At 39.0% G+C, this 96,130-nt stretch carries 85 protein-coding genes and 1 tRNA gene (1 of these 86 cut by a window edge); 42 read left to right on the plus strand and 44 right to left on the minus strand.

The window, feature by feature from the left end:
- The 12 genes in view from BM073_RS12590 to BM073_RS12645 are tightly spaced (at most 34 nt apart) and all read left to right on the plus strand, a layout consistent with a single transcriptional unit that may run on beyond the window.
- A protein-coding gene (locus BM073_RS12590) for a PAS domain-containing protein (RefSeq protein WP_091654608.1) crosses the window boundary here: on the plus strand, positions 1-1,161 show its final stretch. The gene continues 1,212 nt to the left of window position 1, outside the view; only the last 1,161 of its 2,373 coding nucleotides appear in the window; its start codon lies off the left edge, out of view; the stop codon is at positions 1,159-1,161.
- Positions 1,162-1,165: 4 nt separating this feature from the next.
- A complete protein-coding gene (locus BM073_RS12595; protein ID WP_245756417.1) occupies positions 1,166-1,594 on the plus strand; it encodes a response regulator in 429 nt (142 codons plus the stop codon).
- Complete coding sequence (locus BM073_RS12600; protein ID WP_091654610.1) at positions 1,581-2,597, plus strand: response regulator; 1,017 nt, start codon at positions 1,581-1,583, stop codon at positions 2,595-2,597. Before BM073_RS12595 ends, BM073_RS12600 begins: the two co-directional genes overlap by 14 nt.
- A gap of 4 nt (positions 2,598-2,601) precedes the next feature.
- Positions 2,602-2,994: a response regulator gene (locus BM073_RS12605; RefSeq protein WP_175557914.1), complete on the plus strand. Its 393-nt coding sequence runs from the start codon at positions 2,602-2,604 to the stop codon at positions 2,992-2,994.
- 13 nt (positions 2,995-3,007) lie between these two features.
- The gene (locus tag BM073_RS12610; protein WP_091654614.1) at positions 3,008-3,766 is read left to right on the plus strand and encodes an SDR family NAD(P)-dependent oxidoreductase; all 759 of its coding nucleotides are present in this window, start codon (positions 3,008-3,010) and stop codon (positions 3,764-3,766) included.
- A gap of 34 nt (positions 3,767-3,800) precedes the next feature.
- Positions 3,801-4,664 carry a fumarylacetoacetate hydrolase family protein gene (locus BM073_RS12615; RefSeq protein ID WP_091654615.1) on the plus strand — a complete coding sequence of 288 codons (864 nt, stop codon included), beginning with the start codon at positions 3,801-3,803 and terminating at the stop codon, positions 4,662-4,664.
- Positions 4,661-5,488 (plus strand): amidohydrolase family protein, encoded by an 828-nt coding sequence (locus tag BM073_RS12620; protein ID WP_091654617.1) that lies wholly within the window; start codon positions 4,661-4,663, stop codon positions 5,486-5,488. The genes BM073_RS12615 and BM073_RS12620 overlap by 4 nt, the downstream gene beginning before the upstream one ends.
- Before the next feature lie 16 nt (positions 5,489-5,504).
- Positions 5,505-6,275, plus strand: a complete 771-nt coding sequence (locus tag BM073_RS12625) for an L-fucose dehydrogenase (RefSeq protein WP_091654619.1) — start codon at positions 5,505-5,507, stop codon at positions 6,273-6,275.
- Positions 6,272-7,594, plus strand: coding sequence for an L-fucose:H+ symporter permease (fucP, locus tag BM073_RS12630; protein ID WP_091654621.1), 1,323 nt, complete (start codon positions 6,272-6,274; stop codon positions 7,592-7,594). The genes BM073_RS12625 and fucP overlap by 4 nt, the downstream gene beginning before the upstream one ends.
- Positions 7,595-7,606: 12 nt before the next feature.
- Positions 7,607-7,951, plus strand: a complete 345-nt coding sequence (locus BM073_RS12635; protein WP_091654622.1) for an L-rhamnose mutarotase — start codon at positions 7,607-7,609, stop codon at positions 7,949-7,951.
- Between the two features lie 6 nt (positions 7,952-7,957).
- Positions 7,958-8,872 (plus strand): alpha/beta hydrolase, encoded by a 915-nt coding sequence (locus BM073_RS12640; protein WP_091654624.1) that lies wholly within the window; start codon positions 7,958-7,960, stop codon positions 8,870-8,872.
- Positions 8,872-9,564, plus strand: a complete 693-nt coding sequence (locus tag BM073_RS12645; RefSeq protein ID WP_091654626.1) for an HAD family hydrolase — start codon at positions 8,872-8,874, stop codon at positions 9,562-9,564. Before BM073_RS12640 ends, BM073_RS12645 begins: the two co-directional genes overlap by 1 nt.
- Position 9,565: 1 nt before the next feature.
- On the opposite strand, the gene BM073_RS12650 is transcribed toward BM073_RS12645, so the two are convergent.
- Entirely contained in the window at positions 9,566-10,072 is a 507-nt protein-coding gene (locus BM073_RS12650) for an SRPBCC family protein (RefSeq protein WP_091654628.1), read from the minus strand.
- A 69-nt stretch (positions 10,073-10,141) separates the two neighbouring features.
- Positions 10,142-10,762 (minus strand): YdeI/OmpD-associated family protein, encoded by a 621-nt coding sequence (locus tag BM073_RS12655; protein WP_091654762.1) that lies wholly within the window; start codon positions 10,760-10,762, stop codon positions 10,142-10,144.
- A gap of 221 nt (positions 10,763-10,983) precedes the next feature.
- On the opposite strand from BM073_RS12655, the gene BM073_RS12660 reads away from it, so the two are divergent.
- On the plus strand, positions 10,984-11,370 hold the full coding sequence (locus BM073_RS12660) for a single-stranded DNA-binding protein (RefSeq protein WP_091654629.1): 387 nt from the start codon (positions 10,984-10,986) through the stop codon (positions 11,368-11,370).
- Positions 11,371-11,722: 352 nt separating this feature from the next.
- Here the strand turns inward: BM073_RS12660 and BM073_RS12665 are convergent, their stop codons facing one another.
- From BM073_RS12665 to BM073_RS12680, 4 genes are read right to left on the minus strand one after another with little or no spacing between them, the layout of a single operon-like run.
- Positions 11,723-15,127, minus strand: a complete 3,405-nt coding sequence (locus BM073_RS12665; protein WP_091654631.1) for an efflux RND transporter permease subunit — start codon at positions 15,125-15,127, stop codon at positions 11,723-11,725.
- Between the two features lie 2 nt (positions 15,128-15,129).
- Entirely contained in the window at positions 15,130-16,263 is a 1,134-nt protein-coding gene (locus BM073_RS12670) for an efflux RND transporter periplasmic adaptor subunit (protein ID WP_091654632.1), read from the minus strand.
- Positions 16,264-16,307: 44 nt separating this feature from the next.
- A complete protein-coding gene (locus BM073_RS12675; protein ID WP_091654634.1) occupies positions 16,308-17,660 on the minus strand; it encodes a TolC family protein in 1,353 nt (450 codons plus the stop codon).
- 11 nt (positions 17,661-17,671) lie between these two features.
- The gene (locus BM073_RS12680) at positions 17,672-18,280 is read right to left on the minus strand and encodes a TetR/AcrR family transcriptional regulator (RefSeq protein WP_091654636.1); all 609 of its coding nucleotides are present in this window, start codon (positions 18,278-18,280) and stop codon (positions 17,672-17,674) included.
- Between the two features lie 211 nt (positions 18,281-18,491).
- Here BM073_RS12680 and BM073_RS12685 point away from each other — a divergent pair, with 211 nt between their 5' ends.
- The 3 genes from BM073_RS12685 (at position 18,492) to BM073_RS12695 (ending at position 24,604) form a co-directional block, all read left to right on the plus strand.
- Positions 18,492-19,298, plus strand: a complete 807-nt coding sequence (locus BM073_RS12685; protein ID WP_091654637.1) for an alpha/beta fold hydrolase — start codon at positions 18,492-18,494, stop codon at positions 19,296-19,298.
- Positions 19,299-19,556: 258 nt separating this feature from the next.
- Complete coding sequence (gene purL, locus BM073_RS12690; protein WP_091654639.1) at positions 19,557-23,240, plus strand: phosphoribosylformylglycinamidine synthase; 3,684 nt, start codon at positions 19,557-19,559, stop codon at positions 23,238-23,240.
- 167 nt (positions 23,241-23,407) lie between these two features.
- Complete coding sequence (locus BM073_RS12695; protein ID WP_139217495.1) at positions 23,408-24,604, plus strand: hypothetical protein; 1,197 nt, start codon at positions 23,408-23,410, stop codon at positions 24,602-24,604.
- 44 nt (positions 24,605-24,648) lie between these two features.
- On the opposite strand, the gene BM073_RS12700 is transcribed toward BM073_RS12695, so the two are convergent.
- Positions 24,649-25,722: an agmatine deiminase family protein gene (locus BM073_RS12700; protein ID WP_091654642.1), complete on the minus strand. Its 1,074-nt coding sequence runs from the start codon at positions 25,720-25,722 to the stop codon at positions 24,649-24,651.
- A 2-nt stretch (positions 25,723-25,724) separates the two neighbouring features.
- Entirely contained in the window at positions 25,725-26,600 is an 876-nt protein-coding gene (locus BM073_RS12705; protein WP_091654645.1) for a carbon-nitrogen hydrolase, read from the minus strand.
- A gap of 236 nt (positions 26,601-26,836) precedes the next feature.
- Here BM073_RS12705 and BM073_RS12710 point away from each other — a divergent pair, with 236 nt between their 5' ends.
- The 7 genes from BM073_RS12710 to BM073_RS12740 all read left to right on the plus strand — a co-directional run bounded on the left by BM073_RS12710 (position 26,837) and on the right by BM073_RS12740 (position 32,641).
- Positions 26,837-27,961, plus strand: coding sequence for a tetratricopeptide repeat protein (locus BM073_RS12710; RefSeq protein WP_091654647.1), 1,125 nt, complete (start codon positions 26,837-26,839; stop codon positions 27,959-27,961).
- Between the two features lie 78 nt (positions 27,962-28,039).
- Positions 28,040-28,978 carry a nucleoside hydrolase gene (locus BM073_RS12715; protein WP_091654648.1) on the plus strand — a complete coding sequence of 313 codons (939 nt, stop codon included), beginning with the start codon at positions 28,040-28,042 and terminating at the stop codon, positions 28,976-28,978.
- An 83-nt stretch (positions 28,979-29,061) separates the two neighbouring features.
- Complete coding sequence (locus BM073_RS12720; RefSeq protein ID WP_091654650.1) at positions 29,062-29,676, plus strand: hypothetical protein; 615 nt, start codon at positions 29,062-29,064, stop codon at positions 29,674-29,676.
- 1 nt (position 29,677) lies between these two features.
- Positions 29,678-29,971 (plus strand): winged helix-turn-helix domain-containing protein, encoded by a 294-nt coding sequence (locus BM073_RS12725; protein WP_175557915.1) that lies wholly within the window; start codon positions 29,678-29,680, stop codon positions 29,969-29,971.
- Positions 29,972-30,022: 51 nt separating this feature from the next.
- A complete protein-coding gene (locus BM073_RS12730) occupies positions 30,023-30,337 on the plus strand; it encodes a hypothetical protein (RefSeq protein WP_091654651.1) in 315 nt (104 codons plus the stop codon).
- 32 nt (positions 30,338-30,369) lie between these two features.
- Positions 30,370-31,614 (plus strand): DUF4153 domain-containing protein, encoded by a 1,245-nt coding sequence (locus tag BM073_RS12735; protein ID WP_091654764.1) that lies wholly within the window; start codon positions 30,370-30,372, stop codon positions 31,612-31,614.
- 142 nt (positions 31,615-31,756) lie between these two features.
- Positions 31,757-32,641: a sugar phosphate isomerase/epimerase family protein gene (locus tag BM073_RS12740; RefSeq protein ID WP_245756418.1), complete on the plus strand. Its 885-nt coding sequence runs from the start codon at positions 31,757-31,759 to the stop codon at positions 32,639-32,641.
- A gap of 68 nt (positions 32,642-32,709) precedes the next feature.
- Here the strand turns inward: BM073_RS12740 and BM073_RS12745 are convergent, their stop codons facing one another.
- Complete coding sequence (locus tag BM073_RS12745; protein ID WP_091654653.1) at positions 32,710-33,375, minus strand: FAD-binding oxidoreductase; 666 nt, start codon at positions 33,373-33,375, stop codon at positions 32,710-32,712.
- A gap of 500 nt (positions 33,376-33,875) precedes the next feature.
- Between BM073_RS12745 and BM073_RS12750 the strand changes: the two genes are divergently transcribed.
- Positions 33,876-35,291: an alanine/glycine:cation symporter family protein gene (locus BM073_RS12750; protein ID WP_091654655.1), complete on the plus strand. Its 1,416-nt coding sequence runs from the start codon at positions 33,876-33,878 to the stop codon at positions 35,289-35,291.
- Positions 35,292-35,349: 58 nt separating this feature from the next.
- On the opposite strand, the gene fahA is transcribed toward BM073_RS12750, so the two are convergent.
- Positions 35,350-36,621 (minus strand): fumarylacetoacetase, encoded by a 1,272-nt coding sequence (fahA, locus tag BM073_RS12755; RefSeq protein WP_091654657.1) that lies wholly within the window; start codon positions 36,619-36,621, stop codon positions 35,350-35,352.
- Between the two features lie 209 nt (positions 36,622-36,830).
- Between fahA and BM073_RS12760 the strand changes: the two genes are divergently transcribed.
- Positions 36,831-38,714, plus strand: coding sequence for a CocE/NonD family hydrolase (locus tag BM073_RS12760; RefSeq protein WP_091654658.1), 1,884 nt, complete (start codon positions 36,831-36,833; stop codon positions 38,712-38,714).
- Between the two features lie 124 nt (positions 38,715-38,838).
- Positions 38,839-41,475, plus strand: a complete 2,637-nt coding sequence (locus BM073_RS12765) for a valine--tRNA ligase (protein WP_091654660.1) — start codon at positions 38,839-38,841, stop codon at positions 41,473-41,475.
- Between the two features lie 88 nt (positions 41,476-41,563).
- On the opposite strand, the gene BM073_RS12770 is transcribed toward BM073_RS12765, so the two are convergent.
- From BM073_RS12770 to BM073_RS12785, 4 genes are all read right to left on the minus strand, one after another.
- Positions 41,564-42,433 carry a diacylglycerol/lipid kinase family protein gene (locus BM073_RS12770; protein ID WP_091654662.1) on the minus strand — a complete coding sequence of 290 codons (870 nt, stop codon included), beginning with the start codon at positions 42,431-42,433 and terminating at the stop codon, positions 41,564-41,566.
- A gap of 2 nt (positions 42,434-42,435) precedes the next feature.
- Positions 42,436-43,407, minus strand: coding sequence for an App1 family protein phosphatidate phosphatase (locus BM073_RS12775; protein WP_091654664.1), 972 nt, complete (start codon positions 43,405-43,407; stop codon positions 42,436-42,438).
- Between the two features lie 61 nt (positions 43,408-43,468).
- Positions 43,469-44,521, minus strand: coding sequence for a M42 family metallopeptidase (locus BM073_RS12780; protein ID WP_091654665.1), 1,053 nt, complete (start codon positions 44,519-44,521; stop codon positions 43,469-43,471).
- 93 nt (positions 44,522-44,614) lie between these two features.
- A complete protein-coding gene (locus BM073_RS12785) occupies positions 44,615-46,498 on the minus strand; it encodes an amidophosphoribosyltransferase (protein WP_091654667.1) in 1,884 nt (627 codons plus the stop codon).
- 409 nt (positions 46,499-46,907) lie between these two features.
- Between BM073_RS12785 and BM073_RS12790 the strand changes: the two genes are divergently transcribed.
- Together BM073_RS12790 and BM073_RS12795 are read left to right on the plus strand one after the other, a co-directional pair.
- On the plus strand, positions 46,908-47,222 hold the full coding sequence (locus tag BM073_RS12790) for a hypothetical protein (RefSeq protein ID WP_139217496.1): 315 nt from the start codon (positions 46,908-46,910) through the stop codon (positions 47,220-47,222).
- A gap of 168 nt (positions 47,223-47,390) precedes the next feature.
- The gene (locus BM073_RS12795) at positions 47,391-48,803 is read left to right on the plus strand and encodes a sigma-54-dependent transcriptional regulator (RefSeq protein ID WP_091654670.1); all 1,413 of its coding nucleotides are present in this window, start codon (positions 47,391-47,393) and stop codon (positions 48,801-48,803) included.
- Here BM073_RS12795 and BM073_RS12800 read toward each other — a convergent pair.
- From BM073_RS12800 to lepA, 6 genes are all read right to left on the minus strand, one after another.
- A complete protein-coding gene (locus BM073_RS12800) occupies positions 48,800-51,337 on the minus strand; it encodes a hybrid sensor histidine kinase/response regulator (RefSeq protein WP_091654671.1) in 2,538 nt (845 codons plus the stop codon). The genes BM073_RS12795 and BM073_RS12800 overlap by 4 nt on opposite strands.
- 37 nt (positions 51,338-51,374) lie before the next feature.
- Positions 51,375-51,917 (minus strand): DsrE family protein, encoded by a 543-nt coding sequence (locus BM073_RS12805; protein ID WP_091654674.1) that lies wholly within the window; start codon positions 51,915-51,917, stop codon positions 51,375-51,377.
- Between the two features lie 89 nt (positions 51,918-52,006).
- Positions 52,007-52,089 (minus strand) — tRNA-Leu (locus BM073_RS12810).
- Between the two features lie 65 nt (positions 52,090-52,154).
- The gene (locus BM073_RS12815; protein ID WP_091654676.1) at positions 52,155-53,039 is read right to left on the minus strand and encodes a bifunctional 5,10-methylenetetrahydrofolate dehydrogenase/5,10-methenyltetrahydrofolate cyclohydrolase; all 885 of its coding nucleotides are present in this window, start codon (positions 53,037-53,039) and stop codon (positions 52,155-52,157) included.
- A gap of 47 nt (positions 53,040-53,086) precedes the next feature.
- A complete protein-coding gene (locus tag BM073_RS12820; RefSeq protein ID WP_091654678.1) occupies positions 53,087-53,446 on the minus strand; it encodes a four helix bundle protein in 360 nt (119 codons plus the stop codon).
- Between the two features lie 91 nt (positions 53,447-53,537).
- On the minus strand, positions 53,538-55,331 hold the full coding sequence (gene lepA / locus BM073_RS12825; RefSeq protein ID WP_091654679.1) for a translation elongation factor 4: 1,794 nt from the start codon (positions 55,329-55,331) through the stop codon (positions 53,538-53,540).
- A gap of 269 nt (positions 55,332-55,600) precedes the next feature.
- Here lepA and BM073_RS12830 point away from each other — a divergent pair, with 269 nt between their 5' ends.
- Positions 55,601-56,137: a DUF4924 family protein gene (locus BM073_RS12830; RefSeq protein ID WP_091654681.1), complete on the plus strand. Its 537-nt coding sequence runs from the start codon at positions 55,601-55,603 to the stop codon at positions 56,135-56,137.
- Positions 56,138-56,143: 6 nt separating this feature from the next.
- Here BM073_RS12830 and BM073_RS12835 read toward each other — a convergent pair whose 3' ends face one another.
- The 4 genes from BM073_RS12835 to BM073_RS12850 form a co-directional block, all read right to left on the minus strand.
- Positions 56,144-57,175: a hypothetical protein gene (locus BM073_RS12835; protein ID WP_091654683.1), complete on the minus strand. Its 1,032-nt coding sequence runs from the start codon at positions 57,173-57,175 to the stop codon at positions 56,144-56,146.
- Between the two features lie 16 nt (positions 57,176-57,191).
- Positions 57,192-58,373 carry a DUF4221 family protein gene (locus tag BM073_RS12840; protein WP_091654685.1) on the minus strand — a complete coding sequence of 394 codons (1,182 nt, stop codon included), beginning with the start codon at positions 58,371-58,373 and terminating at the stop codon, positions 57,192-57,194.
- Positions 58,374-58,431: 58 nt separating this feature from the next.
- The gene (locus BM073_RS12845) at positions 58,432-58,644 is read right to left on the minus strand and encodes a hypothetical protein (RefSeq protein WP_091654686.1); all 213 of its coding nucleotides are present in this window, start codon (positions 58,642-58,644) and stop codon (positions 58,432-58,434) included.
- A 100-nt stretch (positions 58,645-58,744) separates the two neighbouring features.
- On the minus strand, positions 58,745-60,673 hold the full coding sequence (locus tag BM073_RS12850; RefSeq protein ID WP_091654688.1) for an AAA domain-containing protein: 1,929 nt from the start codon (positions 60,671-60,673) through the stop codon (positions 58,745-58,747).
- A 60-nt stretch (positions 60,674-60,733) separates the two neighbouring features.
- Here BM073_RS12850 and BM073_RS12855 point away from each other — a divergent pair, with 60 nt between their 5' ends.
- Both BM073_RS12855 and BM073_RS12860 read left to right on the plus strand, forming a co-directional pair.
- Positions 60,734-61,339, plus strand: coding sequence for an acyl carrier protein phosphodiesterase (locus BM073_RS12855; protein WP_091654690.1), 606 nt, complete (start codon positions 60,734-60,736; stop codon positions 61,337-61,339).
- Positions 61,326-61,784, plus strand: a complete 459-nt coding sequence (locus tag BM073_RS12860) for a hypothetical protein (protein WP_091654691.1) — start codon at positions 61,326-61,328, stop codon at positions 61,782-61,784. The genes BM073_RS12855 and BM073_RS12860 overlap by 14 nt, the downstream gene beginning before the upstream one ends.
- A 16-nt stretch (positions 61,785-61,800) precedes the next feature.
- Here the strand turns inward: BM073_RS12860 and BM073_RS12865 are convergent, their stop codons facing one another.
- The 5 genes from BM073_RS12865 to BM073_RS12885 form a co-directional block, all read right to left on the minus strand.
- Positions 61,801-62,340: an inorganic diphosphatase gene (locus BM073_RS12865; protein ID WP_091654693.1), complete on the minus strand. Its 540-nt coding sequence runs from the start codon at positions 62,338-62,340 to the stop codon at positions 61,801-61,803.
- A 74-nt stretch (positions 62,341-62,414) separates the two neighbouring features.
- Positions 62,415-63,500, minus strand: a complete 1,086-nt coding sequence (locus tag BM073_RS12870; protein ID WP_091654694.1) for a hybrid sensor histidine kinase/response regulator — start codon at positions 63,498-63,500, stop codon at positions 62,415-62,417.
- Positions 63,493-65,604 carry a sensor histidine kinase gene (locus BM073_RS12875; RefSeq protein ID WP_091654696.1) on the minus strand — a complete coding sequence of 704 codons (2,112 nt, stop codon included), beginning with the start codon at positions 65,602-65,604 and terminating at the stop codon, positions 63,493-63,495. Before BM073_RS12875 ends, BM073_RS12870 begins: the two co-directional genes overlap by 8 nt.
- Positions 65,601-66,314: a hypothetical protein gene (locus tag BM073_RS12880; RefSeq protein ID WP_091654697.1), complete on the minus strand. Its 714-nt coding sequence runs from the start codon at positions 66,312-66,314 to the stop codon at positions 65,601-65,603. The genes BM073_RS12875 and BM073_RS12880 overlap by 4 nt, the downstream gene beginning before the upstream one ends.
- The gene (locus BM073_RS12885) at positions 66,314-68,584 is read right to left on the minus strand and encodes an Rv1355c family protein (RefSeq protein ID WP_091654699.1); all 2,271 of its coding nucleotides are present in this window, start codon (positions 68,582-68,584) and stop codon (positions 66,314-66,316) included. Before BM073_RS12885 ends, BM073_RS12880 begins: the two co-directional genes overlap by 1 nt.
- A 203-nt stretch (positions 68,585-68,787) precedes the next feature.
- Here BM073_RS12885 and BM073_RS12890 point away from each other — a divergent pair, with 203 nt between their 5' ends.
- On the plus strand, positions 68,788-69,261 hold the full coding sequence (locus BM073_RS12890) for a response regulator (RefSeq protein ID WP_091654701.1): 474 nt from the start codon (positions 68,788-68,790) through the stop codon (positions 69,259-69,261).
- On the opposite strand, the gene BM073_RS12895 is transcribed toward BM073_RS12890, so the two are convergent.
- The 3 genes from BM073_RS12895 to porX are packed head-to-tail and all read right to left on the minus strand — an operon-like array spanning position 69,262 to position 72,457.
- Entirely contained in the window at positions 69,262-70,473 is a 1,212-nt protein-coding gene (locus tag BM073_RS12895; RefSeq protein ID WP_091654703.1) for an alanine dehydrogenase, read from the minus strand.
- Positions 70,457-70,894, minus strand: a complete 438-nt coding sequence (tsaE, locus tag BM073_RS12900; protein WP_091654704.1) for a tRNA (adenosine(37)-N6)-threonylcarbamoyltransferase complex ATPase subunit type 1 TsaE — start codon at positions 70,892-70,894, stop codon at positions 70,457-70,459. The genes BM073_RS12895 and tsaE overlap by 17 nt, the downstream gene beginning before the upstream one ends.
- 6 nt (positions 70,895-70,900) lie before the next feature.
- On the minus strand, positions 70,901-72,457 hold the full coding sequence (gene porX / locus BM073_RS12905) for a T9SS response regulator signal transducer PorX (RefSeq protein ID WP_091654706.1): 1,557 nt from the start codon (positions 72,455-72,457) through the stop codon (positions 70,901-70,903).
- A 58-nt stretch (positions 72,458-72,515) separates the two neighbouring features.
- Here porX and BM073_RS12910 point away from each other — a divergent pair, with 58 nt between their 5' ends.
- The 6 genes from BM073_RS12910 (at position 72,516) to BM073_RS12935 (ending at position 78,256) form a co-directional block, all read left to right on the plus strand.
- On the plus strand, positions 72,516-73,739 hold the full coding sequence (locus BM073_RS12910) for an HD domain-containing protein (RefSeq protein WP_091654707.1): 1,224 nt from the start codon (positions 72,516-72,518) through the stop codon (positions 73,737-73,739).
- A gap of 20 nt (positions 73,740-73,759) precedes the next feature.
- Positions 73,760-74,782 carry a UDP-3-O-(3-hydroxymyristoyl)glucosamine N-acyltransferase gene (gene lpxD, locus BM073_RS12915; protein WP_091654709.1) on the plus strand — a complete coding sequence of 341 codons (1,023 nt, stop codon included), beginning with the start codon at positions 73,760-73,762 and terminating at the stop codon, positions 74,780-74,782.
- Between the two features lie 35 nt (positions 74,783-74,817).
- On the plus strand, positions 74,818-76,212 hold the full coding sequence (locus BM073_RS12920; protein ID WP_091654710.1) for a bifunctional UDP-3-O-[3-hydroxymyristoyl] N-acetylglucosamine deacetylase/3-hydroxyacyl-ACP dehydratase: 1,395 nt from the start codon (positions 74,818-74,820) through the stop codon (positions 76,210-76,212).
- The gene (lpxA, locus tag BM073_RS12925; RefSeq protein WP_091654712.1) at positions 76,209-76,988 is read left to right on the plus strand and encodes an acyl-ACP--UDP-N-acetylglucosamine O-acyltransferase; all 780 of its coding nucleotides are present in this window, start codon (positions 76,209-76,211) and stop codon (positions 76,986-76,988) included. Before BM073_RS12920 ends, lpxA begins: the two co-directional genes overlap by 4 nt.
- Before the next feature lies 1 nt (position 76,989).
- Positions 76,990-77,607: an ABC transporter ATP-binding protein gene (locus BM073_RS12930; protein ID WP_091654713.1), complete on the plus strand. Its 618-nt coding sequence runs from the start codon at positions 76,990-76,992 to the stop codon at positions 77,605-77,607.
- A 166-nt stretch (positions 77,608-77,773) separates the two neighbouring features.
- On the plus strand, positions 77,774-78,256 hold the full coding sequence (locus BM073_RS12935; protein ID WP_091654714.1) for a hypothetical protein: 483 nt from the start codon (positions 77,774-77,776) through the stop codon (positions 78,254-78,256).
- A 45-nt stretch (positions 78,257-78,301) separates the two neighbouring features.
- Here the strand turns inward: BM073_RS12935 and BM073_RS12940 are convergent, their stop codons facing one another.
- The gene (locus tag BM073_RS12940) at positions 78,302-80,689 is read right to left on the minus strand and encodes an endonuclease MutS2 (protein WP_091654716.1); all 2,388 of its coding nucleotides are present in this window, start codon (positions 80,687-80,689) and stop codon (positions 78,302-78,304) included.
- Positions 80,689-81,039: a DUF4296 domain-containing protein gene (locus BM073_RS12945; RefSeq protein ID WP_091654717.1), complete on the minus strand. Its 351-nt coding sequence runs from the start codon at positions 81,037-81,039 to the stop codon at positions 80,689-80,691. The genes BM073_RS12940 and BM073_RS12945 overlap by 1 nt, the downstream gene beginning before the upstream one ends.
- A 107-nt stretch (positions 81,040-81,146) precedes the next feature.
- On the opposite strand from BM073_RS12945, the gene BM073_RS12950 reads away from it, so the two are divergent.
- The 3 genes from BM073_RS12950 to BM073_RS12960 are packed head-to-tail and all read left to right on the plus strand — an operon-like array spanning position 81,147 to position 83,941.
- Entirely contained in the window at positions 81,147-82,025 is an 879-nt protein-coding gene (locus BM073_RS12950) for a DUF58 domain-containing protein (protein WP_091654719.1), read from the plus strand.
- Positions 82,018-82,917 carry a hypothetical protein gene (locus tag BM073_RS12955; protein WP_091654721.1) on the plus strand — a complete coding sequence of 300 codons (900 nt, stop codon included), beginning with the start codon at positions 82,018-82,020 and terminating at the stop codon, positions 82,915-82,917. The genes BM073_RS12950 and BM073_RS12955 overlap by 8 nt, the downstream gene beginning before the upstream one ends.
- Complete coding sequence (locus BM073_RS12960; RefSeq protein ID WP_091654723.1) at positions 82,898-83,941, plus strand: vWA domain-containing protein; 1,044 nt, start codon at positions 82,898-82,900, stop codon at positions 83,939-83,941. Before BM073_RS12955 ends, BM073_RS12960 begins: the two co-directional genes overlap by 20 nt.
- Here BM073_RS12960 and BM073_RS12965 read toward each other — a convergent pair.
- A complete protein-coding gene (locus BM073_RS12965) occupies positions 83,930-85,021 on the minus strand; it encodes an alkane 1-monooxygenase (RefSeq protein WP_091654725.1) in 1,092 nt (363 codons plus the stop codon). The genes BM073_RS12960 and BM073_RS12965 overlap by 12 nt on opposite strands.
- A 239-nt stretch (positions 85,022-85,260) precedes the next feature.
- Between BM073_RS12965 and hemN the strand changes: the two genes are divergently transcribed.
- Positions 85,261-86,619, plus strand: a complete 1,359-nt coding sequence (hemN, locus tag BM073_RS12970) for an oxygen-independent coproporphyrinogen III oxidase (RefSeq protein WP_091654727.1) — start codon at positions 85,261-85,263, stop codon at positions 86,617-86,619.
- Here the strand turns inward: hemN and BM073_RS12975 are convergent, their stop codons facing one another.
- The 9 genes from BM073_RS12975 to BM073_RS13015 form a co-directional block, all read right to left on the minus strand.
- On the minus strand, positions 86,620-87,324 hold the full coding sequence (locus BM073_RS12975; protein ID WP_091654729.1) for a sulfite exporter TauE/SafE family protein: 705 nt from the start codon (positions 87,322-87,324) through the stop codon (positions 86,620-86,622).
- Positions 87,321-87,749, minus strand: coding sequence for a FixH family protein (locus BM073_RS12980; protein WP_091654731.1), 429 nt, complete (start codon positions 87,747-87,749; stop codon positions 87,321-87,323). Before BM073_RS12980 ends, BM073_RS12975 begins: the two co-directional genes overlap by 4 nt.
- A gap of 2 nt (positions 87,750-87,751) precedes the next feature.
- On the minus strand, positions 87,752-89,173 hold the full coding sequence (gene ccoG, locus BM073_RS12985; protein WP_091654732.1) for a cytochrome c oxidase accessory protein CcoG: 1,422 nt from the start codon (positions 89,171-89,173) through the stop codon (positions 87,752-87,754).
- Positions 89,174-89,215: 42 nt separating this feature from the next.
- Positions 89,216-90,142 (minus strand): cbb3-type cytochrome c oxidase N-terminal domain-containing protein, encoded by a 927-nt coding sequence (locus tag BM073_RS12990; RefSeq protein ID WP_091654734.1) that lies wholly within the window; start codon positions 90,140-90,142, stop codon positions 89,216-89,218.
- Positions 90,139-90,324, minus strand: coding sequence for a CcoQ/FixQ family Cbb3-type cytochrome c oxidase assembly chaperone (locus BM073_RS12995; RefSeq protein ID WP_091654736.1), 186 nt, complete (start codon positions 90,322-90,324; stop codon positions 90,139-90,141). The genes BM073_RS12990 and BM073_RS12995 overlap by 4 nt, the downstream gene beginning before the upstream one ends.
- Positions 90,325-90,335: 11 nt before the next feature.
- Positions 90,336-92,462: a cytochrome-c oxidase, cbb3-type subunit I gene (ccoN, locus tag BM073_RS13000; RefSeq protein ID WP_091654737.1), complete on the minus strand. Its 2,127-nt coding sequence runs from the start codon at positions 92,460-92,462 to the stop codon at positions 90,336-90,338.
- A complete protein-coding gene (gene ccoS, locus BM073_RS13005) occupies positions 92,455-92,664 on the minus strand; it encodes a cbb3-type cytochrome oxidase assembly protein CcoS (protein ID WP_091654739.1) in 210 nt (69 codons plus the stop codon). Before ccoS ends, ccoN begins: the two co-directional genes overlap by 8 nt.
- Position 92,665: 1 nt before the next feature.
- Positions 92,666-95,098 (minus strand): heavy metal translocating P-type ATPase, encoded by a 2,433-nt coding sequence (locus BM073_RS13010; protein ID WP_091654740.1) that lies wholly within the window; start codon positions 95,096-95,098, stop codon positions 92,666-92,668.
- A gap of 62 nt (positions 95,099-95,160) precedes the next feature.
- Positions 95,161-95,790, minus strand: a complete 630-nt coding sequence (locus BM073_RS13015; protein ID WP_091654766.1) for a hypothetical protein — start codon at positions 95,788-95,790, stop codon at positions 95,161-95,163.
- Positions 95,791-96,130 lie beyond the last annotated feature (340 nt).

Genomic DNA, 96,130 nt, shown 5'->3' on the forward strand with positions numbered 1-96,130 from the left:
ATCGGCTCTACGCAGGATATCACCGCTCGAAAAAAAGCAGAAGCAGACCTATCCGATCAAAAGCAAAGATTAAGTAATGTTATTGAAGGGACAGGGGCTGGAACTTGGGAATGGAATGTGCAGACAGGTGAAACCGTATATAATGAAATATGGGCAAACATTATAGGTTATACCTTGGAAGAATTAGCACCTCTAAGTATTCAGACATGGATTGACTTCACTCATCCCGATGATCTCGAACAGTCAAATCAAGAACTGGAAAAGTGCTTCAGGGGTGAATTAGATTCCTACGAAGCCGAGCTCAGAATGAAGCACAAAGATGGAAGATGGGTTTGGGTTTTGGATAGAGGGAAGATTTTCTCCTGGACCAAGGATGGAAAACCTTTGATGATGTTTGGTACCCACGTGGATATTACTGAGAAAAAACTTCGAGAGGAGGAGATAAAAAGTACAAACCTTCAGCTACAATCCGCCAACGAAGAATTAAAATCATTTGCTTCGGTCGCTTCGCATGATATGAAGGAGCCTCTTCGAATGATTAGCTCCTTTCTTCAGCTTTTGGAAAAAAAGTATGAAAATGTATTAGACGAAAAAGGAATTCAATATATCCGATTTGCGGTAGATGGTTCTAAGAGGCTGAGCCAACTGATCGATGATATGATGGAATATGCTCAAATTGGTTTTGACCCCTCCAAACTCAGCAAAGTAGATTTAAATTCTGTGGTTGAGGAAGTTATACAGCTAAAACAAAAAGTGATTGAAGAAAATAATGCCGCAGTTGAAGTAAGTCCTCTTCCCGATATTTTAGGAATTCGAAGCCCAATCAAAAGTGTTTTCATCAATCTCATTTCGAATGCTTTGAAATATCAGAAGAAGAACGTTCAACCTGTTGTTAAAATATATTCTACTAAAGAAGGATCCGATTACAGAATTACTGTAGAAGACAACGGAATCGGCATTGACAAAGAGTATTATCAAAAGATTTTCAATATTTTTAAAAGACTTCATACGAAAGATGAATATCCCGGAACGGGAATCGGTCTGGCTATTTGCAAAAAGGTTATTTCACAGCATGGTGGAAAAATCTGGCTTGATTCTGAATCTGGAAAAGGCAGTAAATTTCATTTCTTATTGAAAGCATATGACGATCAGACCTATTAACATCATGCTTATAGAGGATAACGAAGGCGATATTATCCTCATACAAGATGCGCTTGAAGAAGCTAAGATTCTCAACAACATGACTATTGCGAGAGATGGTGCTGAGGCGATTGAAAAACTTGAAAAAATAGTGATTGAGAGTCCAAATAATTTACCTGATTTGATCTTATTGGACATCAATCTTCCCAAGAAAAACGGACATGAAGTCCTGGAAGTATTAAAAAGCAATTCGCGTTTAAAACAAGTTCCGATAATCGTCTTGACCACCTCTTCTTCGGAATTAGATATTTTCAAAGCTTACGATTTACATGCAAATTGCTATATTATCAAACCCGTTGAAATCAGTGAATTTCTTAGAGTAGTCAGTAAAATTGAAGATTTCTGGCTATCCGTAGTAAAGCTTCCCAAACCAGCACGTGATGAAGAAGGATGAAAAACCTTACCATATTTTAGTAATTGAAGATAACCTAGGAGACTTCGTCATTTTAGAGGAGTACTTGTCTGAGTCAATCCTAAACCTTGAAGCGACTCATGCTGAAAATTTCAAAGAAGCCGTAGAGCTTCTTGAAAAGGATCAACAGCTATACGATTTGGTATTTCTAGATTTGTCCCTGCCTGATAAATCAGGAGAGGAGTTAGTAAAAGAAATCACAAAAAGGGCTGAGGAAATTCCGGTTGTCGTTTTAACAGGCTTTGCGGATCTGGAATTCGGAAGTCGATCACTTGCATTGGGAGCTTCAGATTACCTGGTCAAAGATGACCTCTCTCCCGCAGTTCTGTACAAAAGCTTGATCTATAATATTCAGCGGGTAAATTTTATCTCTGAATTAAAAGACTCCAAGAAAAAGTATGCAGATCTTTTCCAGTTAAATCCCTCTCCTATTCTGGTCTATGACTTTGAAACACTCAAGATTTTAGACGTCAATGAGGCATCTGTTCAAAAGTATGGATACAGCAGAGAAGAGTTCTTAAATATGGATTTAAAAGATCTTCGACCCAAAGAAGATGAAGCCATTTTGATTTCAGCTGTTGAAGAATTTTGGAAAAAGAATGGGAAAAACTACAAGAAAATATCCAGACACCTCAAAAAAAATGGGGAGCTAATGGATGTTGAAAGAAGTCCAGCCAAAATAAAAATCAATAATAAGGATGCTGGAATGGTCTTAATCAACGACATCACAGAAAACCTTAAGTATATCCATAAAATAGAAGAGCAAAATCAAACCTTTAAGGAAATCGCGTGGATTCAGTCACACGTAGTTAGAGCACCTTTGGCTAGATTAATGGGACTCGTCAACCTTTTGGAAGGTTCTGAAGAAAATCTAAGTGAGGACAACAAGAAATTAATAGAGTACATCAAACTTTCATCTGAAGAATTAGATGCAATCATTAGAGACATTAGCAAAAAGTCAGAAGGAATTTATAATGAATCCTAAACCTATGAACAAGGAACTTATAATAATCGATGATGATGACATCTTATTGGTAATTCTCGAAAAGATGTTCGGGAAGATTAATCCAAACCTCAAAATATCCACCTTTATTAAGGGTAGTGACGCATTGACTTTTTTAAAAAATTCAGAGTTCAATCATCCCCCTGCTCTTCTTGTAGATCTTCATCTCAAAGATTTGAAGGATTGGGACTTTTTGGACAAACTGGAAACGGATGATAGGTTTCGTTCCAAAGTTTTTATCATCACATCTTCAGTGAACTCCGAGAATCCAAGTAAATCTAAGAGGTATAAAAACGTAGCCGGTTTTTTTGAAAAACCTTTAACTTTTGACGTCATCCAAAGAATCAACCAATTAATCGTGGAATCTAATCCTAACTGAAAATAACCCAAGAATGAAAGAGCAACAAGTCCTGATTACCGGAGGAGCAAGTGGAATAGGCCTAGCTATGGTTCAAAAATTTGCTGCAGAAGGTGCTCGGGTCTTTTTCATTGATACAAACTCTACAGAAGGTCAAAAGACAGAAACCATAGAAAGAGAGAAAGGACATCAGGTTACTTTTTGGCATGTAGACATTACCTCTTTGGATCAAATCAAACAAAAAATCCAAACCCTTTCAGGAAAACTTCATGCGCTTATAAATAATGCAGGCATCTCCCATATTGGAAAACTAGAAAACACGAGTGAAGAGGATTTTGACCGGATAGTTCAAGTCAATGTGAAGGGAATGTTTTTGGTCACCAAAGCAGCATTGCCAAAACTTATTTCAGAAGGAGGAGGAGCTATCCTCAACCTTTGTTCTGTAGCAGCTACCATGGGTATTCCAGACCGCTTTGCCTACAGCATGAGCAAGGGTGCAGTTCTTTCCATGACCTTGAGTATTGCGCGGGACTATGTGGATCAGGGAATTCGCTGCAACTGCTTATCCCCTGGCAGAGTCCACACACCTTTCGTTGATGGTTTTTTGGAAAAGAATTATCCCGGAAAAGAAAAAGAAATGTTCGAAAAACTTGCCTCCACACAAGCTATGGGAAGAATGGGGAAACCAGAAGAAATCGCCGCACTGGCTTATTTTCTTTGCAGTGAGGACTCAAAGTTTATTACTGGTACAAACTTCAATATTGACGGAGGTTTCCAGAACCTGAAAATGTAAGCAATAAACCTGATCATAACCTAAACCTATTTGAATGAAACTTATCCGATTTGGAGAAAAGGGACAAGAAAAACCCGGAATCCAAAATTCAGAAGGAAAAAATCTAGACTGCAGCAGCTTTGGAGAGGACTGGAATGAGACCTTTTTGACCCATAATGGACTGGAAAGATTGAAAGTTTGGCTGCAGGCCAATCAATCAAAACTTCCTGAAATCCCGGCTAACTCCAGACTAGCCTCTCCTATTGCCAGACCTTCCAAAATAATTTGTGTTGGCTTGAATTATAGAAAGCATGCTGCAGAAGCAGGAATGGCAGTACCTGAAGTACCAATTTTATTTATGAAAGCCACTTCCTCCCTATCCGGGCCTGATGATCCTATTTTTATACCAAGAAACTCGAAGAAAACGGATTGGGAAGTTGAACTGGCAGTGGTAATAGGGAAAAGGGCAAAATACGTTTCTGTGGAAAATGCTATGGATCATGTTGCCGGTTATTGCCTCCACAACGATGTAAGCGAACGGGATTTCCAACTCAATCATGGAGGGCAGTGGGTAAAAGGAAAAAGCGCGGACAACTTCGCACCACTAGGTCCATTTTTGGCTACCAAAGAAGAAATACCGGATCCCCACCAATTGAGATTATGGCTCAAACTCAATGGGAAGATTCTTCAAGACAGCTCAACTTCTGATTTGATATTTGACATTCCAACCATCGTATCTCATATCAGCCAGTACATGACCTTATTGCCTGGTGATGTGATTTCCACTGGTACTCCAGCAGGTGTGGGCATGGGACTCAAGCCTGAACCCAAATATTTGGAGCATGGTGATGTGGTAGAATTGGGAATAGAAGGCCTTGGAATCTCCAGACAAGTGGCCATCAATGATCCTGAAGCATGAGAATCGACTCCCATCAGCACTTTTGGGAGTACAAGCCCAAAGATTATGGCTGGATTAACGACTCCATGAAAAGGATTCGCCGAAATTTTTCACCAGGTGATTTAAAGCCATTGCTAGATGAATTTCATTTGGATGGCTGTATTGCGGTTCAGGCAGTCGAGTCCTATCGGGAAACAGATTATTTATTGGATTTAGCAGATCAAAATCCCTGGATTTTGGGAGTGGTTGGCTGGGCAGACCTGACTTCTGGAAAATTGGAGGAAAAGCTGGAGGAATACAATGAACATCCTAAGTTGAAGGGCTTCCGGGAAGTATTGCAATCAAAAGATCCTCGCTATATGCTTCAGGAGAACTTTATACGAGGTTTACAAACGCTACATTCTAAAGGTTATACTTATGACATTTTGGTATACCCTCAGTATCTCAAAGCCGTTTTGGAATTGGTTAAAAAATGCCCAAATCAATCTTTTGTCATAGACCATCTTGCAAAACCCTTTATCCAAAAAGGGGAATGGAAAGAATGGCAAAAACACCTCGCTCCCATAGCGGAAAGAGAACTGATTCATTGCAAAATCTCAGGAATGGTGACGGAAGCAGATTGGAAAAACTGGAATAAGGATCAGCTTTATCCTTATTTGGAGATTGCTTTGGAGCTATTCGGACCTGAAAGACTCATGTTTGGAAGTGATTGGCCCGTCTGTCTACTTGCCGCAGAATATGAACAAGTACTTGGAGTAGTAGAAGAGTTCACAGACACGCTTTCCAAAAATGAAAAAAGTTGGATAATGGGAAATACGGCTGAAAAATTTTACAAATTAAGCTAGCCTAAATCTATTTACTATGAATCTCTCCCTCAATCAAAAAGTGATACTCATTTCGGGCGGTGCCAAAGGTATCGGAGCTGCAGTTGCAAAAGGACTGATTGAGGAAGGAGGAATTCCTGTGATTATCGATCCTTCAGGAGAAGAAGCCAGGCAAATTATTGATTTTGCAAATAATCAAGCCTTGCACCTGCCTATAAGACTAATTAGGGCAGCCGATGCTTCAAGAGCTGTTGAGGAAACCCTGAAGAAATTTGGAAGAATAGATGGCATAGTAAATAATGCAGGTTCCAATGATGGAGTTGGTTTGGAAAATGGTAATCCGGAGGCATTTGAAAACTCAGTGTCCAAAAACTTATTCCACTATTACCATCTAGCGCATTATTCTCTGCCAGCTTTGAAGAACAGTCAAGGCAGCATTGTAAATATTTCTTCCAAAACAGCAGTAACTGGTCAGGGAGGTACATCTGGATATGTCGCTGCCAAAGGAGCGCAGTTAGCCTTGACCCGTGAGTGGGCAGCAGAACTTCTCCCCTATCAGATCAGGGTTAATGCAGTGATCCCTGCAGAAGTATATACCCCGATGTATGAAAACTGGATCCAATCTTTTCCAAATCCAGAAGAAAAACTGGAAGAAATAAACCGGAAAATCCCCCTGGGAAAAAGAATGACTCATGCTGATGAAATTGCAGCGATGGTTCTGTTTCTGCTTTCTTCCAAATCTTCCCACATCACCGGCCAGCATCTATTTGTAGATGGAGGCTATACTCATCTTGACCGGGCATTATGAAATCAGCTTCTCCTATAGTCCCTAAAAACCTTTTCATTCCCTTTGTTTTAATTACCTCCTTATTTGCCTTGTGGGGATTTGCCAATGACATCACCAATCCCATGGTTGCTGCTTTTAAGCGAGTTCTGGAATTGAATAATGTCCAAGCATCCTGGGTGCAAATGGCCTTTTATGGAGGTTATTTCACTATGGCTTTGCCAGCAGCCTTTTTTATTAAAAAATACTCTTATAAAACCGGAGTCTTGTTGGGTTTGGGCTTATATGCTTTTGGAGCTTTACTCTTTTACCCGGCAACTGCTTGGGAAAGCTATGGATTCTTTTTAGCCTCCTTATATATTTTGACTTTTGGATTGGCTTTTCTGGAAACTACAGCTAATCCCTATATTCTCTCCATGGGACCAGAGGCCACGGCCACACAAAGACTCAACCTTGCGCAAGCATTTAATCCTATGGGCGCATTGGCTGGCCTTTTCGTAGCAAAACAATTTATTCTGAATGCCTTAAAATCCAATAACTTGGATGAAAACGGGGAATTAATTTACCCCACTTTAGAAGAAGCTTCTAAAGCGCTGGTTCGAACCAATGATCTAATGGTCATAAGGAACCCTTACGTAATGCTAGGTTTGGTGGTGTTAGGAATCATGCTTCTTATAGCTTTGGTTAAAATGCCTGAGTCAAAGGATAGCGGAAAAATTAATTTCTGGCCCAGCATGCAAAGGCTTTTTTCTAATAAAAATTTCGTGGGAGGAACGATCGCTCAGATGTTTTATGTAGGTGCTCAAATTATGGTTTGGACCTATATTTATCAATATGCAGAAGCAATGGGAATTGAGAATGCGGATGCTGTGAATTACGGATATGCAGCATTGATTTTATTTTTGACAGGAAGGTGGATTTGCACCTTCCTCTTGAGATATATTTCAGCAAACAGTCTTCTGCTTTCCTTTTCAGTTTTAGCCATATTTTTTACAGGAGGGACAATTTTTCTTCCAGGAGAATTAGGGCTTTACAGTTTGGTAGGAATCAGTTTTGCCATGTCTTTAATGTTTCCCACCATCTACGGAATCGCTTTGGAAGGACTAGGAGAAGATGCCAAGTTCGGGGCTGCATTTTTGGTTATGGCAATTGTGGGCGGAGCAATCATGCCTACTTTACAGGGAATAGTCTTGGATTGGGGAGGTGCGGGATATACCGATATTCAAATCTTGGGAGTATCCGAAGTTCGATTCTCCTTTTTTCTGCCACTAATTTGCTTTGTGGTGGTCGGCCTTTTCGCCTACCAAGTCCAACGTAGAAAGAAGAACTTGGATTCTTTATAATTTGAAAATCTGATGAAAACTTTCCTCTTGATCTGTGACTTGAAAGATGAACCCGAAGCTATCGAGGCCTATGATAAATGCCATCAAGCTGTACCAGAACCAATTCTGGAAAGCATTCAAGAATCCGGAATTCTTGAAATGAATATTTATCGTTGGAAAAACAGGCTCAGCATGATTCTAAGAACTAAAGATGATTTCAATTTTGAGAAAAAAGAACAATTGGACCTAGCCAATCCTAAAGTGCAGGAGTGGGAATCCTTTGTCGGACAATATCAGCAAAATCTACCCGGCACTCCTCCTCATTGGAAATGGGCTTTAGCAGAACCTATATTCAATTTTGAAGCAAAAAAAGACTAGAAAACCATGAAACGCCTTCTCTCAACCTTCATTCTATTTTCACTTGCAATTACAGTCTTTGCCCAAGATCAGATTTTACCTCTTTGGCCAGGACTTCCACCCCTCCAGAAAGAAAGTAATCTAGAGGAAATTCAACAGCAAAATGGCATCCTAAGAATTTCAAATGTGCAAATCCCAAGTATAGAAGTTTATCTTCCAACAAAGCAAATTGCTACAGGTCAGGCAGTGGTTATATTTCCAGGGGGAGGATATGGAATCTTAGCTTACGATTGGGAAGGGACAGATTTTGCCAAGTGGTTGAATTCACAGGGAATCGCAGGTATAGTCGTCAAATATAGACTTCCGATTTCCCAGTCTCTAACCAACCTCAAGGAAGTTCCATTATTAGATGCGCAAAGAGCATTAAGATTGGTTAGACATCATGCTAAAATTTGGAATATCGATCCAGAAAAAGTTGGCGTAATGGGCTTTTCTGCTGGGGGACACCTGGCATCAACGCTCAGCACCCAATATTCCTATGATTTGGAGAGAACCAAGGATGCAATTGATACTATTTCAGCGAGACCTGATTTTTCCATTTTAGTGTACCCTGTAATCTCTTTCCAAGATCAATTTACTCATGGAGGTTCCAGAAAAAACCTATTGGGAGAAAATCCTTCCCAAGAACAAATTGATCGCTTTTCCAACGAGAAAAATGTGAACTCCAATACTCCACCCACTTTTTTGGTTCATGCTCAGGATGATTTGGCTGTTCCAGTAGAAAACAGTCTCCTTTATTATCAGGCTCTAAGAGCCAATGAAGTTTCGGCCTCATTACATCTTTACCCAAGTGGCGGACATGGTTTTGCTTTTGGAATGGGAAAAGGAGCTGTGGAAAACTGGAGATTAGTACTTTTGGATTGGATTAAAACTCTAAACTAATGCCGATTAAAGTAATTGCTTTTGATGCAGATGATACACTTTGGTTGAATGAACCATTTTTCAGAGAAGCAGAAGAAAAATTCGCTTCACTTCTAGAAGACTTTATGCCGGAGCATGCGATAATCAAAGAGCTATACCGAACTGAAATTGAAAACCTCCAATTATATGGCTATGGAATAAAGGGCTTCATGCTTTCCATGATAGAAACGGCCATGAAAATCAGTGAGCATAAAATGCCGATTTCATTGATAGATAAAGTGATCAAAATTGGTCGGGAAATGCTGGAAAAGCCAGTTGAACTCCTTCCTGGAGTTGAGGAGGTTTTGAAAAGTTTGAATGGGGATTACAGGATGGTACTAGCAACCAAAGGCGACCTTTTGGATCAGGAAAGGAAATTGAAAAAGTCAGGCCTGGAAAAATATTTTCATCACATAGAAATAATGAGTGAAAAGAAAGTGGCAGATTTTGAAAAACTCATTCATCACTTAGATGTTTCACCTTCTGATTTTGTCATGCTAGGCAATAGCTTAAAATCTGATATACTACCCGTGCTAGAAATAGGCGGACATGCCATTCACATACCTTTTCATATAACCTGGGTTCATGAGCAAATAGACCATGAAATCAAACATGAAAGGTTCGCCGAAGTAGAAAATATTTCCTTAGCGGCTGATCTAATTCGGAAGATGTAATTCAGGAATTAACCAAATTAGTTGTATCTCCTTCACTTAAGCCAGTAGCATGAAGAGTGATACCATGCTCCATCCAGGCTTTTAGGTTCGCCAACCAAAAAGTCCATCCACCATAACAACCCACGAAAAGGTCCATTTTATGTTTATCGTCAGTAGGGATCTGTTTTTGAATTAAGGTGACTTCAGTTCCCCATTTGCTTTCTTTCAAATGAACATCAACAATACCTCCGGGACCAAAAGTAAAAGAGATAAGTTCTTTATTCTTGACTTTCAAAACCTCCCCTTCTTCTCGATGTGGCCAATTGTTCCATTTCCAAGAAAAAGTATCCCCTTGCTGAACAGTTTCAATGGGCTTTCTTCCAACTTCGTTAGAATCTTTGAATTCCGCTAATTCTAAAAACCAGGTTTCTAATAATCGTTTTTGAGTCCAAGCATCAAAGACCATTTGAGCTGGTTTTTGAATATGGATTCTACGGGTGAAAGTTGTCCAATCAATAGATTTTTCCATGGAGCTGATTTAAAGATCAAAAGGCAATTATTTAATTTACACATTATCAGCAAATTAGCCAATAGCGAATTAAAATTCATTATACCCTTTGCCTTCCATAATCTTTACAACTGAGTTTTGGATTCTTCTCATCCTGGTACCAGATTGCTTCGCCTGATTGAAATAAATCAAATAACCTCTTTGTCTTCCAGGAGTTAAAGACTCGAAGGCTTTTTTGAAAAGACTATCATTTCTAAAATACGCTAAAAGTTCTTCGGGAAGCTTGGGCTTAGCGTCTATAGAAGGAATTTTGATTCCTGATTTTTCTATCTCCATTGCCTCATGGATGTAGTGGATAATTAATTCTGTGTTTTCCCTGATTGAGTCTGCATCATAAAATTTCCATAGCTTTCCAGTCCGGCTGTTAGGTCCGGCAAACTCTAAAACATTTGCTGGGTCTTTCATCAAGGACCCTTTTAAAAAAGACAAAAAGGCACAATCCTTAAATGCCGATAGGATTAGTACATTTTTCCCATTCAAAGTATAGCAAGGCTGCGACCATTTGAGCTCCTCGACCAATTCTGTTGTTAGAATATAGCTACGAAGCAGCAACAATTCTTCTTGCCAAGTGTGAACCTTACAATGAGGAGTTTGGAATAAGGAGCATCGCCCACAACCACTGGAAAAATATTCTGAGATTTTTTGATCCATAATTAAGGTGGTTTTCCAATTCAATTTTAGATTTTATTTTTTCATTTCAAATTTAGAGACATCCTAAAATTGATTTAAAGGCATATTATCCGACAGCAAACGACTGCTATCGGATACTATCGACTGCCTCCCGACTAATTTTTGACCTGTTACTGAACTTTGGCTCATCAAGTTTTCCTCTAGCGAAAACGATACATGTCAAATTTTAACTAACAAAAACTATGAACACGCTAAGAAACAAAGTTCAGCTTATCGGCCGTCTAGGCGACAAAATTGAAGTGAAGACTTTAGAGTCTGGAAGGAAATTGGGCAAAATCAATCTTGCTACCAATGAAACCTACCGCAATCAACAAGGTGAGAAAGTAACGGAAACCACATGGCATAACCTTGTGATTTGGGGCAAGCAAGTAGAAATCTTGGAAAAGTACACCGACAAGGGTTCTGAGCTTGCCGTAGAGGGAAAAATCTCCAACCGAGATTATACTGACAAAGACGGAAACAAGCGATATATCACAGAAATCGTAGTCCACGACTTTCTGCTTTTAGGATCCCCCAAAGGCAAGGAAAAGGCAACGGTAGTGCAAGGTGAGGATGATTTGCCTTTTTAAAAATTAATTGGGGCTGTCTCATAATTCAGTTTAATGTCAGTCTGAGAGGCCACCTGGCATCATGCATGGGATGAAGGCCGTTATTATCCTTTTGGCCTAAAATTCGATCTCATAAGGTCTTCGGGATACTCAATGTGACCAAATCACATTGGAGACAGCCCCTTAATTACAATATATTTTTTATTGAAATGTCGGAAACAATGAATCTTATGTTGTACTCTTAAATTTAAAGACAAGGAAGAATTAAAATTCCGCTTGAAATTAGACTGAAGATTCTCTTCCTAAAAAACGAAAAACCCCCGGAACATTGTCCCGGAGGTTTTTTCAAAAAAAACCACCAACCTTAAATCAATCATGCTTTTACCTTACGCAGCTTCATATTTAACTTATCTGCCAGCAAGTACATGACTGGTACGATCACTAACGTAAGGAAGGTCGCAAAGGTTAGCCCGAAAATCACGGTCCAAGCCATTGGACCCCAGAAATCTGCATTATCTCCTCCCACATAAAACTGAGGGTCAAAAGAACTCAATAAAGTTCCAAAATTGATGTTCATTCCTATGGCCAAAGGTATCAATCCCAGTACTGTAGTTATTGCTGTTAGTAGTACAGGACGAAGACGCGTCTTCCCTGATTCTACAATACTTCCTACCAATTCTTCATAGGATAAATATTCTCCATCTTTTACCCCTAATTTCTCCCTCTTTCTATCTCTGGCAAGATTGGTATAGTCTATCAATACGATAGCATTGTTTACCACCACCCCAGCAAGAGAAATAATTCCGATCCCCGTCATAATCACTACGAAGTCCATGTTGAATATGACCAAGCCTAAGAATACCCCGATAGTACTTAGGACTACTGAAGCCATGATAATGAATGGAGTGGTTACTGAGTTAAATTGCGCAACAATAATCAAGAAGATCAAGGAAACTGCTATAGCCAAGGCTCGCATTAAGAATGCTTGTGATTTGGCTTGCTCTTCCTGTTCCCCCGTAAACTTCACCTGAATCCCGTCTGGAATTTCATAGGTAGACATCAAATTCTTTATCTGTGTATTGATTTCAGTTGGGTTATAGCCCTCCAAGACGTTGGAAAACATCGTGATGACTTTTTCCAGATCTTTTCTTTTCACAGAACCATAGGTAGAACCATATTTTACATCTGCAACAGAAGCTATTGGGACTTCTTTTTTCTCCCCAAATTTATCCCGGAAACCAATCTTCTTATTGACAAGCGTATTGATATCATATCTGTACTCGTCCATCATCCTCAACTGAATAGGATAATCATCCTCTCCCTCCTTGTATTTGGATACTTCCAATCCAAAAAGTGAGGTTCTCAATTCAGTAGCAATATTTGAAGTAGACAGTCCAAATCTTCTCGCTTTTTCTCTATCAATATTCAGCACTACCTCAGGACTTCCTAATGAAAGATCAGTCTTCAATTCCTCCAAACCTGCAACATTTTGCTTATCCAAATACTCCTTTGTTCTGTTTACAAAAGCGATTAATTGCTCATAATCTTCACCTATAAATTCAATATTAACAGCCTTTCCTACAGGCGGGCCATTTCTTTGCTTATCTACTGTAATTTGGACACCTGGATATTTTTCAACCATATCCCGGATATCTTCCATTGCTTTATTGGTATTTACACCCTGTCTATCGATGTAATCCACAAAACCAATGGTCATTTTTGCTTTATGTGGCGTTGCCTGATTGCTTGGGCCTTCTGTTGGATCTCCTGTACCTTCACCAACTTGGGTGATAACCGATTCGATGATTCCTTGATAAGGCTCCAAAGTAACCATTACCTCATCTTCCATTTTATCCACAAACTCATTTGTTGCCTCTATGTCAGTTCCAATAGGAAACTCTACAAAAACATTGATCAATTGTGGTTGATTATCAGGGAAGAAAAGGATTTTTGGTGCTCTGATCCCTAATAAGGCAACTGAAAGAATTAAAAGGAGAACTGTTCCACCAAAGAAGAAATATGGCCTTTTACCATGCAAAGCATAATCCAATACTTTTTCATAGAAATTTTCAAGGTTAACCAAGAAAACAGTCTGGAACCATCGAATAGCCTTTCGCAATGCAAAGACATTAAACAAGGTCAATACACAGGCAACCAACATTAATGAACCAAGAGCTGTCCAACCCAATAAATACAATAGTGTAGAGAAAATCAGAAAACTTCCCGCAACAATGATTGGCTTCTGTTTAGGTTTATCCTTGGAAACATCCTCTACTTTCATGTAAAGGGAAGTCAATACAGGATTAATCACCAATGCTACAAACAGTGAAGAAGACAAGACAATTATCAGTGTAATTGGCAAGTACTTCATAAACTCTCCCACAATGTCATCCCAAAATGCCAATGGAAGGAATGCTGCTAATGTAGTAGCGGTAGATGTAATGATTGGCCAAGCCACCTCTCCTACTCCCTGTTTCGCAGCCTCGGATGCACTGAGTCCTTCTGACATCAATCGGTAGATGTTTTCAACTACCACAATGCCATTATCAACCAACATACCTAATGCGAGGATGAGGGAAAATAACACCATCAAATTCAATGTGATACCAAAGGCATTTAGCACCAGGAAGGAAATGAACATGGATAGTGGAATGGCAATCCCCACAAACAAGGCATTTCTAAACCCTAGGAAAAACATCAATACCAAAACCACCAGGATTACTCCGAAAATAATGGAGTTTTCCAAATCACTTACCTGTAATCTCGTCTGCTTAGACTGATCATTGGTGATGGTTATTTCCAGATCAGAAGGAAATCGGTTTGCCTTAGTTTTATCAATAATTGCTTTGATCTTATCAGCAGCAATTAGTAGGTTTTCTCCTGACCTCTTGGTTACATTGATTGTTACAACCGGAAGGTTTTTGCTTCTGGCATAAGAACTTCTTTCCTTGTAGGTATCTTTTACCTCAGCTACATCCCTTAGATATACGATCTTTTGATTATCCGTCTTGACTATGATATCCAGAAGCTCCATGGGATCAGAAAACTCTCCATCCACTCTCAAAGAGCGTGTGTAGTCTCCAGCTCGGATATTACCGCCAGAAATGGTCACATTTTCAGATTGTATTGCTCCAGAGATATCACTGAAATTCACTCCTGTCGCCTCCATTTTATAAGGATTGACATTGATCTGAATTTCTCGCTCCACTGTACCGGCAAGGTCTGCCTTAGAAATTTCAGCCAACTTTTCAATCTCATCCTCCAAGTACTCCCCAAACTTCTTTAATTCCGACTCCGAATAATCTCCGGAGATATTCACATTCATGATTGGAAAATCAGAAGTATTTATCTCTAGGACATTCGGATCCTGATCCAAATCAGTTGGCAATTCACTCTTTGACTTATCGACAGCATCCTTGACATCCTGGATAGCTTTGGATATTTCTACCCCGGGATTAAACTCAATGACAATGGAAGAAAAGTCCTGAACTGAAGTTGATTTGATATCCTTGACATCATTCAGAGATTTCAATTCTTTTTCAATGGGTCTCGTGATGAGATTTTCCATATCTACAGGCGAGTTACCTGGATAAGGAGTTCCTACATAAACTGTTGGAATCACAATTTCAGGAAAACTCTCCTTAGGCATTGTCCTATATGCACTCAAACCGAGCACGGTGATAATTAAGGTTAATATTACCACCGAGGTAGAGTTATCTACACTCAGACTGGACAGTCCAAATTCCCGAATAATTTTAGATTTTGGTTGCTCAGCCATAATTATAGTTGCGAAATATTTACTTTAAAATTATCTCCTACCTCTCTGAATCCTTTGTCCACCAAGGTTTCGTTACCTTCTAGACCTTCCAGGATTTCAGTTTCATTGTTAAATGTTCTACCTCTTTTGATATATCGTTTTTTGGCAAGTTCACCATCTACTATATAGATATAATCCCCTTTGCTATCACTAAGTATGAGGTAGCTTGGAACTATTACACTTGATGGGTTTTGGTAATCTTGAATCTTTAAAACAGTGATCATATTTGGCTTCACCTGTGGAATATTAGGTAAAAACACCTCTACTTTAAATGTTCTGTTGTTTGGATTAATAATAGCACCCACAGAACTAACTTTGGTTTTCAGTTCTTTGCCAATGGATGGAAATGACACGTCCACACTATCTCCTTTGGTCAAAACTCCAACATATGATTCTGAAATATCAGCCTCAATAAAAAGATCACTTTCGCCGACAAACTGAAACATAGGAGTTCCCGGCTGCACTAGTTCTCCCAATCTAATCTGTACTGATTCCACTGTTCCATTGAATGGTGCTACCACCATGGATTTATTCAGTTGGGTCTTCAGGGAAGCTAAACTTCTTTCCAATCCTTCTTTTCTATTTTTCGCTTCGAGAAACTGTACTTCTGTACCGATTTCCTGCTCCCAAAGTCTTTTTTGTTTTTCAAAAAGTGTTTTTGCCAAATCTAGATTTGTTTCCAACTCCTCAATATTCCTTTGAATAGATTCAGCATCGATCCTGGCCAAAACCTGTCCCTTGGTCATTCTCATACCTTCAATTGCCGGTACTTCTAAAACTCTACCTCCTGTCTCGGCACTGATGATGACATTTTTCTTAGACAATACTGATCCTGTCACTTCTACAAAGTGCTCAAATCCCGCTTTCTTAGCCTGAGCTGTAGTGATCAAAATAGATTTTTGATTTTGCTTGGCATATTCCGGATCCAGGCTGGCAATTTCCGCTTCCAATTCCAAGATAGAAGCTTGGATTTCGGATGCCTCAGTCCTTAATTTATCCAATTCAGCTTTTTTTGCTTCAATAGATTCATCTGAAGCACAGCCTATCGCAAAAAGGACCACAAGAGTTAGGGGTAATAACTTACTGATTGATTTCATGATTGATATGATAATTATCTCCCTGATAAGGATGGTAGTAGTTTTTATTGGTTTGTTGATAAAATACCCAAGGCTTTTTCCAAATCGACTTTGGCAACCAAGCCATCATATAGGGCAGTTAAGTAATTGATTTCAGCCTCAATTAGCGCAGCATCTGCTTCCACTACTTCAAGATTGGAACCCACACCTTCATTGTATTTGATTTTGGATATGTCATAGACTTCCCGTGCCAATTCCAAATTTTCACGCTGAATTTCCAAGATATTCAAGTCATTTTTCAAATTAGTTTTGGCAGTGTAGACTTCGTTTTTAATGCTTTCCTGCAAAAAGAATTTCTGATTCTCCAACTGCATCATCTGCAATCTGTTCTTTTGAATTCTTGCACTTTTTGAGAGCCCATCAAAGATTGGCACCTTCATAGAAACTCCCAGTAAGGAACTTCCAAACCAGTTTTGCTTATCGAATACTGTATTGAAGGTATTACCGGCGCCTGCTCTCTGCGCATTGGCAATAAAATCAATCGTAGGCATGTATTGAGATTGATTGTTTTTCAAGTCGAGCTGCACCAACTCCAAATTAGTCTGAAGTTGACTCACTTCTACCCTTTCCATTCCCTCCTCCTGAAGTAATGCATTGATTTCTTCGATGGGATTCAGTTGGGACAATGACTCTCCCAATTCCAAATCGTATTCCATAGGAAGTCCCATCTGAAGTTTCAGGATTTGCTCACTTATTTCAAGTGCTGTAAGACTTCGTTCTAATTGAGTAGCAGTATTATTTCGCTGAACCTGAATTCTGGAAACATCTATTTTTTCTGCAAAGCCAGCTTCATTCAATGCCCTAGTCTCAGAAAGAAGCGTATCGATTCTTGCCAGATTTGCTCTGGAAAGCCTGATTCTTTCTTCATTTACCAAAACTCCGAAATAAGCTTTCTTCACAGATTCAATCACGTCTACTTTGGTTTTAACCAAATCCAGATCCGTCAATTGCTTGTAAGTTTTGGCGGCCCTAAGTCCAACAAAGAAAGATCCGTCAAAAATCATTTGAGTCATATTCACACCCAAATTGGATTGATAACTCACGCCAAATCTCGCAGGGATAACATCTCCCGGTACATTGGGATCGCCAAAAGGTGGTTCATTTGGAAGAAAAACAATTGGAATTGCAGGGTTATAATTCAAATCAAAATTACCATTGACCTGAGGCAATCCCGTTGCTGTTGTTTCTTTGACAGTGGCCTTGGAAATTAAGGTCTCTAGTTTTGCATTTTTTACATTGACATTATTCTCAAGAGAATAGCTCAATGCTTCTTCAAGGGTAAGCCTGACTATTTCTTGCGCATTCCCATGTAGTACAGGCAAGCTAAGACATAGAAGAATGAGTAAATATTTTTTCATCGCTGGGTTAATTAGCTGAGTTTTGCTTGTTGTTCTTGATATGCTTCACGTCCTTTTTCCGTGAATATTCCGTGAAGGAAATGATCCATCATTTGCATTTGCTCCTCCACCAAATTGTAATTTTCATTATTGAAATTGGAAGGTTCCATAGCAGAGGCAATTTGATTCACCCTTAGTCTGGCTAAAATATGAGCATCTATTTCACTCCTAAAATATCCTAGCTGCTTTCCCCTTTCCAAAATATTGACAAAGTCTGTCATGATTACTTGTTCTTTATGCTCTTCAAAGATTTTCCATGCTTCAGGGAAATATTTTTGAACCTCCATGACCGCAAGGGGATTAATGTTGGTCAAACGCTCTCTCATCATCTTCGAAATTTTCACCAAATGCTCAATGACATCTGTACCTGAGTCCTTTAAAAAGGCCATTTTCTCTTGGTCCCTTTCCAGCATAGCTGAAAAAGTAGCATTCACCAACTCCTTCTTGTCCTTGAATTCCTGATAGAGCGTTTTCTTAGATATACCCATCATTCGGGCAATATCATCCATGGTGGTATTGCGTACTCCATACCTGGAAAATTGCTCAATCGCTACATCCAATATTTTTTCTCTCGTCTCCACTTACTTGAAATTTGAGTCAAAACTACGGAAACTTTCAAAATGTTCAAAGTTTCCAAAGTTTTTTATAAAATATTATTTTGTGTTCGCATTGATACACTATTAAAAAGTGTTCGATCTGCTACAATTTCACCTATTTGTAATAGTTTATTTTGCATTTCAAATTACTTTTTTCGGCATCTATTTTTAGTTTATCTTCAATTTTCATTAAAAAATGAGAGTTCTAGACAGTCAATTTGGATCTTTAGCATACAAATCTCTGGGAGAGGGAAAGGAGGTTTTCCTTATTTTTCATGGCTTTGGCCAAGATCACAGGGATTTATTGCCGTTTTCCAAGATCCTAAAACCCGAACAGCGCTTTCTTTTCATTGACATTTTTTATCACGGAAAAAGTCAATGGAAATGCCACGAAAACCCTTTGACAAAATCAGTTTGGGCAGAAATCTTAAAAAGTCTTTTTAAAAAAGAAGAAATCTTAAAATTCCATTTGATAGGTTATAGCATGGGAGGTAAGTTTTCATTATTGACTTATGAATTATTTCCTGAGAATGTTCAAAGTATGATCCTTCTTGCTCCAGATGGAATTAAAACCGGAGTATTGTACAGCATCAGTAGCTATCCAGCTTATTTTCATGCTTTATTTAAACAAATTGTATTTAAGCCTCGTCGCTTCTTTTCTGTAGTAAACGGATTAAGTCAGATTGGCCTCGTGGAAAGTAGTATTTCCAAATTTGTTCAAACCCAAATGGAATACAGATCTCAAAGAGCCCAAGTTTATTTTACATGGAAAACTTTCGGTGGAATTCAACTTCGACTTGGAGCAATCATTCGAAATGCGAGAAAACTAAAAACTCCAATTTTCCTTTTCACGGGGAAATATGACAAAATGGTGACTGCAAATAACCTAGAAAGATTCAGTAGTAAAATCCCTCACTTAAAATCTCATATTCTTCCGGTTGGTCACGGAGGACTTATTCAGGCAACTGTTGAATATTTAAATCAGGAGAAATTAGATGCTTAAACTAATTTCAGAAAAGCGCCCTACAAAAGGTTGGGATAAAACTTAAGGCTTCTAAGAATTCATTTTTGGTAAAATTCATTTTCCAAATAGCTTGGAAATTTTGGTTACTGCTTGATTCCCTCTCTAGAATATAAGTCCATTCAATTCCTGTAAATTGAAAAACCAGCAATTTCTAAGATAATACGATCGATTATTTCCACCCTCACTTTTTACACTTCAAGCCAATTCCTTACCTTTGCAACTTACCAGCTCAAGGACATGATTTTCTTCTTTGAATCACCTCAAAAAGTAGTCTACGCAGTACAGACTCCACAACCTCTCGCCCAAGAAGACATTACAAAACTTAACTGGCTTTTCGGCGAAGCTTCACCCATTCAAACTCCAGAAGTAGCAGGGAAATTTTCCGGCCCAAGAAAAGAAATGATCACCCCATGGTCTACCAATGCCGTGGAAATCACAGTGAACATGGGCATTCAGGGAATCCAGCGAATTGAGGAGTTTTTTCCACTTGCTGAAGGTGATCAAATTGACCCTATGCTTCAAAAAGCTTATGAAAATCTGGATCAGGAGATCTTTGATATACATTTGGAGCCAGAACCAATTAAGTCTATTGAGGATATTGCGAGCTATAATCAAAAAGAAGGATTGGCTCTTAGCGAAGAAGAAATCGCTTATTTGGAAAATGTCTCTACGCAACTCGGTAGACCATTGACCGACTCAGAGGTTTTTGGTTTTTCCCAAGTCAATTCTGAACATTGTAGACATAAAATTTTCAACGGAACCTTTATCATCGATGGTCAGGAAAAGCCAATGACGCTCTTCCAATTGATCAAAGAAACTTCCAAAAAGCATCCAAATCGAATTGCATCTGCCTATAAGGACAATGTAGCATTTATCCAAGGTCCCAAAGCGCATCAATTCGCTCCTAAAACCCAGCATCAGGCTGACTTTTTTGAGCAAAGAGAAATTGACACGGTCATTTCCCTGAAAGCAGAAACCCATAATTTCCCTACTACTGTTGAACCTTTCAATGGAGCAGCTACAGGATCTGGAGGTGAAATCCGAGATAGACTTGCTGGGGGAACGGCTTCTATTCCTTTGGCAGGAACGGCAGTTTATATGACTTCTTATTCCCGCTCCGAAAAAGGCAGAACCTGGGAAAACAAGCTGGAAGAAAGACCTTGGCTCTACCAGACTCCTATGGATATCCTGATCAAAGCCTCCAATGGCGCATCCGACTTTGGAAACAAATTTGGACAGCCCTTGATTGCTGGATCAGTTTTAACATTCGAGCATGAAGAAGGTGAAAAGCATTTTGGTTTTGATAAAGTAATCATGCTAGCTGGTGGAATTGGTTTTACGAATGCCAAATACACCAAAAAAGAAGAGCCAAAAACCGGTGATCAAATCGTGATCATGGGAGGCGATAATTATAGAATTGGTATGGGAGGATCAGCGGTTTCTTCCCTCAATACTGGTGAATTATCCAATGCTATTGAATTGAACGCCATACAAAGATCCAATCCGGAAATGCAGAAGCGTGTTTCCAATGTGATTCGGGCAATGGCTGAGAGCGAGAATAACCCTATCATTTCCATTCACGATCATGGTGCAGGTGGCCATTTAAATTGCCTTTCCGAATTGGTGGAAAGCACGGGTGGAACCATCCACATTGATCAATTGCCTGTAGGTGATCCAACTCTTTCCGCGAAGGAAATCATTGGAAATGAATCTCAGGAAAGAATGGGCTTAGTTGTTGGCAAGGAAGATGTCGCTACTCTAAAGCAACTTTCAGAAAGAGAAAGGGCTCCTTTTTATGTGGTAGGTGAGACCACCGGAGACATGCATTTCAAATTCGAAAATCAAAAGACAGGAGAAAAACCAGTTGATTGGAATTTGGCATATATGTTTGGATCTTCTCCAAAAACCATATTGGAAGATCAATCGGGGAATGCCTCATTCGCAGAAGCAAGCTATGATCCTGAATTGATCAAAGGGTATATCCAAGAAGTATTGCAATTGGAAGCCGTAGCTTGTAAAGATTGGCTAACCAATAAAGTGGACAGATCAGTAACAGGCAGGGTTGCCACTCAGCAAACTGTAGGAGAAATCCAACTTCCTCTGAATGATGTAGCCGTAATGGCTTTGGATTTCACAGGCAATAAAGGGATCGCTACCTCAATTGGTCATGCCCCAGTAGCTGCTTTGGCCAATCCAGAAGCGGGTAGCAGATTAGCTATTGCAGAGGCATTGACCAACTTGATTTTTGCACCTATCGCAGACGGACTGAAGGGAGTTTCTCTTTCTGCCAACTGGATGTGGCCTGCCAAAAACAAAGGGGAAAACGACAGGTTATACCGTGCAGTACAGGCAGTTTCAGACTTTGCCATTGAATTGGGCGTCAATATCCCAACCGGAAAGGACTCCCTTTCCATGACTCAGAAATATCCTGACGGAAAAGTAGTTTACTCGCCGGGAACAGTAATTATATCTACAGTAGGAGAATGTTTTGACGTTCAAAAAACTGTAAAAACTGCTTTGAAGCCGGTTGTAGGAAGTAGAATTCTTTACATAGACTTTTCGAAAGACAGTTTCAAACTAGCAGGATCCAGCTTTTATCAGGCGCTCAATAAAGTAGGTACAGATACGCCTACGGTGGTCAATGCCGCATATTTTGCCAAGGCATTTAAAGCTGTACAGGATTTGATCGACCAAACTTGGATACATGCTGGACACGATATTTCATCAGGTGGAATCATCACAGCACTATTGGAAATGTGCTTCCCAACTCCAGGAATTGGATTGGAAGTAAGAATTGATCGACTGGGAGAAAATGATTTGGTGAAAGCCTTATTCGCAGAGAATCCAGGTATTCTAATTCAGGTACCTGACGATCATCCTGTAGAAACCCTGTTGGTTGAGGCTGATATTGATTATGTAGAATTGGCAACAGTTACCAACTCAGGTAAGATTGATTATCTAGGAAAAGATTTGAGTCTGGATATTGAGCAGCACAGAGATATCTGGTTTAGGTCATCCTACCTTTTAGACAGAAAGCAATCCGGAGAAAAACTCGCAAAAGACCGTTTCGACAATTATAAAAATCAGCCACTTTCTTATGAATTTGCTCCAAATTGGAAAGGAAGTTTTGCTGAGTCTGGAATCAATCCATTCAGAAAAGAAACAGGAAAGGCCAAGGCAGCTATTATCAGAGAAAAAGGAGTGAATGGAGACCGAGAAATGGCTTATTCACTTTGGCTTGCAGGGTTTGAGGTGAAAGATGTGCACATGACAGATTTGATTTCAGGAAGAGAAAATCTGGAAGATGTACAAATGATAGTTTTTGTAGGAGGCTTTTCCAACTCTGATGTTTTGGGTTCAGCGAAAGGCTGGGCAGGCGCTTTCCTTTACAATCCAAAAGCAAAACAAGCTTTAGATAATTTCTACGCAAGACCTGATACTCTAAGTTTGGGAGTATGTAATGGTTGCCAGCTCATGGTAGAACTTGGACTGGTAGGTTCAGAGGATCCTGTTCACAAAGCAAAAATGCTTCACAATGCTTCTCATAAATTTGAGTCCTCCTTTGTGAATGTGAGCATTCCAGAAAACAAAACCGTGATGCTTGGAAACCTAACCGGTCAGCGTTTAGGAGTGTGGGTAGCTCACGGAGAAGGAAAGTTTTATTTGCCAAAAGCTGAAAGTGAATATCATATAGGAATGAAATATAGCTATGAAGCCTATCCTGGAAATCCAAATGGTTCTGATTATGCAGTAGCCGGAATAGCCTCTCAAGATGGAAGACATTTAGCTATAATGCCTCATATTGAGCGTTCATTGAAGCCATGGAACTGGGCTCACTATCCTATGGATAGAAATGATGAATTCACTCCTTGGCTAGTAGCCTTTGTTAATGCCCGTAAATGGGTTGAGGAAAAGAATTAAAAAAATTAATCCCTTTCGAAAATCTCACGAAAGGGATTTTTTTTGGCTCTTATTTTTTTGATAACAAGCAACCTTGGATGGCAAGTTTCCGTGATGTTCTCGATTCGCATCTGGATCTACTTTATTTCCGGATGAGGATCCCATCTATCAACCAGCTGATCATCCCCATGAAGAAATTCAATTTCCTTGTAATTCTGACTCTTCTAGCCTTTTCACAAATAAGTTTTGCCCAAACAGAAATCTCTGAACAAATCAAAACTGATAGAGACAACCAGCTGAAAGAGCTCAATGAAAAGCTCAAAACCAACGAAGAGCTTGTCAACAAACTGACTGAAAAAATTGCTGCGGCTGACAGCAAAAACGCTTCAGATAAGGACAAAATTGTCGATTTGGAAAAACTTCAATTAGCCCTTGATAACAGATTGAAAATTTTGGAAGAGGCTCCCAAAACCAAAATCAACCTTAATGGACAGTTGGCTTTTACGGAGCTGTTAAGTATCCAAAGAGATATACAGCCAGTAGAGCTATTTTTAACTTCCCAGTCTTTTTTTGATCAATTGGGAAATATTGGGAAAATCCAGCAATACAAATCCTTTACTAGCTGGAAAAATGAATTCGATAAATGGTATGCCAAAGAAGGTCAAAATGATGCCATGGTGGGAGTCCTTCAAAATTCCATCAGTTTGATTTCAACGGCTTCTGCGGCAGTTCCTCTTTACGGAACCATGGTCAATACTGCGATTTCGGGTGTCACCAGCTTAGTGGGGACCTTGAGCAAAAAAGAAAAGGAATTGTATGAAAGATCTCCTGAGATGCTAAGGATTTTGACAGTGACCAGTCAATTTGAACAGCAAAAATCCATCATTGATCATGAATGGGTATTGATCAATAAAGAATTGGAGCAACTTCAAAAGGAAAATACGCAGCTTTTAGAGGAGCAGATGGCCTATTTTGGCATTGATAAAAACAGGTATCAGAACAGATATCTCAATGCAACTTTGGATGCTGATCGGGAATTTTTCAAGAATGAATGCAGAAAAGCTATTTCAGAGAAAATTGCTTTATTGGAAAAATCTCAAGAGACCCGAGGTAAATGGCTGGGTCAAGTCGAGACCTATATGTACAAAGTGCAATCCCTAAGATTGAGATTTGGTCAACTCACCACCAGGATGCAAGCTAATATAGAGCAGTATGAACATTTGATAAGGCTGTACTCAGACGCCACCAAATTTCCGGTTGAATTCACTGCTAAAATTACTGCTTTAAACAATCCATTGAATAATCTTAAAAATAAGTTTTACTCTTCCTTTAATCCTGCCAAATACATAGAAGATTCAGCGGTGATGTACATAGAAAGGCAATAAAAAAGGAGAGCCGCTTATTTGGCTCTCCTTTTTAATATAGATTTTTAAACCTCGGGTTCTTGCTGACTCAGGCAGTGAAAGGAACCCAAGCCCCAAATAATATCAGTAGAATCTATTCCAATGACTTTTCTATCCGGAAAGCATTCTTTCAAAATATCCAATGCTTTCTGATCATTCTTATCTCTGAAAGTAGGAACCACTACAGCCGCATTTCCAATGTAGAAGTTAGCATAAGATGCCGGTAAACGCTGTCCTTCCCAAATCACAGCTTTAGGCATAGGAAGCTCAACAATGTTCAGTTGTTTATCATTTTCCAGGCGCATTTTCTTCAGCAAATGCAAATTCTCCTGTAAAATATCATAGTTGTCATCCCCCTTATGCTCCTCTACCACGGTAACTACTGTATCTTCATTGACAAATCTGGTAATATCATCAATATGACCGTCAGTGTCATCTCCTACGATCCCATCACCTACCCAAAGGATATGATTGACTCCATAATAATCACAGAGGTACTTTTCGATCTGAGCCTGATTGAGATGCGGGTTTCGGTTTTTATTCAGAAGGCAGGCTTTGGATGTTAACAAAGTCCCTTTGCCATTAAACTCTACAGAACCTCCTTCCATGACAATTCCGGGCTGGAAACAAGGAATATTCAAATACTCAGCAATTCGAAAAGGAATTTGATTATCCAAGTCATGAGGAGGATACTTTTCACCCCAAGCATTGTAATCCCATTTCACCAACACCTTCTTTTGCTCAGCATTAGGGTTGATCAAAAATGCCGGACCATGATCTCTGCACCAAGCATCATTCGTGGGGAATAAGTGGAAATTAATTTGATTCATATCCACTCCAGCTTTGTTTAAATGGTCGATGGCAAATTGCCTCATTCCATCATCCAACACATTGATATGAACTTTTTCTCCCTTAGCTATCTCCTTGATAAATTGGGCATACCTTGGATATATCGTATGAATTTTTCCCGGCCAGGAATCCTCCTTATGGGGCCAGCTTAACCACATTGCTCGATGAGGGGCAAACTCTGCGGGGAAATAATATCCCAGTTCTGCAGGAGTGGCTCCTCCAGTTCGAGCAAGTTCAAAAATATCTGCCATGCTTATTCTTCGTCTATGTAGCGCTTGGTAATTTGCTGGTAACTGTCAATTCTACGATCTCTCAAGAAAGGCCAGTGGGTTCTATATCTATCAGAACCGGTCAAATCCAATTCCTCTACATGTACTTCCTCTTCCAAATGTGGTGCCTTGTAAGTCACTCGCCCAAAAGCATTTGACACAAAAGAACCTCCCCAGAACTGCATATCTCCTTCTACACCTGTTCTATTTACAGAAACTACAGGAATGCCATTTGCAACAGCATGGGAACGCTGTATAGTTTGCCAAGCGCCATACTGCTCATCATTAGTAAAGCCATCCTGATCCTTGTGCCAACCAATAGCTGTAGGATAAACTAAGAAATCGGCTCCCTTCAAAGCTGTAATTCTTGCTGCTTCAGGATACCACTGATCCCAGCAGATCAATACCCCAATATTTCCAAACTTAGTTGGGAAAACCTTATAGCCCAAATCACCTGGAGTGAAATAAAACTTTTCAAAATATCCAGGATCATCTGGAATATGCATTTTTCTATATTTCCCTAGATAAGTTCCATCTGCATCCAATACAGCAGTTGTATTGTGGTAAAGCCCCTCTGCTCTTTTTTCAAAAAGAGAAGCAACTATCACTACTCCTAATTCCTTGGCTAAAGAACCTAGGCTTTCGGTGGAAGGACCTGGAATAGCCTCCGCCAGTTTAAAATTTTCATAATCCTCCACATCACAGAAGTAGAGGGATCTAAAAAGTTCTTGAAGCACCACTACCTCAGCTCCTTTTTGAGCTGCCTCACGGACTCCTTTGATGGTTTTATTCATGTTTTCGGTCACGTCCCCTGAGCAACTCAGCTGAACCAGACCTACCTTTACTTTTTTATCAGACACGTCTATATGAGTTTGATTGAATCAATAAGCAAAGGTACGGGAGAAGGAAGGGAATGGCAAATTAATTGATAGCGGCATTTTCAATGCCCAGGGATTGATTTTTATTACTTACCAACATTAATTTTTATTTGAACAAATGAATTAAGAGAACGAATACTTGCTTAAAGTATTTTTGTTTAATTAATGTCTTGGAGATCCCCGGCTTACAATTTTAATTGAATACACTAAAAACAGTTATGAAAAATGTACTTTTAATCAACTTCATCATATTTTCTTCTATCGCAACTACATTTTCTCAAACATTTAGAGAGTTTGATGAAAAAGCGGTACAGTATTCTAAGTTAGGAGACTTTAAGTCAGCCAAAACAGAATATTCTAAGGCACTTTTATTTTTCCCGAACCACCCTATAGCCTTTTATAATAGAGGGGTTCAAAAATTGAATTTGGATGATTTTGAGGGGGCAATTATTGACTTCAAAAAGGCAATTAAAAATAATATTCCCGAGCCAATACATTCCATTCGAAATATTGGCAGTAGCTATTTGTTTCTCGGCGAATTTGATTCCGCCATTTTTTATTTAGATGCGGCCTTAAAAATTTATCCTGAATTTGTTCCTGTAATAGTTGATAAAGGAACCACTTTGTTTAAAAAAGGCAAGTTTGAAGAGGCATTAATCGAATTAAACAAGGCTATTAAAATTGACTCCAACTTTCCCCTAGCCTATTCGAGCAGAGGTATAGTTTACCAAGAAATTGGGAAAATAGATCTAGCCGAAAAAGATTATTCTATTGCAATATCAAAAGGACCTTATCTTTTTGACCCATTCAATAATAGAGGGAATATAAGGAAAGAAAAAGGAGATTTTAAAGGAGCTTATTCTGACTTTACAAAAGCAATAGATTTGGAGCCAAATTACTTCTTACCATATTTCAACATGGGAGTTCTTCACCTTGAATTTGGTAAGTTTGATGAGGCGATAACTTTTTTCTCAAAATCGATAGACTTAAATCCATATGATGAACAGTCATATTTAAATCGGGCGGTGGCTAAAGCGAAAGCCCCTGGGAAAGATTATTTTGGCTCAGTATTAGACTTCTCTCGTGCCATAGAATTAAATCCCAATAGTGCCATAAATCATAATAACAGAGGTTTTACTAGATTAAATCTAGGAGACTTCGAATTAGCAATAAAGGATTTTAATACTACCATTTCTTTAAAACCTGATTTTGGCTTAGCATATAAAAATAAAGCGAGGGCGCTCCTTAATTTAAATGAGATAGAAAAAGCTTGTGAAGCCTACAAAGAAGCAATTTCTCTTGGGGAAATTATTGATGATTCAGAGCTGATTAAATGTCAATAAAGATCACCTCACAATTACATTCAATAAGAATTACTTCAATCTAAAATCCAAAGAATATTTTCTTTACGTTTGTATACTATGATTTTACAATTCCTTATCCCCTTTTTCCTGCTTTTTCAGGGCTTTTATTCAACTACGAGCCAAGCAGACAAAAAAGTAGCTGTTATCATTGACGCAGATACTGCCAATGAAATCGATGATCTCTATGCCTTGGTACAAGCAATGGCTTCTGACAAACTAGATATCAGGGCGATCACTTCGGCACAATTTCACACTTCCCCCATTGCAACAGATACTTCAGTGATGGAAAGTCAGATTATCAATGAGCGATTGGCTCAATTATCCAATCGAACTGATATTCCCCTACCAGTAGGGGCGAATTTCCCGATGACCTCTCCTACAGAACCACAAGTTTCTCCAGCTTCCAACTTCATTATTCAGGAAGCCAAAAAAATGAAAAATGGGCAAAAGCTGGATTTAGTCATTTTAGGCCCTTGTACCAATGTGGCATCTGCAATTGTGCAGGATCCAAGTATCATTCCTTTGATCAGAGTTCACTATCTGGGAATCTGGCATGATCCAGTAGCTAATACTTTCGATAAAAACGAGTTTAATTCCAGAAATGACAAGGTTGCTGTTGACGTATTATTCGATACACCCAACCTTGATTTGACCATCATGTCAGCTACCAGCAGCCAACATCTCAAGCTGGCTAAAACCAAAGCCGACGAAGAATTAAAGGGTAAATCTGAATTGGGAGATTATTTAATCGCCAGATGGGACAATCATAAAAGATGGTGGACCAGAAATGATCCTGAAAAGAAAACCTGGATCATGTGGGATTTGGCAATTATTCAGGCTTTAATCAATCCTGAATGGTCCAAAGTGGAAGAATTTACGACCCCTCCTGAAAATACTCAGCGAATCGTAAAGGTTCACACTTCCATTGATGCTCAAGCCATGGAAGATGATTTTTGGAAAACCATGAAAACTACCTTCCATCAAAAATCTGAATAAGCCCCATTGATAAAAATAACTCCTGCTAATCGTAGGAGTTATTTATTTTTTTATTTTACTTTGTATTTCAAAGTACTTTTAAAATGAGAAAAGCACAAGATGAATTAGCTGAAATAAAATCCATCATGGAGAGAAGCAGTCGTTTTCTTTCCTTGAGTGGATTGTCGGGGATTTTAGCAGGTGTGTACGCCCTGATAGGCTCTGGCATTGCTTACAGCCTGATTTATTACCCCAACCCTCCTTATGGAAAAGACCTTTCCCTAACAAATCCCGAATATGTCATCAGCAATGTGATGATCACGGGACTTTCCGTCTTATTACTTTCTGTGTTCACAGCTTGGTTGCTAAGCAGAAAAAAAAGTAAGAAAACAAAGGTAAGTCTTTGGGCTCCAGCAAGCAGAAGGTTCATGAGGGCTTTATTTATTCCAGTAATCATGGGAGGCCTTCTTTGTATAGGTCTATATGCACAAGGACAAGAGCATTTAGTCGCAGCCATAACTTTAATTTTTTATGGATTGGGACTTTTCAATGCCTCAAACTTCACCCTGAATGAGATCAAATATTTGAGTTATTGTCAACTGATTTTAGGATTGATAGCCACATTCTCTCCAGAATATGGGCTTGTGCTGTGGGCAATGGGATTCGGGGTTTTGCACATCATTTACGGTGCGATCATGTATGTAAAATACGACGGTTGAGGTGAAAGGAAAATACGATAAAGCATTTGAAAATGTGATCCGGCTGAGGATCATGTCCATCCTGATGGCCAATGAAGAATTTGATTTCAATTCCTTCAAAGAACTATTGGATGTGACTGATGGAAACTTAGCAACACATCTCAAACAATTGGAGAAAAATGAATTTATCGAAGTGAAAAAATCCTTTGTTGGAAGAAAGCCTTTGACTACTTATGCCGCAACCGAAGAGGGAAAAAAAGCCTTTCAGTTTCATTTAACCTTCCTTGAAAATTTAATCAAAGAAAATAAAAGCTAAAAAAATTTATTCATCTACTTTGAATTACAAAGTACTTTCAAATCAAATAATATGGTACGTTTATCGCAGATTAATAGCAAACTAATTGCTCTTGCAGCCGGAATCGGAGCCAGTATTCCATTTTCTATTCTTTTGTTCATTATTCTGACGAAGGAAGATGTTTTTGAAACTTGGATGTTCCTTCCTCTTTCAATCATCCCAATGGGCGCCGCATTGGGCGGGGTTTTCTTTTATTTATGCAGTTTCATTTGGTTCTCAGAAGGTTGGAAAAAATTTGCCGCTGTAGTTTTTAGCACCATCATCTACTTTGTATCTATTTGGATTAGCTCAGTCATTGCCTTCAATTTCACCGGTCATTGGAATTAAAAATACTTCTCTACCCCTTACCTCAATTCACTATGAAAGAACAAATTCTAAAAAACAGTCAAAACGCCTTGGAACTTGAAAAACTGTACCGGGCCAACAAATCCCAATTCAAACGAGATTTCAATGAATTGTATCCCAAAAATTTACAAACAGAACTGGGAGAGTTTTGGAACCAGCGATTGAATTATGAAACAGAATCCATTTCCTGGGGAAGCAAAGATGAAATCAAATTTATCATGATTTGTATACTCTTGGCCGGATTGATCGCAAAATTCCCCGCTCTTTTCAATATCTCTGAAGACTTTTTTTTCCCAAGAAATATTGGCTTTATCATTTTTCCCTTCCTGACTGCTTTCTTTGTTTGGAAGAACGAAATGAGCAATGCAAGCAAAGGGATTCTTATTTCCATCTCAGTGCTATTAGCTGTTTACATCAACTTCCTTCCAAATTCGAATTCCAGTGATACTTTAATTTTAGCCTGTTTACATCTTCCTTTTATTTTATGGGGAATGTTAGGCTATGCTTTTACCGGAAACAGTCTTCATCCTAAACTCCAAAAGTTGGCTTTTTTGAGGTTTAATGGAGATGTGGCGGTTCTCAGTGTATTATTGGGAATAGCGGGAATGCTGATGACTGGAATGACTTTAGGCTTATTCAGCTTGATCGGTATCAGCATTGAAAAATTTTACTTCGAATACATCGCAGTTTTTGGCTTACCAGCCATTCCGCTTTTTGCTACTTTGATTAATAAAAATAATCCTCAATTAGTAGATAAGGTCTCCCCTATCATTGCGAAGCTATTTAGTCCACTGGTTTTATTAATGTTGATTGCCTATTTAAGTGCTATTCTCATTTCCGGAAAAGACCCTTATAACGATCGGGAATTTCTATTGACATTCAACTTGCTCCTCATTGGTGTGATGGCTTTGATTTTCTTTTCTGTTGCCGAACATTTTCATCAAAAGGGAAGAAATTGGACCACCTGGATCTTATTCTTCTTGGCTATAGCTACTATTCTAGTGAACGGAATTGCTCTTTCTGCCATTATTTTCAGAATTTCAGAATGGGGATTTACTCCCAACCGAACCGCAGTTTTAGGTGGAAATATTTTGATACTCGGGCACCTTATGTGGGTCACAGCTCTTCTATTTCAGTCAGTCAATAGAAAAACTACGCTTCAAAAAGTAGGAATAGCAATAGTCCAGTACCTTCCCATATATGTCGTTTGGGCCTTTATCGTAGTCTTCTTATTCCCTTTGATGTTCGGCTTTGAATAATCCACATTTAAGCCATTCAAGGAATTGATTTCAGGGAATGATTTAGATTTTAACTCAAATAGGTATCTTAACAGCTTCAAAACCCAAAGAAAAGCTCTAACCTTTTAACAAAAAAATGATGAAAAAACAATCCATTTTCCACATGGCAATGCTTATCCTATTGAGTATAGGAATAATTTCCTGTGGATCAAATAGCAATGAAGAAAGCACTGAAATGAGTGAAGAAAACACGAGCGAAACAGAAAGATTTGGAGGTTTAGCACTTTACACGGTCCGTGACTCCATGGCCAGTGATCCCAAGGCAACACTTCAGGCTGTAGCTGATGCAGGATATGCATATATCGAGGCAGCTGGATATGCTGATGGCAAATTCTATGGAATGGACCCAGCAGATTTTAAGGCTTATGTAGAATCTTTAGGCCTAACCCCTAAAAGTACACACATGGGCGGGGTTACTTTAGAAAATGCTGATGAACAAATAGCCGCAAGTAAAGCAGCAGGATTCGAGTATTTCGTCATCCCTGTTCCACCTATGGGTATGTTTACCTTTGGTCCTGAAGGAATGGGAATGAAAGGAACTAAAGAAGAGTTGGTATCCATCTTGAAAACTATCGGCGAAAAATGCTCTAATGCAGGCTTAAAACTTTTATACCACAACCACGACTTTGAGTTTAAGCCTATGGCAGATGGCACTATCCTCACTGACTATATTTTGGAAAATACAGATCCTGCTCATGTCAATTATCAAATGGACCTTTTCTGGGTTACGAAAGCTGGAGCAGATCCTCTGGCGTATTTTGAAAAATATCCAGGCCGTTTCAAGGCTTGGCATGTTAAGGACATGAACGCAGAAGGACAGTTTGCGCCAGTTGGAACTGGATCAATTGACTTCGGAAAAATATTGGCTGAAAAAGACAAGTCCGGCATGGTTTATTACCTAGTGGAACAAGATCAAACCTTCGGTTTGGATCCAATGGAAGCTATTAAAATTAGCCACGGCGGATTGAAAGAAATAGGCTTTCAATAATTTCTAAAAACCATAAAAAAAACGCCAACTTTTTCGAGTTGGCGTTTTTTTTTGATCACTACCTGTTTCTACTCTTCAAAAGTAATCCCCTCTGGGTTTGCCCCCAATTGCTTCAAATTTGTGCTGACAGACTCTATCATGGGAGGTGGTCCGCAGACATAGAATTCCTGAGAAAAATCCACTAAATGCTTTTTCAGAAACTCCATATCAATTCTCCCATGTTCATGTCCATCAAGTTTTTCTTTATCCAATATGGAAACAAAGTCCTCTCCTAATATTTCATGAAAATAGCTTTCCAAAATCACGTCCTTTCTGGTTTTGTTTGCAAAAAAGAGCTTGTTTCCTTCCAGCTCCCCCTTACTTTTCAAATCCTTCAAAATGGCTATGAAAGGAGTAACTCCAGCTCCCCCAGCAATAAAAACTCCTTTTCCTTTGTATTGAATAGCACCCCAAGAATCATCAATAATCAACTCATCCCCGGGGATAACTCCATCCAGATGATTGGTTACCCCATCATGGTCTCTGTATGATTTGATTACAAATTCAAGATGATCATCCTCAGGTAAAGAGGTAAAAGTGAAGGGCCTTTTTTCTTGTTTCCATCCTTCCTTGTTTATAGCTACTTCAGTGGCTTGACCAGGAATGAATGAATAACCCTCGGGTTTCTCAACTTTAAACTGTTTGACATCATGGGTGAGGGATAATAAATCTAAAATCTTAACAATGTGTGCCATAAAATGATGATTAAATTGACCGCTACGGTTCCCGAACTTATTAGAAGTTAAACTGAGTCGTAAACTTCAATGAGAGGATTTCTCGATCCAAAATTGATCCGGAGTAACAGCTGGATTAAAATAAAATAATTTACTCTTAAGTATATAAACGGAAATTCAGCTCTTTGTTTCCCGAATTGACTTTTCTTATTGCAGAAACATGAAAGAAATATCCTAAGAACGCCAATATCAATTCCTGTAAAATTCAATTTATCCAAACGATTCTTCCTGTCTTGGGTTAATTATAGAAGAGTAATTGAGAGATCTAAGCATCTCATTTCCAATAATCTTTAAGTAATCATTTTGGAAGTAAATTACTTTCCGGAATCTAATGCGATTTCCCGTTTATCTGAAATTAATGGGCATCCTATGCCAAAGGCCTTATCTTTGGCTTTTATGGATATGAATCAAGCCTTTCTGGCTGGTCATTCTTAGACTTTATTTTCACCAAAAAACCATCAATGGAACAAATTATATACACCTTAAATGATTTAATCTGGAGTAATGCACTCATTGTCCTCTGTCTGGGAGCAGGTATTTACTTTTCCGTCCGAACAGGTTTTGTACAAATCAGATATTTCCGGGAAATGATTCATTTGCTTTTCTCTGGAAAATCCTCCAAAAAAGGCGTTTCTTCCTTCCAGGCCTTTGCGCTAGCCCTTTCTGGTAGAATTGGAACTGGAAACATTGCAGGGGTAGCCACAGCCATTGGGCTTGGAGGACCAGGAGCAATATTTTGGATGTGGATTATAGCATTTTTAGGTTCTGCATCAGCTTACATTGAGGCCACATTAGGGCAGATTTTCAAAGAAGTAAAAGGCGGTGAATACAGAGGTGGACCTGCTTATTATATAGAAAAAGGACTTGGCGTCAAGTGGTATGCTATGGTCTTCGCCTTTGTGACTATTATCAGTATGTCATTTCTGTTGCCAGGAGTACAGAGTAATAGTATTGCACTCAGCGTCAATAATGCCTTTGATGTTCCTGTTGAATATACAGGAGGAGTTGTTTGCCTATTTCTTGCTATGGTAATTTTCGGGGGTATCAAAAGAATCGGTAAGGTTGCTGAAATTCTTGTTCCTTTCATGGCAATGGGCTACGTTTTGTTGGCAATAATCATCATTGGTATCAATATCACTGAAGTTCCAACCGTACTGAAATTGATCGTAAGCTCTGCCTTTAACCAAGAAGCAGCATATTCAGCGGTCTTTGGTTCGGCAATCGCTTGGGGAGTAAAAAGAGGAATTTATTCAAACGAAGCAGGTCAAGGTACTGCTCCCCACGCTGCTTCGGCTGCGGAAGTTAGTCATCCGGCAAAGCAAGGTTTGGTACAAGCCTTTTCGGTTTACATTGACACTTTATTTGTTTGTACTGCCACAGCCTGTATGATCTTATTCACCGGTCAGTTTAATGTACTGCACCCTGATGGAGGCTTCTTGGTAGAAAACCTTCCCGGGATTGCGATAGGACCTGAGTTTACCCAAAATGCAATTGCTGTTCACTTCCCCACCATTGGAGCAGGTTTCGTAGCGGTTGCTTTGATGTTTTTCTCCTTTACTACTATCATGGCCTATTACTATATCGCTGAGACGAATTTGAGCTATCTGCAAAAGAATGATACTCAAAAATGGCCAATTCATGTTTTGAGAATATTAATCATTATCGCTACTTTTTATGGCGCTATACGTACGGCACAAGTAGCTTGGACATTTGGAGATATCGGTGTAGGATTAATGGCATGGTTGAATATTATTGCTATTCTACTATTGAGAAAACCTGCTTTGGAAGCCTTGAAAGATTATAAGAAAAAGAAAGATGCCGGAGAAGATCCGGATTATGATTTCGAAGAAATGAAAAAACATTACAGCAAAAACTAAAAGTAAAAAGGGGAGCAAATCGAAATCTGCTCCCCTTATTTATTTACATCAATCAAAACTATTTCGCAGGCAATACGCTGGCTCTAACTTCACCGAAGCCAACACGGATTCCATCTTTTTCAGCAAAGCCCTTCATGATAACGGTATCCCCGTCTTCTATGAATTTTCTCTCCTCGCCGGAATCTAATTTCACAGGCTTGGTTCCTTTCCAGCTCAACTCCAACATAGAACCAAATGAATCCTCAGTGGGGCCTGAAATCGTTCCAGACGCCATCATATCCCCAACATTGATATTACATCCATTTACAGTATGATGAGCTAACTGCTGAGCTACATTCCAATACATATATTTGAAATTGGAAGTACAAACCTTAGTAGCCTGCTTTACATTTTCAGGCTGAATATAGGCTTCTAATTGCAAATCAAAACTGTGATTACTGGTGCACTGCAAATAAGGTAAAACCTCAGGCTCTTGTTTTGGACCAGCTGTTCTAAAATGCTCCAATGCTTCTAATGTAACTACCCAAGGAGATATGGAAGAGGCAAAACTTTTCCCTAAAAAGGGTCCCAAAGGAACGTATTCCCATGCCTGAATATCTCTTGCAGACCAATCATTAAATAGGACAAATCCAAATATGTAATCCTCAGCTTCCTCAGTACCGATAGAATCCCCGAGTTTGGTAGGTTTCCCTGTTATAAAAGCCAATTCTAATTCGAAGTCCAATCTTTTGGATGGCCCAAAGCCTGGAACATCCATGTCTGGGTCTTTGAACTGTCCTTTGGGTCTGATGATAGGCACTCCGGAAGGAATAATGGAAGAAGCCCGTCCATGGTATCCTACTGGCAAATGCTTCCAGTTTGGTAATAAAGCATTTTCTGGATCACGGAACATTTTTCCCACATTGGTAGCATGCTCCATAGAACTGTAAAAATCTGTATAATCACCGATTTTGACAGGAAGAAGCATTTCCGCCTCTTTTCTATTCACCATTACTTTTCCTCTGATCGAATGATCACGAAGCTTCTCATTGTCAGCAAGCAGCAATTCCTGTACTCTTTCTCTAATTTTCTTAGTTTGAGTTTTCCCTAAAGAAATCAACTCATTCAGCGCCTCATTGAGGAAAATTCCTTCAGGAAGAAACATGTCTGAGAAAAAACCCTCCTGATCCAGTACGCTCAAATCAACTATTTTATCTCCTATCGCAATTCCAATCCTTGGAGACAATCTTTTATTTTTAAATACTCCAAAAGGAAGATTGTAAATAGTAAAATCAGAATTTTTCGGTACTTCAACCCAAGTACTAAGGGGATTCATCGTTGTATCGCTCATGACAAAATCTTTGAAACGCAAATTTACTCTTTAATGAGGAAATGAAAAGGAATAATAAAGAAGAGGATTTGACTTAGCTCATAAAATCCATCATATCAAGCCTCTGAGCAGAAAATAAAATTTGAAATAATTTCCTACTTCTGCCATTTATCACTTTCCTATTGAAAAATGAGAGCCTATCCTTAAATTCCGCATAAAATGCTTTTATCATGATAAAAAACCTCACAAAAACTCTTTTTGTTTCCCTTTTACTCCTGCTGTCTCTAAGGCTGGCTGCTCAGGAGAAATCCATCCTTGATCAGCTTGAAGAAATTGCAATAGTGGATCAAAAGGTAATGATGCCCATGCGGGATGGAAATCGATTAGCGACGGATATTTATCGTCCAAAGGTAGATTATAAGGTACCCATCATTTTTTCAAGAACACCCTACAATTTCAATACTTATGGGGATGGTGAATTGAGAGAAAGAACTATGCAGTCTGCTTTGGAGTGGGTGAAAAAAGGCTACGCTTACGTGGTTCAGAATGAACGAGGAAGATTTTTCTCTGAAGGTGAGTGGGATATACTCGGTACACCCTTGACAGATAGTTATGATGCTTTTGATTGGATGGCAAAGCAGGGATGGAGTAATGGGAAAATCGGAACCTTAGGCTGCTCCTCCACCGCCGAATGGCAGATGGCAGCAGCATCCTTGAATCACCCTGCACATGCAGCATTGGTTCCTCAAGGATTTGGTGCTGGCGTTGGAAGAATAGGAGAATATTTTGAGCAGGGAAATTGGTACAGAGGTGGCGCCGGTCAAATGCTTTTCACTGCTTGGCTTTATGGAACCCAGCATGATCCTTTGGCTCCTAGGCTTCAAAAAGGCATTGCTCAGGAAGATTTATTACGCTTGCAGCGCTTTTATGATATGGCCCCTGAATACCCAAGAGTCAATTGGAAAGAAGCCCTATCCCATCTTCCGATTCAAGACATTATTAATAATGTCAATGGTCCAAATGGGATTTATGAAGAAATGATCACCCGAAAGCCCAATGATGCTAGGTGGTATCAAGGTGGATTATATCATGACGATATGCCATTTGACAAACCGAGTTTCTGGTTTGTATCCTGGTATGATGTCTCTACCAGCCCCAACTTGGCATTATATAATCATGTTAGAAAAAATGCGGTTTCCCAGAAAGCCAGAGATAATCAATACTTAATAATCGCTCCAGTACTGCATTGCGCCTATACAAGAGCTACAGAAAACACGGTAGTTGGTGAAAGAAGTGTGGGTGATGCTCGATTGAATTATGATGAAATAATCACAGCCTGGTTCGATCTATGGCTGAAAAATGAGGACAAAGGCAAGATTGATTCCATGCCAAAAGTGACCTATTACACCATGGGTTCAAACAAGTGGCAGACTTCGGACGTATGGCCTCCTGCAAATGCAAAAATGACCACCTATTATTTAGACTCTAAAGGGAGTGCCAATACTAGAAATGGAGACGGTTTATTGTTAGCAAAGCTTCCCAAAACCCAAAATAAAGACACCTTTCAATATGACCCTATGAACCCAGTGAATTCCTACGGGGGAAATGTTTGCTGCACCGGAAATGCTGTTCAGGGTGGTTCATTCGATCAATCCGAAATGGAATTGAGAGATGATATTTTGGTATATACCTCAGAACCATTAACTGAGGGAGTGGAAATCTCAGGCTTTATCGAGAGCTTCCTTTACTTATCTTCTGATGTAAAAGATACAGATGTAACCATCAAACTAATCGATGTGTATCCGGACGGAAAAGCCTACAATCTGGATGAAACAATTCAGCGGGTAAGATATAGAGAAGGCTATGACAAAGAGGTAATGATGGAAAATGGGAAAGTTTACGAAATCAAAATGACTCCAATGAGCACTTCCAATTATTTTGAAAAAGGCCATAGAATCAGAATTGAAGTGAGTAGCTCCAACTTCCCCAGATTTGACAGAAACCTAAATACAGGAGGCAATAATTATGATGAAAGTGAAGGTCTTGTCGCCACAAACTCAATCCATCACGGTGGAGTTTATCCAAGTAGGATAGTATTGCCGATGATAAAGTAAGCATTTTAAGCCGTCTCAAAAAGACGGCTTTTTTATTGGTTCATCCTTTGATTTAAACCAATTTCTCCTGACCATATCCCCAAAATCCCCTATTTTTGCCCTTTCATAAAAATCACCAGAGTTCATGTCTACGATTGCCAGCAAATACGATCCTGCATCAGCTGAATCCAAATGGTATTCCTACTGGATGGAGCACAAACTTTTCTCCTCCCAAATAGATCCCAACAAAGAGCCTTACACGATTGTGATCCCTCCACCCAATGTGACTGGGGTGCTACACATGGGCCATATGTTGAATAATACCATCCAGGATGTCTTGATTAGACGTGCTCGTATGCAGGGGAAAAATGCTTGCTGGGTTCCTGGAACTGACCATGCTTCCATCGCAACAGAAGCAAAAGTGGTCAACATGCTCAAAGAAAAAGGAATTGATAAAAAGTCTTTGACAAGAGAAGAGTTTTTGAAATACGCCTGGGAATGGAAAGAAAAATATGGAGGTATTATCCTAGAGCAACTCAAAAAACTAGGGGCTTCCTGTGATTGGGACAGAACTTCCTTCACCATGGACCCAGGTTTAAGTGACGCTGTTATTTCTGTTTTTGTAGACCTGTATAGAAAAGGCAAAATATATAGAGGAGTCCGAATGGTAAATTGGGACCCCAAGGGAAAGACAGCGCTTTCGGATGATGAGGTAATTACCAAAGAGATTGCTTCCAAACTTTACTATATCAATTATCAAATCGAAGGGAGTGCGAATGAATTTTTGACTATAGCGACTACTCGGCCTGAAACCATCATGGCTGATGTAGCTATATGCATCAACCCTAACGATCCGAGATTCACCCATCTCAAAGGAAAAAAAGTTATCATCCCTCTAATCAATAGAGCTATTCCTATCATCGAAGATGAATATGTGGACATGGAATTTGGTACTGGATGCCTGAAAGTAACCCCTGCTCATGATATCAATGACTATGAATTAGGAATCAAGCATAAACTGGAAGTAATCGATATCCTCAATGACGACGGTACACTCAACGAAAAAGCCCAAATTCTTGTAGGAGAAGATCGATTTATTGCCAGAAAGAAAATTGGGAAGATGCTGGAGGAAATCAACCAACTGGAAAAAGTTGAAGATTACAAATCCAACGTGGGTCATTCCGAAAGAACAGATGCGGTCATTGAGCCGAAGCTTTCTTTGCAGTGGTTTTTGAAAATGGAGGAAATCACTCAGCCTGCATTGAAATCAGTAATGGATGACGTGATCCAGCTTCATCCTCCCAAATTCAAAAACATGTATCGTGTTTGGATGGAGAATGTAAGGGACTGGTGTATTTCTCGTCAACTATGGTGGGGACATCAGATTCCAGCCTTTTACCTTCCAAATGGGGAGTTTGTGGTGGCTAAAACCAAAGAGGAGGCACTGGAAATTGCTCAGAAAGAATATGACTCCAAGTACACTTTAGCAGATTTAAAGCAAGATGAAGACGTATTGGATACCTGGTTCAGTTCATGGCTATGGCCCATTTCAGTATTTGATACGGATATCTTTACTACCGGCAAACCAAATGAAGAACTGAAATATTATTATCCAACCAACGACTTGGTCACTGCTCCTGAGATTTTGTTCTTCTGGGTGGCTAGAATGATCATTGCAGGATATGAGTATTTGGGGGAAAAACCATTTAAAAATGTATATCTAACAGGGATCGTAAGAGATAAATTGGGTAGAAAAATGTCCAAATCATTGGGTAATTCTCCTGACCCTCTGGAGCTCATAGCTCAGTATGGAGCAGATGGAGTTCGAACCGGAATGTTGTTTTCTTCTCCAGCAGGAAATGATTTACCTTATGATGATAAGTTAGTAGAGCAGGGAAGAAACTTTGCTAACAAAATCTGGAATGCCTTCAGGTTGGTTAAAGGATGGGAAATCGATCCCAAATTGGATGGTTCAGTGAATTCATCCTCCATTGAATGGTTTGAGAACCGATTCAATCAGGCCTTGGCCGAAATCAATGACCATTTCGAGAAATTCAGAATTTCAGATGCCTTGATGACTACCTACAAATTGGTTTGGGGAGACTTCTGCTCTTGGTATCTGGAGATGATCAAACCGGAATATCAAAAACCAATCGATCAGGCTACCTACAATAAGACCATAGAATTATTTGAAGATATCTTAAAAATACTTCATCCTTTCATGCCATTTATATCCGAAGAAATATGGCATCAAATCGAAGAAAGAAGTGTAGAAGATTCTTTGATACTTGCAGAATGGCCAGAGGTAATATCCTTCAATACCAAGATTACAGAAGAAGCAGCACAGATTTTTGAGGTAGTCTCCCAAATCAGAAATTTAAGGGCCTCCAAAGGCATGTCTCCAAAAGAAGTTTTGGACCTGAGTATTAATACTCAAAGACCAGAACTTTACACCAGATTTCAGGCAGTATTAGAAAAGTTAGCCAATCTATCTTCGCTTAACTTCGCATCCAAAGTGGAAAATGCCATGAGTTTTGTGGTGAAGGCAGATGAGTGCTTTGTTCCTATGGGTGACAGCATTGATGTGGAAGAGGAAAAGGCCGCTATTCAAAAAGAATTGGAATACACTAAAGGGTTTTTGAATTCGGTGATGAAGAAGCTGAGTAATGAACGCTTTGTAGCCGGGGCTCCTTCCCAAGTAGTGGAAAATGAAAAGAAAAAACAGGCCGATGCTGAGGCAAAAATCAAAGCATTGGAAGAAAGTTTAGAAAAATTAGGCTGATTGATCCTGATCAGAGAGTAAATGTAAATGCTCCCGGAATTTAATGTTTCCGGGAGCATTTTTTTATTCCAAAAGTCGAACAGTAAGTTTATTTCACTACAAATTGAAATCGGGCTGCTTGAATATGTACCGATACCTCTTCTGGCTGACCTTTTAACTCTCCATCAATTTGAAAATTAACTTGGTCCAAATTTTCGATTTTACAGGAGTCCAACTTCCATATTTTCATGGATTCCCCGATTGGTGTTTCGCCTGAAACCAAGCTTTTACCAACTTCAAAAAGATGCTCTAATCGCTCCACATCAAGAGTAATCAATTCAAACTTTCCATCATCTAAACTTCCTCCTGGATTGACAATCGCGCCCGTTCCAAATCTATCTCCATTGGCTATTAGAAGCATCCTCGTAGAAACCTCCCAATTTTCATCTTTGGTTTTGATCAGATAGCGATAAGGCTCTGTTTCAAAAATTTGGGAAAAAGAGCTTTTGATATATCCCATCATCCCCCTTGTCCCCTGCTCTTCAAACTTCTCAATCAGATTGGCATTGAATCCAAAATCCGCCAAGTGTAAGCAAAGCTCTCCATTGATATCGATGCCATCCACATTTTTCACCTTTAAATGGCGTAGAGCCTCCAAGCCATCTTCCAATAAATCGATTCCCAAGCATTTGGCCAAGCCATTCGCTGAGCCTAATGGTAAAATTGCGATGGGTAATTGAGCTTGAAGAGATTCTGCTACCAACTTGACTGTTCCATCACCTCCTGCAACTAACAATAAATTTGGATTATGCTTATTGATCTCTTTCCGGATTTTGTCGGCATCATTTTCACCTGTTGTCTGAAAAATTGATAATTCAGCTTGTTTCAAATGCATAGCTATCCTTTCTGACAATTCTTCCAAACTGATAGAATCACTTCCGGATTTTGGATTAAAAATCAATAATGCCTTTTGGTCCATTTTTAAATAATTTGAAGCTTCTCAGCCAATGAAATCGCCTCTTGTGTAGATTGTATAAAATGAAAATCAAGCTCCTCTTCCATTTCCTTCCTTTCTGGAGACTCAGAATGTTTAGGGTGAATTTCACGAATAAAAACCGCCATGACTCTTTGAGGATATTCATGACAAATCTCTGCATAAATTTCCGGATCATGCTGTCCCGAATCTCCTATCAAAATGAATTTCATCTCGGGAAAAAATCTTAAGAGAAAATGAATTTTCTCCAACTTATGCTGATGGCTACCACCACCGGATTTCCAGATGTTTTTCAAATTGATATGCTTGTCTTTCAGTAAAATCGGACCTAATGGAATATTCCTAAATTGAAGGAAATCCCGTATCAAATCAAATAAAGACCAGTCACTACTGGATACATAAAACATTTCATAACCTTTGTCCCTGACCATTTTTTGATAAAATTCAGAGACACCAGGAAAAGGTCTTCGAGTATAGGCGTTTTTGGAAACAGACAACCAAAACTTCTTACCAATAGCGGTGGCATGAGATATCAAGATGGTATCATCTATATCTGAAATCAGCCCCAACTTTTTCTCAATTTTTTGAATCTCCATTTCTGAATCATCACAATTCCAATCTGGGTCCTCTGGTTGTACAGTCATCATGACTGTTCTCTCTTCATGAAAAGGTAAGAAGCATTCGAAAACACCCTCATCATCGGTAAGGACTCTTTCAATTTTCTCCCCTACCTTCACTTCAACCCAAACTCCTGGAATACTGCTGACAGAATACCTTCTAATAGTTGCTAAAATATTCTTGAGAGGATTGTTTTTAGCTCTTGGCCTACTTTGCTTATACGCAGAGATGACTCTTCCTTTTACAAAAAGTTCCTGTCCATTACTTACTGCCAAAAAAGGTTCAACTTGAATTTTATCTAGTTTCCCTATCCATCGGGTAATTACATTCCAAAAAGCCATGTCAATAAGATAATCGAAAGAGGGGAAAAGAAAAAGCCGGGTGAATTTTCCCGGCCTCAATTTAATGTTTCCAGTCGTAGCTATCCATTTGTTCCAAACAGGCCACCAAGAGTGATATCGAATCGGCTATATCTTTTTTATGTGCCATTTCTATCACTTGATGCAAGTGTCTGGTAGGAATGGAAATCGCTCCGGCAATTGCCCCTTGCTTACCCATTCTTTGTACTCCGGCAGTATCCGTACCCCCAGCTGTTAAAATTTCTGGCTGCCAGGTAATCTTCTTTTTATCAGCAGTCTGTTTCATAAACTCCACCATTCTGTAATCACAAATGGTCATGGCATCCATAATTTTAATAGCAGTACCTTTTCCCAATTCGGTAACCTTTTCATGCGCCTGCGCTCCAGGCACATCAAATGCAATGGTAGTATCTAAGGCTATTCCAAAATCAGGATTGATTCCATGAGCAGCAACATTAGCACCGCGGATACCTACCTCCTCTTGAACTGTAAAAGTGGCATACACATCATAAGCCGGATTTTTCAACTTTTTCAGTGCTTCGATCAGGATAAACACAGCCACCCGGTTATCTATAGACTTACAATTGACACAGTCCCCCATCTCAATGAGTTCTCTGTCTCTGGTCACTGGATCCCCTACTGATATGTATTTTTCCACCTCCTCTTTTGGCATTCCCAGATCAATGAAAAAATCTGTGGTTTTAGGAAGTTTATTTCGTTCTTCCTGGCTCATCACGTGGATAGGCTTACTTCCCATAACACCAATCAGGTCTTTTTTGCCGCGTACAATTACCCGCTGAGCAGTTAAGGTTTTTGGATCAAAACCGCCAAGGGTATGGAATCTCAAAAATCCATTATCATCTATATGCGTAACAATAAAACCAATCTCATCCATGTGCGCAGCCACCATCACTCTTTTGCCGTCAGGATTTTTCTTACCCTTTTTAACTGCTATGACATTGCCCAGATTATCGACTTTGACTTCATCAGATAAAGGTGTCACCAACTCAATCACTAAATCCCTCACACGCTTCTCAAAACCGGGTGCACCTGCGATTTCGCAGATTTGTTTTAAAAGTTTAACGTTTACGTCCATTTCTCTTTATTAAATAGTCTTTCAAATACTCAATATATAAAACACAAAAGGCGCAAAGTGTTAGCTCTGCGCCTAAGTAAATATTTCTTTGGTTTAATACGCTCTGACAGTCTTTCCTTCCTTGAAATTAACAAAAGCTCTGTTCACCACTCTTGTTCCTCCTGTAGTAGGATAATCTCCGGTGAAGTACCAGTCACCTATATGATTTGGAGTGCACTTGTGAAGGTTTTCTACTGTTTGGTAAATCACCTTAACCTCCGCCTTGATTTCTGGTGTTGTGACGATCTCAGCGATTTTATCAGATACTTCCTGATCTGCGAATGATTCATAGATGCGCTTCACAAAATTCTCTGGCCCAAGAGGGTTGGCGATGCAAGCCTCATATGTCTCATCCAGGATATTCTCCAATTTTCTCTCTTTCAGCAATGCTAAGGCAGCTCTGAAGGCGATAAATTCCTTCATTCTTGACATATCAATTCCATAACAATCCGGGAATCTGATCTGAGGAGCGGAGGAAACAATGATAATACGCTTAGGACTTAATTTATCGAGGGTGGTCAGAATACTTTTTTCCAAAGTAGTACCTCTTACTATACTATCATCAATCACAACCAAGGTATCAACTCCAGGTTTGATCACTTCATAAGTAGTATCATATACTGAGGAGACCATTACGTCCCTATCGTCATCATTGGTAATGAAGGTTCTAAGCTTGACATCTTTGGAAACCAGTTTCTCAACCCTCGGACGGAAGTTCAATAATTCTTCCAGGTCACCCATATGAGGCTTCCCTTCCAAAAAGACCTCTTTTCTTTTTGCGACCAAATAATCCTCTAAGCCTTCTATCATCCCCAAAAAGGCAGTTTCTGCGGTATTGGGAATGTAAGAGAAAACGGTGTTTTTTAGGTCAAAATCAATTGCCTTCAAAATCTGAGGAATCAAAGCTTTTCCCAAGCTCTTTCTTTCCTGATAGATATCCGGATCAGTTCCTCTTGAAAAATAAATCCGCTCAAAGGAACAGGATTTTTTCTCTCTGGCAGGCATCACCTCCGATTCCGCGTAAGACCCGTCTTTATTAATTACCAAGGCATGACCTGGTTGAATTTCTTTGATCGCTTTGAAATCAATGTCAAATGCCGATTTGATTGCAGGCTTTTCTGATGCTACCACGATCACTTCATCATCTGCATAATAATAAGCAGGTCGAATTCCTGAAGGATCTCGTACAACGAAGGATGAACCGTTTCCAATTAAGCCGGCCATTGCGTATCCTCCATCGAAATCCCTGCAGGAACGTCGAAGAATTCTTGCAACATCCAATTCATTTTCAATCACATGTGTGATTTGCTCATTGGAGTATTGATGCTTGTATTTGTCGAAAATTCTTTGATTTTCCTCATCCAAAAAGTGACCGATTTTCTCCATGACCGTAACTGTGTCAGTCTTTTCTTTCGGGTGCTGTCCCAGCTGAACCAATTTCCCGAAAAGCTCCTCCACATTTGTCATGTTGAAGTTACCGGCCATTACCAAGTTCCGGCTTCTCCAGTTATTTTGCTTCAAAAATGGGTGGCAAGTTTCAATTGAATTTTCGCCGTGTGTTCCGTATCGAAGATGGCCTAACCAAACTTCCCCGGTAAAGGCAATATTTTCTTTCAGCCATTCTGCATCACTAAGTGCATCATGACCCCCTATCTTTTTGGCCTTTTTATACTTCTTGTTGATTTTGTCAAAAATAAAATTGACAGCTGAGGGCTCCACAGACCTATATCTGGAAATGTATCGAGTACCTGGTTGCGTGTCAATTTTAACATTGGCTACTCCGGCACCGTCTTGTCCTCTGTTGATCTGTTTTTGCATCAGCACATACATCCTGTTGGATGCGTAGGCTGCAGTCCCATATTTATCGATGTAATATTGGGGAGACTTGCGGAGCCTGATCATTGCTATGCCGCACTCGTGTTTGATAGCGTCGCTCATTACCTGGGCTTGAGTTTATTTTGACAATTCAAAGTTACAGGTTTTTAGAAGATAATTTGGATTAAAAAAGTTCGGTTTTGATAAAACAGGTTTTTCTTTTTGACTTGTAACAAATACTTACTTTTTCGTAAGTGTTTTTAAGAGGTTTTTAGGTCATTTTGCCCTTGAACTCCCCAGGAAATATTGTGGAATCTAAACCGAAAACAGCCTTAAGACTATTTTTTGGCACATGGCATAGGAATCGCACTAACACAATCAAGCTGATATAGATTCAGCCATCGGATCCGGAAACCGATTTTATAATTATTCAAACCAACACATGAGATCTATCTCGAGGTAATAATCATCTCTGATCAGGATTTTTATTCTCCAATTGAGATATCCCATAACCACTTAAACTATCACAATTATGAAAAAGTCAATTTTAATCGCCGCAGTTTTAATGTCTGGAGTAGCAATGGCGGCACCAGTTGCAAACACTAACTTCAGTCCAATAGCTACCGAAATTCAGGAAGCTAAAGTAAAAATCGAACCAGATGCTCTGCCAGAGCCTGTAAAAACAGCAATAGCAAATGATGCTTCTGTCAGCAGCCTGACCATTTCCGAGGCTTGGCAATGGGCAACTCCAGAAGGAACTTACCAATTCAAAGTTGTCTTCGATAATGGAACTGAAGACAAACTTTCTAAGAAATATGACCAAGAAGGGAATGAAATAAAAGAATAAGTTGCTTTCCCCGATTAATTTAAAAGCATCAGATATTTATCTGGTGCTTTTTTTGTTTTAGCTATGCCAAATAGTTGGACTACAAAAAACCTTTTCTGTATAAAACTATTTTCGGATTCTTGCCTCTTTTGCAAAATCCATTTGATCATCGAAAACGTAATACAAAAGATGAAGAAGATACTATTGGTAGAAGACGATTTGACTTACTCCAGAATCGTCAAGACATTTTTGGAAAAAAACGGATTTGCTGTAGAAGCATCCACCAAAGTAAAGGAAGCTCAGAATATCCTAAACTCAGGAAAATTTGATCTGATTATAGCAGATTTTAGGCTTCCTGATGGAACCGGAATGGAACTGCTCCAATGGTCCAAAAAGGAATTTCCTCAGACACAAGTAATTCTGATCACACATTATTCTGACATCAGGATCGCGATCAAAGCTATGAAACTGGGGGCATTTGAATACATCACCAAGCCAATTAATCCAGATGAACTTCTAGCTACTGTCAATGAATCCTTGTCCAGTAAGTCCAAAGTACCAGAAGCTATTGGTGATGAAGCTTCCCCTTCCAAGCCAAATCAAAAATCTGGAAGTTCACCCTCTACCAATTTTTATGTCGCTGGAACATCGCAAGAATCTGAGAAACTGGAAAAGCATATCCAATTAGTCGCTCCAACAGATTTGAGCGTATTGATTTTGGGGGAAACAGGGACTGGTAAGGAATTTATATCTCGAAGAATCCATGAACAATCCGAAAGAAGAAACGGACCTTTCATAGCAATTGATTGTGGTGCTCTTCCCAAAGATTTGGCAGGAAGCGAGCTTTTCGGCCATGTAAAGGGGGCATTTACCGGTGCATTAGATAATAAAACAGGGCATTTCGAAGCTGCTCATGGAGGAACCATTTTCCTGGACGAAGTGGGTAATTTAAGCTATGAGGTTCAGATTCAATTGTTAAGAGCTATCCAAGAAAGAACCATCCGAAAAATCGGTGGCAATAAGGAAATCAATATCAATGTCAGAATCATTGCAGCCACTAATGAGAACTTATTATTACAAGCCGGAGAAGGTCAATTCCGGGAGGATTTATACCATAGACTCAATGAGTTTACCCTTCATGCTATTCCTCTGAGAAGAAGAAAAGAAGACTTGGAGATCTTTGCTGAGCATTTTCTGGAAGAAAGCAATCAGCGCATGAATAAATCTGTCAAAGGATTTACTTCTGAAGTTTGGGAAATCTTCTTGGGCTATGACTGGCCTGGAAACCTGAGAGAATTTAAAAATATTATCCAAAGGGCTGTCTTATTAACTACTGGACCTTTGGTGGAAAAAGAGGCATTGCCTGCCGATTTGAATAATCCTGAATTTGCCTTCAGTTCCAATAGACCAAGTAATACTATGAATCAGGCTCAGGATTTACCTTCTCCAAGAGATTACAAAAGCCAGTGGATTGAGCAAGAAAAAGAATTGATCCAGCAAGTGCTGCAGGACACGAAGTATAATAAATCAAAGACTGCCCGAATTCTCAAAATGGATAGAAAAACCCTTTATAGCAAAATGGAAAAATACGGACTGAATTAAGAAGTAACGGGAGCTTTGGATTCGATCACTTTGGAAAGTTCTTCTAAAAGCTCCCGAATTTTCTCTTCCAGTTCTACCAACTGACTATTTATACCCTGCTGATTTCCAAGCTTCAATTTATTTTCAATTTTTCTAGCCAGGTCCCCTGACTCAGATTTTATTTGGCCCAATCTGCTTCCCAGTTGATGGCAAATTTCCAAAATCACCTCATAGCGCTCATTGAGTCTAGCTTTTTGAAGTTGTTCCAAGTTTTTCCTGGATTCCTGAATTAGGTCTTTTAAAATATCTTTCAGCAAAGCATCATCCCCCATACAAAATTTATTGAGGTCCCTTAAATCAAAGAGGGAGGTTTCGACTGGCTTTTCTTGCTGATCCTCATTTTTGATCTCGTGGACAGCTTCAGGAAACAGTCTTCCTAAAACCAAAACCAAAGCTTTTTCCTGAAATGGCTTGAACAAAATATCACTAAAACCACGCTTAAACATCTTTTCTTTCTCTTCCACAAAGACATTGGCCGTCATTGCCAGAACGGGCTGACCCTTATAGCTAGCGTGATTTTTTAGCATATCAATCACATCAAATCCTGAAAACTCAGGCATCTGAATATCCAAAATAGCCAAATCGAAATCTAAACCTTCAAAACTATCACGGAATGAAGCCCCCCCTTCATAGAGGACAGTTGTAGCTCCAAAATAGCTGAGAATCTGTGATAAATATTGAATACCCACAGGGTCATCGTCCACCAGCAACACTTTCTTGCCCGTCAAATCCAACCCAAACTTCTGATCATAAATAGGCCTATTCTGAGGAGCCTCAACTGCTTTCATGGGAAGAATTACCTTCATACAAGTTCCTTTATTCTCCTCGCTCTGAGCCTCTATACTTCCCCCCATCAAAGTGGTCAGTCTATGTACAATTGCCAATCCTAATCCAGTACCTCCATATTTTCTGGAAATGGAGGTGTCAGCTTGATCAAATTCTCTAAATACCTTGGAGAGTACTTCCTCGCTCATTCCTATGCCGCTGTCCTCGACCTCCACAGTTAGGGTATCTTCTCCCCACTGTACCCGAACTTCAATCCAGCCATTGGAAGTGAACTTAAATGCATTACTCAATAAATTATTGGCAATCTGCTTCAACCTCAATTGGTCCCCCAGCAACCATTGATTGGATGGCAATTGAATACTCCATCTGAAATCCAGATTTTTCTCTTGGGCTTTCAGGTCAAAAAAGTCCTGAAGGGAAGAAAAAAGTGATTCAGGATCAAAAGCTTCTTTTTCTAATTTTAACTTTCCTGCTTCCAGTTTAGAAAAATCCAGAACCTCATCTACAATTTCCATCAAGGTCTCGGAAGCAAAGCCAATCATTTTCAATTGTGATTTTTGCCTCTCATCCAATTGACTCTTCTCCAAAACAGATCTATATCCCTGAATTACATGAAGCGGATTACGGATTTCATGACTCATATTGGCCAAAAACTCCTGTTTAGATCTCGCAAGTTGTTCGGATTTTTGCCTGGACGCTTCTAGGTTTTCTTGATATTGACGGTTGATTTTTATCTCTTTCAAAATAGAGTAAACCATAAAGCCACTGCCAATTACGGCCAGAACCACGATCACTATTAAGAAAAATGTCACATCGTAGGCTAAACTGTAGGCTTCACTGTTTTTTTCCTCAGACTCTTCTAAAATTCTTTTTTGCAAAACTCCCAACAGTCCCTGAATAGTGGAAATCACTTCACTTTGCTTGATAGAAAGATCCGTTTCCATCTGTGCCAAGTTCTGTCTTTGCCTACTTTCTTCCCGGTAAATCTGATTGATCACCGCTCGGATGTTGTATAAAATACTATCCAAAGTGCTGGAACCTGGAGCAGCACTTCCCTTCGAATTCTGATTAATGAACCCTAGTAGTTTATCAATTTCCGGCGACTTGGCTATCTGTGGAGAGGTAGGGTTTATCTTACCCACGCTATTTTTTCCTGCACTGATAGGCGCCACTGAGGAGGTCTGCCTCAACTCATTGATAATGGCATCTCTGGGGTTTAATTGTTGGAGAGGTTGATTTTCCAGAATCTCCGCTCTTCTCCTAATCCCGATCTCTACTTTTTTGAGTGCCTCTCTTGAAAAATTCCTGTTGGCTAGATTACTTTTTACTTCGTAAAGGTTTTCATACCCTTGAATCAATGAAACTAAATTGGCCCGGATCAATCGAACCTCTGTTAGTTCAGAGGTATCAGCTGCCAATGATTCCAAAATATCCAGTTTGGATTCCAGAAAATTCAGGGTGGAGTCTTTGATTCTAAAATCTCCTTCAGGGCCTAACCGCTCAATTTGAGTAATTTGGATAATTTCTGCCTGAAGTTCGTTGAGGGTATTGAGCTTTTGGTTGGGTTCGGAGAGTTGCCCCATTGTCTCCAAAAGTCGATTCAGGGTATAATAAGTCAACCCTGCTACTCCAATCAGAAAAATAGCAGCTAAAAAGAAGCCGATAATTACTTTTCCGGCTGTTATAACATTGGGCGTTTTTTTAGTCATAGCTCGCCCTTAAAGACCAAGAATTATTCCAGACTGTTTAAAACTTCAGCAAAATATATCCCTGAGGCACATAGGTAGTGATGGTCGTTAAAGCAGAATGGGCAATCTGCACTCCTTGCCACAAATCTTCTTTCTTGATATTCCTAGCAATCATAGATTGTCCGCAAACATAAAACTCCGCTCCTGCTTCTTTCAAAGCCTCATAAACTGCCAAATTCGGATTAGTGAACTCATATCTCGCTTGATGCTTATCATCGTTCAATAAGGTAAAAATAGCTCCTCCGTGTACCACTACCTTGACATGGAGTCTATCCTTTGTTACTCCAGCCAAGCCATGCAAATTCATCATTCTGGCTATATTATCTACCCATCTGGATATCTCTGCAGGATTATCAGCTCCTGAAGTCAAATCGACTAAGATCTTATATTCCAGGGATCCATCCGGCCTTTCTGTAGCTTCCGGTATCTCATAGATTCCTCCAAAACCTTTGACAATTGGAAACTGGGCAGTTTGAGCCAAGATTGTATTTAATCCTAAAAAAAGGAAAAGGAATGCGGTAGATAAGAGGTGCTTTTTCATAATCGATCAATTGAGCCGAAATTAACCAAAAATAAAACTGATTAAGTGCCATTAATCAAAAAAGCCTCTCCAAAATTGGAAAGGCTTTGTGCGCACGAGAAGATTCGAACTTCCACACCCGTAGGGCACCACCCCCTCAAGATGGCGTGTCTACCAATTTCACCACGTGCGCGGTTAAGGTCTGCAAAAGTAGAAAGCCAGCCTATTCAAAGCAAATGCTTTCTAACCCAATTTCTTTTATCCGTAAACTTTTTTCTCTGCTGCCAAAAGGGTATTGTACAGCAAAGAAGCAATGGTCATAGGCCCTACACCGCCCGGAACAGGAGTGATAGCGGAAGCTTTTTCGGCCACTTCATCAAATTTCACATCTCCAATCAATCTGAAGCCGGACTTTTTGCTGGCATCCTCAACTCTATGAATTCCCACATCGATTACCACAGCTCCAGGCTTTACCATGTCAGCAGTTACAAACTCCGGCTTACCCAATGCCACAATCAAAATATCAGCAGTTTGAGCTATTTCTTTTAGATTTTGAGTTCGGCTATGAGTCAAGGTAACTGTAGCATTTCCAGGATATCCATTTCTTGCCATCAAAATACTCATCGGGCTTCCCACAATATGGCTTCTGCCAATAACCACACAATGCTTACCGGAGGTCTCAATATTATATCTTTTCAAAAGCTCCACAATTCCATAGGGAGTTGCCGCTACATAAGCCGGCCAATTCAAGGCCATTCTTCCTACATTGGAAGGAGTAAAGCCATCCACATCTTTATCCGGCTTGATCTTATCAGTAACTTTTTCAACAGAAATATGCTTAGGCAAAGGAAGCTGTACGATCAATCCATCAATGTCGGGATTTGCATTGATATCTTCTACTTTGGCCAAAAGTTCCTCTTCAGAAATAGTTTCATCCAATCGCACCAAAGTGGATTCAAATCCAATCTCATGACAAGCCTTTACTTTGGCTCCCACATAGGTTTGGCTGGCTCCGTCACTTCCTACCAGAATAGCTGCCAAGTGAGGAATTTTCCCTCCTTCAGTTTTGATCTCAGCCACACGTGCTGCGATTTCATTTTTGATGTCTTGGGAGGTCTTTTTTCCGTCGATAAGTATAGCCATTTTGATTTTTGATTTAAGATTTAAGATTTACGAGCTGCCTGAATACCTCAAATGCCTCTAGTAGTTTTGATGCTGGATACTATTATTGCCAAAATTTCATCGGCCTCTTTGATCAATCTTTTTATTTCTATCTCTAGCTTTTGATCTTTTTGTATCTCATGAATTATTTCTAGAAAAAACTGACTCTCGTCTGCTTCTTCTTCAACAATCTTCAATTTATTTATGAAGTCCGCTTTAGACTTTGCTCTATTAACAGCTCTGTAGTTGGCGGCTACGGAGCTCGAGCATCTCAGTAACTGGTTCACATAGCTATTGAATTCTCTTGAATGGTGTAATTTTGCGCATAATAACCACACGTCAAGAGCAAAACGTTTGTTCTGTCCCTCATTTCCTTTTTCATAATTCATGAATTAGGTGAAGGACAAAACTAAAGGATTTGATGATAGAATTAAATGATTAAGAACAAGAATTGCCTCGTAAATCGTAAATCGTAAATCCTTAATCCAGCTTCAGCACTGCCATAAACGCCTCCTGAGGAACCTCAACATTACCGACTTGCCTCATGCGTTTCTTCCCTTTTTTCTGCTTTTCCAGAAGTTTACGTTTTCGGGAAATATCACCACCATAACACTTCGCCAATACGTTTTTACGTAGGGCTTTTACTGTTTCTCGGGCAATAATTTTCGTTCCGATGGCTGCCTGAATGGCAATTTCAAACATCTGGCGAGGAACCAATTCTTTCAATTTTTCGCAGAGCCTTTTGCCCCATTCGTAAGCTTTATCACGGTGCACTATCGCAGAAAGCGCATCAACTGCTTCGCCATTAAGCATCACATCCAGCCGAACCATGTGAGAAGGCTGATATCCTTTCAACTCATAATCCAAGGATGCATATCCTCTGGAAATAGTTTTCAACTTGTCGAAGAAATCAAATACGATCTCGGCCAAAGGCATATCGAAGGTCAATTCCACCCGATCTGCAGTCAAATAAACCTGGTTTTTGATTTGACCTCTTTTCTCCATACAAAGCGTAATCACAGCCCCTACATATTCAGAAGCAGTGATGATTGAAGCCTTAACAAATGGCTCTTCAATATGCTTCATCTTGGTAAGATCAGGCATATCTGAAGGAGCATTGATTAGCTTGTAGGTATCATTGGTCATCAATGCCTTGAACTGCACAGAGGGCACAGTTGTGATCACGGTCATATCAAATTCCCGCTCTAATCGCTCCTGAATGATTTCCATGTGCAGCATTCCCAAGAATCCACATCGGAAACCAAATCCCAAAGCAGCGGATGTTTCAGGTTCCCAAACTAGGGAAGCATCGTTGAGTTGCAGCTTTTCCATGGATGCTCTCAACTCCTCATAATCCGTGGTATCTACAGGATAGATCCCGGCAAAAACCATAGGCTTCACATTCTCAAAACCCTGAATGGCTTTTTCGCAGGGGCGCTTGATATGGGTGATGGTATCCCCTACTTTAATCTCTTTTGCCACCTTGACCCCAGAAATAAGGTAACCTACATTTCCGGCACTCATGGTTTGCTGAGGAATCTGATTCAATCCTAAAATACCGATTTCATCTGCCTCATATTCCCTTCCGGTATTGACAAACTTAATTTTATCGCCTTTGCTGAAGGTTCCGTTGAAAATCCGGAAAATCACTTCCACACCTCTGAAAGGATTGTAAACCGAGTCAAAAATCATCGCTTGTAGCGGTGCATCAGGATCTCCTATAGGCGCTGGAATTCGAGTGACAACAGCCTTCAGAATATCATCTATCCCTATTCCTGTCTTTCCAGAGGCCAAAATAATATCCTCTCTATCACAGCCAATCAGGTCAATTACCTCGTCTGCCACAGATTCTGGATCTGCTCCTGGAAGATCAATTTTATTTAAAACAGGAATTATTTCCAGGTCATGACCCAGCGCCAAATACAAGTTTGAAATGGTCTGTGCTTCGATACCCTGAGAAGCATCCACGATTAGCAATGCACCTTCACAAGCTGCAATCGATCTGGAAACTTCGTAAGAAAAATCCACGTGTCCCGGAGTATCGATTAGGTTGAGTATATATTCCTCTCCTTCATGGGTGTATTTCATCTGGATGGCGTGGGACTTAATGGTGATTCCCCGCTCTCTCTCCAGATCCATGTTATCCAACAACTGGTCCTGCATATCCCGATCAGACACTGTCTGAGTCTCTTGCAGCAACCTATCCGCCAATGTACTCTTCCCATGGTCAATATGGGCGATGATACAGAAATTTCTTATTTTTTGCATGTTCATTCTGCGCGCAAAATTAGGGAAAAAGAAGGAGAAAATTAGAGGATTATACCTGAAATACGGATTTGTCGAAATAGAAAAGAAATATAGTTGAAATACACTTCACTACACCAAGTGAAATATGCCTTCGGCGAAATAACCCTAATAGTTCAGGACTCCTTGATTAGATAAATATTTCATTCACCGAAGGTGAATATATTTCAATAGTATTTCTACTGTATTTCGACCTCTGAGATTTAGCTTTTAACTTTACCCCGAAAATATTTTAATCCATGAAATCCATAGCCGAAAACAAAAAATCCCAAAACATAGCCGAATACATCATCTATCTCTATCAACAGGAGGACTTGATTCGGTCTTTTCAGGGTAATTTGGAGGAAATCCGGCAATATGTAGTTTCTCACTTTCCCGTTGAAGAAAAGGAAAAGAATACCATTTTTAATTGGTATCAGGACTTCAGAAATCAAATGGAGAAAGAAGGAATTATGGAGAAAGGCCATTTGGAGGAAAGTAAAAAATTGGTTGCTGAGCTTTCCCAACTGCACTGGCAGTTACTTAAATCGGATCAAACCTATTTCCAAACTTATCAAAAAGCCAAGCCTCATATTTTACAAGCAGTAATGGAGGCTGATGGGAAAGACCTGGGAAATGAAATCCAAATCTGCCTCAATGGTGTCTATGGACTTTTGCTTTGCAGACTACTCGGCAAGAAAATATCGGATGAGCAATTGAAATCAGCTGAGGCCTTTGGTGAAGTTCTAAGCTTATTGAATTTGGTCTATCAGCAAGAGAAGGTTTCTAGAAATTGATTTATCCTATTCTAACCTTGGGTACAAATCAACTAAATGGTGGTCAAAAAAATATCCGCTTTTATTCTCTTTTAGTGAAAAATTCCTCATGTAAACCTTTCCCCCAACGATACCTAACGGTTGATTATTGGTTGTTGAGAGATAGGTAAATTTCTCTTTATCAAGATCTAAACTATACACTTCATATTTCCCTCCTAAATCCAATACAGGAAAAAACCTGTTCCATTCCCTATCATAAAAGACAAACCATGCTTGGCTCTTTTTTCTGAGTTCTGGAAATTGATAACCTTGCATTATATTTTTTTGACTGTCATAAAGAACAAATCTATTTTTTAGGGGAAGATTGAATAAAAACCCATCCTTTGTTTGGATTATATTATACAAAAAGTGAGTATATGTGCTGTAAGGTTCGGGATCATTCTTCATATCCCAAAACCTATTTTTTGAAACATCAGTGATTTTTGAATCTTCATATTTTGAAACAGTACCATTATTCCAATTAAAAATCCAATAATCAGCATCTTTAATCCATTTGGAAGGGTTTACCTTATATCCAATTGTAAAATCTCCTAATTGAACTAGTTCATAGTCTCTAAAATACTCATCTGAAATATCTGGTTTCTTATTCGGCAAAGATTTACTTTCCAATTCTAACTTATCATTGATTAGTTTAATTTTAGAGCTTCCATACCCATGCAGAATCACAATTTCATTCTTATCAGTCTGGATCAAACTATTAATTGCTATAAACTTTTTTGCCTTTGGGTTATAATCCCTGATAAATAACCGGTTAATACTTAAACTATCCTTTATCAATCGAGCCCGATTCAATAAGACAAGATCTTTTGGAATATCATTTTCATACCTAAGCCCTATAATATTTTCTTGATTTAACCAATATAGTTTTGTGAGAATCTCATTGTCATTTCCGTAAAAAAGATTTTCTAAAGACAATTCAATTTCTTTTTGATTTTGTTGAGCCCATACCTTTGGTCCTAAAAACAGACTAAAAAATATTATTAATAGTATTTTTTTCATTATCGAAATTGTATAGTTAATTATCCAACAAGATTATGTCACTAAGTGGAAAAAGGTCATCATCCACCACCGAAGATTTAGAAAGAACGCCTTTATTATATGCAGTTTGATAAGTAAAATAATTACAGGGATACTCTATAGGAAGTTCTGTTACGGATTCCAAATCCAGATTAATATCAAAAGTCATGACAAAGACCTTTTTTGCTTTACAAGTCCCTTGAGAAGTAATCAAACTTTTTAAAAATATTCTTGAAAATTTATTTAGTCCTGAAATAAAAAAGAAGTTTCCGAAATATGAGTTAGTTAAATGATATTTTCTAAGACCCTCGGAGTCAAAATTCTCCATATCGTACTCTAAAGGTAAGCCCAAATGAAAATCAGATATTGAGGCACATTTTTTAAATAAAAAATTTCCATCCAAATCATACACAAATAATTCCTCATCCAAGGGATAGCTTAAAATTATTTGTTTTTCAAAAACTTCCATTATCGGGTGACTTAAGAAAAACGGTAAAAGGCTATTTAACTTGGACCCATATACACCAGGGTATTCTCCGTGTAATCCCAAAAACTGATTTGTCGATAGACTATATTCTGCAAAAACAGGAAACTTATTCTTTTCCTGGACAAAATACCAAATATCCAATTGTTTTAATGGGAAAAATAAGCTATTTCTACTCTTGTCGTAATGGAAGGTTTTACCAAAACCAAAATATAAGCCAAAATTTGGAAAACCTTCTTTTGGCATTTTCCATAAATTTTCACGATATAGATTAACACTTTCTAATACTACGCCATTGTTATCGATTAGATGGATTTGAGGGAAATTCTGTTCACTTACAAAAATACTATCAGAAGAAATAGCTTGAATACCTGAAGGAGCTGTGATAAAATTTCGATCTAAATGAATTGGAGCAAGAAACTTTTGATTTTTTAAATCAATAATAAATATCTTATCAATGGGTTTGGTAGGTAAAACATAAGCCAAGGTATCTTGAAAAATCTCAACAGCACGTAGTCCACCTCCAAAATCCTCAGGGGAAGAAATGTTCAATTTATTTATACTCCCTTTAAAGAGACTAATCTGTACATTTAAGCAACTCTTATCCAATTGATCTCTTTTCATACTACATGCAGAAAATAAAAAAAAGAAAACAATGAAGAAGTTCAAGAAAAGGTATTTTGATTTTGCAAACATATTTGATAATTGAAACTTTAAAAGAATAGCTCCCTATCATCAGGGAGCTATTTTAAAATCATCCAAGCCCTTCTGGAGACCCTCCTCGTGTATCTCCAACTTTACAATCATTATTCCACCAATGAGTCATACATTCTTGACTTCCATCGCCAAGATTAACCCAGTGACCTTGACTTCCAAAAGGACCGCTAGCCTCAACAGAAGTTGAAAATGAAGCAAATGCAATAAAAATAAGTGCAAATGCAAATCCAGAAAAATTGATTTTTTTCATAAGAATTAGTTTAAGTAATAAATGATTTAACGAGAGGAATTTCAACAATTAAAAAAAAAAAACAATCTTTAAACTAATTTTTTTTATATTTTATTAATAATCAACTAATTAATTTTTCCCAAACACTCCTATACCCTCCCTTTTCTTCAAAATATCCTAGCAGAGAATCAAAAAAAGGATTGATAGCAAAGGTACTGCTATCTCCAATTAAAACTAGCTTCCTTTTGGCTCGGGTAATAGCTACGTTCATCCTTCGTTCATCTGCCAAAAAACCAATCTCCCCTCTATCATTGGACCGGGTCAGTGAAATGATCATCAAGTCCCGCTCCTGCCCTTGAAATCCATCTACAGTATCAATGGTGATCAAATCAGCAAAAGCCTTCAAATTGGGATAATCATAAGTTTCAAAGATCAATGTTCGTAAGTACCTTACCTGGGCAGAATACGGAGCAATCAAACCTATAGTCCAGCCGTTTTCCTTAAATTTTGAAATGCCGATCCGCTTGATCAGTTCATTTAAATACTTGCAAGTAAAGCTAGCTTCCTCAGGATTGAAGGTGCTAAGGCTTTCCTCCTCTTGCCGATCTGAATACCCAGCTCCCGCGGTATCTATCCACTCCAAGACTGCTTCATTTTCGAATACATGAAGGTCTGTATTTTTAGCAGCTTTCAATTTCCCCCCATAAAAATACTCATTGGAGAACCCCATGATTTCGGCTTTCATTCTATACTGAACCTGTAAGAGCTCCGCCACTTGAGGCTTTCTTTGAATGACCTTTTCCATCAAAGTAATCGCTAAACCTTCTTTTGCAGCTTCAAAGGATTTGATTGTGGGTGGGAGTTGTAAGTGATCCCCAGCAAAAACCACCTTTTTAGCCTTCAGGATTGGAATCCAAGTTGCCGCTTCCAATCCCTGAGCTGCCTCGTCGATAAATACCACGTCAAAGGTCATCCCTTTCAAGTGATAGGACGAGGCGCCAACCAGCGTACAGGCAAAAACTTGTGTTTTTTGAAAAATGTCAAAGGAAATATATTCTTCCAGATGCTTAGCAGCTTCCCGGATTCTCCCCACTTCATCAAACAACAACTTCCGCTGTCTGCGCTCTTCAGGTCCAAAATTTCGCTTGTATTGTTTGGCTAGCTTTAGATACTGATCAATTTCCTTTCGAAGTTTTTTCAGATCTCTGTAACTTTCATGAAAAGCTGTTTTTGCATCCAAAGTTTGGTTCAAAATCTTTTCTTCCACTCTCGCAGGATGACCCAATCGGAGAGTAGAGATTCCTGAATCTGTCAACTTTTCTACCAATAAATCCACTGCAGCATTACTTGGGGCACAAACCAAAACGGATAATCCTTTTTCCGCAGCCTCCGAAATAGCCCTGATCAATGTCGTGGTTTTCCCGGTTCCGGGAGGTCCATGAATTATCGCCACATCCTTTGCATTGGCGATTTTTAGGCAAGCTTGGTTTTGGGAAAAGTTTAAGCCTTCCGATTCACTTCTTGTGTTTTCTGAGAATACTGGGGCTCGTTCTCCCAATAGGGTTTCTTTCAACTCTTTGAGCCGAAGATTATCTGCCTCAATAACTCTTTTCAAGGCAAATTCCATCTCACGATAGCTGGCCTCATCAAATAATAAGTCTACACCCAAGCGGCTGCTATCCATCCACTCCGGGAGTTCATCAGCCTGAAGCGTGACAATCATTGTGTCTTTTTTTACTTGATTGATCACGCCATTCACTCGGTTTTCAGAAGAGGCATAGCCATCTTGGGTTGAGAAAAATGCGACAGATTTCCCGGATTGAAAAGCAGAGTTTTGGCTTTGATCCAACTTTTCTATTTCTACCAAAAGTCGTTCTCCCATTCCTATTTTAGCCTTTTTCACCTGAATAGGATGCCAAGTAATCCCTTCTTTTTTCTTATCCGCCAGAGAAGTATTCAAAAACTTTTTCTTGTATTGAGCTAGGTCTTCTTGCCATTCTTGCTTCAAAAGTTTCAGACCTTTTTTTAATTCCTCCGTGACTTTGTCCATCAATCCGTATTTTAGGCGAAACTAATCAAAAGGCAAAGAGTTTCTAAGTCTAAACATTCTATGAATTTCCTCGCACATGCATTTCTGTCTTTTAATGAAGAAAAGATTCTCGTCGGGAATTTTATAGCTGATTTTGTAAAAGGGAAACAGATCAAAGATTTTGAAGAGGACATTATCTCCGGAATCTTGCTACATCGGGAGATAGATTACTTTACCGACTCACATCCTTTGGTCAAAGCAGGGCAATCCTATCTTAGACCAAAATTTGGACACTATTCCACCGTGATTACGGATATCTTTTTTGATTATTTTTTGATTAAAAACTGGAAAAACTATTCTTCTGTACCTGTAGAAGATTTTATTCAGAGAACCTATTCAATATTGGATGGTTACGAAGATATCTTTCCGGAGCGATTTGCCAAGATGTATTATTGGATGAGAAATGATAATTGGCTTTTGCACTATGGAACTGTGGAAGGCATCAGAAGATCTCTGACAGGAATGTCCAAAAGAACCACCTTTAATTCAAAAATGGAAGAAGCTCATTTGGCCTTGTTAGAGCGGGAAGCTGAATTTGAAGTGATTTTCTTCGCTTTTTTCAAGGATTTAGAGACTTTTGCTTACGGAAAACTACTGGAATTACATAAAGCTCATGATCGTCATTAAACCGAAAGGATCCACTTACTTTTCATTGGGAATTATTGTTGTCGCTCTTTTAGCAGGTCTGATTCTGATCCTTAGAGATTTTGCTTACAAGGGTTCTTTTGGCCTATGGTTTTACTTGATTGCTGCATCTTTGATCACCTTAGTGCTATTAATGCTTTTGGTAAAAATGCTTGCGGGTTTTCGTTTTATCACTGCTGGAAGGGATCAAATTATCGTCAAACTTCCTTTAAGAGGATTTCAAAAAGCCTACCCCATTGCTGAAATTTTAGCTTGGGAAGAAGAAATAGTAATCGCCAATAAAAAGGAATTCAAGCAATTGACTATAGCATTTTCAGACCGGCAATCAATTTCTGTTTCCAACCATGAGCATCATGCCTATCCTGACCTAGTCAATTATCTGGTGAAAAAAGCTCCTAAGAAAAAGGTGAAAAACAAAAAAGCCTGATTGCTCAGGCTTTATCTTATCGTTGGTTTCTGAAATTCTTATCGTAAAGTTCGATACTTTCCCGAATAATTCTCAAAGCATCTTCCTTACCTAGGAAATCCTCCACTTTTACTTCTTTATTCTCGAGCTTCTTATAATCTTCAAAGAATCGATGGACTTCCTTCATCAAATGCGGAGGTAGCTCATCGATATCATTGATATAATTCACAGACTGATCTCCGGCAGCTACAGCGATGATTTTATCATCTGCCTCTCCGCCATCCACCATGCGCATCACGCCTATGACCTTAGCCTCAACTAGGCACATGGAAGGGATATCTATTTGAGAAATAATCAAAATATCCAAAGGGTCATGATCCTCACAGAATGTTTGGGGAATGAATCCATAATTGGCAGGATAGTGCACGGCAGAGAATAGGACTCTATCCAGCATCAACATTCCTGACTTTTTGTGAAGTTCGTATTTACCTTTACTTCCTTTGGGAATTTCCACCACTCCCATCACATATTCGGGAGCATCTTTCCCGATATTGACGTCATGCCAAGGGTTAATCATAATTTTTCTTTTTGTTTATAAAAAGTGAGGCTGCAAAGATACGCTTTCCTCCTAAAAACCCCAGAAAAGTATTCTTAATTCAAGCTCGGCAGTACTACTCTGACGGTAGTTCCTTCATTTAAAATAGATCTCAACTCAATTTTTCCACCCAATTGCTCAACAGCTTCTTTGACCATATAAAGTCCCAAGCCTGTTCCTACATTCTTCTGGGTAGCTCTTGTAAACAAGTTGAACACTTCCGGATGATGTCGGTCATCTATTCCAATACCATTATCTTCCAGCATGATGATAGCCTGTCCATCTTTGACATCTATGGTAATAGAGATCTTCTTTTCCCCTTGTTCATTCTTCTGGAACTGCACTGAGTTGCTAAATAGGTTATTCAAGATTACTCTGATTTTTGCATCATCGGAGTAAAAAAGCTCATCTTGATTAACCTGGGTCAAAACATTAAACTCAGATAGATTGAATTTTGCTTTGTAGGCCTCCATTTGCTGTCCAAGCACATCCCTGAATTTGATCTCAGTTACTTTATGGTCAATCTTGGTAGACCTATAGAAATCTAGCATTTTGTAGATAAAATCGTCCAGTTTAGTAGTGGCAGAATCTATCATTTCAAAATATTCCAAAATATTGGGATCGGAGACTTCCATTTTCGCCAATTTTGAAACACCGGAAATACTCATCAAAGGTCCACGGAGCTCATGAGAAAGACTGTATACAAATTGATTCATTTCGGTATGCAGCTTTTTCAGGCGTATATTTTTCTCTTTTAACTCCTGCCTCATGAAATAAATATCCGCTGCATTCTTAATGGAGTTCTTAATCTGCTCAATATTCCATGGTTTATCGATGAATCGATAAACTTCGCCCTTATTGATCGCATCGATGACACTGGCGATATCAGAATACCCGGTAAGCAGGATACGAATTGGGTCGGGATTGATTTGAATGAGCTTTTCAAAAAATTCTGTACCTGTCATTCCAGGCATGCGCTGATCCGCAATTACTACATGTATCTCCTCAGTCTGGGCAACTTGCAAACCTTCTTCTGCATCTATGGCAGTAAAAACCTTGAAATCTTTCCTTAGCGAGGCTCTAAATGATTTGAGGTTGTTATCCTCATCATCAATATAAAGCACATGTATATGGTTATTCATACTTGGATGAGCTTTGATAAATAGGTAGTGTAATTATAAAAGTTGTCCCTTGACCCACTTCAGAGTTTACTTCTAAAGTTCCTTTATGATTTTCAATAATAGAATAAACAATTGAAAGCCCCAAACCTGTGCCTTTCCCAACTGCTTTGGTAGTGAAGAAAGGTTCAAAAATCCTCTGTTTTACATGATCCGGCATTCCTGGGCCATTATCTTCGATTTCCACCACCACATGATCTCCCAAAGATTTGGTGCGGATTTCAATTTTTGGATCTTTGACTGTATCAATATGATCACTCAATGCATGAACTGCATTGTTGATAATATTCATGAATACCTGATTGATTTTTCCAGCAAGACATTCCACCATAGGAAGTTCAGCAAAATCCCTGACAATCCTGATTTTACCAGGTATTGAGCTGTTCAAGAGAATAATTGTACTATTAATCCCATCGTGGATATCCACTTTCTTGACATCCTGCTCGTCAACTCTGGAGAATAAACGGAGACCTTTGACAATTTCCACTGTTCGCTTTGCTCCTTCTTCCATTCCCTTGAGAAGTTGATCTACTTCGTCCAGTACATAATCCAATTCTAATTCTTCCTCCAGGTCTTTTGCTTTTTTCTTGGACTCTTCCTTGAATTCGCTCATACCAGTTTCACGGTAGAACTCGATCACTTCCATGATATCTGCAATATCCCTTTTGAGCGGGGTAATATTTGAACTTACAAAGTTGATTGGGTTGTTTATCTCATGCGCAATACCTGCAGTTAATTGACCTAGTGAAGCCATTTTTTCCTGACTGACTAATTGACTTTGGGTATTTTGAAGATTTCTCAGAGCCTGTTCCAATTCATCCGTTCTGATTCTTACTTTTTCTTCGAGCATGGTATTCTGCTCACGGATCAATTGCTCATTTTCTTTCAATACCCTTAGGCGTTCTGCCTGTTCTTTCTCCTTCTCTTTCTTTAAAATATTAATCTTATCAGCAAGTGCGAAGGAGAGTAACACAACTTCCAATGCAGAGCCTAAAGGCATAATGTATGCAGTCAAATCATTAGTTGGTATGATTCCCATTTCGCTCAAAACGAAAAGGAAAATACCTAACATAAACACAGACCAAGCTAGCAAATAATATCTAGCAGGTCGATAGCCTTGCTTCTGAACAGCAAAAGCTGCCAATAAAACATATAAAACGACTATACTTTGAGTTACCAGTAAGGTCTGATAACTCACTGTGATGGAAAAGAAAAAGGCGTTAACTAAGATAAAAGCATAGACGAGATAGATAAAGTAAAAGCCCTTATCTAATTTGGGTATGAATTTATCCGTTGACAAAAACACTCTTAAAAACCAAATCCCAACTATACTAACCAGGGATGAAAAAATAACTCCAGATCTCAAGTTTAACCAAACCACATTGGGCCAGAATATTTCCTGTGTAAAACCTAGTATTGATGATTGTGCAAACCACACCAATACGGTATGAATTACATATATGAGATATAATTTATCTCTTACAGAAAAGAATAGGAATAAATTATAAAAGAATAATCCTACAATTACACCGGTAAATATTCCAAATAGTATATTCTCTCTATTTATCAGATTCTCCAGATAATTTCTATTCGTTATCGTGGATGTAATAATCTTTTTGTTGACACTTTTAACTTTTAAGAAAATCTCAGAAGTTTTTCCTATCGGGAGATTTATATCAAAAATTATTGATTTGGATAAAATCGGTTTTGAATAAAAATCTACTAATCTACCTCCTACATAGGATTCCAAAATCTCATTTTCGCTTACAACAAATAATTCTAAGCTATCCAATGAAGAGTTGTTGATGTAAAAATATTTTCCTTCGTTTTCAGAATTATTTTCTACTACATATTTCAACCATACTACATCATTGTTGATTCCGAAATTTTTGCTTTGTTGATCTATTTTAGTGAAATCATTTCTTTCATTGATTTCCTGAAAATTGATGTCTTTATCCTCTTCTAAAATCAAATATTCATACCTATCAAGAAGAACTGTTTCTCCATTTAAGATGACAGGGTTTAAAGCTTGAAAAAAAGCCCAAATAAAAGTAATTATCGAAATCATGGTTTAACTCTCCAGTCAGTATTTTTAATTTTCAATTGATAGGTAATTTCTACTGGCCCTTTCAAGGTTTCTTCAACCCTGGTACATTCAAGATTTTTCCTTAAATCAAGAATAAACTCCCTTTCAACTGGGAGAGCTAAAGGTAAATTTTCTACATCCTTCAAAACTGCCAAAGTTGCTACTAAATCCAGTTTCGGGTAAAAAAAAGTACCATTATTACCAATGTTTTCCTCAATTTCAAAACCCTTCTGAAGGGTAGGTTTTAAGGTATATTCCGCACAGAGAGCAAATAAAGTCGGAACATTTAACTGCTCTGCAATTACTAAAGATGTCCTCGAAAGAAATATGGCACCTATACCATAACCTGAAATCATTCTACTATTCCATAATCCTCCGATTTCCCCCGTTCCTCCTCTTTCTCTATATTCTCCTACCAGTTCAAAAATTTTAGAATCAACTGGTGCAATAGCACCTTCAAGAGGAAGAGGAAATTCTGTATCGGCTACGTGTATTCTTAACCCACTTACTACTTGTCCAGTAGAATTATCGTGAACAGTTACCACGAAAACGAATGGGTTGTATTTCCAATCATTATTGGAGGAGGTTACCTTGGTGACACCATATTCTTTAAGAACATTTGCATGTCCTTCAATAAACATATCACATATTTCAGGCTCATCAACTGCCCTAAATGCTTTAAAGGTGAACATCAGTCAATGGTAATTAATGTATCTTCGACTTCCCTTCTATAGGATCTCATACTTGGCTCTCCTCCGAAATTAAGTCTAAACATAAATAATTCTTCATTACTTTTTTCCCTGTTGAACAAAGTATTGAATTCTGCCTTGTATTTTTTGATCATAGACACCTCTTCTTCTGTGAAGCCATGATCTTTTTCCCTAAGAGTTTGATGAAAAATAAACATCGCCGCTGTCACTGGCTGAAAACTGATCTCCATCATGTTAGCTTTGATCCAAATGCGTTGAAGAACCTTTCCTGCTTTTAGATATTCTTGAGGAGTAAACTCTTTGCCTTGGAGCAAAAACATGGCAGAACTTGACATGATGGTGTCATGGGAAATTTTAGTAAGACCATATCCCATTAGAAACTTCCTGAAAAAACGAACTGTCCGCGGGTCTTTTAATAAGCCCATTGCAGCCCTTTCCGCCCCACTCAATTCCAATGTTGCTATATCTATTCCATCCCGGCTTTCGCGGGCTTCCTTATCATTCCACCTTACTTCATTAATAAAGTCTTTGAGTCCCTGATCATGAAAAAGGCGCATTCTATCCATCCCGCCAATAATACCCGATAGCTTTTCCAAATCAGACTTTACGGAAATATGCTCCATCGGCATACCTTCTGCCAGAGCATATCCGTGAAAAAGCTGGATCTGCTCAGGTGTCAAATCCACCTTGGATGCATTCTTTCGATTGGTACATCGGATTGCCACTCCATCTACCAATTCTCCATTATGAACTTTGATTTTTTGATTATGCTTAACTATAAAGCGTATGCTTGCAATCAGATCTTCCTCGAAATCCTGTATGTGTTCAATGATTTCGATCTCAATTCCTGATTTTGCACAGTGAAGCCTGATGTTTTCGAGAGCTGCGCCAAAAGCAATCAAGGAACCAGTGCCTTTATAATCCAGCATGGAGTGGCTTCTTTCCTTGTCATGGAAAAGGTGCAAAACTCCATTTTGATCGAATACCCATATCCAAGGCTGAATATTTCCCCCAGAAGGTGCCAAATTGGCAAATTCAACCAATCCATTAAGTTCTTCCTTGTTTAGGACGTAACCTGATGGAATGATATTTTTGGGAATACTGCCTAAAAAATCTCCATTCTTTACTGGAACTACCTCTCGCTCTTCTTGAATTTCAGGAAGATCCAATTTGATGATTTCGTCAAGATCCACGAAAAATCTTCCTGAATCAACAGGCTCACCTACCAATAACTTTCGAGCAACATGGGCCACTGAAGCTCCACCTAGAAAAACTGCTGAGGCTAATTGTGGCCAACTGCTAATGGTTTGCCCTACCTCCAACAAAGAAGCTTTCATCCTCGGAGAAAGAGTATCTACCCCAGTCATCTTCAATCCAATGGCAACTTTCTGCTTATTGGTTAGATTTTTTAGCGTATTTAAATTTATATCTCCCAGGTACCCATGAAAAATTGGCCTCTCCGGCTCCAAATCAAATCTTTCTATATCTAACATTCCCCGATCAGAGGTATCCATCATTAGAGGAATCTTATATTTCTGGGCTGTTTTTCGGAGTAGAATTTTGATATCCAAACTATCACACTCATCGATAATTAAATCCAATCCTCCCTGATCTGAAAAAAATGAGTCGATATTTTCTTCAGTAATTCCATCTCGAAATAGAGTTAACTTCAGATAGGGATCGATCTCTGCAATTTCTCTTGCCGCAATAACTATCTTCTCTACTCCCAAACTTGTTACTCCAGCTTTTAACCTATTGAGATTACTCAATTCCAAATGATCAAAGTCAGCCAAACGCATTTCTCCGCAACTTCTTTCCAAAGCCATGGCTAAAGCAATGCTTTGCCCAACCGAGAGACCAACTATCCCAACCTTTTTCTTTGCGAGCTCTTTTTGCTCTTGAGGAGTAATTTTATAATTGTTTCTGAGTGTTCTAACCCGAATAAATTCTTCTTCAGGCAAAAGATGAACTAGCGCATACTTCCAGGGATAATAAACCCAATTCCCATAAGACTCCTTGGGATTTTCTTCAAAAAAACTCTCAATCTCTGCTTTTAATTCTTCCTTGGAAAAAGTTTTTGCTGGATGCCGTGATTTGATTAAATCGCCAACCTGACTATTGATTTGATTGATTACCTGAATCTGAGGGTTGTTTTTCAAATCAACTATTTTCTCCTGATCATCACGATTTCTGGGATTTAAAATAACCGGGTATACTTGATCGGACAATGAATAGCTTGGCGTGGTTAACATCTAATTTAGTGTGCAGATTGGGTGATATGCATTGTAAAGTTAGTTTTTGATTTCATTTCTCAAATGAAAATGAAAATTATTTTTATAGGAATAACCTATTTTATCCATATCAAGTTTAAGGCCACAATAGAATTTGTTTGTTTTTAAATAAAAAAAGCAATTATTTAGAATTACGATTAACTTGTATTCAAGTCAAGAATTGAATGGAAACCAAGGCAGAAGAAAAAATTAAGATTTTATATGTAGATGATGAAGAGAATAATCTTCAAGCATTTAAAGCTACATTCCGAAGAGACTATAAAATTTTTCTCGCTATTTCTGCCAAAGAAGGACGTGAGATTTTAGAAAAGGAAGAAATTGACATTATCATTACCGACCAAAGAATGCCGGAGGAAACTGGCGTTGAATTTTTAGAATCAATCATCCCCATTCATCCTAGCCCCATAAGAGTTTTATTAACCGGATATACTGATATACAAGCTGTAATTGATGCAATTAACAAAGGTCAAGTATATCATTATCTGACCAAGCCTTGGGAAGAAGATTACCTCAGAACAGTCATCAAAAACGCTTTTGAAATCTACACATTACGAAGAGAAAACGAGCGCTTGACTCAGGCTTTGATCAAAGCAAATGATCAATTAGAATTTTTATTGAGGCAAAACCTCCTTTCCTAATCAATACCTCGCAGCAAGGAGTAATTGTAATTCTTTGTGAGTTAAATCAAATTTCCTTGCCAAATAAGCATTGGTTAAACTTCCTCTGTAAGTATAAACCCCTCGCAGAAACCATCTGTAATTAAAAATCATTTCCTCAGCACCACCCAAATCCGCCATTTGTAAAACAATTGGGGTGAAAATATTGCTCAAAGAATAAGATGCAGTACGAGAAACTCTAGAAGCAATATTAGGTACACAGTAATGGATAATATCATGCTTCAAATAAACCGGATCACTGTGGGTCGTCATCTGTGCAGTTTCAATGCACCCTCCCTGATCAATTCCCACATCAATGATGATGCTGCCATGCATCATGTTGGCAACCATTTCTTCACTAACCACCACCTTATTTCTTCCTTTTTCAGCTCTCAGGGCACCAATCACCACATCAGCCTCTGCAAGAGCCTGAGTTAGGGTCAAATTATCAATAGTCGAAGTATAAACCTGCTGACCCAGCAACTGCTTCAACCTTCGAAGCTTGTATATATGATTGTCAAAAATTTTAATATTTGCTCCAAGTCCTAAGGCAGTTCTGGCCGCATACTCTGCCACCGTGCCTGCACCTATAATCACAACCTGAGTAGGTGGCACACCCGTAACACCTCCCATAATCAGTCCTTTACCATCGTTGACAGAGGATAAATATTCCGAAGCTATCAGCATCACAGTACTCCCTGCAATCTCCGACATAGCTCTTACCACCGGCATCCCACCTACTTTATCCTCTAGGTATTCAAAAGCAACCGAAGTGATCTTTTTGGCATTCAAAGCCTCAATAAACTCTTTATTCTGCTTTCCAATTTGCAGAGCTGAAATCAGACATGCTCCCTGATTCATGGATTCTATTTCCGTTAAGCTTGGCGCATCAACTTTCAGTACCACTTCAGATTGAAAAGCCTCCTTTGAAGAGTAAACCACCTTCGCTCCTGCATCTGAAAAATCTTGATCTGAAAACTTGGAAGCCAGTCCTGCTCCACTTTCAACAATCACATTCAGCCCGTTGTTGGTCAGTAATCCTACTGCTTCCGGGGTCAATACGATTCTTTTTTCTTCATCAGATTGCTCTTTGGGTATACCAATAGTCAGTCCGCCCTTCCCTCTTTTTACTTTGGCAGGAGATTCTTTTGGAATTAGTCCAACAGCGGTGAGTTCATTAATCTGAGTCGACATCCCGATAATGTTGAAGTGTGATTTTTCTACTTGAAGTAGAATAATACTCAATTTTAATCAATAAAAAATGATCTGGAATAAAACCTCCCAATTTTTCGGCCCATTCCATCCAACAGTAATTCCCGCTTTCGAAATATTCCTCCACTCCTATATCCAAAGCTTCCTCAGGTTTTTCCAGTCTATAAAAATCAAAATGATAAATAGGAGCTTTTCCAGAAAGCTCATAATGATTGACTATCCCGAAAGTAGGACTGCTTACCTGAGATGCAAGTCCATACTTTTCACCCAATGCTTTGATCAAAGTGGTTTTTCCAGCACCCATATCGCCCTGAAACACCCAAAGCTTCTCGTTTTGGGCAAAATCAATAATCCATTGGGCTATTTGGTCCAGCTCTTTTAACTCGTAAATCTTACTATCCAAAACTCTCTATTTTGCTGTGAGATAAACGATCGGAACGATCATTTCCTCCAAAGATACGCCACCGTGCTGAAAAGTATCCTTATAATAGTTCACATAATAGTTGTAATTGTTTGGATACGCGAAAAAATAGTCCTCCACAGCGAACACATAACTTGAGGAAACATTAAGCTTTGGTAGCTTGGCATCTTCCGGTTTCCTTATTTCGAAAACCTTGCCTGCTTCAAAATTCAGGTTTTTCCCTTGCTTATATCTTAAGTTAGTAGTCACATTTTTATCTCCGATTATTCGGTAAGGCTTATTGACTCTCTTGGTTCCATGATCGGTAGTGATGATTACATCTGCTTCTGCCAGTTGAATCTTTTTCAACAAATCAAATAAGCTACTATGCTCAAACCAACTTTTGGTTAGAGAGCGATAAGCCGATTCATCAGGAGCAAGCTCTCTAATCATTTTCATATCTGTCCTCGCATGAGATACCATGTCCACAAAATTATAAACTAGGACATTTAACTCATTTTGAACCAAAGAGTGAAACTGATCCAAAACAGCCTTTCCTTGATTGGCCTGAATTATTTTGTGGTAGGAATGCTTCGCTTGTACCCTGCTTTTTTCTAAGTTAATCTTCAACCAATCTTCCTCGAAATTATTTTTCCCCTCATCAGAATCCTCATCTTCCCAAAGGTTTGGATAAAATCTAGCCATATCCATAGGCATCATCCCGCTGAAGAGCGCATTTCTGGCAAAAGCCGTGGTGGTAGGAAGGATACTATAATAAGTTTCCTTTTCCTGAATATTGAAATATGGAGAAACCAAGGACTCGATCTCTTCCCACTGGTCCAACCTTAAATTGTCAATCACAATAAAGAACAGAGGCTTCCCTTCTTTGACCTTAGGGAACACTTTCTTTTTCATCACTTGATGGGAAAGCAAAGGTTTATCTGTGTTTTTTTCTTCCAGCCAGTCTAGGTAGTTGTCTTTGATGAATCGGGCAAAAGACGCGTTTGCTTCGGTTTTTTGTGACTCCAAAACTTCCTGCATGCTCTTATTTTCAGTATCGTCAATCTGAAGCTCCCAGTAGGTCAATTTCTTATAAATATTTGCCCAGTCCTCATGATCCTCTGCATCTCCAAAGGCCATGCTGATATTCATAAAATCTTGCTGATAACTCAAAGTGGTTTTCTCTTCTATCAACTGTCTGTTTTGAAGAATCTTTTTCACTGAAAGCCAAATTTGGCTTGGATTCAAAGGCTTAATCAGGTAATCAGCTATTTTACCTCCAATCGCATCATCCATAATATGCTCCTCCTCACTTTTGGTGATCATGACAACTGGAATCTGAGGCTTAATCTGTTTGATTTGCTGTAGAGTTTCCAAGCCAGTCATCCCTGGCATATTTTCATCTAGAAAAATGACATCAAAATTTCGTTTTTCGACTTCCTCTATCGCATCAATGCCAGAATTGACGGTAGTGATAGCATAGCCTTTTTGTTCCAAAAAAAGGATATGTGGCTTCAAAAGGTCAATTTCATCATCGGCCCATAGAATATTGGATTTTTGCGACATAGCGGATTCCGTTTCTTTTAAAATTATAATTACTTTTGGGTAAACAAAACAGGCCTCCTTGAAAAGCCAGAAAATACTCAACGATCCCGTTTATGGTTTTATCACCATTCCGAGCGAGTTGATTTTTACAATCATTGATCATCCATATTTCCAAAGATTACGCCGGATCAAGCAATTGGGTTTGACAGATTTTGTCTACCCCGGTGCTTTACATACGCGATTTCACCATGCTTTGGGTGCAATGCACTTAATGAGCATCACTTTGGATAACCTCAGGAATAAAGGTACCGAAATCTCAGACCCTGAGTATGAGGCAGCTTTAATTGCAATTCTGCTTCATGACATAGGCCATGGCCCTTTTTCCCATGCATTGGAATATAGTCTTTTAAAATCAGTTCCGCATGAGGAACTGTCATTACTGATTATAGAACTCTTAAATCAACAATTAAGTGGCAAACTTGATCTGACTTTAAGAATCTTTAAGAATCAATATGAACGGAAATTTTTCCATCAGCTGGTTTCCAGTCAGTTGGATATTGATCGGCTAGACTACCTACAAAGAGATTGTTTCTTCACGGGTGTCTCTGAAGGTACGATCGGGGCAGACCGTATCATCAAGATGATGGATGTGAAAGACGATCAGGTAGTCATTGAAGAAAAAGGGATTTACTCTATAGAAAACTTTCTGAGCGCCAGAAGGCTAATGTATTGGCAGGTTTACTTGCACAAGACTACCGTGAGTGCAGAAAAAATGCTGATAAACCTGATCCAAAGAGCAAAAGACTTAAAAATCAGGGGTGCCAATTTCCCAATTTCCGAGGAGTTTGATTATCTATTGGGCCATGAACATACCTTACAGGATTTTCAAAGCAATCCTGATTTATTGAAGATTTTCTTGGAGTTGGATGATTTAGATCTATGGGGAGCTATCAAACTTTGGAAAAAATCGGATGATTATGTTCTCAGAAGTATTTCCAGGATGTTTTTAACGAGGAATCTTTTTAAAATAAGCCTGAAAAATGACCCTTTTACAAAAAAGGAAATTGAAAGCTCAAAAAGAAAAGCGATTCAAAAATTAGGGATTCCTGAAGAGGATTTGGATTATTTCTTTTCCCATGGAACTGTGAGCAATTATGGATATTTGATCAAAGACCGGATTAATATTCTTACCAAGAAAGGAAAAGTAATTGACGTGGCTCAAGCGGCAGACTTGCCTAATATCAAAGTGATGAGCAAAATCGTCGAAAAACACTATATATGTAAAGCCAAAAGTCTAATTTAGACAATCAATACATTTGCTGTATGGAATTTACTTTAAGGCAGTTAGCCGAATTATTGAATGGAAAAGTAGAAGGTGATGAAAGCTTGACAGTGAGTCGTCTTGACAAAATTCAAGAAGGCCAAGCAGGCGGAATTAGCTTTCTTTCCAATGAAAAATACGAACCCTACCTATATCAAACTCAAGCTACTGCAGTTATTGTTTCAGAAGGGTTCAAACCCTCAAAAACCTACAAGACCAATCTAATTCGGGTAAAAGATGCCTATTTGGGATTTACAGCTCTTCTTGAAGCTTACGCCCAATTTTCAAAAGCGTCTTTTTCTGGAGTAGAGGAGCCAAGCTTCATGGACGCAAGTTCCAGTATTGGAGAAAATCACTTCAGAGGTGCATTTTCCTATATCGGGAAAAACTGCAAAATCGGAAATCAGGTTAAAATTCATCCTCATGCATACATTGGAAACAATGTAGAGATTGGAGATAATACCATCATTCATTCTGGCGCTAGGATTTGTACCGACACCAAAATTGGTAAAAATTGTGAAATCCATCCTGGTGCTGTGATAGGCTCGGATGGTTTTGGCTTTGCTCCTCAAGAAGATGGATCATATAAAGCTATCCCACAAATAGGAAATGTAATCATAGAGGACAATGTCAGTATTGGAGCTAATTCAACTATCGATTGCGCAACTATGGGCTCAACCCTAATCAAAAAGGGAGCAAAAATCGATAATCAGGTACAAATTGCCCACAACGTTATAATAGGTGAAAATACTGTTATTGCTGCCCAAACAGGAATTTCAGGATCCACAGAAATTGGAAAAAACTGTGTTATCGCCGGAAAAGCAGGAATTGTAGGCCATATTAAAATTGCGGACAACACAACTGTCGGAGCCAACACGGGTGTAAGTAAGTCCATCAAATCACCTGGGCAAACATTATTTGGTTACATAGGATTTGACATGAAACAGTTTTTAAAGTCTTATTCTATATTCAAAAATTTGGACGACCTAGAGAACAGAATCAAAGAACTCGAAAAAAAGCCTTAATTTTGCGCCCCTAGCATTTAAATGGCTAAGAAACAATGAAAGTTAAACAGCACACTATAAAGAAACAGGTTGAATTGTCAGGAGTTGGCCTTCACACAGGTGTCATTTCCAACATGACTTTTTTACCTGCTCCACCCAATCACGGTATTAAATTTCAGCGAATTGATTTAGAAGGAATGCCTACCGTGGATGCAGACTGCGATTTGGTCGTAGACGTATCCAGAGGCACCACGCTTGAGCAAAACGGAGCACGCGTCTACACTGTAGAACATGTTCTAGCTGCTTTGGTTGGCATGGAAATAGACAATGTGCTGATTCAGCTGGATGGTCCAGAACCTCCTATTATGGACGGATCATCCATTCAATTTATAGAGGTGCTAGAAGATGCTGGGCTGGAAGAACAAAATGCACTAAGGAGATTTTTTGAAGTTCAGGAAAGTATCCAATACAAGGATTCTTCCAGAGAAGTAGAGATGGTTGCTCTTCCAACAGACAATTACAGAGTGACCGTCATGGTTGACTACAATTCTCCAGTCTTGGGAAGTCAGCATGCGTCCATTACAGATATCGGACAATTTAAAACTGAGATCGCATCATGCAGAACTTTCTGCTTTTTGCATGAATTAGAAATGCTTTACAACTCCAACTTAATTAAAGGAGGAGACTTAAATAATGCCATTGTCGTTGTCGACAGAGTAGTTGAAGAAAAAGAACTGGCGCATCTAGCCAAAATGTTCAATAAGCAAAGAGTTGAGGTCAAAAAGGAAGGCATCCTTAATAATGTTGATCTTCGCTACAGAAATGAGCCTGCAAGACATAAGCTTTTGGATGTGGTTGGAGATTTGGCATTGGTTGGAAGACCATTGAAGGCTCAAATTTTAGCCGCAAGACCAGGGCACGCTGCCAACGTAGCTTTTGCAAAAAAGCTAAAAAGAGCTATGGAAAAGGCAGGAGCTTCGCACATTCCACACTACGATCCAAAACTTCCACCAGTAATGGATATCAATCAGATCTCCAATATTCTTCCACATAGATATCCTTTCCAATTGTTGGATAAAATCATCTACTTGGATGATACGGTAGTTGCTGGAGTGAAAAATGTAACGATGAATGAACCGTTTTTCTTAGGTCATTTTCCGGGCAACCCAGTGATGCCAGGTGTGCTCCAAGTGGAGGCAATGGCGCAGACGGGTGGTATTTTGGTACTAAGCACAGTAGATGATCCTGAAAATTATTGGACTTACTTCTTGGGAATCGAGAATTGTAAGTTCAGAAAAATGGTGCTTCCTGGAGATACACTAATTTTCAAATGTGAACTTTTAGCTCCTATCAGAAGAGGAATTGCAAAAATGAGAGGTGAGGCCTATGTGGGTAACACTTTGGTTTGTGAGGCAGTTATGACAGCAAGTATAACTAGAAAAGAATCATGATCAGCCCATTAGCTCATGTAAGCCCAAAAGCTCAACTTGGAGAAAATGTCCACGTTGATCCCTTCACTATGATTCATGAAGATGTAATCATTGGAGAAAATTCTTGGATTGGCCCTAATGTTACGATTTTCCCAGGTGCAAGAATTGGTAAAAACTGTAAGATTTTTCCAGGTGCTGTGATCGCCGGTATTCCTCAAGACTTAAAATTCCAAGGGGAAGATTCAACGGTTGTGATTGGTGATAATACTACCATTAGGGAGTGTGTTACTATCAGCCGGGGAACAGTTGACAAGCAGACTACAGTAATAGGAAGCAACTGCCTTTTAATGGCTTATGTACACGTTGCGCATGACTGTGTGATCGGAAGCCATGTAATCATTGCCAACTCCGTACAAATTGCTGGTCACGTATCCATCGATGACTGGGCAATTGTGGGTGGATCTAGTGCCATTCACCAATTTGTCAAGGTAGGAATGCACTCCATGATTTCCGGCGGTTCATTGGTGAGAAAGGACGTTCCTCCATTCACAAAAGCTGCAAGGGAACCACTTTCCTATGCCGGTGTAAACTCATTGGGCCTGAGAAGAAGAGGTTTCAGCTCTGAAACCATTGCACATATACAGGAAGTATATAGATATCTTTTTTTAAACAGCCTCAATAACAGTAAGGCTCTGGAAGAAATTGAAGTAAACCTTCCTGCTACCAAAGAAAGAGATGAAATTCTGAATTTTATCCGATCTTCAGAAAGAGGAGTAATGAAAGGCTATATCAATTAAAATGCTAAAAATCCAACTCGAAGAGGCTTCAAAACGCTTTCAATACGAATGGATTTTTAAAAATCTGGATTTATCGCTTCAATCCGGTGATTCACTAGCAATCACTGGAAGTAATGGCTCAGGAAAGTCCACACTTCTCAAATGTATTGCAGGGTCCATCCCATTGAGTTCCGGAAAAATATCTTTTCTAAAAGAAAAACCTATTCCTGATTCTGACTGGTTTAGATTCCTAACTATTGCCGCCCCATATCTGGAGCTTCCAGAGGAATTTAGCCTCAGAGAGGTATTGCAGTTTCATTTCAAATTCAAAAAACCTAAAAACAATTTGAGCTTGGAAAAAATGTTGCAGATTTTATACTTGGAGCAACATATGAATAAACCCATTTCCCAGTTTTCTTCAGGAATGAAACAAAGATTAAAGCTTGGATTGGCACTTTTTTCAGATGTTGACTTGGTCCTTCTCGACGAACCCACTTCTAATCTCGATAAAAAAGGGATAAACTGGTATTTGGAGATGGTGGAAAAATTTGCTCAAAACCAGATCTTAATTGTTTGCTCCAATGAATCCAGGGAGTATGAATTTTGTCAACAAAAACTGGTATTGGAGGATTATAAATAAGGCTATTCTTTGAACTTCAAATGAAATAGTTAATTTTAGAGGATTAATTCTAATTTCAATTTAATTTAGAGTTTATCTTAGGGAAATTAGATTCAGAAATCTAATTATAGCCTCTGGAAGAAAAGCCTCTAATAATTGGAATTTAAGCTTAAGAAATAAAAAGTATATGAAAAAATCATTGTTTAGTTTAAGTCTGATTTCATTGTTTACAGTGATCATATTTGCATGTGGTGACAAGCCGGCTCCAACACCACAGAAGACGCCAGAACAGTTAGCTGTAGAAGCTTTGACTGGTTCAGGTTCTCAGACTTGGGGAATTGCAGGAGGTGGTTCTGTTACCAGAAGTGGTTCTACAGTTACAGATCAATATCAAAACTTTGAGCTGATTTTAAATTCAGGTTCAGCAAAAACCTATACCACAAGAAACAATAATGACTTGTTTGACAATTCAGGGAACTGGTCATTTGCGGGAACCAACTTTGACAAATTCAGTCTAACCGGAGCAAAACCAGCCGCAGGTCGGGAGATTTCATTTACACGCACAGGAGATAATTTGCGATTGGAATTCAATATTCCTGCTCCAGGAGCCAGAATCAATGGTACATTTGCAGTGGCAGGAAGCTATGTATTCAATTTGGTAAAAAAATAATCTGGATCTAAATCCTAAAATTAAAGGGGCTTCGAGCCCCTTTTTTTATTTCAATGTCACCAAAGTAACTCCGGCTCCTCCCCTGTCTGCATGTTCATCTTCCATTTTTTTGACAGGCCCCATAGTTCTAAGGAGGTTCCTCGTAATTTCTCTCAGAATTCCATCTCCCTTTCCGTGAACTATCCTCAAATCTTTCACACCAAGCATATATCCTTCATCAATAAAAGTTTGAACCAAGCTTAATACCTCTTCCCCTCTTTTTCCTCTCAAGTCCAAGTTGGGAGAAAAATCCATCATCTTTTGGTTCGTATTAAACCCTGACCTATTACTTGAAGCTTTGGTCTCCTTTTTAACCTGAGTTTGAGAGATTTTTTCAAGGCGAGACAATTTCACTGTGGACTTTAATTCTCCAATAGAAATATCTACTTCTTTATTTCTCAATTGCAAAACTTGGGCAATCGCCCCATTATCCTTCAAACGAACCCAGTCGCCAGTTTCAATTTTACCTCCCAAAACAGTGATCCCCGGCTCTTTAACCACTACTTTTTCCGGCTTAATTTCCTCTTTGAAGCTTTCCAATTCCTTCCTCACCTTTTTGGTAGCTTCCTTCTCAGCCTTTCCTTCTTTGATCTCCCGAATGGTTGCTTCAATTTTCTTATTGGTTTCGTCCAATAGGCGTTTGGCCTCCTGCTTGGCTTCCTGTATATAGCGTTTTTTCGTTTGCTCGAGAGTTTCTTTTAGCTCATTGTACTCCTTCAGCCTAGTTTGAAGCAATTTTTCTTTGGATTTCACCTCTGTAAGTAGCCCTGAATATTGATTTTTTTCGTTCTCCAATTGAGTCAGAAGTCTATCATACCTCACTCTCTCTTCACCGATCTGAGATTTGGCGTAATTCAGAATTTCCTTCGAGATCCCAATTTTGGAAGCAATTTCGAGCGCAAAAGAAGAGCCTGGCTTTCCAATCTCCAATTGGTACATGGGTTCCAATTTTTCCACATCATAGCGCATGGCACCATTAACCAAGCCTTGATTTTTGTTGGCTGCTTGTTTGAGGTTACCATAGTGAGTTGTCACAATGCCAAAAGCTCCAGCTTTATTGAGAGCTAATAATATTGATTCCGCAATTGCTCCTCCAAACTGAGGCTCAGTTCCTGTACCGAATTCATCTATAAACAGGATTGTTTTTTTATTGGCAAACTGAGTAAAATGCTTCATGCTCATCAAATGCGAGCTGTAAGTACTCAGATCATTTTCCAGATTTTGCTCATCACCGATGTCAATAAAGAAATTATCAAAAAGGGAGCTTTTTGAGTCTGGATGAACCGGGATCAAAATACCGCATTGCAACATATATTGAAGCAATGCGACTGTTTTTAAGGTTACTGATTTTCCTCCTGCATTAGGACCGGAAATCACCAATAAGCGATTCTGCCCCTCCAGATGAATTGATAAGGGTACAATTTTCTTCTGCTGAGACTTTAGTGCCATCTCTAACAGCGGATGTCTCGCATGAGTCCAAGACAAGGTCCTTTCTTTGACAATTACAGGCTTGACGCTTTCGGTTTTCTGGGCAAACTTCGCCTTTGCTCTGATAAAATCAATCAAGCCGAGGTAGTTAGTCGCTTTTCTCAAAGCGGGAATTGAAGGCCGAAGTCTATCTGTCAGCTGGGTGAGAATCTTGATGATTTCTCTCCTCTCCATGTATTCCAAATCCCGAATTTCATTATTGATATCCAAAGCTTCTTCGGGCTCCATGAAAACAGTCTGACCAGTAGCAGATTCATCGTGAATAAAACCTCTCAGCTTCCTTTTGTTCTCAGCAGCAACGGGAATCACCATTCTCCCAGAACGTATAGTAATCGCAGAATCTTCAGGTGTTAGGCCTTTAGCTCGGGCTTCCTTGAAGATCCTATCCATGACCTTTCGCAGTCTGCCTTCCTCATAAATTATTTGATTTCTAATCAATTGCAATTCCTTACTTGCATTGCTTCGGATCTGCCCTTTTTCATCAACCACCAATTCGATGGCTTTTAGCAAACCCAGATCCAGGTCCAAGACCAAACCCAGCAATTGACTTAATGCAGGATAGGATTCTCCGTATTTGGAAAAAAACTTGATGCAACCCTGAAGCGTCATCAGAGATAATTTGACTTCATGAAATTCCTCCTGATCCAAAAAAGCTCCCTCAAGCTTGGCTTTTTCCAAATAGGGATTCAGGTTGGTAAAATTGGAAGCAGGAAAGCTCTCTCCTGAAATCAGAATATCCAAAAACTCCTGAGTCTGGTCCAACAATTTATTAACCAGTTTCGGATCAGAAGAAAAAGCTACTTTGTCCACATACTCCATCCCTAAAGAAGAGGAGCATTCAGCCTTGAGTAGCTCTTTGATTTTTTTGAAATTTATTTTCTTCTCTAAATTCGAAGGATATAGCATTACATTTTTTCTTCACTGGTTGGATTGGATTCCCTTACTACTAGAGAATCTATCACACGGGCATACATTTGATCCATTCTTTCAGGATACTGCAAATAGTAGCGCATGCTCTCGGTAAAAACCGAATCGCTGGTATCATGTTTTAAAAAAATATCTTTTTCTAAGAGCCTATACAAAGTTTGTGAAGAGTCATAAGGAATGGGTAAAGCACTGGCCACTCCTTCGGTCAGGTGAATATCAATTAAAACGCTGACCATCTGATCCTCAGACAAAAGCCCATCAGGCTTATTGGATTTCCCGCAGGAAAGGGCCGTAGAAATCAAAAGAAATAGAATTAATAATCGTCTCACAATCCAAAATTAGGTTTTTTTAACGGATAATCTTACTACCCTTCCTGTAAGGGAAATTTTATAATTGAACTGATAAGCATAACTTAGGCGGTTCAAATCACCAATCCATGGACCAGCTATTCAGTAAGCTAAGAAAGTACGAGATTATGATCCGGAAGGTGGCAAATAATCACCTGCAAGGCGAATACCAATCCTTATTTAAAGGCTCAGGACTGGAATTTGACGATTTGAGACCCTATCAATACGGAGATGACGTAAGGACGATTGAGTGGAAAGTTTCTGCCAAAGGTCATGGAACCTTTGTGAAAACTTTCAAAGAAGATAAAGAACAGTCAGTTTATTTTCTCCTGGATATATCCGGTTCTCAGGATATAGGTCAGCCTGGTCAAAAAAAAATCGACCAAGGCAAAGTCATTGCAGGGGTTTTGACTCTGGCAGCTATTTTTGAAGGAAGCCAGGTGGGTTTAATAAGTTTTTCCGATCAAAAAGAAAAAATCATCCTTCCATCAAAGGGTGGAAAGCAGGGTGTAAAAATGATCAGGGGGATTTTTGACCATCAAAATAACTCTCTGAAAACTGACCTGAACGCCCTATTCACCTTTACGCTCAATCTGATTAAAAAGAGAAGCATTATTGTGGCGATTTCTGACTTTATTGATGAGGGTTACGAGCGATCTTTCAGAGCATTGGCCGAACGGCATGACTTGGTTGCGATTCAGTTAACTGATCCCAGAGAATCTGCTTTACCTGCTTTGGGAATTATCCCTGTTTATGATAAGGAAAAAGGAAAGACCACTTGGGTAAATACAGCTTTTGGAAGCTTTTCAAGAAAAATCTCTGAAACCTTCACAACCGAAAGAGATCATTTGAGAGAGATTTGCAAGAAAAATCAAATCAACTATCTATCCATAGACACTACGCAGGATATTGTCATGCCATTGATTGAATTATTTAAGTACAGAAATAAAAGCATGAAACGTGGGTAAGAGGTTACTGTTTTTGATTCTATTTCTGGGAATTTTACTTCAAGTCTCTGCACAGGAGGTGAAGGTAGAAGGCTATTTCCTTCAAGATTCTGCCAAACTGGGAGAAAGGATAGGCTATGTTTTGAAAGCCAGCTACCCAAAGGAAAAGCAATTGATTTTTCCTGATTCTGTCTATGATTTCAGTCCATTTGTTTTGCTTGAAAAGAAAACTTTTATCTCGAGTACTAAGGAATCAATGACGGTTGACAGTGCCGTGTATTACCTTTCGAATTTTGAGTTAGATCCAAGCCTTTTTTTGACACTGCCTGTTTATGAGCTCAATCGATACGATAGTGTGGCCCATTTCCCTCTAGAAGCTGAGTTAAAACTCAAACTGACTTTAGACAGTATTCCCGAACAGCTTGTTTTTCAGGAAAACAATGTATACCAACCCATAGAGAAAAAATGGAATTGGCTGTTATTTGGAGGTATCGCTCTAATTGCCATTCTGGGATTAGGTGTATTCTTCTGGCTCTTTGCGGATAGAATTAAGAAAATATGGAACGAACGCAATGAAAAAAGACGTTGGAAACGCTTCCAGAAGAGATGGGCTGCAGCCACTCAAAACCTTAAAAATGAAAACTCCATGAACGCAGCTGATGAGCTTCTTGGCTTGTGGAAAGGATACATGGAAAGTATCACCAACCTTCCAATAAAAGAGTGGACATCAAGTGAAATTGGAGAAAAGCTGGAAGACATCAGAATTTTCAGTTCTCTCAGAAGTATTGAAATGATTATTTACGCTGGAAAAACTTCAGAAATACAAGAAGCATCTGATTACCTGTTGGAAGTAGCTCAGGAAAAATTTCATGAAAAGTTAAGCAAAATCAAGCATGTTAGAGCAAATCACTGAGTTCTTTAGCTGGTCTTGGTTTTTGCCAGAGACCTTTAAAAGTTACGAATGGGAAAACCCTATCCTTCTCAATTTGATTTGGATAATTCCTCTTTTTATGCTGATCAGGAAGTTTATCAAATTTTTGAAAAACCCTGTTCTCGAACTTTCCCTGCCTAAAAGAATAGCCAAGAACAACCCTTGGACCTACTTGCGATTGATTCCTACTGGTTTTTTCCTTCTAGCGCTATTCATGATCGTGATCGCTTTGGCCAGACCTCAGCGGAGCAATGAAAAGGTGGAACAATACACGGAGGGTATAGACATCATGCTTGTTTTGGACATTTCTGAATCCATGGATTTGCAGGACTTCAGTCCTAACCGATTGGAAGCAGCCAAAAGAACTGCTATAGATTTCATCAGCGGGAGAATTGGAGACCGAATCGGAATGGTAGTCTTCGCAGGAGAAGCCTATTCTTTGGCTCCATTGACCAATGATTATAAGCTTTTGACCGAGTTGATATCCGAAATTTCATTCAATATGATGGAAGCTAAAGGTACGGCAATTGGTTCTGCCATAGCATCAGGCACCAACCGCATGAAAGAGGCCGAATCCGTTTCCAAGGTGATGATTTTGCTCAGTGATGGTGAAAGTAATGCAGGAAATGTTGACCCATTATTTGCAGCTCAACTTGCCTCCGCTTTAGGAATTAAAATCTACACCATTGCGGTAGGTAAAGATGGGATGGTTCCTTATGGAACTGATTTCTTTGGCAGACCACAAATGGTCGAAAGTTACCTCGATGAAACAACGCTAAGGGAAATAGCCAAACTAACTGACGCTCAGTTTTTCAGAGCTTCCGATGGCAATGCATTACAAGGTATTTTTGACCAGATCGACAGTTTGGAGAAAACAGAAATTATGGAAAACCGCTATAGGGAAACCACCGATTACTACAGGGTGTATTTGTTCTGGGGGATTCTTTTATTCTTCTTCTGGATGGTCCTCAAAAGCAGTTTCCTCAACAACTTCTTATTGGACTGATTCCCGAAAGGTTTTTTCTCTCCAGTTTTGGAGCAATGGGTCCATCATAGCAAACCATAAAGGCGGAAAAAAGGCTACCAAGATCATCGCAGAGTATCCAGCTGGCAACTGTGGACTTTCTTCATAATGATTTAAGACCTGATAAGGTTTGTAGGCATATGCATGATGATCCGAATGGCGTTGAAGTTGAAAGAGTAAAAAATTACTCACAGTATGATTGGCATTCCAAGAATGTAATGGGGTGACTTTTTCATAAAAACCATTGGCCAATTTCTTCCTTTCCATTCCATAGTGTTCCAAGTAATTAACAGCTTCAAGTAAACTAAAACCCAAAATACTTTGAGCCAAGAAGAATAGAGGGAGTTCCCAAATCAACCTGTCGAAATATATTGAGAAGCCTCCTGTAACTAGGACTATAAAAATAATCGGTAAAAGAGTAAACTGAATCATTTGATTTTTCCAGGAAGCAAGAGGAATGCTTTTCTTTTTCAATCTTTCGGCTTCTAGTTTCCAAGCACTCAAATACCCGTCCTTTACAGACCTGAACCAAAAACGGTAAAAACTTTCCCCAAATCTACTTGTTGCCGGATCTTCCGGAGTAGCTACTCTAACGTGATGACCACGATTGTGCTCGATAAAAAAGTGCATATAGCAAACGCACATCAATAATATCTTGGCGTATAACTGCTCCAATTTTTCAGCTTTGTGACCTAACTCGTGGGCTACTGTAATTCCAATCCCTCCAGTGATCAAAGCCATTCCACTGGTAAAAGCTAGCCATTCCCACCAGCTAAAATCGACTTTAGAAACCTGGAAAAAGGCCCAAATTAAAACTGCTAATTGAACATATACCCATCCAAAAGTCACCACTTTATAAAAGCGCTCTTTGGCAACTTTTGAAATAAATTCTTTGGGAACGTTAGTACTGTTTTTTTTCACCAAAAAATCCATCAATGGAACCAGTACAAAAACAAATACATGAATTATAAAAAGGCCAATACCTCCCAGGTAAAATCCGAGAATAAATAATACAGGAAGAATTAAAGCACTAAAAAAACCGATCTTTTTAAGATTTTTCATTTCTCATTTGCTGATAGAACAATTTACTCTTTTTCCTTCATCTTTGAAATAGCTGCTTTTCTCATAAAAACAAAGGATGAAATAACCGATCTCATTCCTTAGCAGAATTAGAATTCCACACGATACAATTTGAAACGGTTTTTGGAAAAACCACAAAATGATTTTTATCAGTTTTCCGACTTACCTCTGTCAATATTTACTGGCCGTAAGAATCAGACATTTGAAAAAATTATTTTCTTATGACAATTCAGCCAGAATTAATTCAAAAGTATAACTCACCAGCACCAAGATATACCAGCTATCCTACTGTTCCGCTTTGGGAAAATAACATCCAACCCAACCATTGGTCTCAATTAGTTGATCAAGCATTCCAGATATATGGAAAGGAGGAAGGAATATCTTTGTATATCCACTTACCATTTTGCGAAAGTCTATGTACCTATTGTGGATGTAATAAAAGAATCACAAAAAACCATGATATAGAAAATCCATATTTAGAAAGTTTATTGAAAGAGTGGGAAAATTATTTGAACATTTTCCATGAAAAACCGAAGTTGGCAGCTATTCACCTGGGTGGTGGAACCCCCACTTTTTTTTCTGCAGAAAATCTTTTCACCTTCCTAAAAAAACTCATTGAATCTTGTGAAATATTACCGGGAAAAGAATTCAGCTTTGAAGGTCATCCCAATAATACCAGCATAGAGCATTTGAAAAAACTTGCAGAATTAGGGTTTGATCGAGTAAGTTTCGGGATTCAGGATTTTGATCTTTTGGTGCAGAAAACCATCAATCGAATTCAACCTTTTGAGCGGGTACAAGAAGCTGTGGAGAATGCCCGATCAGTTGGATTTAAATCCATAAATTTTGATTTGATTTATGGTCTTCCTTATCAAAATGAAGAAACTCTAAGCTGTACTTTCGAGGCAGTCCAAGAATTAAAACCCGACAGAATAGCTTTTTACTCCTATGCCCACGTACCTACTTCTTTCCCTGCTCAAAGAAGTTATGAATCCCATTTACCCAATGAAATTGAAAAGCGGAGCCTCTACGAATTAGGCAAAAGCCTTTTGATCGAAATGGGCTATACGGAAATTGGAATGGATCATTTTGCTTTACCAAAAGATCCACTGAATCTAGCTAGACAAAGTGGAAAACTCCACCGAAATTTCATGGGCTACACCACTTCCAAATCAAAAATCTTAATAGGATTAGGAGCTAGTAGCATCTCTGACATTTATATTGCCTATGCTCAAAATCAAAAGTCAGTCGAACTTTACCAAAATGAAATTTCCAAAGCAAATTGGCCAATTGTAAAAGGGCATTCCCTTACAGAAGAAGACCTGTTGGTAAAAGAAATTATCTTAGACTTGATATGTAAACAAGCTGCTTTTGTTCCAGTAAATATCTGGTCTCAATTGTCAGATTCAAGCCTTGAAAATTTAAGGGATATGGAAATCGAGGGTATGATAAATATAATGGGTAAAACTATTCAGATTACAGAGTTAGGTATAGCCTTTATTCGGATCATCTGCATGCAGTTTGATTTGCGGCTACAACATAGACAAGAAGAGGTTTTCTCCTTCAGTAAAGCTATCTGATTAGCGGCACATAGTAATTTCCACCTGTTGGGATCCATAATTGAACACTTGCAAATCAGGACTTAAAAGATGTATTCCAAGGCCTAGTCCACGAAAAATAAATACAATTCCAATGATCACTCCCAGGTAGGGAATGACTCGTTGGAATTGTATTCTTTTACTCGTAGAAAGGAATTTACCTGAAAGCATCAATGCCATCAATAAAGGCATGGTGCCCAGTCCAAAGAAAAACATATAAATAGCTCCATATATTGGGCTTTGAAATCCCAAAGCAGCTACCAAGGCTAAATAAACCATTCCGCATGGCAATAGTCCATTTGCCAATCCAGTTCCAAAAAAAGCCAAAGCCCCACCTCTTTTAAGGAAAAACGAGAGTTGTGCTTTCACCCATTTTACAAGGTCATTTAGGATACCTAGAGACGAAATATTTTCAGATTGCCTGAAAAGCAATGATAAGAAAATAAGAAATAAACCAATCAGGATAGAAAAGCCCTGCTGAAACCCTGCAAGGGAAAGACTGAATCCTAAGCTCCCGACAATCAATCCCAAGAAAGCGTAGGTGAAGCTTCTACCCAGGTTATAAAAAAATTTATTCCATAAGAACTGATTAGAGCCTGAATTTCCAATAGCTAAAGCAATAGGCCCACACATTCCCACACAGTGAAAGGAACTCAAAAAACCTAGGGCTAAGGCTGTCCATATCATTTTAAAGAGATTTTCTTTTCCTGATAATATGATTCCCCGTTTTCTTGCCAGCTCAATTGAGCTTTCCAATAACCAGCTTGAAGATTTCGAATAGATACTGTCTTCTCATTTTCTTCTTTTATTTCTACTGTTAATTTCTGATCCAGTTTAGAATCCGAAGGTCGAAATAAGTGAAGTATGCCCGTTGCTCCCACAGGAAGATCTAAAAAGAGGCTTTGATTTTCCGCATCAAACTGAAGCACTTCTCTTTCAAGAGCCAATGTGGACTTTTCTTTATCTATTTGATCCTGATAGTTGATTTCGGCCTCATAATAATTTTCAGTAACCAACTCTATCCCTTCCATTCGGACAGATATAACCACCATGGTCATGATTATGACAATGAATCCAATAATGGCTAATAGAATACCTTTTCCCCAATCCATAATTATTGCTTTTTGGCTACTGGAGCCATGAAACTTGTATTTATCTGATCTATTTCTTCTCCTTCATGAATCAATGATAAATTCACTTTTTCCTGAGGGACACTCACTTTTGTCTGGTTTTTGACCAGAAAAAATCTTCCTTCGACCTTTGACTGTGGTTGCAACACCAAATTTGATGTACCTACCAATTCAACTGATACATCTTCCGATAAAGACTGCAGGTCTACAGACTGCTCCTGAAATGTCTTATTAATAAGAGTGATTTGATAAAGATTTGAGACAGTTCCATTGTCTCGCATTTGATAGGTCATCCCCGGAAATCTGGTGACTGTTGCTTCAAGGTCTTCCCTTGTCGCTATCAGAGAAACAAAACCTAGAATCAATACAATCAAAACCAAAGAATACGCTTTTACTCGGGTAGTCATTAGTTTTTGCACGCCTTTCTGAATACTATTTTCGGATGCATACCTAATCAAACCCTTAGGCCTATCTACTTTTAGCATCACTTCGTCACAGGCATCGATGCAGGCCGTACAATTGACGCATTCCATTTGAATTCCATTTCGGATATCTATGCCAGTTGGACAAACTTGAACGCAAAGGCTACAATCCACACAATCACCTTTGGGTGAAATTTCAGCTTGACTTTTTCTCAAAGGCCCTCTTGGTTCACCCCTGACGTAATCATACATCACATTGATAGAATTATCATCCAAAAGCACTCCTTGAAGCCTCCCATAAGGACAGACAACAAGACAGGCTTGCTCTCTGAACCAGGTAAACACGAACATGAAAATTCCTGAAAAAGCCAATAACCCGACAAATCCGGCCATGTTTTGGGTTGGTGGCTGAGAGACAATCTCCTTTACTTGATCAACTCCAATCAAATATGCCATGACTAAATGGCCTATCAGTAATGAAATAATTGCGAAAACAAGCAGTTTTACTCCTTTCTTAACTATCTTCTCTACTGACCATGGTCCCTCATTGAGGGTTCTTTGCCTATTGGCATCTCCCTCTATGGCATATTCAATTTTCCTAAATACCATTTCCATAAAGAGCGTTTGAGGGCAAGCCCACCCACACCAGACTCTTCCAAAAATGACTGTAAACAGGATGATGAAAACCATGAAAATCAATAGGAGGAAAATCAGTAAGTGAGTATCCTGTGGCCAAAACACAGCTCCGAAAATGATAAACTTCCTTTCAAAAATATTGAATAGCAACCATGGTCTTCCATCAACTTGAATAAATGGCCCTGTAAATAAAATAGCCAATAAGAGCCATGATAGGTAGGTTCTATATCGGTAAAATATCCCTGATACTTTTTTGGGATACACCCAGTTCCTCTTCCCATCCTCTTTGACAGTTGCCAAAGCATCACGAAAGTTTTCTGGATTAGTATGAGGGTTCTTCTTAGCCATATTTGGAGTATGGCTGCCAGATTTCTAGCCTGGCAGCCTTAATTAATTTAAAGCGATGATCGCTGTACTATCAGAAGCTAATTCTTCTGGTTGGATTGTTTCTTGGATAAATAATTCTCCCTGAGGATCTTTTGGGTTAGCTGGAGTCGAACCCTTAAGACTCAAAATGAAGCTGGATACTTGCTGAATCTCAACCGGTGATAATTGATCTTCCCAAGGAACCATTCCTTTGCTGACAACTCCATACTTTATAATTTTAAATACATCTTGGATGCTTCCTCCATGTATCCAATATTCATCTGTCAGATTTGGACCAACTCCCCCACCTCCGTCAGAGGCATGGCAAGCAGCACAATTTGCCTCGAAAATGGATTTACCAGAACTCAAAGCAGCTCCTGACTCATCAAACACCACACTACTTTCGTCAATAGATGCCATCATATTGGCCTTTCGTGCTTCCGCAGCTATTGCTTCTAATTGAAGTTCTTCTTCATATTCTTCAACTCCTGTTTTTCCAATGCCCAAAACAGAGTAGTTCACGAAATATCCAACTCCAAATGCGATTGTCAGAATAAATACCCATTGCAGCCATGGAGGCATAAAATTGTCCAGTTCTGTTATCCCATCATAAGAATGATTCGCCATCATTTTGGCTTTTTCATCCTTACTTCCTACCTCTGGCAATTTCCCTGTCACAAAACGCTCTTTAAATTTCTCCCACCAACTCGGTTCTTTTGCCATTTCGGGATTCTCTTTTTTTAAGACTGCCACCATGAAAGACATAAGGTAAACCATCAATATCAGTAGTAGAACGATAACCAGAAGCACTATTCCAAGGATGATTAATAGGGTTATCTGGCCAGAATCCATGGATTGAAGGTTGGTATACCAATTGGACTCTGCTGTTTGTGCCCATGACTTAGAATTTGCAAGGGCTAATAATGCTAAACTCAAGCTTAACTTTTTCATGGCTGTTCACTGGTTAAATGATCATCATTTTCCATAGGAAGAGATTTCATGTGGTCCTCCAAATCCTTTGGCATCCGAAATACCCAAAAGAACACTCCAAGGAAAAACAAAACGAATATGAGTAAGGAAATCACTGGATAGATTTCAATATTCTCTATAGATCTTAAGACTTCTTTATACATGATTTCCTGATTTAATTTTCTGCTGTAGCTTTGATATCTATGCCCAATCGCTGCAAATAGGCAATCATGGCCACTATTTCTGTATGAGGAAGTGTTTCTACACCTGCCTCTTTCAAGTTGGAAACGATACGATTTGCCTGAACGTCCAAATCTTCCATCGCCTTCTCATCATACCCTTCCGGATATGGGACACCCAGTTTTTGGAGAGTTCTGATCTTCGCAGGCAAATCCGAATAATCCATAATGTTCTCTGTCATCCATGGGTAAGGAGGCATCAATGAGCCCGGAGACATAGAGGATGGATCTTGCATGTGGAAGTAATGCCAGGAATCTGGGTATTTCCCTCCTACTCTGTGAAGGTCAGGACCAGTTCGTTTGGAACCCCATAAAAATGGTCTATCGTAGACAAATTCTCCAGCCTTGGAATATTCTCCATAACGTTCAGTCTCAAACCTAAATGGCCGGATCATTTGAGAATGGCAACCTACACATCCATTTTTGATGTAAAGGTCTCTACCCTCCAACTCCAATGGAGTGTAAGGTTTAACCGAGGAAATAGTTGGGACATTGGATTCAACCAATATGGTTGGAATAATTTCAATAGCTCCCCCTATAGCTATAGCAATGGTCGCTAAGACTGTAAAGAAAATGGGCTTTCTTTCCCATGCACGGTGCCAAAATTCGCCTGTTGCATTATAGGAAGGTGCCAAAGCCGGAGCCTGATCTTCTTCATATTCTTGAAATACTCCTTTTTGGGCTGTTTTATACATGTTGTATACCATGATTATTGCACCGATGAGATAGAGTAATCCACCCAATGCTCTCAAGACATACATAGGCACAAGCTCCACTACCGTCTGAAGGAAGTTTCCATAAGCCAACCTTCCCATTTCATCAAACTCTCTCAGCATCAAAAACTGAGTCAAGGCAGCAACATACATAGGAAGGGCATAGAATATAATTCCTAGGGTACCGATCCAGAAATGCGTATTAGCTAATTTTTGAGAATAAATGGTGGTTTTGAATAATCTTGGCCACATCCAATACAGCATACCGAAGGTCAAGAAACCATTCCAACACAAGCCTCCTATGTGGACGTGTGCTACAATCCAATCTGTATAGTGTGCGATAGCATTGACATTTTTCAAAGAAAGCATTGGTCCCTCAAACGTGGACATTCCATAGGCTGTAACGGCTACCACCATGAATTTGAGTACAGGTTCATTCCTCACTTTATCCCAAGCACCTCTCAATGTTAAAAGACCATTCACCATACCGCCCCAGGAAGGTGCGATCAACATTACTGAAAATACCGTCCCCAACACTTGAGCCCATTCAGGAAGAGCAGTATAGAGTAAATGGTGAGGCCCTGCCCACATGTAGATAAAAATCAAAGACCAGAAATGAACGATAGAAAGCTTATAAGAATAAACAGGTCTATTGGCAGCCTTTGGTAGAAAGTAATACATGAGCCCCAAGAATGGAGTAGTCAGGAAAAATGCAACGGCATTATGACCATACCACCATTGCACCAAGGCATCCTGTACACCTGCATAAGCTGAATAACTTTTTGTCCATGAAACCGGAAGTTCCAAGGAATTGAAAATGTGAAGTACAGCTACCGTAATAAAAGATGCCAAATAGAACCAAATGGCCACATACATGTGTCTTTCCCTTCGCTTGAATAAGGTTCCAATCATATTGGCACCAAATGCAACCCAAACTAAGGCTATGGCAATATCAATTGGCCATTCTAGTTCAGCGTATTCTTTTGAAGTGGTCAAACCCAATGGGAGTGTAATAGCAGCAGCTAGAATTATTAGCTGCCAACCCCAGAAGTGGAACCAACTCAGCCCTTTATTCCACATTGGAGTTTTGAGCAATCTTGGCATGGAGTAATAAATTCCGGCGAAAATTGCATTTCCAACGAAGGCAAAGATGACTGCATTAGTATGCAGAGGTCTGATTCTTCCAAACGTAGTGTAAGGATTGCCCAAATTGGCCTCGGGAAGGAATAGCTGAGTAGCGGCTATTACCCCCACCAGCATGCCTACCAGGCCCCAAATAATCGTAGCAGCTCCAAAGTATTTGACAATCTTATTGTCGTAATGGAACCGTTCCAGCGTAGCATCATTCATAGGACTTAGGTTTTGTTGATTGTTTTGTTGATTGTTTTGTTGATTGTTTTTTTGTTGCTTTTTTATGAGAATCAAATAGAATTCGAACGGATGGGGTATAATCATCATCAAATTGACCATCCTTCATTGCTCTGAAAAAGAGCCAAAGGAAAGTCACGGAGAGAATTAAGCTGATGGCTATCAATAGAAATATTACTTCCATATTATGTCGATTTTTGAATAATTAGACCTTTTTTCCACGCCAGGATATTAGTACTGAGGGTAGTAAATAACACCACGGATATACTGCTCACTGGCATCAAAACAGCACAAATCACTGGACTTAGTAGCCCCTGAACAGCAAGACTAACTCCCACTACATTATAGAGAAGGCTTAATCCAAAACTTGCTTTGATTATATTTCTAGACTGCTTTGCGAAACCCAGATAATCGGATATGCTTCTCATAGAATCTGAACTCAGGATGGCATCACTTGCAGGCGAAAAATGACTGACCTGATCAGTGACTGCTATTCCAACATTGCTCTCCTGTAAAGCTCCCGCATCATTCAGCCCATCACCAATCATCAGCGTTTCCTTACCTGATGTATTCAAGTCCCTCAGATAATTCATTTTATCCTTTGGGCTTTGCAAAAAGTTGTATTGGATGTCCTTTCCAAGCTTGGCTTTCAATGAACCCAATTCATGAGGGTGATCTCCAGATAATACATGGATTTCATATTTTCCTCGGAGAGCCTTCACCACATCTTCCAACCCTTCTCTTAGGCCAGACTGGATATGAAAATAGCCTATTGTCACTCCTTCCACCTGAAAGAAAACTAGGTTGCCAAGCTCTTCCAATTCTCCATTCTTGGAACCGGTGAAATCACTGGAGCCAATTTTTATTTCCTGATTTTTATAGATGGCTCTCAAGCCATTTCCCTTGATTTCCTCAAAATTTTCTATTTCCAAAACAGAAATATTCCCTAACCATTGATTGATTCTAATACTTAATGGATGAGCTGATTTAGAAACCAGAGACTTGATCAGAGATTTTGTTTCATTTGAAAGAAGCTCGCCATGAAAATTTATTTTTGCTTGACTAGGAGATGTGAGCGTTCCCGTTTTGTCAAAGACTACTGTATCGATCAGAGCTAGCCTTTCTACTACGCTGGCATTTTTCAAATAGAATTTCCCCCTACCAAAAATTCGAAGCGTATTGCCTAAGGTAAATGGAGTAGACATTGCCAAAGCACATGGGCAAGCCACAATCAATACAGAGACAAAACTTTTTACGGCAATTGAATAATCAGTAAAGGACCAAAAAAGTAAAGCTGAGACTGAGATAAAAATAACAATCCAAGTAAAAGAAGCCGAAATCTTGTTTGACAGCGGTTCTAAAAGCTTATCTTTTTTCTTTTCAAAAGACTCATTATTCCATAAATCAGTCAAGTAACCTTGAGAAGGAGATTTTTGAACTGTCAATAAAATAGGATCTCCTAGTTGTCTTCCCCCAGCAAAAATCAAGTCGCCTATTTTCTTCGGAACAGGCACCTCTTCACCAGTTACAAAACTGTAATCAATATTGGCTGATTCACTTAAAAGAATAGAATCGGCCGGAATAAGCTCTTCATTTCTTACACGGATGAGGTTTCCCACTTCTAGTTTTCTCAGCGGGATCACTTCTTCCACATCCTGAGAAAGTCGGGTTATAGCTATTGGGAAATAGGATTTGTAATCTCTGTCAAACTCTAGAGTAGCAAAGGTTTTTTGCTGGTAAATTTTTCCTAATAGAAGGAAAAACAATAACCCTCCCAGGCTGTCCATATAGCCAGCATTACCCGCAATTAAAATTTCCCAAAGGGAATAAAAAAACAAGGCAATGATTCCCAATACGATTGGAACATCCATATTGATTCTCTTCTGTCTCAGGGAATTCCAAGCCGATAAATAATAATCATTGGCAGAATAGAGCACTACCGGCAGCGCCAATACCACATTTAGGTAATTAAAAAGTCCTCGAAAATTTTCGGCGATTAAAACAGTTTCAGAGAAATATTCAGGAACGCTAAAGAGCATCATATTTCCAAAGCAAAACCCCGCTACTGCCAGCTTTTTGACAATCCTATTATCCGAATAGTTTTTTTGCTTTTTTTCAAGATTAGCCAAATTGATTCTTGGCTCATATCCTATGGCTGAAAGCAGTTCAACAAGTTCTTTGAGACTTAGCTTCTGATTGGAGAACTTGATTTGAACTTTCTTTTTTATGAAATCAACCCTAGAGGATATAATGCCCGAATGAATGTGGAAAAGGTTTTCCAACAACCAGATACAGGATGCGCAATGGATTAATGGAATAAAAAAAGTAACATGGCTCTGCTCTTCATTTTGAAAGTCAAGGAGATTCCTTGCTGTTTCTTCATCATTCAGATAGTCAAACCGATTGCTTTTCCCAGTTTGTGATTTTTGGCTTTCTCCCGGAAAAGCTTCTATGTTATAATAATTACATAAATCATTTTCTGCCAAAACCTCATACACCAACTTGCAACCATGACAGCAAAACTGCTTTTCTTCCAATAGAAAATTTTCATTTTCACATGGTTCACCACAGTGATAGCATTTAATAGCTGGAGGATTTATGGTTGCAGGCTTTTTCAAAGTTTTTGAATTAGTGGTGATTAGATACTTGAAGCATGATCAAACTCAGTTTTTTTAAGGGCTTATAGTGACAGGTAGAAAGAAAGTTTATCTGACCACCGAGATCCTTTATAAAAGTGGAATAGAACTTTTGCGAGATCAGCTTGATAGCTTTTTGTAGTCACTAAAAGGCTACAATCATGCTTGACAGCATAAGACCAAAAGTCCCCAATCCTGGAAAAATTAAATTTGATGAAGCTCGTTTCCCGGGTAGAATTGGAAACAAGCTGGATTAACTCCTGTTCTTCTCTAATTTTGGATTTTGGGATAAAGCAAGGCGAAATAATAGTGGCTTTGCTTATTGAAATTTGCTTTTTAAAAAGCTGGATAAAATGCTTGATTAAACTCGCGGAGCTAGGTGATCCATCATAATGGAATAGAAGGTGAGCAGTGGAAAAGTCAGGAACAAAAAGTAGGACGGGGATTTCGCATACTTCCTTTTCAAGAGGTTTTGGTAGCTCATTTCCATGCAACCAATCCAACACTTTATGAAGATCCACGCTAATTAAGCTCGGTTCTTCTTGGGTAAGATCACAGGAAATACTCTCCTTTTTGGCAGGCCAAAATCCAGTTTCCAAAACAGAGCAATGAAACTCTTTCAAATATTCGGAAGGGAGGTGAAATTTTTGGGCGTAGGAGGTTTTCAGTTCCATGTTCTGATTTTTTTCAATAATCAAAACTAGGAGTTATGCTAATGGGAAAATCTGACCATTCCCACAAGAGAACATGATAAAAATCAGTTTGGAAAAATCTTGAAGATGTTTAGTGAAATGAGTTTGTTATTGAAAAAAGTGATGAATAAAGCTTATGTCTAAAAATAGAGAGTTATTGGTTATTGAGTTATTAGTTATCGAGTTACTGGAAAGAATTCAAAGCTTGAACTTGTCATTCCCTGAAATAGGTTGACCGTTTTTAAATCAGAATGAAGATGCTAAAAACGGGAAAAAGGATCAATTCACATCGTAAATTTTCTGAAGAATTTAAACGTAAATT

It is taken from the genome of Algoriphagus ornithinivorans, from assembly GCF_900115305.1.
In the GTDB taxonomy this organism is placed as follows: Bacteria; Bacteroidota; Bacteroidia; order Cytophagales; family Cyclobacteriaceae; genus Algoriphagus; species Algoriphagus ornithinivorans.

Coding starts and splice junctions, on each gene's coding strand:
- BM073_RS12595 (WP_245756417.1), top strand. CDS start 1,166: ATGCTTATAGAGGATAACGAAGGCGATATTATCCTCATACAAGATGCG.
- BM073_RS12600 (WP_091654610.1), top strand. CDS start 1,581: ATGAAGAAGGATGAAAAACCTTACCATATTTTAGTAATTGAAGATAAC.
- BM073_RS12605 (WP_175557914.1), top strand. CDS start 2,602: ATGAACAAGGAACTTATAATAATCGATGATGATGACATCTTATTGGTA.
- BM073_RS12610 (WP_091654614.1), top strand. CDS start 3,008: ATGAAAGAGCAACAAGTCCTGATTACCGGAGGAGCAAGTGGAATAGGC.
- BM073_RS12615 (WP_091654615.1), top strand. CDS start 3,801: ATGAAACTTATCCGATTTGGAGAAAAGGGACAAGAAAAACCCGGAATC.
- BM073_RS12620 (WP_091654617.1), top strand. CDS start 4,661: ATGAGAATCGACTCCCATCAGCACTTTTGGGAGTACAAGCCCAAAGAT.
- BM073_RS12625 (WP_091654619.1), top strand. CDS start 5,505: ATGAATCTCTCCCTCAATCAAAAAGTGATACTCATTTCGGGCGGTGCC.
- fucP (WP_091654621.1), top strand. CDS start 6,272: ATGAAATCAGCTTCTCCTATAGTCCCTAAAAACCTTTTCATTCCCTTT.
- BM073_RS12635 (WP_091654622.1), top strand. CDS start 7,607: ATGAAAACTTTCCTCTTGATCTGTGACTTGAAAGATGAACCCGAAGCT.
- BM073_RS12640 (WP_091654624.1), top strand. CDS start 7,958: ATGAAACGCCTTCTCTCAACCTTCATTCTATTTTCACTTGCAATTACA.
- BM073_RS12645 (WP_091654626.1), top strand. CDS start 8,872: ATGCCGATTAAAGTAATTGCTTTTGATGCAGATGATACACTTTGGTTG.
- BM073_RS12650 (WP_091654628.1), bottom strand. CDS start 10,072: ATGGAAAAATCTATTGATTGGACAACTTTCACCCGTAGAATCCATATT.
- BM073_RS12655 (WP_091654762.1), bottom strand. CDS start 10,762: ATGGATCAAAAAATCTCAGAATATTTTTCCAGTGGTTGTGGGCGATGC.
- BM073_RS12660 (WP_091654629.1), top strand. CDS start 10,984: ATGAACACGCTAAGAAACAAAGTTCAGCTTATCGGCCGTCTAGGCGAC.
- BM073_RS12665 (WP_091654631.1), bottom strand. CDS start 15,127: ATGGCTGAGCAACCAAAATCTAAAATTATTCGGGAATTTGGACTGTCC.
- BM073_RS12670 (WP_091654632.1), bottom strand. CDS start 16,263: ATGAAATCAATCAGTAAGTTATTACCCCTAACTCTTGTGGTCCTTTTT.
- BM073_RS12675 (WP_091654634.1), bottom strand. CDS start 17,660: ATGAAAAAATATTTACTCATTCTTCTATGTCTTAGCTTGCCTGTACTA.
- BM073_RS12685 (WP_091654637.1), top strand. CDS start 18,492: ATGAGAGTTCTAGACAGTCAATTTGGATCTTTAGCATACAAATCTCTG.
- purL (WP_091654639.1), top strand. CDS start 19,557: ATGATTTTCTTCTTTGAATCACCTCAAAAAGTAGTCTACGCAGTACAG.
- BM073_RS12695 (WP_139217495.1), top strand. CDS start 23,408: ATGAAGAAATTCAATTTCCTTGTAATTCTGACTCTTCTAGCCTTTTCA.
- BM073_RS12700 (WP_091654642.1), bottom strand. CDS start 25,722: ATGGCAGATATTTTTGAACTTGCTCGAACTGGAGGAGCCACTCCTGCA.
- BM073_RS12710 (WP_091654647.1), top strand. CDS start 26,837: ATGAAAAATGTACTTTTAATCAACTTCATCATATTTTCTTCTATCGCA.
- BM073_RS12715 (WP_091654648.1), top strand. CDS start 28,040: ATGATTTTACAATTCCTTATCCCCTTTTTCCTGCTTTTTCAGGGCTTT.
- BM073_RS12720 (WP_091654650.1), top strand. CDS start 29,062: ATGAGAAAAGCACAAGATGAATTAGCTGAAATAAAATCCATCATGGAG.
- BM073_RS12730 (WP_091654651.1), top strand. CDS start 30,023: ATGGTACGTTTATCGCAGATTAATAGCAAACTAATTGCTCTTGCAGCC.
- BM073_RS12735 (WP_091654764.1), top strand. CDS start 30,370: ATGAAAGAACAAATTCTAAAAAACAGTCAAAACGCCTTGGAACTTGAA.
- BM073_RS12740 (WP_245756418.1), top strand. CDS start 31,757: ATGGCAATGCTTATCCTATTGAGTATAGGAATAATTTCCTGTGGATCA.
- BM073_RS12745 (WP_091654653.1), bottom strand. CDS start 33,375: ATGGCACACATTGTTAAGATTTTAGATTTATTATCCCTCACCCATGAT.
- BM073_RS12750 (WP_091654655.1), top strand. CDS start 33,876: ATGGAACAAATTATATACACCTTAAATGATTTAATCTGGAGTAATGCA.
- fahA (WP_091654657.1), bottom strand. CDS start 36,621: ATGAGCGATACAACGATGAATCCCCTTAGTACTTGGGTTGAAGTACCG.
- BM073_RS12760 (WP_091654658.1), top strand. CDS start 36,831: ATGATAAAAAACCTCACAAAAACTCTTTTTGTTTCCCTTTTACTCCTG.
- BM073_RS12765 (WP_091654660.1), top strand. CDS start 38,839: ATGTCTACGATTGCCAGCAAATACGATCCTGCATCAGCTGAATCCAAA.
- BM073_RS12770 (WP_091654662.1), bottom strand. CDS start 42,433: ATGGACCAAAAGGCATTATTGATTTTTAATCCAAAATCCGGAAGTGAT.
- BM073_RS12775 (WP_091654664.1), bottom strand. CDS start 43,407: ATGGCTTTTTGGAATGTAATTACCCGATGGATAGGGAAACTAGATAAA.
- BM073_RS12780 (WP_091654665.1), bottom strand. CDS start 44,521: ATGGACGTAAACGTTAAACTTTTAAAACAAATCTGCGAAATCGCAGGT.
- BM073_RS12785 (WP_091654667.1), bottom strand. CDS start 46,498: ATGAGCGACGCTATCAAACACGAGTGCGGCATAGCAATGATCAGGCTC.
- BM073_RS12790 (WP_139217496.1), top strand. CDS start 46,908: ATGAAAAAGTCAATTTTAATCGCCGCAGTTTTAATGTCTGGAGTAGCA.
- BM073_RS12795 (WP_091654670.1), top strand. CDS start 47,391: ATGAAGAAGATACTATTGGTAGAAGACGATTTGACTTACTCCAGAATC.
- BM073_RS12800 (WP_091654671.1), bottom strand. CDS start 51,337: ATGACTAAAAAAACGCCCAATGTTATAACAGCCGGAAAAGTAATTATC.
- BM073_RS12805 (WP_091654674.1), bottom strand. CDS start 51,917: ATGAAAAAGCACCTCTTATCTACCGCATTCCTTTTCCTTTTTTTAGGA.
- BM073_RS12815 (WP_091654676.1), bottom strand. CDS start 53,039: ATGGCTATACTTATCGACGGAAAAAAGACCTCCCAAGACATCAAAAAT.
- BM073_RS12820 (WP_091654678.1), bottom strand. CDS start 53,446: ATGAATTATGAAAAAGGAAATGAGGGACAGAACAAACGTTTTGCTCTT.
- lepA (WP_091654679.1), bottom strand. CDS start 55,331: ATGAACATGCAAAAAATAAGAAATTTCTGTATCATCGCCCATATTGAC.
- BM073_RS12830 (WP_091654681.1), top strand. CDS start 55,601: ATGAAATCCATAGCCGAAAACAAAAAATCCCAAAACATAGCCGAATAC.
- BM073_RS12835 (WP_091654683.1), bottom strand. CDS start 57,175: ATGAAAAAAATACTATTAATAATATTTTTTAGTCTGTTTTTAGGACCA.
- BM073_RS12840 (WP_091654685.1), bottom strand. CDS start 58,373: ATGTTTGCAAAATCAAAATACCTTTTCTTGAACTTCTTCATTGTTTTC.
- BM073_RS12845 (WP_091654686.1), bottom strand. CDS start 58,644: ATGAAAAAAATCAATTTTTCTGGATTTGCATTTGCACTTATTTTTATT.
- BM073_RS12850 (WP_091654688.1), bottom strand. CDS start 60,673: ATGGACAAAGTCACGGAGGAATTAAAAAAAGGTCTGAAACTTTTGAAG.
- BM073_RS12855 (WP_091654690.1), top strand. CDS start 60,734: ATGAATTTCCTCGCACATGCATTTCTGTCTTTTAATGAAGAAAAGATT.
- BM073_RS12860 (WP_091654691.1), top strand. CDS start 61,326: ATGATCGTCATTAAACCGAAAGGATCCACTTACTTTTCATTGGGAATT.
- BM073_RS12865 (WP_091654693.1), bottom strand. CDS start 62,340: ATGATTAACCCTTGGCATGACGTCAATATCGGGAAAGATGCTCCCGAA.
- BM073_RS12870 (WP_091654694.1), bottom strand. CDS start 63,500: ATGAATAACCATATACATGTGCTTTATATTGATGATGAGGATAACAAC.
- BM073_RS12875 (WP_091654696.1), bottom strand. CDS start 65,604: ATGATTTCGATAATTACTTTTATTTGGGCTTTTTTTCAAGCTTTAAAC.
- BM073_RS12880 (WP_091654697.1), bottom strand. CDS start 66,314: ATGTTCACCTTTAAAGCATTTAGGGCAGTTGATGAGCCTGAAATATGT.
- BM073_RS12885 (WP_091654699.1), bottom strand. CDS start 68,584: ATGTTAACCACGCCAAGCTATTCATTGTCCGATCAAGTATACCCGGTT.
- BM073_RS12890 (WP_091654701.1), top strand. CDS start 68,788: ATGGAAACCAAGGCAGAAGAAAAAATTAAGATTTTATATGTAGATGAT.
- BM073_RS12895 (WP_091654703.1), bottom strand. CDS start 70,473: ATGTCGACTCAGATTAATGAACTCACCGCTGTTGGACTAATTCCAAAA.
- porX (WP_091654706.1), bottom strand. CDS start 72,457: ATGTCGCAAAAATCCAATATTCTATGGGCCGATGATGAAATTGACCTT.
- lpxD (WP_091654709.1), top strand. CDS start 73,760: ATGGAATTTACTTTAAGGCAGTTAGCCGAATTATTGAATGGAAAAGTA.
- BM073_RS12920 (WP_091654710.1), top strand. CDS start 74,818: ATGAAAGTTAAACAGCACACTATAAAGAAACAGGTTGAATTGTCAGGA.
- lpxA (WP_091654712.1), top strand. CDS start 76,209: ATGATCAGCCCATTAGCTCATGTAAGCCCAAAAGCTCAACTTGGAGAA.
- BM073_RS12930 (WP_091654713.1), top strand. CDS start 76,990: ATGCTAAAAATCCAACTCGAAGAGGCTTCAAAACGCTTTCAATACGAA.
- BM073_RS12935 (WP_091654714.1), top strand. CDS start 77,774: ATGAAAAAATCATTGTTTAGTTTAAGTCTGATTTCATTGTTTACAGTG.
- BM073_RS12940 (WP_091654716.1), bottom strand. CDS start 80,689: ATGCTATATCCTTCGAATTTAGAGAAGAAAATAAATTTCAAAAAAATC.
- BM073_RS12950 (WP_091654719.1), top strand. CDS start 81,147: ATGGACCAGCTATTCAGTAAGCTAAGAAAGTACGAGATTATGATCCGG.
- BM073_RS12960 (WP_091654723.1), top strand. CDS start 82,898: ATGTTAGAGCAAATCACTGAGTTCTTTAGCTGGTCTTGGTTTTTGCCA.
- BM073_RS12965 (WP_091654725.1), bottom strand. CDS start 85,021: ATGAAAAATCTTAAAAAGATCGGTTTTTTTAGTGCTTTAATTCTTCCT.
- hemN (WP_091654727.1), top strand. CDS start 85,261: ATGACAATTCAGCCAGAATTAATTCAAAAGTATAACTCACCAGCACCA.
- BM073_RS12975 (WP_091654729.1), bottom strand. CDS start 87,324: ATGATATGGACAGCCTTAGCCCTAGGTTTTTTGAGTTCCTTTCACTGT.
- BM073_RS12980 (WP_091654731.1), bottom strand. CDS start 87,749: ATGGATTGGGGAAAAGGTATTCTATTAGCCATTATTGGATTCATTGTC.
- ccoG (WP_091654732.1), bottom strand. CDS start 89,173: ATGGCTAAGAAGAACCCTCATACTAATCCAGAAAACTTTCGTGATGCT.
- BM073_RS12990 (WP_091654734.1), bottom strand. CDS start 90,142: ATGAAAAAGTTAAGCTTGAGTTTAGCATTATTAGCCCTTGCAAATTCT.
- BM073_RS12995 (WP_091654736.1), bottom strand. CDS start 90,324: ATGTATAAAGAAGTCTTAAGATCTATAGAGAATATTGAAATCTATCCA.
- ccoN (WP_091654737.1), bottom strand. CDS start 92,462: ATGAATGATGCTACGCTGGAACGGTTCCATTACGACAATAAGATTGTC.
- ccoS (WP_091654739.1), bottom strand. CDS start 92,664: ATGGAAGTAATATTTCTATTGATAGCCATCAGCTTAATTCTCTCCGTG.
- BM073_RS13015 (WP_091654766.1), bottom strand. CDS start 95,790: ATGGAACTGAAAACCTCCTACGCCCAAAAATTTCACCTCCCTTCCGAA.